The organism is Actinophytocola sp. NPDC049390, assembly GCF_044466355.1.
GTDB lineage: Bacteria > Actinomycetota > Actinomycetes > Mycobacteriales > Pseudonocardiaceae > Actinophytocola.
Map to the genome: position 1 here is coordinate 1 of NZ_JBITMQ010000004.1, position 111,550 is coordinate 111,550.

Here is a 111,550-nt window from a genome sequence, read left to right on the forward strand (position 1 = left end):
CGACCGGAACAGCTACAAGGCCACCATCAGCATCAACATCACCACCCCAGCCGACCCTTGACAGCCCAACCCACGCCCTAACTGAACGGCATTGGGTCTAGGTCCGCAGGGCCAGCAGCTCCTCGACGACGTCCTCGGGGTCGGCGCCGAGGTCCAGCCTGCCCAGCACCACGAGGGCGGGCGGCTCGGCGCCTTCCGCGTCGACCTCCAGCGTGGCGGTGTCGCGGCCGAGGCGGCGCGTGCGGACCAGCCGCACGTTCACCTCGCCCCACCGCCACGTCCTGGCGCCGGTCAGCCCCCGTACCGTGACCCCCTCGTGGTCGGCGGCGAGCCGGGGGCGCGCGACGGTCGCGAACACCGCGGCCAGCGCCAGCAGCAGCGCCACGACCCCGAGTAACACCCGACCGGGTGGGTCACCGGTGAAGACGGCGCCCGCGGCGGCCACCACGGTCAGAACCCAGGCCAGGACCATGACCGCGGGCTGCGGAGCCCACGTTTTCGCTGATGGCGGGGCCACGGGCGTCGTCACGCTCCGAAATCGCGAAGGCGGTCAACCAGAGTTATCCACAGCAGTTGTCCACAATGGGGATGACTTACACCCTTGTGGTTCAATCACGCTGGGCTGAACGGGTGTACGTCGACCTACCGGCGGTAGAGCGCCGACGGGTCAGCGCCACCGCATCGTCATCAGCAGCCCGCCGATCATCAGGGCGAAGCCGACCGCGAAGTTCCAGTTGCCGAGGTCCGCCATGAACGGGATGCTTTCCCCGGCGATGTAGTTGACCACCAGCCACGCGAGGCCGACGACCATCAGCCCGAGCATCACCACCACGTAGATCGGGTGGGAGGGACCCGCGGACTTCACCTTCACCGGCGTACGGCGATCGGTGGGTGGCGTGTAGACCGCCTTCTTGCGGACCTTGGACTTGGGCATCGGAGTCCTCACTGGCGTGTAACTTTGGGCGCGACAGTGTCGTGCCTGAACCTCACGCGCGCCTCAAGCGTAGGAACCGGCACGAACACCATTCTGCAACACGTTAACGTAGCCGAGGGCACGGCGAACTAACAGGCGAACCATAGGTCGGGGACCGAGAGGAGCGCGCGTGGGCACCGTGGAGCACATCGGTCACGGCGCGGGTCGTATCTCCGGTGATCTGGGCGACCTCGTCCCGTCACCCCGCCCTCGTGTGCGCCCGCCCGCGCCGCCGCCCAAGGACCCGCTCCGCACGGCCGTGCGGACGTTCGGTGAGGTGCTGATCACACTCGGCGTCGTCGTCCTGCTGTTCGTGGTCTACGAGGTCTACTGGACCGACGTGATCTCCGCGGGCAAGCAGAAGGACGCGACGGTCGCGCTCGACGACAAGTGGCAGCAGGAACGCAAGGAACACTTCACCGGCCTCGGCGAGGGCGACGGCTTCGCGAAGATGTACATCCCCGCGTTCGGCGCCGACTACCACTTCACGATCGTCGAGGGCACGACCGAGGAGAGCCTGGAGATCGGCCCCGGCCACTACACGCAGACCGCGTACCCGGGGCAGACCGGCAACTTCTCCGTCGCCGGTCACCGCGTCGGCAAGGGCGCGCCGTTCAACGACATCAACCTGATCAACTCGTGCGACGCGATCGTCGTCGAGACCGCCGACAACTGGTTCGTCTACCGCGCGCTGCCCAAGTCCGAGGAGAAGGCGGGCTGGGCCGAGGGCAAGGGCACAGAGGCGCGGTGCAAGGGTGTCTCGGTGCTCGGTGCGCCCTACGACAAGGTCGTCGGGCAGACGATCGTGCCGCCGACCGACGGCTCCGTGATCGCACCCGTGCCCGGTGCCGACGTCGCGCCGAGTGCCGGTGAGCAGGTCGCGCTGATGACGCTGACGACCTGCCACCCCAGGTTCTCGGACAAGGAGCGCCTGATCGTGCACGCCGTGCTGGTCAAGCAGTGGCAGAAGGACCCGGCCAAACCCGACTGGACGCCGCCGGAGATGAAGGAGACCGCCTGATGTACGGGTGGATCTGGCGGCACCTGCCGGGACCGCTCGCCGTGCGCATCGTGTTGGCGCTCGCACTGGTCGTGGGGGCGGTCGCACTGTTGATGTTCGTGGTGTTCCCGTGGGCGGAGCCGTTGCTGCCGTTCAACAACGTCACGACCGAGCAGTAGACCGGGCCAGTATCGTCTGACGTATGCGCGTCCTGGTCGTCGACAACTACGACAGCTTCGTCTACAACCTGGTCCAGTACCTGGCCCAGCTCGGGACGGAGTGCGTGGTGCTGCGCAACGACGCCCCCGAGCTGTCCTCTCCCGAGGTCCTCGACGGCATCGACGCGGTGCTGCTCAGCCCCGGGCCGAGCACACCGGAGCGGGCCGGGGCGAGCATCCAGGTCGTCCACTGGTGCGCGGAGGCGGCACGGCCCCTGCTCGGCGTGTGCCTGGGACACCAGGCGATCGGCGTCGCGTACGGCGGCACCGTCGGCCGGGCGCCCGAGCTGCTGCACGGCAAGACGAGCCGGGTCCACCACAAGGGCGTCGGCGTGCTGGCCGGCCAGCCGGACCCGTTCACGGCGACCCGCTACCACTCGCTGACCGTGCTCCCGGACACCGTGCCGGACGAGTTCGAGGTGACGGGCGAGACGGACTCCGGCGTGGTGATGGCCATGCGGCACCGCGAGCTGCCCATCGAGGGCGTCCAGTTCCACCCGGAGTCGGTGCTCACGGAGGGCGGTCACCGCATGCTGGCGAACTGGCTCGCGTCCGCGGGGTTCGCGGTGCCCGCCGAGCGGGTGCGCGAGCTGGAGGACACGATGCGCAACCTCGCGGAGGCCGCCGCCCGCCCGTGACCGGGGCGCGCGTTCACTCCGAGCGGGGGACCTGCGGCGACACGCCGTTCACCGCCGCGTTCGCCAGGGTCTGGCCGATCGCGGGCGCGTGCTTGAAGAGGTTCGCGCCCCAGATCACCGTCACCGGACCGGTGGTCGCGACGTGCACGCCGTCGCCCAGGGTCGTCGGGGTGTCGCAGTAGACCTCCTCGACGATCTCCTCGCCAACACCGACCAGCGTCTCGTGCACGTACGTCAGCGCCAGCTCCCGCGCGTGGCCGACCACCTCGTGGCGGCCGCGTTCCCACAGTTCCAGGTCCAGCGGGAGGTTCAGGCCGATCGACCACAGACCCGGGCCGGAGGAGTGCTGGTAGCTCGTCACGCCCTCGCGCCACGACTCGGTCTCGTCGATCCAGCACGGGGGGTTCAGCTCCGGGTCCTTCATCCGGAACGTGAACCGGACGTGGTGTGACAGCTGCGTGGGCAGGTACATGTCGACCTGCGCCGCCAGCTCCGTCGAACCGCGGCCCGCCGCCACGACCACGTGGTCGACCTCGTGCACGCCACCCGAACCGTGCACCTCGACCCAGTCGTCGTGGGGTTCGATGCGGTGGACGTGCTCGCGCCACACGCGGTTGCCGATCGCGGCGCGGAGGAACCGGCCGGTCGCCGGCGCGTCGATCACGCCGCCCGCCGGGTCGATGAGCGCCGGGCCCGGCAGCGCCTCCACCGGCAGGCCCAGCTCGGCCGTGTCGAGGTCGTCCTCGTCCACGAGCGTGTGGTCCGCGCCCACCGCGGCCATCGCGTCGGCCCACTCCTCGGCCTGTGGGCCCGTCAGCACGGTGCTCTGCTGACCCAGCAACCGGTTGCCGGCCCGGTGCGTCCAGTCCGCCCACAGGCCCGCCGCGGCGGCCGCGTACGCGACCAGGCCCGGGTCACCGTGGGCGAGCCGGAAGATCCGCGAGCTGCCCGCCGAGCGCGCGGCCATCGGGGCGCCCGTCTCGAACACGTCGACCTCGGAACCGTGCCGGAGAAGCGCGTACGCCGTCGACAGGCCGACCACACCGGCCCCGACGACGGCGGTACGCATCTGCATCAGTAGGTCAGCGCCCCCCGCCGCCGACCTCGAGTTCGGTGGCCACCACGACGCCCACGTCCTCGTCCTTCTCGATCTTCTGGTTGGGACCCTTCTCCTGCTCGACGATCCTGCCGAGCATCTGCGGGTCGTCGGTGCCGCCCTCGGCCATGTTCAGGTTGCCCGTCCAGCCCATGGCGCGGAGCTGCTGCTCGGCCTCGCCCGGGGTCAGCCCGGTCAGGTCCGGCACGGTGATCTTCTGGTCCTGCTGGTCACCCTTCGAGACCACCAGCGTGATCTCGGTGCCCGGCTCGTGCTCGCCGTCCTTCGGGTTCTGGTCGATCACCTGGTTGGCGGGCTTGTCGGACGACTGCTCCTCGCGCTTCACCGTGAACCCGAGGTTCTCGAGGTTCGACTTCGCGGTCTCGAAGTCCTGCCCGATCAGGTTCGGCACGCCGTTCTTCTCCTTGGCCTTGCCGATCGTGATCTTCACCGGGCTCTTCTGCGCCACCTGGGTGCCGCTCGGCGGGTTCTGCGCGATGACCTTGCCGACCTGCGACTCGTCGTCGACCTCTTCCTCGGTGATCGTCGGGTCGAGGAGGAGGCCCGCCTTCTCCAGCTCGGCCCTGGCCTCGTCACGGGTCTTGTTCGTCAGCTCCGGCACGGTGGCCTTCGGGGCCGCCCTGCCGACGCGGAGGACGATCGGGTCCGACTTGCTCACCTTCGTGCCCGCCGCCGGGTTGGTCTCGATCACCTTGCCTACCGAGTCCGGGCCGCACTGGTTGGGCTCGCCCGTCGCGGTCGGCTGGCAGACGAGGTCGTCGATGCGCACCTCGAAGCCCCGTCCCTCGAGCTCGGCGCGGGCGTCGTCCTCCAGTTGGCCGACCACGTCCGGCACGGCGACCTGGTCGGACACCGGCTCGTCGCCGAACGCGGTGCTCATCAACCAGATCAGGACCGCGACCAGCGCGACGCCGAGCACGGTGAGCAGCGCGATCAGCCAGCCCTTGCGGCGCTTGCGCCTGCGCTCCTCCTCGTCGTCCTCGTACGGGTCGTAGTCGTCGGGGTCGTCGGCGAGCGCGGCGGGCCGGTGCCTGCCACGCTGCTGCGCCATCGCGGTCGTGCGGCCCTGCGACAGGATCGTAGTGCGGTCCTCGTCGGTCATCACCATCGGCGCGAGCGGCCGCTGACCGGACAGCACACGGACCAGGTCCGTGCGCATCTCGGCCGCCGACTGGTACCGGTTCGGCGCGCCCTTCGACATCGCCTTCAGCACGATCGCGTCCAGCGCCGGGTTGACCCTCGGGTTCACCGCCGACGGCGGCTTCGGGTCCTCCCGCACGTGCTGGTAGGCCACCGCGACCGGCGAGTCACCGGTGAACGGCGGCTCGCCGGTGAGCAGTTCGAACAGCACACAGCCGGCCGCGTACACGTCGGAACGCGCGTCGACCTGCTCGCCGCGGGCCTGCTCGGGGGAGAGGTACTGGGCGGTCCCTATCACGGCGGCCGTCTGGGTGACCGCGGCCTGACCGTCGTGGATGGCGCGGGCGATGCCGAAGTCCATCACCTTGACCGCGCCGGTCTTGGTGATCATCACGTTGGCGGGCTTGACGTCCCGGTGGATGATGCCGTGCCGGTGCGAGAAGTCCAGCGCCGCGGAGACGTCGGCCATGACCTCCATGGCGCGCTGACCGGGAAGCGGGCCCTCGGTCTTCACGATGTCACGCAGCGTCCGGCCGTCCACGTACTCCATGACGATGTACGGGAGCGGGCCGTGCTCGGTCCTGGTCTCGCCGGTGTCGTACACGGCCACGATCGCCGGGTGGTTCAGCGCCGCCGCGTTCTGGGCCTCGCGACGGAACCGCTCCTGGAACTGCGGGTCGCGGGCGAGGTCCGCACGCAGGACCTTCACCGCGACATCGCGCCCGAGACGGACGTCGCGACCCTTGTGCACCTCGGACATGCCGCCGTAACCGAGCGTGTCGCCCAGCTCGTAGCGGTTCGAGAGCAGTCTCGGTGTGGTCATCGGTCTTTCGTCTCGATCCTCGTCGGGTATGCGCCGCTCGCGCTCATGATGCCTGTCGGTTGCCGGTGAAGTCGGTGAATCATCGCGGCGGTTCCTCATCCTCTTCGCAGCGCACGACCACGTCGGTCTCCATCGGCACGTGTCCGTCGGGGCGGACCTCGGTCACCACGCACCGGTTCGGGTCGTCCGGTGGTTCGCCGAACTGGTTCTCCACGTTGGGGACCAGGCCCGCCTTCTCCAGGGTGTCCTCGGCGAAGGCGGCCGGCCGGCCGACGAACAGCGACTCGTCGACCTCGACGTACTTCTCCTTGGTCGGGATTCCGGTCATCGGTGGGTTGCCCGGCGCCTCGTCGCCGCTGTCCCCGTCCTCGTTGACGGGATCGCCGCTGTCCCCTGGTGCCGACGTGGTGGTCTCCGGCGTCGACGTGCCGTCCGTGTCCCGGTCCGCGCCGAGCAACGATGCCACGCCGAGCACGGCGAGCACCAGCAGCACCACCCCGAGGACGATGAGCAGCGCCCACAGCCCGGCCTTGCTCCTGCGCGGCGGCTGCGGCGGCGGGCCCATCGGGAACGAGCCCGTGCCCGCCACGGTGTGCGGCGCGCTGGGCGGTCCGACGGGCAGCATGCTCGGGTTGCTGGCACCCGGCGCGCCGGCGTACTGCGCGACCCGGCCGGACGGCGCGGGCAGGGGGTGACCGGCGCGCACGGCGGCCACGGCGGCGGCGAACTCGCCACCGCTCGAGTACCGCTGCGCGGGATCCTTGACCAGCGTCGCCTCGATCACCGCGCGGGCGTACATCGGCACGTCCGGCGGCAGCGGCGGCGGTGCGTCGCGGATGTGCATCATCGCGACCGTCACCGCGTTCTCCGACAGGAACGGCCGGTGCCCGGCGAGGCACTCGTAGCCGACCACGGCGAGCGAGTACACGTCGCTGGCCGGCGACGCCTCGTGCCCCAGCGCCTGCTCCGGCGCGATGTAGTGGGCGGTGCCCATGACCATCCCGGAGCGGGTCACCGGCGCGGCGTCGGCCGCCTTCGCGATGCCGAAGTCGGTGAGCTTCACCACGATCCGGCCGTCGGCGCCGGGGGTGACCATGATGTTGCCCGGCTTCACGTCCCGGTGGACGTACCCGCGCTCGTGCGCGGCCTGCAGCGCGTTGCCCGCCTGCTCCAGCACCTCGAGCGTGTACTCGGCGGACAGCCGCCGCTCCTTGGCCAGGATCGCCGCCAGCGGGTCACCCTCGACCAGCTCCATCACCAGGTACGCGGTGTCCTTGGGGCCGTCGACGATCGCGGCGGTCTCGCCGTAGTCGTGCACCGCGGCGATGCCGGGGTGGTTCAGCGACGCGGTCGTCCGCGCCTCCGTGCGGAACCGGTGCAGGAACTCGGCGTCCCCGCACAGCTCCGGCTTGAGCACCTTGATGGCGACGCGCCGGTCCAGCCGCGTGTCCGCCGCCTCCCAGACCTCGCCCATGCCGCCGACGGCGATGCGTTTGGCGAGCCGGTAGCGGTCGGCCAGGAGCTGCCCTGACGTCAGCATGCTCAGCTCCCCCCGACCAGCGCGTTGATCGTCGCCCGCCCGACCGCGGCGGACAGCTTGCCGCCGGTCGCGGCGACGTCCTTGCTTTCTACCACCACGGCGACCGCGATCTGGGGGTTATCGGCAGGTGCGAACGCCACGTACCAGGCGAACGGCGGGGTGGTCTTCGGGTCGAGGCCCGTCTCGGCGGTACCGGTCTTCGACGCGATCGTCAGGTCGCCGCGCTTGCCGTCGCCGCCGGTGTTCTCCTCCGACTTGACCATCATGTCGCGCAGCTCGGCCGCGTCCTCGCTGGACATGGCCTCGCCGAGGGACTCCTCGTCGTAGCCGGAGATCTCGTCGAGGTCCGGCGCGAGGATCCGCTGCACCAGCTGCGGGCGCATCCGCTCGCCGCCGTTCGCGATGGACGCCACGATCGACGCGTTCTCCAGCGCCGTCATGCGGACGTCCTTCTGCCCGATGCCCGACTGGAACAGCGACGGGCGGTCGGCGATCACCATGCAGTTGCCGTCGGCGCGCGAGCCGAGGCACGACGGCACGACCGGCATCGGGATCTCGAGGTCGGTCTCGCCCATGCCGAACCGGGCCGCCTGGTCCCGCAGCTTGTCCTCGCCGAGCTCGTCGGCGAGCTGCGCGAACGCCGTGTTGCACGAGTGCTGCAGCGCGGACTGCAGCGTGCCGTCACCGCAGGTGCCGCGGCTGTAGTTCGCGAGACAGGTGTCGTCGGAGGTGTCGCAGTTCGTGTCGCCGTTGATCACGTTGATGCCCGGCGACGTCGTGACCTGGCTGTCGCGGTCCTTGCCGTCCGCGAGCGCGGCGGCGGCCGTCACCAGCTTGAACGTGGAACCCGGGGTGTAGTTCTCCGAGATCGCCCGGTTCAGCATCGGCTTCGCCGGGTTGTTCTCGTCCCGGTACTTGTCCCAGGCCTGCTGCTGTTCGGTGCCGTCCTGGCTGGCGAGCCCGCTCGGGTCGAACGACGGCGTGGACACCATCGCGAGGATCTGCCCGTCGTCCGGCTTGATCGCGACGACCGCGCCGGTGAAGCCGTTCTTGGTCATCGCGTTGTACGCGGCCGTCTGGACCTTCGAGTTGACGGTGGTCACGATGTTGCCGCCACGCGGGTCGCGCCCGGTGATCAGGTCGGAAAGGCGGCGGACGAACAGCCGGTCGTCGGAGCCGTTGAGGATCTCGTCCTCCGCGCTCTCCAGCCCGGTCGAGCCGTAGCGCACCGAGTAGAACCCGGTCACGGGCGCGTACAGCGGGCCGTTCGCGTACGTCCGCTGGTACTGCAGCCGACCACTCGTCGACTTGACGTTGGCGATGATCTGCTCGTCGGACGTGAGGATCTTGCCGCGCTGCCGCGCGTACTCCTCCAACAGGACCCGCCGGTTGCGTGAGTCCGTGCGGTAGTCGTCCGCGTTGACGATCTGGATGTAGGTGAGGTTGGCCAGCAGCAGCACGATCATCGCGAGCATGGCGAGGCCGACGCGGCGCAGCGGGGTGTTCATTGGGGCCGCTCCACCATGACCGTGTGTGCCTCCGCGATCGGCGCCTGGTTCACCGGCTTGGGCTTCTGCCCGGTCTGCGGCCGTCGCGCCGCGTCCGAGATCCGCAGCAGCAACGCCACCAGGACGTAGTTGGCGAGCAGCGACGAGCCACCCGCGGACAGGAAGGGCGCGGTGATACCTGTCAGCGGGATCAGTTTGGTTACCCCGCCGACGACCACGAACACCTGCATGATGAGCGCGAACGACAGGCCGCCGCCGAGCAGCTTGCCGAACGTGTCGCGCACGGCCACCGCGCTGCGCAGGCCGCGCATCGCCAGCAGCATGTACACGAGCAGCACCGCGGCGAGCCCGATGAACCCGAGCTCCTCACCGATGGCCGCGGTGATGAAGTCGCTGTTGGCGAACGGCACGATGTCCGGCCGCCCGGCGCCGAGGCCGGTGCCGCCGATACCGCCGGTGCCGAGCCCGAACAGCGCCTGCACGAGCTGGTAGCCGGCGCCGTCCGGGTCGGCGAACGGGTCGAGCCAGGTCTCCACGCGCACCTGCACGTGGCCGAACAGCTGGTAGGCGACCAGGCAGCCGATGGCGAACAGCGAGAGCCCGACACCGACCCAGATGGCCCGCTCGGTCGCCACGTAGAGCATCACGAGCACGGTGCCGAAGAACAGCAGCGAGGTGCCCAGGTCCTTCTCCGCGACCAGGACCATCACCGACACGCCCCAGCAGAACAGGATCGGGCCCAGGTCCCGCGCACGCGGCAGGTCCACGCCGAGCACCCGGCGGCCCGCCGCGATGAACAGGTCGCGCTTGGACACCAGGAACGCCGCGAAGAAGATCAGCAACATGATCTTCGCGAACTCGCCCGGCTGGATCGAGAAGATGCCGACCCGCAGCCAGATCTTCGCGCCGTTGATCGTCGGCGCGATCGCGCTCGGCAGCACCGCGGGCAGCGCGAGCAGGAACAACCCGGCCAGGCCGAACGTGTAGCCGTAGCGGGTGAGCGTGCGGTGGTCCTTGATCACGTAGAGCACCGCGAGGAACATCAGCAGGGCGATCGTGGTCCACAGGATCTGCTTCGGGACCGCGTTCTCCCACTCGGACTCGGTCTGCAGGGCCGCCTCGGCCTTGGCCAGGTCGATCCGGTAGATCATCACCAGACCGAGCCCGTTCAACAGCGCGACGCACGGCAGGATCAGCGGGTCGGCGTAGGGGGCCCACTTGCGGACCGCGACGTGGGCGATGCCGAAAAGCGCCAGGTAGGCGAGGCCGTACCACAGGATGCGGATCGTCAGCGACTCGTTGTGGTTGGCCTCGACCAGCATCAGCGCGGCGGTCACCAGCCCGGCCGCGAAGGCCAGCATGGACAACTCGGTGCCGCGCCGGGTCGGAGCGGTCTTGCCTTGCGTGTCGCCGGACTGTCCCGCCAGCAACCCCGCCGAGCCCGGCTGTGCCATCAGCCGCCGCCCTCGCGGGGTTCGCGGCAGTTCACGCCCGGCTCCGGCGTCTCGGTCTCCTGCGTCGCGGGTGCCTCGGTGGTCGAGGACGGGGCGCCGGTGGTCGCCCGGGTCGTCGTCGTGGGCTTCGCGCCCGTGGTGGTCGTCGGCGGCTGGCCCGCGGAACGCTCCTGCTGCTTGCGCAGCGTCTCGCACGGCGGCAGCGGGAACTTCGTGCGCAGGTACCGGATGAACTCGCGGGCGTCCGGGACGTTGTCGAAGCTCTCGGTGCCCTCGCGGACCGTGTCCTGGCCGAGTTCACGCAGGTCGTCGACGTAGAACTTGTCGCAGGTCGACACGCCCGGGGGGCACGAACCCTGCACCTGGCGGTTCAGCGAGATCCCGAAGATGCTGCCCCGCACCCCCTGGAAGATCGCGATCTCGCCGTCCTCCGCCTCACCGACGAAGTACTGCTTGTTCACCACGACCCAGGTGGCCACCCCGCCGCCGGCGAGCAGCAGGAGCACCACGAACACGAGCGCGAAGATGCGGAACCGTCTACGGCGCTTGGCCTTCGGGTCCGGCGGCGGGGGCGGCGCCTCCACGGGCTTCGGGATCTCGCGGGGCCCGGTGATCGCGCTGGCCCGTGCCGCGGGGGAGTCCGCGGGCTGGCTCTGGTCCTGGCCGTTGCCCGCCGCACCACCCACTATCGGCGCGTCCTCGCCGAAGTCGATGTCCACCACGTCCGCGACGATCACCGTCACGTTGTCCGGGCCGCCGCCCTTCAACGCCAGCTCGATCATCCGGTCGGCGCACGCCTGCGCGTCCGGGATCTTGATCGTGTCGGCGAGCGTCTCGTGGCTCACCACACCCGACAGGCCGTCGGAGCACAGCAGGTAGCGGTCGCCCGCCCTGGCCTCGCGGATCGTCAGGTTCGGCTCGACCTCGTGACCGGTCAACGCCTTCAGCAGCAGCGAACGCTGCGGGTGTGTGGCCGCCTCGTCCTCGGTGATGCGGCCCTCGTCGATCAACGACTGGACGAACGTGTCGTCGTGCGTGATCTGCGCGAACTGGCCGTTGCGCATCAGATAGGCGCGCGAGTCGCCGATGTGGACGAGGCCGATGCGGCTGCCCGCGAACAGGATCGCGGTCAGCGTCGTGCCCATGCCGTCCAGCTCGGGATCGCTGGCGACGAGTTCCGCGATGGCGCCGTTACCGGCCTGGGTGGCCTCCCGCAGCTTGCCGAGGAGGTCCTCACCCGGCTCGTCGTCGTCGAGGGGGGCGAGCGCGGCGATGACGACCTTGCTGGCCACCTCACCTGCCGCGTGTCCACCCATCCCGTCGGCCAGGGAGAGCAGGCGAGGGCCCGCGTACACGGAGTCCTGGTTGTTCGAACGCACCAGGCCCCGGTCGCTGCGGGCCGCGTAGCGAAGGACGAGGGTCATGACCGTAGCTCGATCACCGTCTTGCCGATTCGGATCGGGGCCCCGAGGGGCACCCGGAGGGGTGCCGTGACCTTAGCCCTGTCCAGGTAAGTGCCGTTCGTCGAGCCCAGATCTTCCACGTACCAGTCCGTTCCGCGCAACGAGATCCGCGCGTGGCGGGTCGACGCGTAGTCGTCGTCAAGCACCAGCGTCGAGTCGTCCGCCCGGCCGATCATGATCGGCCTGCCGTCCAGGGAGATGCGCGTACCCGCGAGCGCCCCGTGCGTCACCACCAGCTGACGGGGCGCTTTCCCCCTGGTCTTCTTACCCGCCGAACGGCGGAACCCCGGGACAGCGACCCGGATACCGGCCGCCGCGTACAGGTCGGAACGAACCACCCTTAACGCGGCCAGCACGAACAACCAGAGCAGGGCGAGAAACCCTGCTCTGGTCAGCTGCACAACCAGCTCTGGCACCTGTAGCGAACGCTCCCGCCTTGAGGGAAATAGGTGAGACCGCCCGGTCTAGACCGTGTCAGCCCTGAGTACGGAACACCAACGACGAGTGACCGATGCGGATCACATCACCGTCGGCCAGCTGCCAGGTCTGCACCGGGGTGCCGTTCACCGTAGTGCCATTGGTCGAACCGAGGTCCGCCAGAGTCGCCGACTGGCCGTCCCACGTGATTTCCAGGTGCCGACGGGAGACCCCGGTGTCCGGCAGACGGAAGTCCGCGTCCTGGCCACGACCCACGACGTTGCCGCCCTGCTTCAGCGAGTAGGTGCGGTTCGAACCGTCGTCGAGCTGCAGGCTGGCGTTCAGCTGGCGCGGGCCGGTCTGCACAGCGGGGGGCGCGTAGCCCTGCTGGGCGTACGGGTCGCCGCCGCCCTGGCCGTAACCCTGCTGGCCGTAGCCCTGCTGCTGGCCATAGCCCTGGTCGTAGCCACCTTGCTGCTGGCCGTAACCCTGGTCGTAGCCCTGCTGGCCGTAGCCCTGCTGCTGGCCGTAACCCTGGTCGTAGCCACCTTGCTGCTGGCCATAGCCCTGGTCGTAGCCCTGCTGGCCGTAGCCCTGCTGCTGCTGGCCGTAGCCCTGGTCGTAGCCCTGCTGGCCGTAACCCTGGTCGTAGCCACCTTGCTGCTGGCCGTAACCCTGGTCATAGCCCTGCTGCTGGCCGTAGCCCTGGCCTTGCTGGCCATAGCCGTACTGCTGTCCGTAAGGATCGCCCTCGGGCGGTTGGCCGTAGCCGGGAGGCTGGCTCATGGATCGGTCTCCTGCGTTGCGGGGTTGTGCCGACTGTGCATCCCCAGGTGCCCTGGCCGGAGCCTTGACGTCCGGGTCGACAGTCGAGCGTATTCGGAACTGTCCGGTGTGCAGCGCGTCGGAGCGCTCCAGGGAGACTACGACGTCACCGTATGTGTCCCACTGCTGCTCCGCGAGATACTCCTCGACACAGTCCGCGAGCAGCGCGGTGGTGCGGTCCGCTTCCCCGGCGAAGTTGCCGTAGTCCTGGGCGCCCAGTTGCACTATGTAGTGGTTCGGGGCCAGGAGCCGGCCGCCAGCCAGCTCGCGGAGGTTGACCTCACCTTCACGCAGCAGCGCCTGTGCCAGCTCCTGGGGCACCACACTGCCACCGAACACACGCGCGAAGGTGTTCCCCACGGCGTTCTCCAACTTGCGGTTCAGCCGCTGCCCGAGGCCCATGGGTCCCTCCTTCCGTGTGTGCTCCTCGGTCGATCGTATCCGGCTCCGGCCCCAAGGACAGGGCGATGTGCAAACCCGATTCGCCACCGTGTAGTGTTCGGCGCACACCACTCCGGGCGAGTGGCGGAATGGCAGACGCGCACGGTTCAGGTCCGTGTGTCCGCAAGGACGTGAGGGTTCAACTCCCTCCTCGCCCACGACCGATGGCCGATCTGTGCCTGCGGAAAGCGCAGGCCGGGTCGGTCGTTGTCGTATTGGGGGGCCGAGCCCCCCACGCCCCCCACGGTGCGGCTGGTTCCTGACCCAGCGTGGGGGGCTTTGTGGTTGTGGTGGCCCTTTTTTTGCCGCCGGTGTCAGTACTTCCTGGCGGTGCGTGGGCCTTTTGTCTTGGTTCTTGTTCCTTGGTTCTTCTTGGGTTGCGTTCGTCACGTTGATCTTTGGCCGGTTCCTGCCTCGTGACCTGAGCTCGCTGAGGGGGCCCGCCTTCCGGGGAGCTTGTTGATCTTCTTGCTGGTGGGGGTGGTTTGTGCAATTTGCGTTGCGCAAATTTGGGGGGGTTGCTCTCAGTGCTACCGCCCGGCCTGGGACTCACCCAGACGGCGGCATCGTCGGGCAGAAGTCCTGATGCCGGTCGTCGACCGGTCACCGACCGCTCGGCGCCGCCGGTCGCAGGAGGGTCGTTTCCGTCTGCGGTTGGTGGGGGCGGGGAAGGTAGGACAGTGAGGTAACCAAAAACGCCGCGCTTGGCAGGGGATGGCGAAGCCGACGGCACGGCGGTAGTGGAGAGGGTTGGGAACGTGGCGGGCATACCAGGACGCACGGCGGTTTCGGACAACCTGACGGCGGTGCCATCGCCGCTCGTCCCTCCCGTCGAGCTTCCCGCCAAGGCGGACGAACTGGCGGCCGCCGCGGCTCGTGACCTCGGGTGGCAGGGCATCGTCCTCCCCGAGATGAAGCTGCTGGGCCGGCGGATCTCCCTCGTCGCGCAGCTGATGCCCGACGCGCACGCCGAGCGCATCTGCCTCGGGCAGGCCCCGGAGGTCGACCGCGCCACCGTCGCCACCTGGGTGTGGCCGGAGTTCAACGGCCGCGTCCCCGCGCCCGCCGTGCGGATCGTCGGTGCCATCGCCGTCGCCCGCCACTGGCGGACCGGGCTGATCAACGCCGTGCCGTTCCTGCGCTACTGCGACGCCGCGATGGTGTTGCCGATGTCGGTCGTCATAACGAACGACTACCTCGTCAACTGCCTGCCGCGTGCCCGCGCGTACGGCGTGGGCATCGCCTCCGCGTCGCCGGGACCCGAGGTCCGCATGGACCTGCCCGGCCGTCCCGACCGTGTCGCGGCCGACGTCGACGGGACCCACCGCTGGCTCGGCGAGCTCGCCTACGAGCAGATACTGTCCGCTGCGTGAGGGTTGTCATCGCGGGCGGTCACGGACAGATCGCCCTTCGCCTGACCAGGCTGCTCGCCCAGCGCGGGGACACCGCGGTCGGCATCGTGCGCAACCCCGACCACGTCGATGACGTGCGTGCGGCAGGTGGCGACGCCGTCGTGCTCGACCTCGAACAGGCCGGTGTCGACGAGGTGGTCGCCGGGCTCGCCGGGGCCGACGCGGTCGTCTTCGCCGCCGGCGCCGGGCCGGGGAGCGGCGCCGCACGCAAGGACACCGTCGACCGGGCCGCGTCCGTGTTGTTCGCCGACGCCGCCGAGTCAGCGGGCGTACGGCGATTCCTCCAGGTCAGCGCGATGGGCCTGGACCGCGCGGACGACCCGTCGACGGAAGAGGTGTTCGCCGCCTACCTCCGCGCCAAGGACGCCGCCGACCGCGACGTCATGGCTCGCGCCGGCCTCGACTGGACCATCCTGCGGCCAGGGCGTCTCACCAACGACCCCGCGACCGGCACCGTCACGCTCGCCGAGCACGTCCAGCCCGGTGCGGTCACCCGGGACGACGTCGCCGCCGTGCTCGTCGCCCTGCTCGACCGGCCGGACACCGCGGGCCGGGTCTACGAACTGGTCGGCGGGGACACCCCGGTCGACGCGGCGCTAAACGCCTAGCACCCGCTTCAGGTACGGGTTCACGAACTTGCCGTCGGGGTCCAGCTCCGCCCGCAACTTCGTGAAGTCGTCGAACCGGGGGTAGCGGGCACGCAGCTCCTCCGCGCCGAGCGAGTGCGTCTTCCCCCAGTGCGGCCGGCCGCCGACCGCGCCCGCCACCTGCTCGAACAGGTCGAAGTACGCCCGGTAGGGCATGCCGACGAACTGGTGCACCGCGATGTACGCCGAGTCCCGCTCGTAGGCCGTCGACAGCCAGATGTCGTCGGCCGCCGCCACCCGGATCTCCACCGGGAACATCACCGGGTCCGGCAGCTCCGGCACCCGCTTCCGCAGCTCACCCAGCACCTCCGGCAGTGCCGCGCGGGGCACAGCGTACTCGGACTCCACGAACCGCACGTCCCGGTTCGTGACGAACACCTTGTGGGACACGTCCGAATAAGCCCGCGCCGACAGCACGGCCGACGACAAACGGTTGAGTGGTCGCACGAGCGGACGAACGGCCCTCCCGACACGACAAACGGCACCGAACAGGGTGTTCTCCATGAACCGGTACTCGACGAACCGCCGTGTCGGCGACAGCGGCTCCGGTGTCGAACCGGCGGGGAGGCGGTTGTTGCGCTTCGTCAGAGCGTTGCGGCCGTACGGGAACCAATAGAACTCGAAGTGGTCGTTCTCCGCGCAGTTCCGGTCCAGGTTCGCGAGCACGTCGTCGAGCGGCTCGGGCCGTTCCGCCGCGGCCAGCACGAACGACGGCTCGGTCCGGAGCGTCACCGTCGACACCACACCGAACGCACCGAGCCCGACCCGGCCCGCCGCGAACAGCTCCGGCCGCTCGTCCGGCGAGCACGTCACCACCGACCCGTCGGCCAGCACCAGCTCCAGCGCGGCCACCTGCGTCGCGATCCCGCCGAACCGGGCGCCCGTGCCGTGCGTGCCCGTGGAGATGGCGCCCGCAATCGTTTGCGCGTCGATGTCGCCGAGGTTGGTCATGGCGAGCCCGAGCCGGTCCAGCTCGGCGTTGAGTGCACGCAGCGTGGTGCCGGACCGCACGGTGACCAGGCCGGTGTCGACGTCCGCCGACACGACACCGGTCCACGCGGACAGGTCGACCGCCCGGTCGTGCGCGGCGCCGACCGCGGTGAACGAATGGCCGCTGCCACGCGCCCGCACGGTCCGCCGCGCGCCCGCGACCGCCGAGGACAGCTCCTCGAGGTCCCTCGGCCGCACGACCTCGGTGGCGACCGCCGCCTCCGTACCCGCCCAGTTGCGCCACGCCGTCGTCATGCGGGGATCTTCGCAGGTCGTCGTGTCGCTCGATGCCCGGGTGGACATCGAGGTTCGCCTCGTGGCCGTACTGTTGGTTCGTGTCCGATGAGACGTCGCGTGCCCGCCTCGACGCGGCCACCAAACAGCTCGAAGCGCCCCTCGCCGTCGTCGATCTCGCCGCCTTCGACCGCAATGCCGACGACCTCGTGCGGCGGGCGGCCGGGCGGCCGATCCGGGTGGCCAGCAAGTCCGTGCGGTGCCGGTACCTCCTCGAACGGGTGCTGCGCCGCGACGGGTTCCGGGGTGTCATGGCCTACTCGCTGCCCGAGGCGCTCTGGCTCGCCGGGGAGTGGGCCGGCGGCGACCTGCGCGACGTCGACTTCCTCGTCGCCTACCCGACCGTCGACCACACGGCGCTGCGGCGGCTCGCCGCCGACGAGCGCGCCCGCGACCTGGTCACGATCATGGTCGACTCCGTCGCGCACCTCGACCTCGTCGACGCCGCCCTGGGAGACGGGCACCCCGAGATCCGGGTCTGTCTCGAACTGGACGTGTCCTGGCGGCCCCTCCTCGGGCGTGAGTTCGCTCACGTCGGCACCCGTCGGTCGCCGATCTTCACGGCCCGGCAGGCCGAGGTGCTGGCCACGGTGATCCGGCAGCGGCCGGGGTTCCGGCTCGTCGGCGTGATGGGTTACGAGGGGCAGATCGCCGGGCTCGGCGACCAGCCCGCGGGCAAACCGCTCATGGGCGCGGTGCTGCGGTGGATCCAGGACCGTTCGTCGCGGGAACTCGCCGTTCGGCGGGCGGACGCCGTTCGTCGCATCGGGGACCTGGAGTTCGTCAACGGTGGCGGCACCGGCAGCGTCGAGACCACCGGGCTCGACGAGTCGGTCACCGAGGTCGCGGCCGGTTCCGGGCTGATCGGGCCCACCCTGTTCGACCACTACCGGCGGTTCTCGCCGGACCCGGCCGTCCTGTTCGCGCTGCCGGTGGTGCGCAAGCCACGGCGGAGCACGGCCACCCTGTTCTCCGGCGGGTACATCGCGTCCGGGCCGCCCGGCAAGGACCGGTCGCCGACGCCGTACCTGCCCGCCGGCCTGTCACTCGTCGGGCTCGAGGGCGCAGGCGAGGTGCAGACGCCGGTCACCGGCCGCGCGGCGCGTGACCTGCGGGTGGGTGACCGTGTGTGGCTGCGGCACACGAAGGCCGGTGAGCTGGCCGAACGGTTCACCGAGTACCACGTGCTGGAGGGCGACCGGGTCACGCGGACCGTGCCGACCTACCGCGGCGAGGGCCGCTGCTTCGGCTAACGCATCCGCCCGGCGAGGTAGGCCCGGACCACCTGCTTCGCCTCGTTGATCATCTCTTCCTCGTCGAAGAGCTTGCGGCGGAACGCCAGGGCGAGGATGGCGTCGCCGATCTCGCTCGCGACGGTGATCTGCCGGTAGAGGCTCTCGACCGGCAGGTTGTGCTTGTTCGCGACGACGCCGGCGATCTGCTCGGCGATCACCGAGTTGTTGTCGCGGCCGTCCTCGATGAGCCGGATGTCGATGACGTCGCCGAACCGGACGTGGCTGAAACCGGGCACCGTCCGGTACATCTCGACGTAGATGTCGATGATCGTGTCGACGCCGTGCCACCAGTGTTCGAGGTGCTCCCAGTCGAGCCGCTTCTCGATCTCGCCGGTGAAGTGGTCGAGGTGGCGCTTGGTGAGCGCCTGCACCACCGCGCGCTTGTCGGGAAAGAACTGGTAGAGCGACCCGACGGCGACCCCGGCGCGTTCGGCGATCAGCGTCGTGGTGACGCCGTCGTAGCCGAGCTCGTCGATCAGGGTGGCGCAGGCCTCGAGCATCTGCTCGACACGCTTCGCGCTGCGCTGCTGCACGGGTTGCTTTCGCAACGGCACTTGGGTCGACACAACACCATCCTGCCCCGAGCGGACCCGACCTTCCACCAGATTGTGTATACAAGCTGCCCCGAATGATGCAGAACGGTCCGGCAACTGGCACAGCACACGGCCCCGGGCCGCGTAGTCGCGGGTCCGGGGCCGGTCGTTGGAGCCGAGAACCGATGCTGGTCGGGGGAGGGGTGTACTGCAGCACCGGTTCTCGGAGATCTTGCTGTGGCGGCGGTTCGTCCGTCTCGCTCGGGGGTGCGTACGAACGAACCGCCGGCCACAGGTGGCGTCCCTCCGGGCCACGCGCCGCGCGGGGTCGCGGCGGGCGAGGGAGCGCCCTCGTTTACCTGGTGCCCGTGGCCAGCCGGCCGGTGTGCGTCACACGTGTGCGGGCCGCGTGACGGGCGGGCTGCGGTGTAGGCGCGAGCCCGCCGGCAACCAGGTGCTCGTAGGCGGCCTGCCACACAGAGCAAGGCGCCTTCTGTTGCCGCCACCGCGACGAGCACGCGGGGCAGTTTCCCTTCTCGTCGGGCTCGTGGGCGGCGAGCATCGCCCGCCAGCCCTCGGTCAGCCTGGGAAGTTCGGAACGTGCCACGGACAGCAGGGACGGTGCGTCCGCGCGGTTGGCCAGCTCCGACAGCATGTCGAGCCGTTCCCACACCGCGTTGCGGAGCACCTGTCCGAGGATCTCGTCCATCGAAACGTCACCGCTACCTTTCCGCCTGCTCGGCGGCCTCGCGAAGCGCGGTGCGCAGCTGGCCGAGCTGGCCAGACGTCAGCACCGCGGTTTCGCCCGGCGGCCCTACCAGGACCACCCGATTACGTTCTACGAGCACGGTGAGACAGCGCTCCCGGTTGACGACATCGCCACAGTTGATGCGCCAGACCTTTCGCCCGAGAGCCGAACCGTGCAGCTCGCGGTGGTCCGCATCCTCGGCATCGCTGCGAGGTGGTGCCGTTCTGACCAGTTCCACAGTCCCGGCTTCCCTCCGTGCTCGTACGCTTACAAGCAACTACATTGGTGGCTTGAGACACAGATTGGTGCGTCATAGCGCCGATCGGCGGCCGTCCCACGGTAAGCGGTCGAGTAACTTCGGTCGGGCCGATCAGGTTCACCGATCCGGACTTTTAGTAGCTCGTGAAGTGCGCTTACTCTGCGCCTGACGCCCAGCGGACTGTGAGGGGGCGGAATGAACTCCATCGGGTCTCAGAGCTCTTCTGTTACGCCAGAGGCGTGGGAAGACCAGGAGATGCGGAACGCGCTCGCCGCGCGGGAGGTCAGCACGATCTACAAGCTGCTACGGCGCAAGGGCGTGTCACAGCGCCAGATCGCCGCGATGACCGGTCAGTCACAGTCCGAGGTGTCGGAGATCCTCAAGGGTCGTCAGGTCATGGCCTACGACGTCCTGGTCCGGATCGCCGACGGCCTGGGTGTCCCCAGGGGATACATGGGCCTCGCGTACGACGAAGTCACCGCGCAGCGGGTGGCCGAGCGGAGCGAGACCCCGGAGGCTGAGGAGCCGGAGAACGTGAAGCGTCGGAAGTTCCTTGCGCACGCCGCCGCGGTCGCGGTGGGTGCGCATGTGCTCGGCGCGGACTCAGGATCGTGGGTGTCCAACCCGGTGTTGACGCCGGCGCCCGGCCGGATCGGCATGACCGACGTCCGGCAGGTCGAGGCCGCGACCAGGGCACTCCGCTCGCTGGACTACCAGTACGGGGGCGGGTTCTGCCGCGACGCGGTGGTCGCCCAGCTGTCCTGGGGCCAGCAGATGCTCAACTCGTCGGGGGCCGACGTCGTCAAGCAGCGGCTCCACGTCGCGCTCGCCGACCTGCACAACCTCGCGGGCTGGACGTCGTTCGACGTCGGCCTCATCGACTCCGCGCGCAACCACTTCGGCCGAGCGCTGGAGCTGGCGAAGGCGGGCGAGAGCGACGAGCTGGTCGCCAACATCCTGTACCGCATGGGCCGGGTCTACCTGCACAAGGAAGCCCCGGACGACGCGCTGAAGATGTTCCAGCTCGGTCAGATCGCGGCCCAGCAGTCCGGGTCCGAGCTGGCCGTCGCGGTCATCTGCGCGAACCAGGCCTGGGCCTACGCGATGATGGGTCACGAAGAGCAGACGATGAAGCTCATCGGCAGAACCCGTGACGAGTTCGCCCGCTCCAACCACGGCGAGGCCGCGGACTGGGTGAAGTTCTTCAACGAGGACGACGTCTACTCGATGATCGGCACCGTGCACACGGTGCTCGCCCAGAAGGTCGACGCGCGGCACACGAAGTACGCGATCCCCGCGCTGACCAGGGCGATCGACTCCTACGGCGACGAGGTCGCGCGCAACAAGGCGTTCAACCTGTCCTCGCTCGCGACGAACCACCTGCTCGACGGCGACATCGACCACGGCTCGAAGGTGGGTGTGCAGGCCGTCGACCTGGCGCAGCACCTGAAGTCCAAGCGCGTCCGGGACCGGCTGGAGCCGCTGCGGGTCGAGGCGGAGAAGCGGCGCAACTTCACCGACGCCCGGGAGCTGGCGGACCTCATCGGCCGGTTCACCGACGACGACCACGGCGCCACCGCGGTGTGACGAGGCCGACGTGACCGTGCTGCCGATCCCCGAGTCCGCGGAGTCGCTCTCGGACGCGACCCGGGGCGGTCCGTTCTCCGGCGAGCGTCTCGCCGAGGCGCTGACCGGGGTGTGCGCGGCGGCCGGGTTCGACCCGGAGGGCGCGACGCTCATCAAGTGCACGGCCAACGCCGTGTTCCGGCTGGCCGGTGCCCCCGTGGTGGTCCGCATCGGCGCCTCGACGGCCCTGAACCACCGGGTGGAGAAGGTCGTCCACGTGGCCACGTGGCTGGCCGAACACGACGTGCCCGCCGTGCGCCTGCTGCCGGGAGTGCCGCAGCCGGTCACCCATGACGGCTACGTCGCCACCATCTGGGAGGCGGTGCCGGTCGGCGGCAAACGGCCACGCGGCCGTGACCTGGGCAAACTGTTACGTCGCATCCACGACCTGCCCGAGCCCGCGTCGTGGCTGCCGCCGTGGCGACCGCTCGCCGACGTGGCGGCGCGGATCGGCGAGGCCACCGACCTCGATGACGCCGACCTGGCGTTCCTCCAGGACCGCTACGCCGAGGTGTCCGACCAGCTGTCGCGCCTGGAGTTCCCGTCTCCACCGTCGCTGGTCCACGGCGACGCCCACCTCGGCAACCTCATCCCCGGCCCGGCGGGTCCGGTGCTGTGCGACTTCGACTCCTCCAGCTACGGCCCGCCCGAGTGGGACCTGACGCCGCTGGCCGTGGGCGTGATCCGGTTCGGGGAACCGGCGGGCCGGTACCGGGAGCTGGTCCGCACGTACGGCATGGACGTGACCAGGTGGCGGGGTTTTCCCGTGCTGCGCGCGGTGCGCGAGCTGAAGCTCATCACCAGCGTGCTGCCGATCATCGGGACCCGGCCCGCGGTGCGCGCGGAGCTGCTCCGGCGGATGGCGGATGTCCGTTCGGGTAACACGTCCGCCCGCTGGGCCCGCTACACGTGATCCTTCCGGCCCAGTCGCCGTAACGCTGCGTCGCCGGTTTCCGACACCTCTGGTGTGCCAGCGGGCTGGTCTTCGCAGGTCGTGGCCGTTCTCCGGAAATTTCACTCGATTGGGCGACTGGGAAGGGTAGTCGTTTGCGGGGAGCACGCTACGCTGTGTCGAACTAGCCTCTATCCGCTCCCCGAACGAGGTGTCCGCCAGGTGGCTAGGGTGATCAAGCAGAGTCGCAGGGCGCGGCGCGCTCTCGCGTCCGCGCGGGTTCTCGACCAGGTCGTCGAGAACCAGCTGCCGCTTGTCGCCCGTCTGCCGGAGGGCCGGAGCAGGACGCGGGCGGCGGACTTCCTCGCCGAGCTGGTCCTGCTGTCGCAGGCCTACCGGCACCACGCGGAGGGCTGGATCACCCGTCGCGAACTGGAGCGGCGCGGTCACGCGACCATGCGGAAGCTGACCGATATCCGTCAGCGCTCTCCTCTGTCGCACACGCAGTTCACCGAGCAGGACTGACCATTCACCGTTGGCCCGATTTCGGGCCTGCCGCGGGACTTGTGGCCCAGCACACATCTGTTGTCGAACGCCGAACGGTCGTCGGTGTGCCGCTTACCGTTCACCGCCACCGAACCAGGTGCTGAATCGTGCAAGACAGGCAACCGAAACCTAGCCGACCGGCGTCCGCGTCAGCACGACCGCGAACCCGAACGCCGCGCACATGACAGCGAGTTCGAGCGCCGCCCAGCCGATCAGCGCGGTCCGCTGGTGGCGGACGATGCCGGGCAGCAGCCGCCACCGGATGTTGGCGCCGAGCGCGGCCAGGCCAGCGAAACACGCCATCTTGAGGACCACGAGCGTCCCGTAGCCGGTGCCGAAGAGCACCTCGACCAGGTTCCTGCCCGGCACCGACGTCAGCTCCACCGCCGCGTTGAACAACCCGGTCGCCGCGACCACGCACAGGCAGGCGGTCGCGAGCTTCGAGAACCGGGGCAGCGTGTGCGCCAGCAGCGTGCGGTTCGTCGCGACCACCACCGCGACCGCACCGAGCCCGCCGGTCCAGACGGCCGCACCCAGCACGTGCAGCTCCATCGAGATCATCGCGTAGTCCTGCCAGCGCCAGTCCGTGGCGTGCCCGGTGACCGGCAGCGGCAGCAACGCGAACAGCGCGACGGCCGCCCGCAGCTCGGCGGGCACCGCCTCACCGGCCCGCACCGCCCACAGCGACAGCCCGCACGAGACGAGCGCGACCGCGGCGACGAACACCAGCGCCTTGCCCGCGCTCACCGTCACCACGTACTCGCTGACCAACCCGAACGAGATGCCCGCCGCGTCCGGCAGCACCTCGGCGGTCTGCAGGACCAACGTGACCAGCGCGCACACGGCGAGCGCCAGCGCGCTGAACGCGGCCGCCCGCCGCGCGCCGAGCAGGACCCGTTCCGCTCCCTTCGGCCGGGCGAGCCCGACGAGGATCGGCAGCAGGTTCAGCCCCACGGTGGCGACGGCGGCCAGGTCGAACAGGACCCGGACGACCGGCAGGCCGTACCGGACCACCGCGTCCGGCTCGAGCACGCCCGTGATCGGGCGCACCGGGGTGAGCACGAGACCGACGAGCACCGCGAGCAGTGCCGCGCCGATCCCGATCCCGACCAGGTGCAGCCGGGAGAACGCGGTGGTCCGGCCGGAGGTCATTCCGGCTGCTTGCCGCCGCCGATGCGCAGCGCCACGAACAGCCCGGCGCCGAGCAGCACGACCGCGCCGGCGAGCCACACCCAGATCGGCACGCCACCGTCGGCACCTTCGGACTCGCTGTCCGCGCCGCCGTTCGTGTCGATCCAGCCGGCGTCGCCCTCGGCGGCCGGGGTGCCGTCGCCCGCCTTGCTGAGCATGAACGTCAGCTCCCCGGACACCGGGTGACCGTCGGCCGACACGATCCGGAAGCCGATCGTGTAGGTGCCCGACGGACCCAGGTCCCGGACCGGCACGGTGACGACGTTGCTGGCGACCGTCGCCGCACCGCCCTGCCACTGCTCGCCGTCCGGTCCGGTGACGGCGACGGAGTTGAGCCCCTCACCCTCCTGGACCGGCTGGTCGAACGTGAGCACGATCTCGGCGGGGCCGGCGTCCAGCACCGCCTTGTCGGCCGGGTTGCTGCCGGTCAGCGAGTTGTGCGCGAGCGCGGGCGAGGCCAGCGCGAACAGCCCGAGCGCCGTCAGCACGAGCACGGAAAGACCCTTGGCGAACTTCCTCATGACTGGCTCTTCGCGGACGCGGCCTTACGTGCCCGCATCGTCGCGCCGACCCCGAAACCGAGACCCAGCGCGCCGACCACGAGCCCGGCGCCACCCAGCCAGCGGGCGGTGTCGTCGGTGCCCGCCGCGGCGGCCTCGGTGGACTCGTCCGCCTCCGCGGCCGCGTTATCGATCGCGGGGTTGCTCGCGCCGCCGCCGTGGCCGTCACCTTCCGCGGCCGCCAGCTCGACCACCGGCGCCGGGCGCTCCGGCTCCGAGCCGTCCTCGGTGGGCGGCTGGTCCCACGCGACGACCTTGCCGCCCTCGTAGGTCTGGGTCGTGGGCATGACCAGCTGCTCGGTCTCGGGCAGCGGGCCGACGGACAGCTCGAACTCCTCGAACTCGCCGGGGGCGATGCGGGTGCCGGACGCCGCGGTCCAGGTGACCGTGCTGACGGCCTCCTTGATCTCGGCGCCGTGCACCTCGATCGGCTTGTCCAGCGTCACCTTGGTGATCTTCGCGGTCCAGCCCGCCATGGGCCGGGTCCGCGCGGACGTCACCGGGGCGTCGGCGGGCAGCTTGACCTCGACCTTCACGGTGCCCGCGGCGTCGTCCTCGTTCGGCACCCGGAAGGTGATCTTGGAGTAGCCGCCCTGCTGCGCGGCCTCACCGAGGACCTTCGCGGTGACGTGCGCGGACGCGAGGCCGGTGCTCAGCATCGTGGCCACGCCCGCGGCGACGGCGACGACGCCGGCGCGCGCGAGGAAGCGTGTGGTGGACATGTCTCTCCTGAGATAGGTGGGAATGCCGGACGCGCGGGGCACGTCCGGTCGGGTGTCTGGGTTCTCAGGAGCGGACGGGCGGCCCGCGACGACCGCAGACCTCGCGGAACAACACCTCGAGCAGCGCACCCGGCCGCGCGGGCAGCGGTGAGCCCGCCGGGCGCACCGTGCGGCGGACCGGCCCGGCGACCAGCGCCGTGAGCCGCGACAACAGCCACGCGATCGCGGCGGCGACCACCGCCAGCGCGGCACCCGCCCTGGTCAGCAGCACCGCGGTGAGGACGGTGGCGACGGCGTGCGTGGTGAACATGGTCCAGCCGTCGAACAGCGCCTGCCCGTGCCCGTGACCGTTCGCGAGCTCGGTGAGCAGCAGGTGCTGGCAGAGCTGCGTCACGCCGAGCACCCCCACGAGCGCCGGGACGCCACCGCGGCGGGCGAGCGTCATGCCGCCCCACGCGAGCAGCGTGGCCAGCAGCACGGTGAACAGCGAGTCGGACGCGGCGCCGCCACCGATGCCGTGCGCGGCGATCGCGAGCGCCGCCGACGACGAGGCGAGCAGCACGCCACCGGCGTGTTCCGCGCGCGCTCGTCTCCCGTTCACGGGTCACAAGCGTACTGGCCCGGTCACCCCTCCCGGCTGTCCGTGATTGCTCGATATCGACGTCGTGAGTCCTCGATGTGGCCGAGGTAACGAATGGTCCGGTCGCAGGGTTGCCCCGACCGGCGATCTGGGCCACGGTGATCAAGGTGACTCTCTGGGAGTTCGTCACCGACCGCTGGCCGAGGCTGTCCGCCGAGGCCCTCCAGCACGCCAGCGTCGTCCTCCAGTGCACGCTCATCGCCGCCGTCATCGGGGTGCTCGTCGGCATCGTCGTCTACCGCAGCCCCGTCGGTTCGACCGTCGCCACCGCGCTGGCCAGCACGATCCTGACCATTCCGTCGTTCGCGCTGCTCGGGCTGCTGATCCCGCTCGTCGGGCTCGGTGTCGCGCCGACGGTCACGGCGCTCGTGCTGTACGGGCTGCTGCCGATCGTGCGGAACACCATCGTCGGGCTGGGCGGCGTCGACGCCGCCGTCACCGACGCGGCCCGCGGCATCGGCATGAACCGGCTGCGGGTGCTGACGCTCGTCGAGCTGCGGCTGGCGTGGCCGGCCATCCTCGCGGGCATGCGGGTGTCGACGCAGATGCTGATGGGCATCGCCGCGATCGCCGCGTACGCGAAGGGGCCGGGTCTGGGCACCGAGATCTTCTCCGGGCTGAACCGCGCGGGTGCCGCCAACGCGCTCAACCAGGCACTCGCGGGCACGATCGGGATCGTCGTCATGGCGTTGCTCATCGACGGGCTGTACCTCCTGGTCGCCCGCCTGACCACCTCGAGGGGGATCCGTGGCTGAGCGGACCGGCGTCGGCATCGAGCTGGCCGACGTGACGAAGCGATACCCGGGGCAGGCGGAGCCCGCCGTCGACGGGTTCACGATGACGATCAACCCGGGCGAGACGACGGTGTTCGTCGGCCCGTCCGGCTGCGGGAAGACCACCACGATGCGGATGATCAACCGGCTGATCGAGCCGACGTCCGGGCGCATCACGATCGGCGGCGACGACGCGCTGTCGCTCAACCCGGACGAGCTGCGGCGGCGCATCGGCTACTCGATCCAGCAGGCGGGCCTGTTCCCGCACATGACCGTGGCACAGAACGTGGGCATGGTGCCCGGCCTGCTGAAGTGGGACAGGAAGCGCATCGCGGAACGCGTCGAGGAGATGCTGTCGCTGGTCGGGCTCGACCCGGCGGAGTTCGCCAAGCGGTACCCGCGCCAGCTGTCGGGTGGTCAGCAGCAACGCGTCGGGGTGGCGCGGGCGCTCGCCGCGGACCCGCCGGTGCTGCTGATGGACGAGCCGTTCGGCGCGGTCGACCCGATCACGCGCGGCAACCTGCAGGACGAGCTGCTGCGGCTGCAGGCGGAACTGCACAAGACGATCGTGTTCGTCACGCACGACTTCGACGAGGCGGTGAAGCTCGGCGACCGGATCGCGGTGCTGGGCGACCAGTCGCGGATTCTTCAGTACGACACCCCGGAGGCGATCCTCGCGAACCCGGCGGACGACACGGTCGCGGGGTTCGTCGGCGCCGGTGCGTCGCTGAAACAGCTGACCCTGTTGCGGGTACGGGACATCGAGCTGGGCACCGCGGCCACCGCGACCGTCGGTGAGTCGCCCGCGTCCGTGCGGGAACGGATCGCGGCGGAGGGCCGCAGGTTCGTGCTGGTACTGGACGAACGGCGGCGCCCGCTGCGGTGGGTGCACGACCGGCAGCTGGGCGGGGCGTCGCTCGACGGCGCCGGGAAACCGGTCGGCGACGTGGTGAGCACGCAGTCGACGCTGCAGGACGCGCTGGAGGCGATCCTCACCGAGGGCGGGGACGCGGTCGTCACGGGTCCGCGCGGCGAGTACGCGGGGACCGTCCAGCTGGACACGGTGGTCGCGAAGATCCGCGAGCTGCGTGAGGAGCACGCATGACGGTCACCGACGCGGTGGTGTCGACGGAGTCCGGCTCCCGCCGCGTGGAGTTCCTCCGCCTGTTCCTGCAACCGATCGCGGCGCTCGTGCTCGTCGGCGGCGTGCTGGTGTGGGCGTTCAGCCAGGACCTCGACGCGATCGAGGTGGTGACGCTCAACGCGGCCACGCTGGGAAAGGCGACGGGTGAGCACGTGCTGATCACCGCGGCGGTGACGCTCCTCGTCGTGGTGGTGGCGATCCCGCTCGGCATCGTCCTCACGCGACGGTGGGCGCGCTGGGTCGCGCCGGTGTTCCTCGGCATCGCGACGATCGGCCAGGCCGCGCCCGCGATCGGCGTGATCGTCCTGTACTTCCTGTGGACGGAACAGGAAGGGCTGTGGGCGGCGACCATCCCGCTGGCGTTCGTGTCGCTGCTTCCCGTGCTGCGCAACACGATCGTCGGCATCCAGCAGATCGACCCCGCGCTCGTCGACGCGGGCAGGGGCATCGGGATGTCGTCGTTCGCGGTACTGCGCAAGGTGGAGATTCCCCTTGCCACACCGCTCATCCTGGCCGGGCTGCGCACGTCGCTCGTGCTGGCCGTCGGCACGGCGACGCTCGCGTTGTTCGTGAACGGCGGCGGTCTCGGCTACGTCATCGACTCCGGCTACAAGGTGGCCCGCCCGACCGTGCTGCTGACCGGTGCGGCGCTGGCGGTCGGGCTGGCGCTGCTGATCGACTGGCTCGGCGCACTGGCGGAACGGTACGTCGGCCCGAAGGGGTTGCGGTGAAGCGGCTGGCCGCGCTGGTCGCGGCGTGCGCGGTCCTGGTCGGCGGGTGCGGGTTGAACGCGGGCGGGCGGCTGCCGTTCGAGGTGGGCCCCGGTTCGATCCGCCCAGAGCCGACGCTGCGGGACGTGCCGATCCGGGTGGGGTCGAAGAACTTCACCGAGCAGATCCTGTTGGCGTACATCGCGGAGGTGGCGCTGTCGGCGGCGGGCGCGGACGTCGAGGACCTGTCGAACATCCAGGGCTCGAACGCGGTCCGCCAGGCCCTGGAGGTCGGCGATCTGGATCTCTACTGGGAGTACACGGGCACCAGCTGGATCAACTTCCAGCAGCAGACCGTGCCCATTCCCGACGAGCAGGAGCAGTACGACGCGGTGAAGAAGGCCGACCTGGAACGCTTCGGCATCGCGTGGCTGCGGTATTCGCCGGTGAACGACAAGTACGCGCTCGCGACGACCCGTGAGTTCGCGGAACAGCACGGGCTGAAGAACATGTCCGACATGGTGGCGCTGCTGCGTGAGAACCCGTCGCTGGGCACGTTCTGCATGGAGTCGGAGTTCATCAACCGGCAGGACGGACTCCTCGGCGCGGAGAAGAAGTACGGGTTCGACGTGCCGGACCGCAACATCAAGACGTTCGGCGTCGGCGCCATCTACGCGACGCTCGCGACGGGCCGCACGTGCAACTTCGGCGAGGTCTTCACGACGGACGGCCGCGTCCTGACCCTGGACCTGGCGGTGCTGGACGACGACAGGAAGTCGTTCCCGCAGTACAACGCGGCGGTGACGGTCCGCAAGGAGTTCCTGGACCGCTACCCGGCGATCGCGGACGTCCTCGAACCCGTGTCGGCGAAGCTCGACAACGACGTGATCCTGGAACTGTCGGTGAAGATCGACGGCGAAGGCCAGGACCCGGCGGTGGTGGCCCGCGACTGGCTGGTGAAGGAAGGCTTCGTCACGGTCCCGGCGGACTGACCTGACCCCGGGTCGGCCTCCGGCCCCCGGTCACCACGCTACGGCACACCACCGACATTCCCGGCCGGTTGTCCACAGCCGCACGAGTTGTCCACAGTTTCGCGGCGCGCCCCGAAACTGTCGGTACCCACCGGTAGACTGGCATGGCGGGTGGCCCCCGGGATCGGGTGGGGGTCGACGTTACGCACTGGGGTGCGGGCTTTCGTTGTTCTCGCTGTTCAGCGGGCTTTTGGCGCGCGGTGGTCGTCAGCGGGTGTCGTAGGCCTCTCGTGCGGCCAGGACTTCCGGCATCCGGCCCTCCACCAGCTCGATCAACACGTGCAGCTGCTTCGCGACGTCCGTGCCCAGCGCGGTGAGGCTGTACTCGACGTGCGGCGGGATCGTCGGCCGTGCCTCCCGCAGCACGAGCCCGTCCCGCTCCAGCGCCTGCAACGTCTGGCTCAGCATCTTCTCGCTGATCCCGTCCACCCGCCGCCGCAGCGCGTTGAACCGGGTCGTGCCGTCGAGCAGTGCCACCAGAGCCAACGTGCCCCAGCGGCCGGTCGCGTGCTCCATCGTCTCCCGCGACGTGCAGTTGCGGGCGAAGACGTCGAACACCAACTCGTCCATGAGGTATATGGTAGTACTAACCAACAGAAAGTACTAACCAGAGGAGAGTGCACGGATGATCGTCGTCACCGGAGCCACCGGGCAGCTCGGCCGCCTTGTCGTCGACGGGCTTCGCGCGAAGGGTGCGAACGTCGTCGCCGGGGCGCGTGACAAGAACGCCGACCTGGGGGTCGAGGTCCGCGAGCTGGACTACGACCGGCCCGAGACCATCGGGCCCGCGCTCGCCGGTGCCGACCAGGTCCTCCTGATCTCCGGCAACGAGCCCGGCAAGCGCGTCCCGCAGCACACGGCCGTCGTCGACGCCGCCAAGCTCGCCGGGGTCCGCCACCTCGTCTACACCAGCGCCCCGCTGGCCGACACGACGCCGCTCGTCCTCGCGCCCGAGCACAAGGCGACCGAGGAGGCCATCCGCGCGAGCGGGCTGCCCTTCACCTTCCTGCGCAACGGCTGGTACCACGAGAACTACCTCGACACGATCCGCCAGGGCGCGGACACCGGCGAGATCGTCGGTGCCGCGGGCGGCGGCCGCGTCGCCTCCGCCGCGCGCCAGGACTTCGCCGACGCCGCGGTCGCCGTGCTCACCGGCACCGGCCACGAGAACGCGGTCTACGAGCTGACCGGCGACACCGCGTGGACCTTCCCCGAGCTCGCCGCCGAGATCGGCGACGTGGCGGGCAGGCCCGTCGCCTACCGGGACCTCCCGGCCGCCGAGTTCCGGCAGTTCCTGATCGACCAGGGCACGCCCGCCGAGGTCGCCGGGTTCGTCGCCGCCCTCGAACAGAACATCGCCGACGGCACGCTCGCCCACACGCCCGGCGACCTGCGCACACTCATCGGCCGCCCGACCACCCCGATCGCCGACACGATCAAGGCGGTCCTCGCGGCCTAGCATCGGAGGCCATGGACCTTCAGCGCAGGTTGGCCGAGACCGTCGAGGGCGACGTGCGGTTCGACGCCGGCACCAGAGCGCTGTTCACCATGGACGCCTCCAACTACCGCCAGGTGCCGGTCGGCGTGGTGCGGCCCGCCACCGTCGACGACGTGGTGGCCGCCGTCGCCGCCGCCCGTGAACACGACGTGCCGGTCGTGACGCGCGGCGGCGGCACCAGCCTCGCGGGCAACGCGACGGGCGGCGGGCTCGTGCTCGACATGACCCGGCTCGACCACGTCACGATCGACCCGGTGAGCCGCACGGCACGGGTCGGGCCGGGCGTCGTGCTCGACGACCTGCGGGCCGCGGCCGCCGCGCACGGGCTGACGTTCGGGCCCGACCCGTCCACGCACAGCCGCTGCACGCTCGGCGGCATGATCGGCAACAACTCGTGCGGCTCGCACTCGGTCGCGTGGGGCACGACGCTCGACAACGTCGTCGAGCTGGACGTGCTCACCTACGACGGCAGGCGCATGACCGTCGGCCGCGACCGCGAACTGCCCGCCGAGCTGCGGAAACTCGTCGACGAGAACCTCGCGGCGCTGCGCACGGAGTTCGGCAGGCTCGGGCGGCAGGTCTCCGGCTACGCCCTGCACCACCTGCTGCCCGAGCGCGGCCGTGACCTGGCGAAGGCGCTGGTGGGCACCGAGGGCACGTGTGTGACGGTCCTCGGCGCCACCGTGCGGCTCGTCGAACTGCCCAGGGAGCGCGTGCTGCTCGTGCTCGGCTTCGCCGACGACGTCGCGGCCGCCGACACGGTGCCCGCGATCCTGCCGCACCGGCCGCTGACCGTGGAGAGCATGGACGAGCGCATCGTCGCGCTCCGCGCCGCCCGCAACCCCGAACCGCCGCCAGTGTTGCCCGACGGCGGCGCGTGGCTGTTCGTCGAGGTCGACGGGCTGGCGGCGGCACAGGCCGTCGCGGCCGCTGTCGGCGCACCGCACCAGATCATCACCGACGCGGCCGCACAGCGCGCGCTGTGGCGGCTGCGGGAAGAAGGCTCCGGCATCTCGACGCGCATGGCGGACGGGTCGGAGGCGTGGCCCGGCTGGGAGGACACGGCCGTGCCACCGGACCGGCTCGGCGCCTACCTGCGCGAACTCCGTTCCCTGCTGGCGATGCACGGCCTGCGTGGCGTGACCTACGGCCACTTCGGCGAGGGCTGCATCCACATCCGCATCGACTTCGACCTCGTCACGGACGCGGGCCGCGCCGTGTTCCGCCGGTTCATCGAGGACGGCGCGGACCTCGTGGCACGGCACGGCGGTTCGCTGTCCGGCGAGCACGGCGACGGCCAGGTGCGAGCGGAACTGCTGCCACGCATGTACTCGCCGTCGGCGATGGCGATGTTCGCGCGGTTCAAGGCCTTCTGGGACCCGCGCGACCGCATGAACCCGGGCATGGTCGTCCGCCCGTACAAGATCGACGAGAACCTGCGGTTCGTCCCGCTGTCGCGGGTGCGGACCGCGTTCGCGTACCCGCACGACGACGGCGACTTCGGGCAGGCCATGCGCCGGTGCGTCGGTGTCGCGAAGTGCCGCAACCACAGCGGTTCCGTGATGTGCCCGAGCTTCCAGGTGACCGGCGAGGAGCGGCACTCGACCCGCGGCCGGGCGCGCCTGCTGTACGAGATGCTCGCGGGTGAGGTGATCACCGACGGCTGGCGTTCGACCGAGGTGCGGGACGCGCTGGACCTGTGCCTGTCGTGCAAGGGGTGCAGGAGCGACTGCCCCGTGAACGTCGACATGGCGACGTACAAGGCGGAGTTCCTGCACCACCACTACAAGCGGCGGGTGCGCCCGGCGTCGCACTACTCGATGGGCTGGCTGCCCGTGTGGTTGCGTGCGGCGGCGCGGATGCCGAGAGTGGCCAACGCCGCCATGACCCGGCCGTTGCTTTCGCGTGCGCTCAAACGCGTGGGCGGCATCGCACCGCAACGTGACCTGCCGGTGCTCGCGCCGGAGCCGTTCACCCGGTGGTTGAGCCGAAATCCGGGCAGCGGCCGTCCGGTCGTGTTGTGGCCGGACACGTTCACGAACTTCTTCACCCCGTCGGCGGGCGTGGCCGCGGTGCGGGTGCTGCGCGCGGCGGGCTTCAACCCGGTGCTGCCCAAGGGATCCGTGTGCTGCGGGCTGACGTGGGTGTCGACCGGTCAGCTCTCGGTGGCACGCACGGTGATGCGCCGCAGCCTGAAGGTGCTGACCCCGCACCTGGACGCGGGCACGCCGATCGTGGGTCTGGAACCGAGCTGTCTCTCGGCGTTGCGGACGGACGTGCCGGAACTGACCGGCGACACCCGGACGGTGTCGAACACGTTCACCCTGGCGGGTTTCCTGAACACCTACGCTCCGGAGTGGACACCGCCGCCGGTGCCACGGGAGGCGATCACCCAGGTCCACTGCCACCAGCACGCGACGTTCGGCTACTCGGCGGAGACCGAGCTGCTGGCCAAGGCGGGCGTGGACATGACGGCAATGCCCGCCGGATGTTGTGGCCTGGCAGGGAACTTCGGCTTCGAACGCGAGCACTACGAGGTGTCACAGGCACTCGCGGAACGCGCCCTGTTGCCCGCGGTTCGCGCGGCCAGTGACGACACAGTCGTGGTCGCGGACGGTTTCAGCTGCCGGACACAGGTGGCGCACGGAAGCACCCGTAAGGCCGTGCACATCGCGGAAGTACTGGCGGCAGGGCTCACCGAGGAAGCGTCACGCTGAACCGGGCGCCGCCCTCCGGCGCGGGCCCCGCGTCGATCACCCCGCCGAGCCGGGTCACGAGACCGTGCACGAGCGCCAGCCCGATCCCGGTGCCGACCGGCCGCACGCCCTGGTACCGCGAGTGCAGCACGCCCCGCTGGAACGCGGCGCGGTAGTCGTCGTCGGAGAGACCCGGCCCGCCGTCACGGACTTCGAGCACGGCACCACCCGGCACGACCCGCAACGCGAGCACGACCGGCGCCCCGTCCGGCGTGGCACGTACCGCGTTCGACGCCAGCCCGTCGAGGACCTGCCGCAGCCGCCGTGGATCCGTCCGCACCCCAACGGGTTGGGCCAGGTTCTCGACCCGGAAGCCCGCGCACCGGCTCTCCCACACCCGCGCGGTCTCGGCGACCAGCCCGGTGAGGTCGACGTCGGTGAGGTCGAGCCGGAAGTCGTCGGCCCCGAGCCGCGCCAGGTCGAGGAGATCCGACACGAGCCGGTCCAGCCGCGCGGCCTCCGTCTCGATCGTGCGGCCGACCGCGGGCACCTCGTCGCCGGTCACCACCCCGTCGGCGAGCGACTCGGCGAACCCGCGCACGGACGTCAGCGGCGTGCGCAGCTCGTGCGACACCGAAAGGAGGAACTCCCGCTGCCTGGCCTCGCTGCGGGCGAGCGCGTCGGCGAGCGCGTTGATCGACTCGCCGACCTCCACCAGCTCCTTCGGGCCCTCCGGCGGCACCCGCAGATCACGGCGGCCGTGCCGCATGCTTGCGGCGACGTCCGCGGTCCGCCGCAACGGCCGGGCCAGCAGCCGCGACAGCACCACCCCGGCCAGCGCGGCGGCCCCGATGCCGACCAACAGCGCCAGGAGCACGCTGCGGAGCAGGTCCCGCCCGGTGCCCTTCGCGACGTCGACCTGCTGGACGAGCGCGACCGCGCCCCGGTCGGCCACCGCCCGTCCCTCGACCAGGTACGCGACGCCGGCGACGGTCGCCATGCCGTGCAGCGGCCGGTCGGCGGTGACCCGCGCGAACCCGGCCCGCCGCGCCGCCCGCACGGCACGCTGGTCCGCGCCGGTCATCCCGCCGTCCGGCCCCTGCCGGACCACCCCGACACCGAGCCCGTCGAGGATCTGCGTTACCCGCCTCCCGGCCACCGGCAGGTCACCGAGCTGCGCCGACACCACGTCCGCCTGCGCGGAAAGCTGCTCGGCCAGCACCTGTCGCGACTGCCCGGCCACGAGCTTCGCGGACACCAGCCCGGCCACGACCGCGGTGACGGCCGCGACGACCAGCCCCAGCACGGTCGTGCGGACCCACAAGGGCCTGCTCATGAAGGGTCCGCGGCGTAACCGATGCCCCGGACGGTCCGGATCGGGCTGGCGTCCCCGAGCTTCGCCCGCAGCTGCGCCACGTGGACGTCCACGGTCCTGGTGCCGGTCACCGAGTAGCCCCACACCGCGCTGAGCAGCTGCCGCCGCTCGAAGACCTGCCTCGGGCGGCGCATCAGCTGGGCGAGCAGGTCGAACTCGGTGGCCGTCAGCGCGACCTCCGCCGCGTCCGCCCACACGCGGCGCTGGGTGACGTCGACGCGGGTCCGGCCGACCTCCAGCACCTCGGCCACCGCCGCCGGACCGCGCCGCAGGACGGTCCGGACCCTGGCCACCAGCTCGCGCGGGCTGAACGGCTTCGTCACGTAGTCGTCGGCGCCGAGCTCCAGGCCCAGCACGCGGTCCACCTCGTCGTCGCGGGCGGTCACGAACAGGATCGGCGTCCAGTCGCCAGCCGTGCGCAGCGTCCGGCAGATCTCGATGCCGTCCATCGTGGGCAGCCCGACGTCCAGGACCACAGCGGCGGGGCGCAGTGTGCGTACCGCGGCCAGTGCCCGCGCGCCGTCGGTCTCGACGTGCACGCCGAACCCGTCCCGCAGCAGGTACCGCTGCACGAGGTCAGCGATGGCCGCGTCGTCCTCGACGACCAGGACGAGCCCCTCAGGCATGGCTCTGTATAGCACCCATCAGTCGCCCGCCATCTCGGACTCGATGGCGTCCAACGTGGATTCGACGTCGTCGAACGGCCGGTCGGCGCTCTGCTCCCGGCACCCGGTGGCCAGCAGCAGGACGAGCACCACGGCGCCCGCCAGCCGCCTCACTTCGACTCGCAGTGGTCGGTGCCGAAGTCGGTGGCCCACTGCTTGATCCTGGTCAGGTCGTCGACCCGGTCGAGGCGGCGGTCCGCCCGTTCCTCCAGCAGCTGCGCGCTGGTCTCGCGGCCCGCTTCGCGTTCCGTGCCCGCGCGGGCCCGCAACCACTCGGCCGACCCGCGGACCTCGGCGTCCCCGTTGATCCGGGTGAGCAGCCGGTCCACGCGTTTCTCGATCTTCGGCAGGCGCTTCTCGCAGAGGAACCGCACCTGCTCGGCGCTGAGCGTGATCGTGACCGGCTCGTCCGCGGACGCGGTGGCCGTGCCGGTCAGCACGAGACTCGCGGTGACGGCGGCGGTGATGAGCGTGTTTCGCATGGGCTCACCCTGACGGGCCCAGGTGAGCGTGAGGGCAGGGAAGTGTTCGGGTTCTGTAAGTCAGACCCCGAGGCGGTGCAGGAGGCGTTCTTCCAGCTGGTCCAGCTCGGTCGACGCGGCCCTGTGCGCGGCCTTGCGGCGGGCCGACGGCATCCGCTCCGCCGCCCGGACCGCCGCGGCCAGCTGGCGCAGCGTCGTGTCGCTCCGGTCCGCGAAGGCCTTGTCGTCGGCGGTCGCGTCGGGGCGTTCCCGCAGCTCGATGACGGCGTCCGCGGCGCCGGAGATCCGCGCGTGCAGCGCGCCGCCGCGGCCGGAGAAGCGGGACAGCTCGTCGATCGGCACGCCGAGCCGCCGTGCCTTCGCCCGGTCGTACCGGTCGCGCACCTCGCCGAGCGCACGCAGCACGTGCGGCGCGACCACCGGGATCACGGCCGGGCCGATGATCTTGGCGACGGCCAGCGCGTTCTTCGCCTTCTTCGGCGTGAACCGCGCCTCCGTCGCACCCTCGGCGGCCTTGCGCTTCCTCAGTGCCATGGGGAGAACCTATCGGTGCTGACCAGCCTCGGCACCCGCTGCCCGCCGGGTTCTGTCGGTGGTCCCGCCTAGACTGCGTACCGTGACGACATCGGTGTTACTCGACTCGGGCGTGGTGAACCGCTGCCGCCGTCGGGTGCACCTCGAGCACGACCCGACGATGGCCGACGCAACCACCGCGCCGCCCGATCCGACGGGCGAGCAGCGCAAGGCCGACGCGGCCGCGCACCGTCGCTCGATCGCCGACGAGATCGCGGGCCTGGTCGGCCCGGGCTGGACGGAGATCCCGCGCGGTTCCGAGGTGCGCGCGAGCGACCGCGAGCAGATGACCCTGGACGCGATGGCCGACGGTGCCCGGTTCATCTGGGCCGCCCAGTTACCGCGCGACCAGGCCGGTGGCCGACGAGGTCACATGGACCTGCTGGTCGCCGTCAAGGGCGGGTACGTGCCGGTGCTCGTGGTCCGGCACAAGGTGAGCGACCCGGGTTCGGGCGCGCAGACCACGTCGCTGTCGAAGCCGTGGCCGGACGCCCGGCGCCAGGACAAGCGGCGCCGTGTCCGCCCGCAACCCCGTGACGTGCTCCGGCTCGCGCACACCTACCGGCTGCTGCAGGCCTGCGGGTACGCCGCGCCCGGCCCCGCGCTCGGCGGGGTCGTCGGCCTCGACGGCGACGTCGTCGTGTGGCACGACCTGGAGGCCCCGACCTGGCCCGGCGGCCGGGACGCGCTCGCCGAGTACGACGCCCGCTTCGCCGACCGGCTGGCGGTGGCCAACGCGGCCGCGACCGGTGCGGAGGCGCTGGCCCAGCCGTCGCGGATCGTCGAGTGCCGCACGTGCCCGTGGTGGCCGATCTGCCAGGTGGAGCTGCAGAAGACCAGGGACGTCAGCCTGGTGGTACGTGGCGAGGAGGCGGCGAGCCTGCGTGCCGCGGGCGTGCGGACCGTCGACGACCTGGCCGTGCTCGACCCGGACGACGAGTCGCTGCCGCCGACGGGCATGCCGATGTCCGACGCGGTGGGCCTGGCGAAGGCGTGGCTCGCGGACCTGACGGTGGTGCGCAGGATCCCGGAGATCCACGTGCCCCGCGCACAGGTCGAGGTCGACGTCGACATGGAGAGCTTCGGCGACGCGGGCGCCTACCTGTGGGGCGCGTTGCTGACCGGCGCGGACGTGGGCGAGGCGCCCGGCTACCGCGCCTTCGCCACGTGGGAGCCGTTGCCGACGGACGACGAGGCGCGTTCGTTCGCCGCGTTCTGGCAGTGGCTCACCGTCGTGCGGCTCCGTGCCCGCGCACGGGGGCTCAGCTTCCGTGCCTACTGCTACAACGAACTGGCGGAGAACCGCTGGCTCCTGTCGTCGGCGAAGCGCTTCGCCGGTAAACCGGGCATCCCGACGACCGAGCAGGTGCAGGCGTTCATCACCTCGGACGCGTGGTTCGACCTGTTCGGCAGCGTGCGGGACCACTTCCTCTGCTCGCGCGGCAAGGGCCTGAAGACGATCGCCCCGGCCGCGGGCTTCGCGTGGCGGGACGCGGAGGCCAGCGGCGAGAACAGCATGCGCTGGTACCGGGACGCCGTCGGCATGGACGGCGCGGCCCCGGACGCCGTCCAGCGCAACCGGCTGCTGGAGTACAACGAGGACGACGTCCGGGCCACCCATGCCCTGCGGACGTGGATGTCGTCACCGGCCGTGTACGCGGTGCCGTACGTGGGTGACCTGTAGCACACCGTCACCCGGGTCGTCCCCCGGTCGGATGGTGAAACACCCCTGTTGGGCGACGCGCGCGCGGCAACGCTCCCACCAGGGTGGATGGCATGGAACTTCTCGCCGCCGCAGGCCTCTTCGTCGGACTCGCCCTGCTGGCCGCCATCCCCCTGGTGATCCTGCTGCACGTGACACAACGCCATCCGGACGGCGACGGTTGACGGCACAGGCACGTCCCCAACCTCTCCCGACCGCGGTGACGTGATCGAGCGTTAACCTGTGCGGCATGCTGATCAGTGACACCTCCGCCATCGTGACCGGAGGCGCTTCCGGGCTGGGCGGCGCGACCGCCACGGCGCTCGCCGGCCAGGGCGCTCGCGTGTTCGCCGTGGACCTGCCGGTCGCCATCGACAAGGCACCCGAGGTCGCCGGGGTCACCTACGTCGGTGCCGACGTGACCGACTCCGAACAGGTGCGGGCCGCCGTCGACGCCGCGGCCGCGCACGGGCCGCTGCGGACCGTCGTGAACTGTGCGGGCATCGGGCCGTCCGCGCGGATCCTGTCGAAGAAGGGGGCGCACGACCTCGCGCTGTTCCGCAAGGTCGTCGAGATCAACCTGATCGGCACCTTCAACGTGGTCACGCTCGCCGCGCAGGAGATCGCCAAGACCGACGCCGACGAGCACGGCCAGCGCGGCGTGATGATCAACACCGCCTCGATCGCCGCGTTCGACGGGCAGATCGGACAGGTCGCCTACGCCGCGTCGAAAGGCGGCGTGGTTGGCATGAACCTGCCTGCCGCCCGCGACCTCGCGTCGTCCGGCATCCGCGTCTGCACGATCGCGCCCGGCATCATCGACACCCCGATGCTCGCGACGGTCAGCGACGAGTTCCGCGCGGGCCTCGCAGCCGGTGTGCCGTTCCCCAAGCGCCTCGGCCTGCCGGAGGAGTACGCGAACCTCGCGCTGTCGATCATCGCCCAGGACTACCTGAACGGCGAGGTCATCCGCCTCGACGGCGCGCTGCGGATGGCGCCCCGCTAACGGCGGCCGGGCGGGCAGATCTCGTCGAGCGCGGCCAGGTCGTCGTCGCTCGGGTGCCACTGCGCGGCGGCCGCGTTCGCGATCACCTGGTCCGGCGTGGTGGCACCCGCGATCACCGAGCCGACCGGTTTCCGCGCGGCCAGCCAGCCGATGGCGACCGTCGCCATCGGCAGGCCGCGTTCCTCGGCGAACGCACGCAGCTTCTCGATCCGGTCCCACGGCGCCTCGGACAGCAGCCGGGTGCGGCCCGCGAGGCGTGCGTTCGCGGGCGGGTCGGTGTCGCGGTGGTACTTGCCCGTCAGCAGGCCGTTGGCCAGCGGGAAGTAGGGCAGCAGCCCGAGCCCGAACCGCTGGCACGCCGGGATGATGTCCCGTTCCGCCTCGCGTTCGAGCAGCGAGTAGTGGTTCTCGGCGGCGACCACACCCGCCCAGTGGTTGGTGCGGGAGAGCCACACGGAGTCCGCGATCTGCCAGCCGGCCAGGTTGCACACCCCCGCGTACCGGATCAGGCCCTCGCGCACGAGGTCGTCCAGCGCGGCCAGCGTCTCCTCGATCGGCGTGGTCGGGTCGGCGCGGTGCAGCTGGTACAGGTCGATCCAGTCGGTGCCGAGCCTGCGCAGCGACGCCTCGACCGCCCGCTTCACGTACCGGCGCGAGCCGCGCGCGCCGAAGTCCGGCCCGTTCCCGCCCTGCATGTCCACGCCGAACTTCGTGGCGATCACGGCGTTGTCCCGCCGACCGGAAAGGGCCTGGCCGAGCAGCTCCTCGCTGCGGCCACGCGGCGCGCCGTACACGTCGGCGACGTCGAAGAAGTTGATCCCGGCGTCGACCGCGGCGGCGATGAGGGCTCTGGACCCGGCCAGTGACTCCGCCGCCGTTCCCGGGCGGCCCAGGTTGTTGCAGCCGAGGCCGACCGCGCTGACCACGAGACCCGATTCTCCCAGGTGACGGAGTTCCACGGTGACAGGCTACTGAGCGTGGCGCTCCCGATCCAGCTGCCAATCGGGTTGGTATTGACGTTCGACACATCGGGTATTCCGGCAGGCAGGGCCATTTTCCGGGGCCGGTGAGGCAGGGTGGGTGGCATGAGCAAGGCATCTCAGGCGGAGCGGCCGTCCGCGGCGGACTGGATCGCGGGCCACCTCTCGACCCAGGTCGGCCGCGTGTACGTGGTGACCGGGGCGAACAGCGGGCTCGGCCTGGAGACCGCACGGGCTCTCGGCGCACTGGGTGCCACGGTGATCATGACGGCCCGCGACACGGCGAAGGGCGAGGCTGCGGTGGCCGCCCTGCGTGCCGAGCAGCCGGACGGCAACTTCGACCTGCGCAGGCTCGACCTCGCCGACCTCGACTCGGTGCGCGAGTTCGCCTCGGGCGTCGAACACGTGGACGTGCTGGTCAACAACGCCGGTGTGATGATGCCGCCCCGCACGCTGACCGAGCAGGGCTACGAGCTGCAGTTCGGCGTGAACCACCTGGCGCACTTCGCGCTGACGATCCTGCTGTTCAACACGCTGACGCGCAGCGAGGACCCGCGCGTGGTGACGGTCAGCTCCGGCCTGCACAAACGCGGCCGCATCCACTTCGAGGACCTGCACGGCGAGCACGGCTACCACCGCACGAAGTACTACTCGCAGTCGAAGCTGGCGAACGTGGTGTTCGCGCTGGAACTGCACCGCAGGCTGCGCGCCAACGGCTTCGCGCTGCGCAGCGTGCTGGCCCACCCGGGCTACACGGCCACGAACTTGCAGTCCAGCGGCCCGACCGGCGTCGGTAAACTGATCTTGAAGGTCACCAACAAGGTCATGGCGCAGGACGCGGCCATGGGCGCCCTGCCACAGATCTACGCGGCGGCGGGCGCGGACGTGGAGAGCGGCCAGTTCTGGGGCCCGGACGGCCGCAACGAGAGCAAGGGCTTCCCGACCCTCGTCGAACCACTGGACGAGGCCCGCGACCGTGAACTGGGGAAACGCCTGTGGGACAGCTCGGAGGAACTCACCGGCGTGCACATCGACCTGGCCCCGTGACCGGCAGGCACATCCGCTCCGTCGAGGACGTGCTGACGCTGCTGGACGGGATGTTCGAGGCACCGGGGTGGGACGACTTCTACGCCGACCGCGACCGCCCGGTCCCGTTCTTCGCGGACAAGCCGGACGAGAACCTGGTGTCGTACCTGGACCGGGGGCTGGTCGAGCCGGGCCGCGCGCTGGACCTGGGCTGCGGTCACGGCCGGAACGCGGCCCACCTGGCGGCGGCGGGCTTCACGGTCGACGCGGTCGACCTGTCGCCGGCAGCCATCGAATGGGCCCGGGAACGCACGACGGACGTCCGCTTCCTGTGCGGCGACGTGTTCACGCTCGACCTGGGCGAGTACGACCTCGTCTACGACTCGGGCTGCTTCCACCACCTGCCACCGCACCGCCGGATCAGCTATCTGTCCCTGCTCGACCGCTGCCTGAATCTGGGCGGCCACCTTGGCCTGGCCTGCTTCGCGGCGGGGGAGATGGGCTCGGAGACCCCGGACGAGGACCTGTACCGCCAGTCCGGCCTCGACGGGGGCCTCGCCTACACACCCGAGTCGCTGCGCTGGATCTTCGCGGAGCTGACCGAGGTGGAACTGCGGCGGATGGCCGACGAGCCGCTGGACTCGCCGCGCTACGGGGTCCCGTTCCTGTGGACGGCGCTGTTCCGGCGCCCCTGAGTTCGTACCTGCGGGGGAGACCGTTCGTGCTTCGGCGGGACGTGCCGCGGGCCTGGGCGGACGACGCTGGTCGCATGATCACCATGCGCTATGCCATCGGGTGGGCGGCCGTCGCCGCCACCGTGCCCTACCTGGTGTTGAAGGCGGTCTGGCTGGCCGGTGGCACGGTCGGCCTGACCGCGCCGTTCGACGAGCCGAGCGCGTACGTCCTCAACGCGGTCACCGCCGCCATGGACGTCGTCGCGATCGTTGTCGCGCTCGGGTTCACCTACGCCTGGGGGCGGCGCGTGCCGGGGTTCCTCGTGCTGGTGCCGATCTGGGTCGGCACCGGTTTCCTCGTACCGATCGCCCTCCTGCTCCCCACCATGGACCTGAGCCAGTCCCAACCTTTCCTCGCGCCCTGGGTGCAGCCGCTGGTCTACGGTGGGTTCGCCTTCCAGGGGGTGATGCTCACGATCGCGTTCGTGTTCTACGCGCGGGACCGGTGGCCGTCGGTGTTCCGGCTCGGCACCGCCGACGTGCCCGCCGCCGGGCCGGTCCGGTTGGTCGTGGCGCACGTCGGCGCGTTGCTCGCCGCGGCGAGCGGTGTCCGGTACTTCTCGTACGGGACCGTGGACAGCGTGCTGTTCGGGGTGCTGGCCCTGGCCGCCGCCGGTGGTGTGCTCGTCATGACGAACCGGGTGCGGGGGCGGTTCTGGGTGCCGGTCGTCGTGACCTGGGTCGGGGCCGGGAGCCTGTTCGCCTGGGGCATGTGGACGGTGGTGAACAGGCTGGGCGACACGTTCCTGGTCGGCGGTCCCGCGCCGGTCTGGCCCGCGCTGCTCGACGTGACGGCCGGGTGCCTGATCGGCCTGACCTCCCTGGTGTTGCTGAACCAGTGCGTACAGTGGAAGGCGTGGACGGACGCACGGCGATGAGGTTGCTCCTCGCGCTGTTCCTGCCCGCCCTGTTCGTGGCCCTGCCCACCGTCGGTGGCGCGGGGCCGCTCGGCCTGGCCACCGCGTTGACCACCGGGCTCGCCGCCGCGCTGGTCATCGCCGTCGTGGTGCCGGTGCGGCTGGAAGCACCGGTCCGCGTGCGGGCGATCAGCCTGCGTGGCCGCGCGAAACTCAGTGTCTTCCTGCGGTTGCGCGATCCCGACGCGCCAGGACGCACCCGACCACGAGCTCCGGGACTCGGCAGCGCGGCTGCCTGACGTTCTCCCAAGGCAGTCGCTCCCGCCTGCCCATGTCCGCATGAACTCCCGGAGCGACCCTTGTTCGACATCTTCCTGTACCCGGTCTCGGCCATTCTCTGGTTCTGGCACACCGTCTTCGGCGCCCTCCTCAGCCCCGACAGCGGGGTGGCGTGGGTGCTCGCCATCGTGTTCCTCGTCTTCACCATCCGCACGCTCCTGATCCGGCCCGCGCTCGGACAGCTGCGCGCCGCGCGCCGGGCGCGGGCGCTCGCACCACAGATGAAGAAGATCCGCGAGAAGTACGGCAAGGACCGTCAGCGGATGGCGCGGGAGATCCAGAAGCTGCACACCGACCACGGCACCAGCCCGTTCGCGGGCTGCCTGCCCGCGCTGCTGCAGATCCCGGTCTTCCTCAGCCTGTACTGGGTGCTGCGGGACTTCACGCCCGGCGCCACGTCCAACCACGTCTTCGACCGCGCGGACGTCGAGTCGTTCCTCAACGCCGACCTCTTCGGGGCGAAGCTCGGCAACTGGGTGAGCCAGCCCGTCGCCGACCTGGCCGCGTTCGGCACCGACCGGGCGCACATGATCGCGGTCGGCGTGCCGCTGATGCTGGTCGCCGGGGCCGCCACGTTCCTGTCGATGCGGATGTCACTGACGCGGCAGACCGACGTGAACCCGCAGGTCGCGGGCATCAGCAAGGCGATGATGTACCTGGCGCCCGCCGGCGTGCTGGTGTCCGGCTCGTTCTTCCCGGTGCCGGTCGGCGTGCTGCTGTACTTCCTCGCCAACAACGTGTGGACGTTCGGGCAGCAGCACCTCCTCACCGCGAAGGTCGACCGCGAGGAAGAGCCGCGGACGAGGCCGACGCCGAAGCCGTCCGCGCCGCGACCGGGGCAGAAGCCGAAACGGCGTTAACGCCTGTGCGTCCTGCCGTGCAGCGCGAACGTGAGCCGCACGAGGAACACCACCGCCACGCCGCTGACGAGCACGATCTGCATGAACACCGCGTGCCGCCTCCTTGGTCTCGGAACACGAGTGCGACGGGGCCGATGGTGGCCCGGTGTCGGACCCGGACGTGGTAAATGACGTCTGACACGCCGGTCTGGTTCACTCGACTCGGTTGGGCAGGCGGATTCGACGAACGTGTGCTAGCGGCGAAACCCGTCCCGCTAACCTAAGGCGTGTGACCTTGGACGATCGGCGACCGGTCGGCGCTCTGCCGTCCGTCCACGAGGCGTGGTTGCCCCGTGAGCACTCCCTGCATCGTCCTCGGCACGGGAAGCGACAGCTGACCGCTCTGGTGTGCGCGCTGGTTTTCTTCAGCGCGCCCGCGTTCATGTGGTTGTTCGGCATGCGGCCCACCGAACTGGAGAACCACGAGCTGGCGAGCTTCCCCAATCCGCTGGACGGGTGGCAGTTCTTCGCGGGCCTGGACCCCTGGGCCACCGACAACCTGGTCTTCCGGGAGGAGGCCATCCAGGCGGCCGACTGGGTCAGCCGCTCGCTGTTCGGCGAACCGGCCCCGTTCGACCAGGGCGGCGGCCCACCCGGCGCACCGCTTCCCGGTGGGCCGGAGGACAACGGGCCCGACCAGCCTGGCGGGCAGGAGGAGTCCGCCGGGTACAGCCGCGTCATCGAGGGCCGCGACGGCTGGATGTACCTCGGTCTGGACACCAGCAACAAGTGCCTGCCCAAGCAGCCGATCGAGCAGAGCGTCCGCCAACTCGCCGCGCTGCGGGACGCGGTCGAGGCGTCCGGTCGTCAGTTCATGTTGGTGGTCGTGCCGGACAAGACCACGATGGTGCCCGAGTACCTGCCGGACACGTACCCGGGCAAGAAGTGCGCAGGCGAAGCCAGCCGGGAGCTGTGGCACGAGCTGTCCGCCCGGGCGGGGGCCATCGACATGCGTCCCGTGCTGCAGGCAGCCAGCGACGTGGTCAAGCGGCCTCTCTACTTTCCGCTGGACTCACACTGGACCGACGAGGGTGCGCTGACCATGGTGCGCCAGATCGCCGACCGGATCGACGACGGTGTGTCCGCGGACTGGCGCATCGTCAGGGCGGGCACCCGCACGGCCGACGCCGACCTGCCGAGGCTCATCGGGAAGCGCGGCGAGAACCGCGCCACCAACTTCCGCCTGCGGCCGGACGGCTGGACCGACCGCACCGGCCCGCATCTCCAGGACCCGCGCAAGCCGGTGCGCCGGACGTCCACGCCGATCGACGGCATGGTGCGTGAACGCACGCTGGTGCTCGGCGACTCGTTCATGCTGCCCGCGTCGGCCTACATGTCGGCCGCGTTCGCGGACGTCACACAGCTGTACTACAACATGATCGAGTCGGACCCCGCGATGGTCGCCGCCACCATCGCGGACAACGAGGTCGTCGTCATGGAAATCGTGGAGCGCAACGTCGCCCTCGGCACCCCGGCGATGCTGGACTCCGACTTCATCGACCGGTTGCGCCAGGAACTGAAGAAACATCCGATTCGCTGAGTGCCACAGGAGATCGACCTATGACCTGGCAGGAGAACCTGCGCGCGCTCGACGCGCGCCTGGCCAACGGTGAGATCGGCGCGGCCGAGTACCGCAAGACGCGCGACGAGATCCTCGCCGAGGCCTCCAGTGCCAGCCAGCCGGTCTCCTTCGAGCCCGCGAACGAGCCCGGGTGGCAGGTGACGAACCCGGCGGAGGAGCTGGACGCGGACACCACGCTGATCACGTCGGTCGACACGGCCCCACCACAGCACGACCCCGACGCCGAGGCCACCCAGGTGGTCTCGACCGACTTCGTGACCGCGTCGCCGTCCGGATCACCGACCACGGCACCGTCCGTGTCGCCGACCGCTGCGCCGGGCCCGGCGCAGCTCGGCCCGCCCGGTCCGCCGCCCCAGGTCCGGCCGGTGCCGATCCAGGGCCAGGAGGTGTTCTCGCAGGCCCGCTCGTCCGGTGGGACGGGGCGGGTGCTGCGCTTCGTCATCCCGGTGCTGATCCTCGCCCTGGTCGGCGCGGGCGTGTGGTGGTTCGCGCTGCGGGACGGCACGGCGCCGCCCGCGGCCCAGGACGACCGCCAGCAGCAGGAGCAGACCACCACGACGACGGCCCCCGCCACGTCGGCGGTGCCGAAGGCCGAGGACGTTGCCGCGTCGATGCCCGTCCTGCCCGGTGCGGCGAAGCCGGAAAGCGGCACGATGACCCCGGAGCAGGCGCAGCGGCAGAAGCTGCTCACTCCCGCCTACGCGAAGCTCCTCGCCGACGGCGGTGTCAGCGAGCTCGTCTACCGCAAGTCCGCCGGCGACGGGTACGGCTACCTGCTGGTCGCGGCGCCCGTCGAGCCGTCGGGACAGGCGGCCGCGCTCGTCTCGGCCACCACGGACAGCCTCGGCCAGACCGGCTTCAAGCCGGTGCCGGGCAGCGACGAGCCGCCCGTGATCAGCCGGACCGACCAGTTCTTCCGCACCTACGTGACGATGTACACCTCGGGTGACGTGTGGGTGCAGCTCAACGTGTCGGCGCCGCCGGACGGTGAGGAGGCGACCCTGGGCGCGGAGTTCGGGAAAGTGCTGCGCTCGGTGCTCGAGGAGCTTCCAGCCCGCTGAGGGCGATATGTCGACCCCGTGCACAATGAACGCGTTCGGGGGCAGATCTGGGCGGCACGACGGGCTGTGCGCCGAGGTGGGCAGCGGTCATAGGGAAGGGGACCAGGATGTCCTGGCAGGACGATCTCCGCAGGCTGGACGAAGAACTGGCCACTGGGCGGATTTCCGCTGACGATTACCGGTCTCGCCGGGACCAGATCATGGCCACGGCCGTGTCGCCCGCCGCCGGCCAGGACACGCCGCCGAGTGAGTCGACCACGGTCATGTCCCCCGTCCAGCCGGGGCAGCAGGCGCCCGGTCCGGCCGCGGACGCCGACCAGACGCAGATCGTGTCCGGCCAGCAGACCGACTCCGATCGCACCCAGGCCGTCGGCTGGCGGGCCAGCCCGCCGGACGACCCGAACCGAACCCAGGTGGTGCCCGGCGTGCCGCCGCAGTCGTTCGCGGGTGCCCGCCCGCCCCGGCCCGCGCCGGGACAGGACCCGAACCTGCCGCCGTGGCAGCAGGAGGAGCAGCTGCCACCGCCGTGGGCCGGGCAGGACTTCCCGCCCCTCGTCGCGCACAACACGCCGGACTGGGCGCTGCAGGGCCCGGAGGTCTTCGAGTCGGAGAAGAAGGGCGGCGCGGGCAAGGTCATCGCCATCGTCGCGATCGTCGTCGTGCTGGTCGGCGTCGCCGTGGGTGCCTACTTCCTGTTCGGCAAGGACAACAACCAGGCGGGCGGCTCACCCGGTGGTGAGACGTCGAGCAGCCAGCCGCCGACGACGACGTCGGAGAAGCCGAAGGGCCCGATCGTCGAGCTGCCCGGGGAAGTCGCCGACATGGCGGACGTCAACACCTTCGAGAAGGTCGTCGACCTGAACTACCTCACCAAGGAGGAGATCGGCGTCTACCAGGAGGGCGTGGCGGCGGCCAGCACGATCGCGCTCGCGAAGGACGGCGAGATCCAGATCGTCGTGCTGGTGACCGAGCAGGCAGACGAAGCGGCCGCTGCCACGGCGGCCGAGGGCCTGGACGCGATCCAGCAGGAGTTCAACAAGATGAAGACCCGTGAGGTGCCCGCCGGGGTGCTGGCCTCGGAGAACCAGAAGGCGAGCAGGGGGCCGATCATCCGCGCCCACTACGCGTCCGAGGACAAGGTCGTTCGCGTGCAGGTCCAGGGGCCGGACCTGGACCAGGTGAACGAGGTGTTCGACACGATCCTCGACGCACAGCTCGAACGGCTGCCCGCGAATGCCTGACCCCGCGCCCGAGACGGTGGGCACGGTCGCGTGCACCATCGTGGCCCGCAACTACATACCGGCGGCACGTGTCCTCGCCGACTCCTACCGCGCGCACCACCCCGGCGCCGAGTTCGCCGTGCTGGTGATCGACGCCGAGGCCGACGAACTGGCGGAGTTCGCCCGGCAGGTGCCGGGCGTCCGGTTCCTCGGGCCCGAGGACATCGACCTCGACCCGAGTGAGTTCGGCCGGATGGCGCTCACGTACACGGTCACCGAGTTCTCGACGGCGGTGAAGCCGTGGCTCCTGCGCAGCTTGCTCGCGGACCACCCGGTGGTGATGTACCTCGATCCGGACATCGAGGTGTTCGCGCCGTTCGCGGGTGAGGTCAGCGCACTGGCCGCGGCGCATTCGATCGTGCTCACCCCGCACGTGCTCGAGCCGATGCCACGCGACGGGCTACGGCCGAGCGAAGCGGACATCATGGCTTCCGGGGTGTTCAACCTCGGCTTCATCGGCATGTCGCGGGAAGCGAGGCCGTTCCTGGCGTTCTGGGCCGAGCGGCTGCGGCAGGACGCGATCTCGTCGGTGACCGAGCAGCTGTTCACCGACCAGCGCTGGGTCGACAACGTGCCCGCCATGTTCGACCACACGGTGATCCAGGATCCCGGCTACGACGTCGCCTACTGGAACGTCTACCAGCGCCCCTTGGCCGTGGTGGACGGGTCGGTCACCGCCGGTGGCGAGCCGCTGCGGTTCCTGCACTTCAGCGGTTACCGGCCGGAGAAGCCGTGGCTCGTCTCCACGCACTACGCCGACAACCCGAGAGTGCTCCTGTCCGAGTACCCCCTGCTGGCGGAGCTGACGGAGAGTTACCGGACGAAGCTGCTCGAGGCCGGTTACCAGCAGGCGCTCGACGACATCCCCTACCGCTGGAACAAGCTGCCGGACGGCACCCCCGTACCCGTCGCGCTTCGGCGTGCCTACCGCCAGGCCTGGATCGAGTCCGAGCGCAAGGACATCCCGCCTCCGCCCAACCCCTTCCGGGGCGACAGCGCGGAGGACCTGATCCGCTGGGCGACCGCGCCGGCGAGTCCCGAGCAGGAACGGGCCGGGCTGTCCCGCTGGGCCGTGGCGCTGTGGGAGGCCAGGGCCGACCTGCGGCAGGTCTACCCGGACCCGCTGCACGCGGACGCCGAGGGATACCGCCACTGGTGCCTCACCTCCGGGATCAACGAGCGCGAGCTGCCGCCGACCGCCGTGGTGGCCAAGGCGAGGACCCTGCCGGTGCCGGTGGTGGAGGACGTGGGCGCGAACGTGCTCGGCTACCTCACCGCGGAGCTTGGCGTCGGCGAAATGGGCCGGCTGGTGCACGAGGCCGTCGTGGCCGCCGGTGTGCCGGTGGCCACCGCGGTGGAGGAGTTCACCGTGGTCAACCGGACCGAGCACCCGTTGCCCGGAAACGTGACGGCAGGTGACCCGAAGTACGGCGTGAGCGTCCTGGTCGTCAACGCGGACATGACCGCGGCGACCCTGCGGATGCACCCGGACCTCGGCAGCGACCGGTACGTGATCGGCGTGTGGTCGTGGGAGCTGGACACCTTCCCGCCCGCGATGCACCCCGCGTTCGGGCAGGTCGACGAGGTCTGGACGATCAGCGACTTCTGCGCGTCGGCCATCGCCGAGCACTCCCCGGTGCCGGTGCACCGCATCCCGGTGCCGGTGCTCGATCCCCTCAAGGGCGTGACGCCGGACCGGGTGCCACCGGGCCCCGGCGAGGTCACCCGGTTCCTGTTCGTCTTCGACTACAACAGCGTCTTCGAGCGGAAGAACCCGCTGGCCGCGATCAAGGCGTTCACCACGGCGTTCCCGGACCGCGCCGACGTACGCCTGACGATCAAGACGATCAACGGCGACAAGCACCCCGGCGACGGTGAGCGGCTGCGGATGGCCGCGGCGGACGACGACCGGATCGAGCTGGTCGAGCGTTACCTGTCGGGCGACGAGGTGGCCGCGCTGTTCGCCGACGCGCACGCCTACGTGTCGTTGCATCGCAGCGAGGGCTTCGGGCTCACGGTCGCCGAGGCGATGGCACACGGCCTGCCGGTGGTGGCCACCGACTACGGCGGCACGAGCGAGTTCCTCACCGCCGAGGTCGGCTGGCCGGTGCCGTGCCGGTTGGCCCCGGTGGGCCCCGGCAACGAGCCCTACCCCCGGGACGCCCGGTGGGCCGAACCGGACATCGCGGCCGCCGCTGCCGCGCTGCGTGAGATCGCCGACGAACCCGCGCGTGCGCTGCGCCGCGGTGCGGCCGCCCGCGAACATGTACTGACCACCAGGTCCCTGGCGAACGCCGCGGACTGGATGCGCACCAGGATCACCGCGTCGCACCAGGAGTGGCTGCGCAGGCGTCACGGGCACGCACCGCATGGCGCGCTCGAACCGATCGAGCGCAGCCGGGAGGCGCTCAAGTGGCGGGCCGACCCGTCGGCGCCGAGCCGGGTGCCGATGGCGGCCGGACTTCGCCGGGCCGTGCTGCGCCTCATCGACCACTACGACCACCATCAGCGCACCGTGCTGACCGAACTGGTCGACGGCGTGTCCGCGAGCATCCGTCAGCTCGCGGACGGGCAGCGGGACCTGGCCGCCCGCCTCGACCGGCTGGCACACGAACAGGCAGGCGCCAGCCAAGCACTCAACCAGGCGCACACCGACCTGGCGCGCGTCGTGGACGGGATACCCGGCGAGCTCAACCAGAAGGTCGGCGAGCACGCCGAGGAGCTCGGCACCCGGCTCGCCCAGTTCGAACACACCACGATGAGCCTGTTCCACGAGCGAGCCGACTGGATGGCCGCCGTCGAGGCCACCACGGCTGATCTGGTGGCCGAGGCGCCGTTGCTGCGCACCGGGCTCGTGCGCCACCACGACCTCGTCAACCCGGCCCCTGGGCAGAACAGCCAGACCGTGCTCACGGACGTCGGTCCGCTGCGGCTGCCCGCCGAGGACACCGTGGTGCTGCCCTGGCTGCGCCGCTACGGCACCTGGGAACGCGACGAGTCGCTGCTCGTCGACCTGCTGCTGCCCCGAGGTGGTGTGTTCGTCGACATCGGCGCGCACGTGGGGTACTTCACGGTGCGGGCGCTGCGCCACGTCGGAGCCGCCGGCACCGTGGTCGCCATCGAGCCGTGGCAGCGCGTCCGGGACCTGCTGGAGCTGAACGTGGCCGCCAACGTGCCCGCCGAGGTGGCCGCCGCGCTGACCGTGGTGCCCGCCGCGGCATGGGACGGCGACGGCCCGCTGCGGCTCGCGCTCGCCGACGACGGCAACAGCGGCGACAACCGGGTCGACGCTGCCGGCGCGGTGGAGATCACCGGCGTGCGGATCGACGGTCTGTCCGTGCTCGCCGACCGCAGGATCGACGTGGTGAAGTGCGATGCTCAGGGGCGCGACCACGTGGCGCTGGCGGGCATGACCGGGTTGTTCGGGGCACGGAAGCCGCACGTGCTGGTCGAGTTCTGGCCCGCGGCGATCACCGAGGCCGGGGGTGACCCGGCCGAGGTGCTGGACGGGTACCGCGGACTCGGGTACCGGCCGACCCCGGTCGACGCGGAGCTGATCGACCGGCTCACCGCGGCCGGTGGCGCCGCGGCCGCCAGCACGATCGACTTGGGCCACGACGCGACCGACCAGCAGCTGGTCGAGTCGGCGATCGCGACCGAGGAAGGCTTCCTGACGCTCTGGCTGAGGTCGGCATGACGGACACAGCGGCGGACACGACAGCGGACACAACAGCGAACACAACAGCGGGCACAGTGGTCACCGAGGCGGTCACACCGCCGCCGGAGGAGAGTCCGGCGCGTCGCGACCGATGGCGCCGGTTCGTGAACGGCAACCGCCTCGCGCGCGGTGTCGAGCTGCTCGCCGTGCTTCCCGCGATCGCGACCGTGATCGAGGTCGCCGCCGGGCAGCGCCTCCAGTACACCGACTACTGGTACGTGCTCCTGCGGGTCACCGGCGCCGACGGATCGCTGCACCTGCCCGGCATGCGGATACTGCAGAACGAGCACCCGCTGATGCTGCCGTCCGTGCTGTACTGGCTGGACGCCCGGCTGGCCGGCGGCGACAACCGCGTCCTGGGTTACCTGGTGGTGGTCATCGCCGCGATGACCGTCGTGCTGCTGCGCGCGATGCTGCCGAAGACCCTGCCGGTCCTGCTGCGCGCCGGCATCGTGGTGGCCGCGTCCGCGCTCGTGTTCAGCCCGCACGGCATCCACAACTTCGTTCGCGCCATGAGCGGGTCCGCGTGGCTGACGGCGAACCTGCTGGTGATCGGCGCGCTGCTGCTCGCCTACCACCGCAAATGGTGGCTCGCCTGGTTCGTCGGGCTGCTCGCGTGCATGAGCTACGGCACCGCGTTCGCCGTGTGGCCCGCGTTCGCGCTGATGGCGACGATCGGCCGGGAGAAATGGTGGCGCAGGCTGCTGCCGCTCGGCGTCGGGCTGCTCGTGGTGCTGGTGTGGCTCGGGCTCAAACCGGCGGTCGACCCCGGCGGTCAGCCCGCGAACGACCTGGCGAGCCTGATGTACACGCTGTTCGCGGTGATCGGGCACCTGTGGACGGCGGACGTCGCCGGGATCGCGGTGTTCGCCGGCGTGGTCGTGCTCGCGCTGTACGCGTGGCTCGCCACCACCGGGGAGGCACGCGATTCCGGGCTGCGTTTCTGGTGGGCGCTGGGCTGTCACGCGTTCGTGGCCAGCGGCATGATCGCCGCCGCGCGTATCGACTTCGGTTCGGACTTCGGCCTGTCGAGCCGGTACACCTCGCTGTCGGTGCTGATGGCGGTGCCCGCGATCGTGCTCACCGCTGTCGTGGTGCACCGGCGGTTCGGGGAACGGGCCACGAAGTTCGGGATCCTCGTGGTCGCACTCGGTCTGGTCGGCTTCACGCTCGGCTCGCCGACCGCGGCCACCATCCGTTCGCAGAACGCTGAGCACGAGCTGCAGGCCATCGCCCTGCGCGCGGGCATCGGCAACGCCTACGGTGCGGTGCTCCCGCCCGCGGAGGCGCTCGTGCCGCGGCTGGAGACGATGGGGCACTACCCGTTCTCCGACGACTTCACGCTCGGCTGCGGCGGCCCGGAGCTGGGCTCGGTGCTGGACAACGCCCGCATGGTGCCGCTGCCGCCCGCGGGTGCGCGCAACCCACGTTCGGCGGTCGGCTCGGTCGATGACGTCGAGCAGAAGAACGACGCCGCCATCGTGCGAGGCTGGGCCACTGGCGTGCACGACCCGGTGCGCTGCGCCGTGGTGGTCGACACGACGGGCAAGATCACCGGCGGTGGCCTCACCCACCTGTCCCGCCCCGACGTCACAGGCAGGCTGTCCGGCATCTCCGCCGACGTGGGGTTCGCCGTGATCGCGCCGTCGAACCAGGCGGATCGCGTGGTGGTCATCCTGGCGAGCGGCGAGATGCGGTGGCTTGCCGCACAAGCTCCGAAACCGGCCACCTGACCACCGTTGTAGTCCTATCGTCGTAACGGGCTGGCAAGATGTTGCGGAGTCCGACGGCAACAGGACAGTAGGTGGCCACATGACCACGCAGGTTGTGCCAGCCGTCGGGTCGGGGCGCGAGACCGGGGGACACGACCGGTTGGCAGGCCTTGACCTGGTGCGGCTGCTGGCGCTCGCCCTGGTCCTGTACACCCAGCTGGCCGGGTCGTTCCGGGCCGCCGGAGAGCCGCTCGGGGCCACCTCGCTCGTCGACGACTACCTGGTCGAGCCGCTCCGGCTCAACCCCGACCTGCGGTTCTTCGGCGCCGCACTGATCTTCCTGGTGACCGGGTTCCTCGCGGTGCGCACCGCGGCCAGGCAGGCGTCGGTGGAGTTCGCCGCGCGGCGGGCTCTGCGGGTGTTCCCGCCGCTGTGGGTGGCGGTGCTGCTGTGCTGGGCATTGGTCGCGCTCGGCCAGCCCGCGGTGCCGGACACCGGATCGGTCACCGCACCGGACGTGCTCGGCAACCTGTTGCTGGTGAACTTCTTCACCGACCCGTCGGTCACGTTGGCCGCGGCGGCTTGGGCACTGCTGCCGATCGTGGCCGTGTACCTGATGATCGGCGCGCTGCTGCCGGTCCTGCGGACCATGCCGTGGCTGGCGGTGGCCATCCAGATCACCGTCTGCTCGGTGCTGCTGTCGATCATGCCGAACTTCGGGACGGCGGCCGCGGCGGCGGGCGGCACGATCGGCGCGTTCGGCACGGCCGTCGTGCTCGGCGAGGTGGTCTGGCTGGTGTGGTCGGGACATGTGCCGCTGTGGGCGGGCGGGTGTCTCGGCGTGGCCTGCTGGGTGGTGTTCGCGTGGGGGGACCGGCTCGGCCTGCACGGATCGGGTGACGCCTACCCGCTGACGCTGGCCTACGCGTTCCTCCTGGTCGTGATCGCCGTCCAGATCAGCGGGCGGATGCGGATGCCGTCAGTGGTCTCGTACCTGGCCAGGCGGTCCTACGGGATCCTGCTCACCCACCAGGCGGTGGTGGCGGTCGTGCTCGCGCCACTGGCGGGCCACGTGTTCTCCGCGCTCGCCGTCGTGGCGGCGCTGGCGGCGACCGTCGTCGCCGGAGAGCTGGTCCACCAGGCGGCGGAGCGGCCCGCGGCCTTGGCCGCGGCACGGCTGCGCGGGATCGGCTCGTGAGCGGCGTCGACAGGTCACGGCAGAGCCGGTTCGTCTTCCTGGACGTCATGCGCGGCATCGCGCCGGTACTGGTGATCTACAGCCACGTCGTGGCGCTCTTCCTCGACCCGCACAAGGAAGAGACCGGTGTGGTCAACCTGCTCAGCGAGCAGTTCCGTGACCCGTTGCGGCTCGAACAGCACATGGGTCATCTCGCGGTCGTGCTGTTCTTCCTGGTCAGCGGGTTCATCATCACCCAGGTCGGCACGCAGGAGTCGCACCGCGAGTTCGGGATCAAGCGGTTGTTCCGCGTCTACCCGCTGCTGATCGCCACGGTCGGGTTGACCGCCCTGCTGAGCATCTGGCACCTGGAGGTGCTGCGCACCGGGCAGCACTTCGAGATCACACTCCAGTCGGTGCTGACCAACTTCGCGCTGGCCAACTACTTCATGGTCCCGCAGGTGATCCTGGTCGGCGTGGCCTGGACGTTGGTCATCGAGGTCATCTTCTACACGATCGTGATGTCGCTGCTCGCCGTGCTGCGGCGCTGGGCGTGGGCCGCCATCCTGATCGAGCTCGGGATGGTGCTCGCCGCGTTGCTGCTGGCGCGGGAGTTCGGGCCGTCGTTCTTCCTCCTCGCGGTGAACATGTCGTACCTGCCCGTGGTGTTGCTCGGCCAGGTGACGTGGGCCGTGTGGAGCAAGCGGGTGCCGTTGTGGGCTGGTGTGCTGCTCGGGCTCGCCTGCTGGACGCTGTACGTGCTGGGCGACATCCGGAACATGGGCCGTCTCGACGACGCCTACAGCTCGACCGCGGCGCTCGGCTTCGGCATCTTCATCGCGTTGCTGCTCGCCGAGCAGGTGCTGCGACCGACAAAGCCGATCTCCTACCTGGCCGATCGCAGCTACTCGCTGTACCTGCTGCACGGCCCGGTCGCGTTCCCGGTGTTCGAGGCGCTGTACGGGAAGCTGCCGTTGCTCCTGGTGGTGATCATCGGTCTGGCGCTGACGGTGGGCGCCGCCGAGGTGACGTTCCGGTTCGTCGAGCAGCCCGGGCAGCGGATCGGCCGCAAGCTCAGCAAACGCTTCCGCCTGAAGCGGGCCCCGGCGAAGGAAGCCGCGCCGCCAGAGGAGCCGGAAGTCGAGCGGCCCCGCCCGACTCCCGTCCACGTCGATCCGCCGACCCAGCCGGTGCGCCCGGTCCGGCCCGCTCCGGAACGCGCCATGAGGCCACCAGTCCGGGTGCCGCGCCCCGCTCCGCCCCGCGACCGGAATCCGGCCCCCACCTATCGTGCCGACCCGCCACCGCGCCGGGACGCGGCCGCGCGGGCCGTCCGCCGCGTGCCACCCCAGCCGCTCGGGTCCGCTCCCGCCTGGCCGACCGTGGACCCGGCAGAGGACGTCCCGCCGGCGCGTAACGGGCACTCAGGACCCCGTCACAACGGCCACAGGATCGCCGAGCCGGTCAACCGGAACGTCTCCCGTGGCTCGGGCCGCCACCGCCGCGAGCCCTCGGACGACTAGGTCGCCGCCAGCTCAGCGCTGTCGTTGTTGGACCGTCGTACCCGCCCCAGGCCGTAGCGCAGCGCCAGCACCAGGTCTGCCAGGGTGTGGCCGACGCGCAGCAGCAGGCTGACCGTGGCCGCCGCCGGTGCGCCCAGCATCGGGGTGAGCGCCAGGATCAGCACGGCCTCCCGCGCGCCGACGCCGGCCGGGGCGAGGAAGACCAGCAGCCCGACCAGCCAGCCGAGCGCGAACGCACCCGTGCACACGACCGCGAGCTGCCAGACCGAGTCGGTGAACGGGTCGGCCAGCACGTACCCGGCGACGCCGTAGCCGGCCCACGCGGGCAGCATCCACAGCAGCGGCCTGACGAGCCCGCCCCACTTCAGCACGGGCGGTTCGGTGCCGGACCGCTTCGCGAGCTTGCGCGCCAGGAAGTTGATCAGCTTGGGGTGCAGGACGACCAGCGCGAGCGGCACGCACAGCCCGGCCCAGCCGAACCTGTTCACCAGCGCGGGCTGGCTGACCAGCAGCAACGCGCCGACGAGCACCGAGGTCACGGTGTGCACGACCAGGAACACCGACCCGGCGAGCAGCGCCATCCCGCCCGGCACACCGCGTTCCCGCGCGAACTTCATCTGCGCCAGGAACGGCCACACCGAACCCGGCAGGTACTTCCCGACCTGAGCCGGGAAGAAGATCTCGCGTGCCGCGCGGGACGACACCGGTGAGCCGAGCGCGGCGAGACAGTGCTTCCACACCTCGGCGGTCGCCAGCAGGCCGAGCACGATCCCGGCGAACGCCACGATCGGCCGCCACCACGAGATCCTGCCGAGCGCGTCGACCATCGACGGGAAGTCGTCGCGCAGTGCCCACACGGCGACCCCGACGGCGACCACCACGAACACCAGGGCCAGCAGGTCCGCCCGCCGGCTCGGTTTCGGGGCAGCCGGTTCAGTCACGCCAGATCAGCCCGGTGGTCGTCGGGTAGGGCAGCGTCGGCGTGCCGCCCTTGAGCAGCTCGATGCGCAGCCCCGGCATGGCCGAGATGACGTCCCAGTACCGCTTGCGCTTGATGTTGTCGAACACGACCACGCCGCCCTCGGCGAGGTGGTCCAGCGAGCGGCGGAACGCGTCGACCCTGGCGCGGCCGTCGACCACGATCAGGTCGAACGGGCCGCCGACCTGGTCGATGGTCGACACGTAGTCGGCGAAGTCGAGGTCGGTGTGCCCGACGCGACCCGAGCGCACGACGGTGTCCTCCGTGGCCGCGGTCGGCGGCACGGCGTGCAGCTTCACGTTGCCGGGGGAGTCGGCCAGCATCTGGCGCACCGACTCGGCCCAGCCCGTGTCGTGCTCGACGCTGTCGACCTGCGCGGCGCGCTTCGCGAGCCACAGCGTGCTCGCGCCCGCGCCGTACTCGAAGATCCGCGCCTCCGGCCGCTCGGACAGGAACGCGTCCACCCGCTCCATGGCCGGGTAGCTCCACCACGCCATGTCCATGCGGACCATGTCGGCGGCGTCGAAGATCGAGAACAGCGTGCGGACGTGCCGCGCCTTGGGCGACGAGCTGTTCTCCAGCTTGGTCAGCAGGCCCGTCTTCTCAGCGGCCTTGCGGATGGTCTTGACGCCACTCACGTACGCGCCACGAACGCCGCTCATGCTTCAACCTTCTCCGTCTTCTGGCCGGTCGTGGTCACGGTCGTGGTCACGGCGTCGCGGGCGGTCGGTTCGGCGGGGGTCCGTTCCCGGATCAGGTCTGTCGCTTCCCGCCGGTTCGCCGTCCGGTGCAACACGATCTCGGCGATCAACCCGATCGAGATCAGCTGCACGCCCAGGATGATCAGCAGGATGCCCAGCAGCAGCAACGGCCGGTCGCCGATGGCCTGCCCGCCGAACAGCTTCACGATCGTCAGGTACGCCAGGGTGACGAAGCCGAGGAACGCGGACAGCAGGCCGATGCCGCCGAACAGGTGCGCGGGACGGCGGCCGTACTTCGTGATCGTCATGACCGTCAGCAGGTCGATGGCGCCGCGGACGTACCGCTCGAGGCCGTACTTCGACTTGCCGTGCTCACGCGGGCGGTGGTTGACCGCCAGCTCACGCACCTTGTAACCGGTCTGGTGCGCGAGCGCCGGGATGTAGCGGTGCAGCTCGCCGTACAGCGGCACCCGGCGGTACACCTCGGTGCGCGCGGCCTTGAGCCCGCAGTTGTGGTCGTTGATCTTGAGACCGGTCATGACGTTGGTCATCGTGTTGAAGAACTTCGACGGGATCCGCTTGCCAAGGGGGTCCTTGCGGTCCGCCTTGTGCCCGGACACCAGGTCCGCGCCGTCGTCCAGCTCGGCCAGCAGGCGCGGCACCTCGGCCGGGTCGTCCTGCAGGTCGGCGTCCATGGTCACGACCCGCTCGCCGCGTGCCTCGTCGACGGCGGCGGCCAGCGCGGCGGCCTTGCCGAAGTTGCGGCGGAACCGGATCGCGCGCACCCGCGGGTTGTCCTCGGCCAGCTGGGTCATGACCTGCCAGCTGGAGTCCGTGCTGCCGTCGTCGACGAAGATGACCTCGTACTCGGTGTCCAGCGGCGTGAAAGCCTCGTCGATCTGGCCGACCAGCGTGGCCAGCGTCGCCTCTTCGTCCTTGACCGGAATCAGGACGCTGACCTGCACTTCTGGGCTTGTCTCCATGCTCACTTCTGGTCCTTGTCGTCCGGAACCTCAGCCGGCATCCAGCGCTTCGCACCGCTCTCCAGGACCACCACGACGCGGAGGCCCTCCTCGTCCGGTCCCACCATCCCGAACCCGGTGTCGGCGTTGATGCCCAGGTACTGCTGGGCGATGTCCGAACGCACCCGGTCGCTGACGCCGCCTCCCACGACCTCGCCGGAGGAGTCGACAAGGACGGTACAGCGCACCGGGTCCTTCACTCCCGTCGCCCATCCCCACACGAGCCGTGACCCCGGCTTCTCCTCCACCAGGTCGACCACGCCCGACGGGGACGCGGGCGTCCGGCCGCCCTCCGGGAAGCTGATCTCCTCGACATCGGTGAGGTCGATCGTGTCGCCCAGTTCGGGGCCTCCGCACCCGAGCGTGAAGCTGTCGTTGAACGGGTAGTGGCCGAGCGCCTCGAGCCTCGGCACCAACTGATGTCCCTCCGGGGGCAGCGCCCACCCGAACGCGTTGAGGTAGCCGGCACGCAGCGCCACGGACTTGATCTCGTGGTCGGCGTTCTCGGCGCGGACGGTGTCGGCGGTCGGCACACCCAGCGCGAAGCCGGTGACACCCGTGACCGCGAACGCGACCGCGATCTTGCGCCAGTGCCGCGCGGCGAAGGAGTGGACCACGGTCCCGATGATGACCAGCAGCGGCAGCGAGACCAGCACGGACACCGACGTGTAGCGGCTGTGCTGGCTGTAGTCGAGGCCGAAGTCGATGCGCGAGATCGCGATCATCGCGGAGCCGAAGAACCCGTGGCAGCCCAGCCCCCACCAGAACCGCAGCTCAGGGACCTTGGCCGCCTTCACCGTCGCCATCGCGGCGTACCCGGCGATGATGATCGCGCCCGCGAACACCGCCATACCGGTGTTGTTGGCGGTCCACACCTTCCCGATGACCGCGAACAGGCCGTAGATCGCCGTGCCGATGTCGCTCTCGGTGCCGGACCCGGCGGCGTTGTGGTTGACCGACATCCAGCCGAGGACGATCACCGCGCCCAGCCCGAGCGGCAGGAGCCGCCGCCACATGGGCTCCTTGCGCAGGATCGCGACCAGCGCCAGCGACGGCCACACGGCGAACGCGGTGCCGTAGGTGATGCTGCCGAGCAGCGCCATGCCCCACGCGGGCCACCACTTGCCCCTGACCGCGAACAGCAGCGTGCCGACCGAGATCAGGTTCGCGGTCAGCCATGCGGCGCCACTCATGGCGTGGGTGAAGTTGTGCAGCCCGTGCAGGCTGAAGATCAGCCCGGACGACGCGAGCACGATCGACGCGCGGACCACGGGCGGCAGCGTCTTCGGGATCGCGAACCGGATCAGCACCACGGTCGCGAGCGCGATGAGGATGTCGAGGTAGCCGAGGATCCGCTGGTTGCCGCCGAAGATCGTCGCGTCGCCGTAGTAGAGCATCGACGGGATCGCGATCAGGTGCTCGTTGGACGCCTTCCACAGGCCGCCGAAGTTGAGCGACCCGTCCAGGCTCACGAACCGGACCAGCGCGTACCAGTAGTCGACGAAGTGCAGCTGCGGTGCCCTGGCCACCTCGATGGTCATGGCCGCGGCCGGGACGAGCGCGAGGAACTCGATGAGTCTCGCCAGCCAGCGCGTGGTCGCGTACCGCTCCAGCCGCGCCCGCCAGCCGCCGGCCTGGCTCGGTGCCGCCTCGGTGCGCTCCCCGTCAGGCGCCGATTCCGGCTCCGACTTGTCCGTCACCGTGCTCGTCACTTCTCAGTCCTCCGCGCATGGTCCACGCCGACCACCCTGCCAAAGACGGGAACACCGACGGCGCGCGGGCAGGCTCAACACGTCCAGCCAGGGCAGATGTTACTGGCCGAGGCGGGCGCGCCGAGCGTGAACCCGACGAGCCCGATCGCGACCGCCGCGAGCGCGAACCGCGCCGCGTTCCTCGGCGACCGGCGGAAGGCGACGGTCGCCACGACCACCAGCAGCGCCGTCGAGGCGATCACGGACAGGGACGCGTACTGGCCCGAGAGCCCGACACCGAAGCCGGCGCCGCCCCGGACGACCGCGACCATCCCGCACGCCGTCACCGCGTACAGAGCGAGCGACCACCAGACCCACAGTCGTCGCGTGCGGGCGGCGGGCACGGTGATCAGCGCACCGAACCCGCACAGCACACCCCCGCCCGCGATCGCCGCGAGATCGGTGGTGGTGCCCGTCCACACGTGCCCGATCAGGGTCAGGAACGTGTAGAGCAGCGAGCCCACGTCACCGGTGGGCCTTGGCGGTGCCAGCACCACCCAGACGGCCGCGGTCGCGGCGCCGAGCAGGAACGTCGCAATCCGCCGCCACCAACGTTCGCCGTGCATGACCGTCATCAGGAACAACGCGGGCCACACGGCGAACCCGGCGCCGTGGCTCGCGCAGGCCAGCACCCCGGCGAGCCACGCGGACCACCAGCGCCGCTTCCGCGCGAGCAGGACGGACAGGACCACCAGCAGGTGCACGGTGAACCAGGCGACGCCGGTCATGCCGACGACGAACGTGGAAACGCCGTGCAGCCCGAACACGAGCGCGGAGATCGCGACGACCAGCCCCGCCCGCAGCACGTCGGGCAGGACACGGGGCAGCGCGGCCCGCAACCGCAGGACGATGAACGCCGCGAGCCCGACCGCCAGCCAGCCCAGCACCCGGTTGTCGCCGTCGAACCACTTCGCGTCGGCCCAGTAGAGGAACGACGGCACGAACAACGGGTGCCCGCCCGCCAGGTCCAGGACCCCGCCCGGGTCGTAGCCGCCGTCCGGCCCCGTGACCGGCCCCAGCACGGCCCAGAAGCGGGGCGGCTGCGTCCTCGGTGCCCCCGCGACCTCGAACGCCATCGCGACCAGGGGCAGCAGCGCGAGCAGTTCGACCCCGAACGCGAGCCTGCGGTCGTAGAGCCACTGACGCGCGTAGCCGGCCCGCGTCTGGGCTGCGGCCACGTCCGTCACCGGAAGAACTCTAGGTCGTGGCGTCCCCGGGCTCGTCCGACAGGTCGGAGATCGACGGGTTCACCAGCGTCGTCGCGTCCTGCGTCCCGACGATCTGCGTCATCTCCCCGGACGGCGCCTCCCACGCGGCGGAACGGGGGATGTGCACTCTGGGCCGATCCGTGGCCTGGGTGTCGGCGGCGGCCTCCGCGTCCGCCTCGGCGAGGATCGCCTCGCTCACCTTCCGGTAGTCGGCGGTGGTGATCTCCCCGCGCGCCAGCTTGTCGCCGAGATCCCGAAGCCGCTCCTGCCAGCTCATGACAACGTTGGTACCACGGACGCCCACCCCATGACGATCACGGTTCGCCAGTGAGAACGATGTTTCGTTCGACGCTGACAAACCGGTCGCCCCGATGGTCAAATGCGCTCCAACGACGGGGCGAAGGGGAAACACGATGAGCACGACGTGGTTCCGTGCGGTGGACGTGACCGAGGCGCAACGCGCCAGGTGGGACGCGGAGGACTCCGGCAGACTCGTGCAGCTCATGCGCGAGGAACGCGGGTGGACCCGCACCAGACTCGCCAAGCTGGCAGGCACGTCGCACGCCGAGCTGGCGAGCTTCGAGATGGGGCGTACGGTCCCCGCGCAGCCGCTGCTCGTCCGCTATCTGAACGCGCTCGGCTACCACGGCCGACAGTGAAGAGTGGAGCGGACGACGGGACTCGAACCCGCGACCCTCACCTTGGCAAGGTGATGCGCTACCAGCTGCGCTACGTCCGCAATGACGAGAAGCATAGCGGATGGGCTCGACGCTCATCGCGGGCGGCCGTACACAGCAGGCGGCTGGGCCGAACGGCCTAATACCTTCGTAGGTATCGCCTTCACGTTCTTAACGTTTGCCGTCCACTCGAAACGGTGTGTGGCATGTTTGGCGAATCCCGTGGCGGTCGGGATGGAGGTGTCGTGACCAGCGAGGCTGTGGAAGCACCCGAGGGTGAGGACCGGGCACTGCTCGAGCGTCTCCGTGCGGGCGAGGATGCCGCGTTCGGTGAGTTGTTCTCCCGCCATTCCGCCGCCGTCCACCGGCTCGCGCTAGGGCTCGTCAACGACCGGGCCGAGGCCGACGACCTGACCGCGGAGGCGTTCTTCCGGGTCCTGCAGGCTATCCGGCGCGGGGCGGGGCCGGTCGACAACGTGCGTGGCTACCTGCTGATCGTGGCGCGGCGCGTGGCGTGGGAGTGGAGCCTGCGGCGCAAGGACGTGCCGGTCTCCGACGAGGAGCTGACGCACCGCGCGCCGTCGGACCCGGACACCACCGGGCAGTTCACGGAGCGCAACCTGATCCGCCGCGCGTTCACGTCGCTGCCGGAGCGGTGGCGGCGGGTGCTGTGGAAGATGGAGGTCGAGGGCGAGCGGCCGGCCGCGGTCGCCACGAACTTCGGGCTGTCACCCAACGCGACGGCCGCGCTCGCCCGCCGTGCCAGACAGGGGCTGCGTGCCGCCTACCTGCAGGCCCACCTCGCCTCGGAACGCAGTGCGGTCGGTTGCCGGTCGGTGCTGGAGAAGCTCGGGGCCTACACCGCGGGCACCACGTCGGGCATCGAGCGCCGCCGCATCCGGGCGCACCTGTCGACCTGCGCGGCGTGCACCGCCATGTACGCCGAGCTGCGGGACATCTTCGTCGGCCTCCGGCCGCACACCGGGCTCGCGGCGGTGCCCGTGATCGGTGCCGCGCTGTGGCAGCTCGGTGCGACCGTGAAGGGGCTGCTGGCCAGCACGAAGATCCAGATCGGCATCGCGGCCACGTCCGCGGCCGCGGTCGGGGCGCTCGGGTTCGCGTTCGTGCCGTGGGGTGGTGGCGGCGACGACGCCACGCCGGTCGACCTGGCGGGCAAGCGGGCCATCGAGACCGGGCTCGAACCGCGGCCGGTGGCGTCGTCGAGCACGGCCGACGTGCGGGAGGGCAGCCTGGACGGCTCGATCGAGCCGCCGGAGCGCGCCGAGACCGAGGACCGCGAGTACGACCGGGAGCACGGCGCGCAGGAAACGGACACACCCGTCACCCCCACGCCCACCACGTCGACACCGCCGTCCACCGGCGCGAGCGGTCCCCCAGGCGGTGACGGCGGCCGCAGCGACACCCCCGAGTCCACCGGGTCCACCGAGAACGAGACGTTCGACGAAAGCGCCCCGATCGTGTACCGCGAGACGACGGTCGAGACCTACAGCACCGAATACGAGGACTACACGCTCGTGGAGGAGACCACCACGGTCACCGAGGTGAACTCCCTGGACCAGACGAGGACCACCAGGTCGACGACCTCGTACACGGAGCCGAACGAGGGTGAGACGAACACCGTGAAGGCGAGCGAACCGCCACCAACCACCTGACCGGGCCCTGACAACGCCCCCCGCGATGCGCCATCATTGAAGTTGATGTTGCCGGCCGCCGGGAGGCGATCGAATGACGCGCGTTGTGCGCGGGGCTGACGGACGCATGTGGACCCTGCGCAGCGAGATGGAATGGCGCCAGCCCGCCACCGCCGACGACTTCGAGCACGACGTCACCGGTGGCAACCTGTCCGCGTACGTGCTGCTCGGGCTCGTGGTCGTGCTGGCCGTGGTGCTGGTGGTGGCGATCCCGGACGACGTCGTCGCGCCGTGGAGCAGCAAGATGCTGTGGCTCGGTCTGCTGATCGTGCTGGCGGTCCTGTTCTTCCCGGCCCGCTGGGCGCTGCGCAGGCCGTGGACGGTCGTCGCCGAGACCGGGGACAACGGCGAGGGTGAGCCGGAGGAGCGCTGGACGGGCACCATCCGCGGCATGTTCACCGTCCGCCAGCAGGTCAACCGCATCGCGAAGGACATCCAGCTCGACTCCCAGCCGGGGCTCGAGGGTCCGCTGCAACCCGTGGCGTAACCGCCGGAATCGGGCAAGACTGAGGCCGTGCCAGAACTACCCGAGGTCGAGGCGCTCGCACAGCACATCCGCGAGCACGGTGTGGGTCGCACCGTGACGCGGATCGACGTCGCCTCACTGTCCGTGTTGAAGACCGTCACCCCGCCGTGGACCGAGCTGCACGGCAGGGAGGTGACCGGCGCGACCAGACACGGCAAGTTCCTGGATGTCGAGATCGGAGACCTGCACCTGATCGTCCACCTGGCCCGCGCGGGCTGGCTGCGCTGGGCCGACACGCTGTCGGCCGCGCCACCGAAGCCGGGCAGGGGCCCGCTCGCGTTCCGCGTGCACCTCGGCCCACCCGGCCAGGGCCCCGGTTTCGACCTGACGGAGGCGGGCACGAAGAAGGGCCTGGCCGTGTGGATCGTGGCCGACCCGAACGAGGTGCCCGGCATCGCGGCGCTCGGCCCGGACGCGCTCGCGCTCACCCGTGACGAGTTCGTCACAGTGCTCTCCGGGCACACCGAGCGCCTGAAGAACGCGCTCACCACGCAGAAGATCATCGCGGGGATCGGCAACGCGTACTCCGACGAGATCCTCCACATGGCGAAGCTGTCGCCGTTCGCGACCGCCGGCAAGCTCGACGACGACCAGGTCGACCGGCTGTACGAGGCGATGCGCGAGATACTGACGAGCGCCGTGAGCAGGTCCGTCGGGCAGCACGCGGCGACGTTGAAGGGCGAGAAGCGGTCCGGGCTGCGGGTGCACGCCCGCACCGGCATGCCGTGCCCGGTCTGCGGGGACACCGTCCGCGAGGTGTCGTTCGCCGACAAGTCGTTCCAGTACTGCGCGACCTGTCAGACCGGCGGCAAGCCGCTCGCCGACCGCCGCATGTCGAGGTTGCTCAAATGACCCTCCCTTGCCACGGAGGGTGTCGTGGCCGGAGCATTGACGGGTGACCGACCTGTTGAACGAACGCACCATCTTCGGCGGGATCGCGATCCTCGTCGTCGCGGCGGTGTTCGCCTTCTGGATCCGGTCCCGCAAGTCCGACAACTCGGTCGACGACGCGGTGCTGGACGCCGTGCAGCGGTTGTCGAAGGCAGCGCCCGCCATGCGCAGCGGGCTCACCGAGGAAGCCGCTGACCAGGCCGCGAAGCACCTGGTGGAGATGCTCAAGTGCGTCGCCATCGGGATCACGGACGCGTCCGGGCACCTGCTGTCGTGGGACGGCGGGGCGAACGAGCACTACGCCGACCTGACCGGTGCGATCGACGTGGCGATCCGCAACGGCCAGCGCGCGCACATCCACCACACGAACCTGTCCTGCGCCCACCGCGGCCGCTGCCCGATGCGCACGGCGGTGATCGTGCCGCTGATCCCGGACGGCCAGGTGGAGGGCACCCTGATCGTGGTCGGCGGGGTCAACTCGAAGCGCCTGATCCGGGCCGCGGACGAGGTGGCGCAGTTCGTGTGCATCCAGCTGGAGCTGGCGAAGCTCGACGAGTCGAAGCAGCAGCTGGCGAAGGCCGAGGTGCGCATGCTGCGCGCCCAGATCTCGCCGCACTTCCTCTACAACGCGCTGAACTCGATCTCGTCGCTGATCCGCACCGACCCGGAGCGGGCCCGCGACCTGCTGCAGGAGTTCGCGGACTTCACCCGGTACTCCTTCCGCACGTCCGGCCAGTTCACGACGCTGGCCGAGGAGCTGCGCAACATCGACCGGTACCTGACGATCCAGAGCCAGCGCTACGCGGACCGGCTGAACGTGCGGATCAAGATCGCCCCCGAGGTGCTGTCGGTGGTGGTCCCGTTCCTGGTGCTCCAGCCGCTGGTGGAGAACGCCGTGCAGCACGGCCTGTCCCCGAAGCCGGGCGGCGGCACGGTCACGGTCGTGGCGCAGGACAACGGCAACGAGGCGCTGATCAGCGTGGAGGACGACGGCGTCGGCATGGACGCCGACCGCCTGTTCGCCGACCTGCGCGACGCGCACAAGACCGGCTCCCACGTCGGCATCGGCAACATCAACCAGCGCATGCGCCAGGTGTTCGGCGACGAGTACGCCCTGATGGCGGAGACGGCCCCGGGCGCGGGCATGAAGGTCATCCTGCGCGTCCCGAAGTTCTTCCCGGGCGTCCGTCCGGACCTCCCGAAGTTCGGCGAGGACGAGAAGACCGCCCAGACCACCGGCCCGGCACTGCCCTGAAAGACGCGTTCAGGCCAGTGGGCGGTCGCCGGGGCTGCGCCAGTGGACGCGGCCGTCGACGATGTCCGCGTCCAGGCCGGCCCAGTGCGGGTCCTGCGTCCAGCGGGCCACGGCCCCCGGCGTCTCGTCCAGATACGTCCCCCGGTCGACGGAACCGAACACCGACAGGCCCGGCCGCGCCCCCACGGACGCCAGCCGCCGTTCCACCCACGCGCGTGCCGCGGCGCACGACGCGAACTCCGCTACATCGATCTGGGACAGGTGCGACTCGTCGCCCATGCCGAGCCACCCCCGCCACCGCACTCGTGACCCCATATGGAACATGAGCGAGCGAGTCCGCCGCGGATACGTAGGGTGGTTCCATGAGTGTCACGGAAAAGCTGACCGCCCGTCTGCCCATCAACCGGGCCACGGCCAAACCCGTCGTCGCGGTGGTCAAGCTGCACGGCGTCATCACCCCGACCCCGTCGCCGCTGAGCCGGGGCACGATCAACATCAACACCGTCGAACAGGCCCTCACCAAGGCGTTCGACCACGACCGGTTGTCCGCGGTCGCGCTCGCGATCAACTCGCCGGGTGGCGCGCCGACGCAGTCCGCACTGGTGAGCGAGCGGATCCGGGAGCTGGCCGACCGCAAGAAGGTCCCGGTCATCGCCTTCTGCGAGGACGTGGCCGCGTCCGGCGGGTACTGGCTGGCGTGCGCGGCCGACGAGATCTACGCGCACTCGTCGTCGCTGATCGGCTCGATCGGCGTGGTCACCGCGGGGTTCGGGCTGAACGGGCTGCTGGAGCGGATCGGCGTCGACCGTCGCGTCTACACCGCTGGTGCGCACAAGGTGCGTCTCGACCCGTTCCGCCCGGAGAACGACGAGGACGTCGAGTGGCTGAAGGGTCTCCAGGCGCAGCTGCACGACCAGTTCGTGTCGTGGGTGAAGCAGCGCAGGGGTGACCGGCTGAACGACGGCGACGACCTGTTCACCGGTGAGGTGTGGACCGGTGCGAAGGCCGCCGAGCTGGGGCTGGTCGACGGTGTCGGCAACCTCCGCGCGGTGCTCACCAAGCGGTTCCCGGACGCGGAACTGTCCGTCGCCGAGCCGAAGCGCCCGCTGCTGGCCCGCCTCGGGCTGGGTGGTGCGACACAGTCACTGCTCACGGCCGTCGAGCATCGGGCAATCTGGTCGCGTTACGGTCTTTGATCGTGTCACCCACGCGGGTGACACCATGGACAGGCGACAGTTCCCATCGGCAAGATGCGGGTCACCGTGAGTACTTCACCCAACACCCCCGGTCTCGTCGTCCTCGCAGTGGACGACGAGAAAGACGGCATGGACCTGATGGTCGAACGGCTCGAGGCGAACCGCTACGTGCGGCGCGTCATCCAGGCCTTCGACGCGACCGAGGCGCTACGCGAGCTCGGTGGTGGCGACCCGGAGCTGACCGCGCGCCGCAACGCGGGCAAGCCGATCGTCGACGCGGTCTTCTCCGACCTGCGGATGCCCGGCCTGACCGGCATGGAGATGGCGAAGGTCCTCGCGGGCTTCAAGCCGTCGCCGGTGCTGGTGTTCATCACCGGGCACGGCGAGGGCAACGACGCGGTCGAGGCGTTCGACCTCGGTGCGGTCGACTTCATCCCGAAGCCCTGCGACCAGACCCGCATGGACCGCGCGGTGCAGCGGGTGATCTCCAAGCTGCGCGGCGACGGGCTGGTCGGCGAGGCGCCGCAGGTCGCGTCGGAACCGGCGGACGACGAGGTCATCCCGGTCGAGCTGGCGGGCAACACGAAGCTCATCCCGCGTTCTTCGGTGCGGTGGGTGGAGGCGCAGGGCGACTACGCGCGCCTGTTCACCACCGAGGGCTCGCACCTGGTGCGCATCCCGCTGTCGCAGCTGGAGGAGCGGTGGGAGAAGGCGGGTTTCGTCCGCATCCACCGCTCGTACCTGGTGCCGATCAACCTGATCACCGAGTTGCAGCTCGGCGGCAACGGCTACCACGTGGTCATCGGCGAGGAAGAGCGCAAGCTGCCGGTGAGCAGGCGGCACACGCGTGAGCTGAAGGACCGGATCGTGCGCCGCGGCGGTTTGTGAACGGAGCTTGCGGAGTGAACCATCAGGCGCAGGGCGACCGCGAGCGGCCGGACCGACCTGCGAGGGGCGGACGTGAGTAGGCACTCGGCCGGTCCTGGGCGGGACGAACAGGGGGCACGGCGGTCGTATTCCGAGCCGCCGACGAAACCCCGCCGCAAACGGGTGGTGCTGGCCGACTCCCGTGCCCCCGTCACCCGCCTGCGCACCGTCGACGAGCTGGAGGAACAGACCAGCTACGGCGAGGAGCTGGTGCGCCAGCTGATCCGCGCGCAGTTCAAGAAGGCCATGAGGTTCTGGCTGGGCACATTGGCGTTCTTTCTGGCGTTGCCCGCGTTGTTCTTCTTCCTCCCGCAGCTGTCACAGGTGACGGTCGCCGGTGTGCGACTTCCGTGGATCCTGCTGGGTTTGGTGCCGTTCCCGTTGTTGTTCGGGGTCGGGTACTGGTACAACGTGGTTGCCGAGCGGCAGGAACGCGACTTCGTCGCGATGGTCGAGAAGTAACAGAGGGCCGGTGAGCGCGAATATCTGGGCACTTTCCGGTGCCTGTGCGGTCATCTTCGCGACGTTCTACATCGGCTGGCGCTCGTCCCGCACCGCCAGTACCGCGCAGGATTTCCTCGTCGCTCGCCGCACGGTGCGGTCCCGGCGCAACGCCGCCGCGGTCTCCGGCGAGTACCTGTCCGCCGCGTCGTTCCTGGGTGTCGCCGGTCTGGTGCTGAAGGACGGCGCGGACGCGCTCTGGTACCCGATCGGTTTCACGGCGGGCTATCTGGCGCTGATGCTGTTCGTCGCCGCGCCGCTGCGCCGGTCCGGCGCCTACACGCTGCCGGACTTCTGCGAGGCGCGGCTCGGTTCGCGTGCCCTGCGTGGCCTGGCCGCGGTGTTCGTGGTGTTCATCGGGATCCTGTACGTGGTCCCGCAGCTGCAGCTGGCCGGCGAGACGCTGGCGAGCATCCTGCCGGTGCCGACGTGGGTCGGCGCGACCGTGGTGACGGTCGTGGTGATCGTCAACGTGTTCGGCGGCGGGATGCGCGCGATCACGGTGGTGCAGGCGTTCCAGTACTGGTTGAAGCTGTTCGCGATCGCCGCGCCGACGTTCGTGATGTGCCTGCTGTTCATCGGCAGCGGCGGCGTGCGCGACGGCCAGACGACGACGCTGACCGAGGCGCTGCCGCCGACGTTCACGAGCGCCACCACGGTCGACGTGAAGACCCCGGTGCTGCTGCAGGTCGACGACCCGGTGTGGCTGAGCGCCCGCGGCGAGGTCGACGGCGCGCCCGCGGCGGGCACGGTGCTGTGGCCGCCCGGCACGCACGAGGTCAGCGCGGGCACCACGTTGCACTTCTCGAAGGGCTCGTCCGTCCCTGTGGTGGTCGGCGCCCCGGTGGACAACGCGAGCTGGCTCGCGCCCGCGTCGAGCACGGGTGACCTGTTCACCACGTACTCGCTGATCCTGGCCCTGTTCCTGGGCACGATGGGCCTGCCGCACGTGCTGGTCCGCTTCTACACCAACCCGGACGGCAGGGCCGCGCGCAGAACAACCCTGCACGTCCTGCTGCTGCTGTCGCTGTTCTACCTGTTCCCGATCATGCTGGGCGCGTTGTCGCGGCTGTACGTGCCGGAGCTGCTGGTCACCGGCGAGACCGACGCGGCGGTGCTGAGACTGCCGGCGGGCATCGCACCGGGGCTCCTCGGCGACATCCTCGGCGCGGTGATCACGGCGGGCGCGTTCGCCGCGTTCCTGTCGACGTCGTCGGGCCTGGTCGTGAGCGTGTCCGGGGTGCTGTCGACGGACGTGCTGCGTGGCCGGGTGCGCGACTTCCGCTTCGCCACGGCGGTCGCGGGCGGCGTGCCGCTGGTGCTCGCGATCGCGGTGCGGCAGTCGGACATCTCGCTGACCGTGGGCATGTCGTTCGCGCTGGCCGCGTCGACGTTCTGCCCGATCCTGCTGCTGGGTGTGTGGTGGCGCAAGCTCACCTGGGTGGGCGCCGCCGCGGGCATGGTCGTCGGCGGCGGCCTGGTGCTGACCGCGTTGGTGGTCAGCACGGTCAGCCGCCTGACCGGCAACTGGGCGCCGGGCGTCTTCAGCCAGCCCGCGCTGATCACGGCCCCGGTCGCGTTCCTCACGGTGCTGATCGTCAGCAAGGCGACCTCGGCGAAGATCCCCGCGGACGTGGCGCAGATCCGCCTGCGCATGCACGCCCCGGACAACCTCGGCCTCACCCGTGACCGGGCGGTGGCGAGCTTTGGCACGGCGGAGGAACGGTCCCGTCTGGCGGACGGCCGCCACCGCAAGGAGCTGTGACGCGGCTCACTGAGCGCCGGTACAACCTCTGGGAGCCGACGGCGTGTTCCAGGTATGGATGTGAGCGCGGAGCCGGTCGCCCCGAGCCTCGAGGCCGTGCTTGAGCAGCAGTGGATGCCGCTGGTCCGGATGGCCGCGCTGCTGTCCGGCGACGCCGAGACAGCGCGGGACGTCGTGCAGGACTGCTACGAGGCGGTGTGGCGCCTGCGCCCCGACCTCGGCGACGTCGAGCACGTCGTCGCGTACCTGCGCAGAGCCGTGATCAACCGGTCGCGGTCCAGGTTGCGGCGGCTGCGCACGGTCCGCCGGTTCCTCGCCCAGGCGCGGCCGCCCGCCGACGCGCCGCCCGCCGACCGCGAACTGCTCGTCGCCGAGCGGCATCGCGAGCTGCTCAGCCACGTGGAACGCCTGCCCGCGCGCCAGCGCGAGGTGATCGTGCTCCGTTACTACTGCGGTCTCTCCGAGGCGGAGACGGTCGCCGTGACCGGTGTTTCCGCGGGCACCGTGAAGTCGTCCGCCCATCACGCACTCGCCACCCTCCGCCGGAACCTGAAGGACCTCTCCGATGAACGCTGACCTCGAAGACGCCCTCACCGAGGCACTGCGCGCCAAGGCGGACGCGGTGCCGCCCACGCCCATGCCGAGGCTCGGCGCGCCCGTGCGGCGCCCGCTGCTGGTGCCGGTCGCGGCCGCCGTGGTCGCAGGCGCGGTCGGCACGGCCGCGTTCCTGTTCGTGCCCCGCGACGAGCAGGCGCCACCGGCCGCCGTGACGACGACGGTGGTGCCCGCGGAGAGCGGCGTCCACTACTCGCTGCGCCTGTCCGCGCTCGGCGCGGGCGGGATCATCCGGGAGACGCAGCTGTGGCAGGAGCGGGAGCGGACCGGTGCGTGGCGCCAGAAGGTGGTCGACGGCACGTCGATCGAGAACGGCCGGGTCGTGCCCGGTCCCGGCCGCGTCGACGCCCCGGACGGCGGAGACTGCTACCCGTCCTTCACGACGACCGAGCCGCCGTGCACCACGCCCGCGTCGTGGATGAACTTCACGGTGGACTTCCTCGCGTCGGCGTCCCGCGACCCGGCGACGATCGCCGCGCAGCTGCACGCGGAGGCGGCCGAGGTGAGTGCCGACCTGGCGCCGGTCCTCGAACTGCGCACGATCGGCCTGGTGCTGGGGAGCAACGGCGTGCCCGCGGACCTGCCGAGCGCGTTGCGGGAGGTCGTCGCCGGGCTGCCGGGCGTCCAGGTGGTCGAGGGCATGGCCGACCTGACCGGCCGGACGGGCACCGGCTACCGCCTGCCCCACCCGGGCGGCGAGGTGGCCGTGATCTTCGACGACGACGACCGCTACCTCGGCTCCCCGACGGAGGCCGTGCGGCACGGCGTCGCGCCCGGTCTCGGCGCGCCGCCGTCCCGCATGTTCGACTGACGCCAAGCAGCGCTTCCGCCATTAACATCTACGCGAGCCCGATCGCGGACGATGGGAGCCCGGATGGCGGTGTCAGTGCTCGGCATGGCACGCCACATCGCGGACGAGCTGAAGGACGGCCTGTCCGGCGCGGGCGTGCGGACGGCGGCCCGCGGGCTGCGCAGGCTGCTCGACGCCGACTTCGTGGCGCTGGCCGACCTGTCCGGCCGTGCGGTGTGGGCGCCTGACGAGCCGCCGTTCTACGCGGACGCGAACGCCCTGGTCGAACGGGTGCTGCACAGCGAGAACCGCGCGGGCCGGTCCCCTCTGGTGGCGGTGCCGCTGCACGTGAACCGCGAGCTGGCGGGTGTGATGGTGGTGGCGGGCGCGTCGCGGCGGGCGGCGGTGCGTGAGGCGGCGCGGTGGGTCGTCGAGGCGCTCGAGCGGGGCAGGCTGGAGTCGTCGGCGGAACAGGCGGCGCAGGCCGAGCTGCGGGCGCTGCGGGCGGAGATCTCCCCGCACTTCGTCTACAACGCGCTCACGGTGATCGCCGCGCTGGTGAGCTCCGAACCGGACCGGTCGCGTGAGCTGATGCTCGACTTCGCCGACTACATCCGGTACAGCCTGGCGAAACACGGCGAGTACACGACGGTCGCGGACGAGTTCCACGCGATCGAGACGTACCTGGCGCTGCAGCGCGCGGTGCTGGGGGAGCGGCTGCAAGTGCAGGTCCGGGTGGCACCGGAGGTGCTCGCGGTGGCGCTGCCGTACCTGGTGCTGCAGCCTTTGGTGGAGAACGCCGTCCGTCACGGCATCGAGCCGCGTGCGGGCACCGGGCACGTGCAGCTGCGCGGCGAGGCGGAAGGGAACGACTGCGTGATCAGTGTCGAGGACGACGGGGTCGGCATGGACCCGGCGCTGGCGGAGTCGATCCTGGCCGGTCGGGGCGGCGCGGACAGCGTCGGGCTGGCGAACGTGGACCGGCGGCTCCGCAGTGTCTACGGGCCCTGGTACGGGCTGGTCGTGGAGACCGCGGTCGGCGAGGGAACCCGTGTGGTGGTGCGGATCCCGAGATTCCAACCGGGAGTGATGCCGGGATGACGGCTGGCCTTTCCGTGCTCGCGGTCGACGACGTGCCGCCCGCGCTGGCGGAACTGTGCCGCCTGCTGAACGAGAACCCGGACGTGTCGGACGTGGCGAGCGCGGGCGACGCGCTGTCGGCACTGCGCATGATCCAGAACGGCCGCTACGACGCGGTGTTCCTGGACATCGCGATGCCGGGCCTCGACGGCATGGAGCTCGCCAGCCTGTTGTCCCGCATGAACGAGGCGCCGGTGATCGTGTTCGTGACCGCGTACGAACAGCACGCGGTGGCGGCGTTCGGCATCGGCGCCGTGGACTACCTGCTGAAACCCGTCCGTGCGGAGCGGCTCGCGGAGGCGCTGGCGCGGGTGAACCGCGTGATCCCGGACGCGCGTCCCGCCCCGGAGGGGCCGGACGCGATGGCCGCGCTGCCGGTGGAGTCGGACGGCCGGACCAGGTACGTCCGCCGCACGGACGTGCACTACGTCGAGGCGCACGGCGACTACGTGCGCCTGCACGCGGTGTCGGGAGTGCACGAGGTGCGGATGCCGATCTCGCGGCTGGAGGAGTACTGGGAGCCAGCGGGTTTCCTCCGTGTGCACCGCGGTTTCCTGGTGGCACTGGCGGCGGTCCGCGAGCTGCGGAGCGACTCGGTGGGCGGTCTGCTGGCGCACACGGACCTGGGTGACGTGCCCGTGTCCCGCCGCTGCGCCCGCGTACTGCGCGAGAAGCTGCTGGCGGCGGCGAAGTCCGGCCAACTGGGCCGCCGGTAATGCCCGGGCACAAGCGCATCGCGGTGATGAGCCCGCAGACTCGCCTGGCCCACTCGCGGCGGCGGGCCAGAGGCCGTTGGCGCGTCCCGAAACTCGACGGCCCGGACGCGGAGCGGGCGGTGGAACTGCACCGCCGCCAACTGCGGCTGGCGCTGGCCCCGCTGGCGTTCCTGTTCGCGGGCGTCGCGGGCCTGCCGCTGCTGTTCGCCGTCTTCCCGGCGCTGGACGACATCCGCGTCCTCGGCATCCCGGTCTCGTGGCTGGCGCTGGCTTTCCTCCCGTACCCGGCACTGACCCTCCTGGCGGGCTGGCAACTCCGCAGAGCAGAAAAAGCGGAAGACCACCCATGACCACCCCCGAAACCCCGCGAGTCGCGCGCGCGAACACACCGAACCACGTTTTCGTGCAGAAAGTTGTCCACAGCCGCACCGGTTATCCACAACCGGACCGCGCGCACCCCGCGATGTCACCCCCACCCGGTAGGCTGGCATGGCGGGTGGCCCCCGGGATCGGGTGGGGGTTGGGGTTACGTCCTGGGGGCGGGGCGGTTTTGCGTTCTGCCGGGGGCGGTGCTGCGAAAGGGCTTTTCACAGCACGGGGTGTGCGGGGGCGCGCGTGATTCTCGCGTTCGCGGTGGCGCCCGTCGTCCTCATCACGTTGCTCATCGGGCTTCGTGGGGTCGCGGCCATGCGCACCACGTCCGACTTTCTCGTTGCCTCCCGGCGGGTTTCGCCGCTCCTCAACTCCGCCGCCGTGTCCGGCGAGTACCTCTCCGCCGCGTCGTTCCTCGGCGTGGCGGGCCTCGTCGTCAAGGACGGGATCGGCGCGCTCTGGTACCCGGTCGGTTTCACCGCCGGCTACATCGCGATGCTCGTGCTCGTCGCCGCGCCCATGCGGCGGTCCGGGGCGCTGACCGTGCCCGACTTCGCCGAGGCACGCCTCAACTCACCGGCCCTCCGGCGCGTCACCGCGGCCGTCATCCTCGTCATCGGGGGCCTCTACCTCGTGCCCCAGTTCCGCACGGCCGGGCTGGTGCTGTCCGCGGTCAGCGACACGCCCTACTGGGTCGGTGTCGTCATCGCGGGCTCCGGGGTCGCGATCACGCTCGCCCTCGGCGGCATGCGCGCCGCCACCTACGTGCAGGCCTTCCAGTTCGTGCTCAAGCTCGTCCTGTTCATCGTCCCCGCCGTGTGGTTGCTCTTCCAGGTGGGCCCGCAGGTCCGCGACGAGGCCGTCCACCCCGTCGAGTTCACCACCTTCCGCGAGGACACCGCCGTCCACTTCCGCATCGGGACCATCCTCGAGCGCGACGGCGAGCGCTGGGAGGTCCCGCAGGGCGCGGTCGTCCAGTTCGACAAGGGTGACCCGGTGCCCGAGGTCGTCGGCGAGGCACGGCCCGGCGGCACCGGCTGGGGACGGCCCCTGCTCGACCTCGCCGACGCGGGCCACCCGCTGCTCAGCACCTGGGCCCTGACCGTCGCCCTCGCGCTCGGGACCATGGGGCTGCCGCACGTGATCATGCGGTTCCACACCAGCCCCGACGGCCGCGCCGCACGCCGCACCGCCGCCTTCACGGTCGGGCTGCTCAGCATCTTCTACCTGTTCCCCGGCATCTACGGCGTGCTCGGCCGCGTGCTCGTCCCGCAGCTCTACCTCTCGGGCGCCACCGACACCGCCGTCGTCGCCCTTCCCGCACAGGTCGACGAGGGCTGGCCCGGCAGCACCTTCACCGCCCTGCTCACCGGCGGCGCGTTCGCGGCGTTCCTCGCCACGTCGCTCGGGTTGCTGCTGGTGGTGTCCGGCGCCATCTCCTACGACCTGCTGCCCGGCGGTCTCCGCCGCCTCCGCGTCACCGTCGTACTGGCGGCCGCCGTCGTGGTTCTTCTTGCCCTGCAAGCGATCCGGTTGGACGCCGGTGTGCTCGTCACCTGGGCGTTCACGGTCGCCGCGTCCACGTTCTGCCCGTTGCTCGTACTCGGCATCTGGTGGTCACGGCTCACGGTCGCCGGTGCGATGTCCGGTGTGCTCGTCGGGTTGTTCGCCTCGTCGGGCGCGATCTCGGGTGCCTTGTTCGGGCTGCCGGTGACGGGCTGGCTCGCCATCCTCGTCGCACAGCCCGCGCCGTGGTCGGTGCCGCTGGCGTTCCTGACCATGGTCGTCGTGTCGCTGCGTGGGCGGCCGCCGTCGTGGGCGCGGACGGCCATGTTGCGCCTGCACCTCAACGAGAACCGCGACCAGACGGCCGCCGACCGGTTGCGGGCGTTGCGGGCGGGTGCTCAGTCCTCCCAGACGAGTCGCAACCGAAAAGTCGTGCCGTAGCGGCGCAGTGCGCTTTCCGCGTTCGAGTGCAGTCCGAAAACCGTCTGATTGGTGACAGGGTTGCGGCAATAGGTCACGGCTTCCTGCTCGCGGGCGGTCGTGATCTGCATTCCCCACGCGAACACGTCGGCCTCGTTCTCGGCGTTGACCAGTGTGAAGAGTCGTCCTTTCATGAAAACCCAGTGTCCTGATGGACTCGCCAGCACTGGGTTTCCCATTCCTGGGTCCGGCTGCTGCGATCATGAGTCGTGGCCACACGAGCACCGTTCCTGCGGCGGCGGTTGGGACGCCGGTTGCGGGAGATCCGCGAAGGCGCCGACCTCACGCTGGCCGAGGCCGCGAAGCGCCTGGACAAGACCCGCAGTTCCCTGCAGCGCATCGAAACCGGCATCACCCGCGCGGACGTGCATTTCGTGCGTTCCGCCATGGACATCTACGACCACTACGACGACACCCTCATCGCCGAGGCGCGCGAAGCGGCGAAGCCGCCGTGGTTTCGCGCCTACGGAATCAAGGACATGGGCTACGTCGACGTTGAAACCCACGCCGCGTCGGTTCGAGAATTCTCCGGCCTGAAACTGCCGGGCCTTCTGCACACGGAGTCCTACATCCGCGCGTCCTTCGCGCACAGTCGTCGCAGGCGTACAGCAGAGGAACTGCACAACGACATAGAGATCCGCCTGATCCGCCAAGAACGGCTCACCAGCGAACGTGATCCCCTGGAAATGACGGCGATCATCGACGAGTCGGCCCTTCGTCGTGACGTCGGCGGTCCGAAGGTGATGCGCGAGCAGTTGCAACACCTGATCGAGGTGGCCGGGTTGCCCGCCGTCACCCTCCAAGTACTACCACTCAAGGCACACAGCGCCCTCGACGGAGGATTCGTATTGCTGTCGTTCCTTGATCGGGACGAGCCGGACTTGCTCTACGTCGAATACGTCACGGGAGCCCTTCACATTGAGGACAATGACGAGGTTCGGGCCTGTAGACTCAAGTTCGATCGGCTGGGCGTGGAAGCACTGAGCCCTGATGACTCGGTCGCGCTGATCACGCGCATCAGCCAAGAACGATAGAGGGCAGCCACAGTGGATCTTGTCTGGCGGAAGAGCAGCCGTAGTAGTCAGGATGGCAGCAACAGTGCCTGCGTCGAGGTCGCCTTTGCGGAACGCTCTGTAGCTGTTCGCGACTCGAAGTCACCCGATCAAGGGATGCTGATGCTCCCCGAGTCGGGCTGGACGTCCTTTCTGAGTGTGTCCAAGATGTGACCTGCGCCACTCGTCGCGCATTTTGACCGTTCGTCGACCACTCGTCGTACGTCGAAGCGGTTGATCCGCGAACGATTCACGTCCCCGCACCGCCTTCCTAGGGTCGTAGAACCCCGGTTCACTTCCCATGGAGGCAACGTGAGCACCACCGATCAGGGCCCACCGGGCCCCGACTGGGAGACCATCCAGCAGAGCGCGGAGTTCACGCAGCTCCGCCGCCGTCTCCGCGGCTTCGTCTTCCCGATGACCGTCGCGTTCCTCGCGTGGTACCTGCTCTACGTCCTGCTGTCCGACTACGCGCACGACTTCATGAGCACCAAGGTCTTCGGCAACATCAACATCGGCCTGATCTTCGGCCTGCTGCAGTTCGTCTCCACGTTCGTGATCACGAGCCTGTACGTGCGGCACGCGAACAAGCACCTCGACCCGGTCGCCGAGAAGATCCGCGAGGACGTCGAGGGAGGCGAGAAATGAACCTGGCGCAGAACGTCGAGGGCAGCAACCCCTGGCTCAACATCGGCATCTTCTCGCTGTTCGTGGCGATCACGCTCGTGATCGTGTTCCGGGCGAGCCGATCCTCCAAGACCGCCGTCGACTTCTACGCGGCCGGTCACTCGTTCACCGGCGCGCAGAACGGCGTCGCGATCTCCGGCGACTACCTGTCCGCCGCGTCGTTCCTCGGCATCGCGGGCGCCATCGCCGTGAACGGGTACGACGGCTTCCTGTACTCCATCGGCTTCCTCGTGGCGTGGCTGATCGCGTTGCTGCTGGTCGCGGAACTGCTCCGCAACACCGGCAAGTACACGATGGGTGACGTGCTGAGCTTCCGGATGCGGCAGCGTCCGGTCCGCGCGGCGGCGGCCACCTCGACGCTGGTCGTGTCGTTCTTCTACCTGCTGGCCCAGATGGCCGGTGCGGGCGGCCTGGTCGCGCTGCTGCTGAACATCGACAGCAAGGCCGGTCAGGCGCTGGTGATCGCGGTCGTCGGCATCGTGATGATCGTGTACGTGATCATCGGCGGCATGCGCGGCACCACCTGGGTGCAGATCATCAAGGCCGCGCTGCTGATCACGGGCGCGTTCCTGATGACCGTGTGGGTGCTGGGCAAGTTCGGCTTCAACCTGTCGACCCTGCTGGGCGCGGCGGTCGAGCGTGTCGGCGAAGGTGGCGCGAAACTCCTCGACCCGGGCAACCAGTACGGCACCTCCGGCACGTCGAAGCTCGACTTCGTGTCCCTGTCGCTCGCCCTGGTGCTCGGCACCGCGGGCCTGCCGCACATCCTGATGCGCTTCTACACGGTGCCGACCGCCAAGGAAGCGCGGAAGTCCGTGGTGTGGGCGATCTGGCTGATCGGCATCTTCTACCTGTTCACCCTCGTGCTCGGCTACGGCGCCGGGGCGCTGGTGGGCGCCGACGTGATCACGGCGGCACCAGGTGGCGTGAACTCGGCGGCGCCGCTGCTCGCGTACGCGCTGGGCGGCACGGTCCTGATGGGCATCATCGCGGCGGTCGCCTTCGCGACGATCCTCGCGGTGGTCGCGGGCCTGACGATCACGGCCTCCGCGTCGTTCGCACACGACATCTACGCCAACGTGATCAAGAAGGGCGCGGCGGACGACAAGGCGGCGGAGGTCCGCGTCGCCCGCATCACCGCACTGGTGATCGGCGCGGTCGCCATCGGCGGCGGCATCATCGCCAACGGCCAGAACATCGCGTTCCTGGTGGCGCTGGCGTTCGCGGTGGCGGCGTCGGCGAACCTGCCGACGATCCTGTACTCGCTGTTCTGGAAGGGCTTCAACACCCGCGGCGCGCTGTGGAGCATCTACGGCGGCCTGATCGTGTGCGTCGTCCTGATCATCTTCTCGCCGGCCGTGTCCGGCGGGGAGAAGTCGATGTTCACCGGCGTGGACTTCCACTGGTTCCCGCTGTCCAACCCGGGCATCGTCTCCATCCCGGTGGCGTTCCTGCTGGGCTGGATCGGCTCGAAGACCTCGAAGGAGAGCGACGAGGCGAAGTACGCGGAGATGGAGGTCCGCAGCCTGACCGGCGCCCACGCCGAGAAGGCCGTGGCCCACTGATCACCCCCGGATGGCCCCCGGCTTCGGCTGGGGGCCTTCCACGTGCCCGAACGAAAACCGCCGCATGAGCGGCAACCAGCCGATGTACGCGCCTCTGTGCAGCTCGACACCGACCAGCTCCGCGAGCCAGGCGAGATCCGGCTCGGTGACGAACCGGTCGTACACCGAGCTGCCGGAGTCCGCGTGCAGGGCCAGCAACACCAGCACGACCCGGTAGTCACCGTCCCTCACGAAGCGGTCGAGCTCGCGGTCGGCCAGCCGGGCCCGCACCAGCCGGTACAGGTTCATCAGCCGTTTCGCCGCGCGCGGCGTGGGCACCAACGGCGCGAGGGTCGTGAGGAACTCCAGTTCGACGTCCGAGACGTGCAGCTGACGCGGCTGGAGGTCCGGTGCTCTGGGCGGCGGTTCAGGGCTTTCGACCGGGTCCTCGAACCAGACGAGCTGCGATGCCTGGGACACGTCCGGTTCGTTCGCGGTGTCTTCCGCGGCCGCGTCCGTGCCGGACAGATCCCGGACCAGGCGGCCGAAGCCCTGCCGGTCCATGTCCGGCAGGCGAAACGGGATCTGGAAGATCTTCTCCAGGTAGTGCGCTGGCGCCACCGACCCGTCCGGCACCATCGTCGCGTAGTGGAGGCGGATGGCCTCGTGCAGCCACCGCGGGTCCACGGCGACCACCACGACGAACACCGGCAGCGCCACCAGCAGGTGAACCGCCTCCAGGACCTTGACGACGACCGCGGGCTGACACCGGTCGAGGTCGTCGACATAAAGGATGATCCGTTCGAGACCACCTTCGTCGTCGCGTTCCTTGTCGAGGATGGCGGCGAAGGTCTCCAGGTCGCGGCGCAGCAGCGAGACGATGCCGAGGTGGTTGCGGTAGTCCCCGCTCTCGTACCGGGACCTGGCGAACGCGGTCGCGTCCCGTCCGGTCGCGAGTTCGGCCACCGCCCGTTCCAGCCGGGTGGTTTCCTCGTCGAGCGCGGTGAGCCGTTCGTCGGCGGTCGCGTCCGCGCTGTCGGCGGCCCGCCGGATCCGTGCCATCGCCTCCCGAACCCGGCTCACCACCGGCGTCGCGCCGACAAGAAGGGAGACGACGCCCGCCAGTAGCGGCCACACGGGCGACCGGACCAACACCGCCAGTGCGACCGCCAGCACGACCGCGACCGCACCCATGAACAGTGCGAACCGGCTGCGCCGCAACAAGGTCCACACCCGGCGTGCCTCGACGCCGAAACCGTCGAGTTCGGTCGCGAACTGCCGCACGTCCGTGGTGGTCGCCTCCGGCACCCCCAGCTCGTGCGCCACCCATGCGAAGTCGTCGCTGGTCAGGTCGAGACGGACCGGCCGTCGCTCCTGCTGGGCGGCCACCAGCCTGCGTTCCAACCGCACCGCGCTGAGCCGCGTGAGCAGTGAGCGCTCGGTCTGCCGCAGCTCGGCGAGGTCGTCGGCGCGGCGCCGCAGGACCTCCTCCGAGCCGCCCGCGGCCAGGCTGTCGAAGATGTGGGTCGCCATGCTCGCCAGCAGGTTGGCCTCGGCGTAGTGCCACGCGTTGAACGTGATCTGGCGGACCGTCGAGCAGTACGACGACACGATGGGGCCACGCTGCCCGGTCTCGCTCTCCGCCGCCGTGGCGGCGTCCGACAGCTCCCGGACCCGCGCCCGCATCTGCCGCATGAAGAAGCTCTTCCCGCTGCCCCAGTTGCCGAACAGCCCGATCGAGAGCGGCGGCCTGATCAGCCGGGACGCGACGAGGTCGGCGAGCATCCGCACGTCGGTGGTGACGTCGAGCAGATCGGTGCCCTCGTCCGTGTCGGCGTGGTAGCCGGCCGCGTGCCTGCCCGGGCCCGGCTGGGCGACCTCGGCGAGCCCGGCGAGGTCCGCGACATGGCTGATCTCGGTGCCGAACATGCTCTGCGCCCTGGCTCTTTCACCGGGCGTGAGCCGGTTGTCGACGTCGACGACTCTCGGGTTCAGCTCACGGAGCTGGTTCCGGAGTTCGTCGAGTCGTCCGTACGCGGTCCCGACCAGCACCACCGCGTAGCGGTCAGGGGTCGACCATCGCCGCAGCGTGCGGACCACCGTGCTGACACCCGCGGGTGCACGCGCCACCAGGTCCATCCAGAGCACGGCCCGCGCCGGCGCCTCCTGCGCGTCCTCGGCGGAGATCGACGTGGCGGACACCAGCGGAAGTTCCGGGTGCTGACGGAGCAACGCCTCGTACAACGTGCGACGCGAGCCCGACGACGTCTCGTGGACGACGAGCACGAGCCCGGGCGTCCGGAGCGCCTGGTCGAGCACGCTGTCGACGTCGCGCGGAACGTACTGCGTCAGCCTGCCGCCCAAGGGGCGGGTCCCGAGCAGCGGTATCGGGTCGGTGTCCCGTACGGGAAATACCTCGGCCACGTGGCACAGCGTGCCCTACCGCGGGACGAGAGTGTTCTGCCGCGCCGCGATCAACCAGCGGCCGTCCTCCTTCGCCAGCACGTACAGCGCGCACATGGTGTGGTCCACGTCGATCGGCTCGCCGTCGGCCGTGACCGCGTACGCCTCCTTGTAGGCCAGCGCCACGTCGGGCCTGACGAACCGCACGTCCTTGACCTCGTACCTGGCGTACTGGTCGGCCAACGGTCCCGCGAGCCCCGCCTCGCTCGCCGCCATCACCTCGTCGATGCCCACCAGCCGCACGCCCATGGCGCTGACCAGCGTCGCGTCCGGCGCCACGTGCTTGTTCATCAGCGCGGCGTCGTTGGTGTTGAACCCACGTTCGACGTCCGCGACGACCCGCCTGATCTCGTCGATGTCGCTCACCTCCCCAGCCTCGGACCTCCACCAAGGACGAGGTCAAGCCGCCGTGCAACCCACGACGGGACATCCGCGTAGAAGGGTCAGACTGAGGTGGGAGGTCGATGGGGTGCGAGGGCGAGACCAGGAGTTCGCCGAGTTCTTCTCGGCGCGCTTCGACGGCGCTCGGCGGATCGCGTACGCGATGTGCGGTTCGTGGCCGGACGCGGAGGAGATCGCGCAGGCCGCGTTCGTGAAGCTGTACGCGCGCTGGTCGAAGGTCCGCACCGACACCGTCGACGCGTACCTCCGCACGATCGTGACCAGGGTCTTCCTGGACACGAAGCGCCGCGGCCGGGCACGTGAGCACGTTGTCGCGGAGCTGCCGGACGCGGCCGCGCCACCCGACGCCGGGCCCGGGGAACGGCTCGCGTTGCGTGCCGCGCTGCTGGCCGTGCCGCCGGGGCAGCGCGCGGTGCTGGTGCTGCGGTTCGTCGCCGACCTGTCGGTCGGCCAGGTCGCGGAGACGCTCGGCTGCACCCCCGGCACGGTCAAGAGCCAGACGGCGCGCGGCCTCGCCGCGCTGCGCGCCGCCTACCGGAACGGCGAGGTCAACCTGGAGATGTGGGATGCGTGAGATGTTCGACGACGACTCGGCGCGCGACGCGCTCCGGACCCTGACCGACGGCCCGGCCCCACCGGTCACGACCACCGTCGACGCGGTGCTGCGCCGCGGCAGGCGCCGCGTGTTCGCGCAGCGTGCGGGCGCGGTCGCCGGGGTGGTGGCGGTGGTCGCGGCGATCGGCGCGACCACCGTCCTGCTGCGGACGGCCGGCCAACCGAGCGGTGGCGGTGGGGTGGCGGTCGCGGCCACGACCCCGGCGACCCCGACCGGTTCGCTGCCGGGCTGGGAGACGATCCCCCTCGACGAGGCGACCTGCGAGGTGCCGCGACACGTGCCCGGCACGCCGCCGACGTCGATCCTGCCCGAGGAACGCGTACGGCCCGTGTTCGTCGACGTGGTCGAGTCCGCCCTCGGCGCGCGGCCGACGGTGTCCGAGGCGAGCTGGACGGAGCACTCGCCGAAGGCAGGCGGCCCGCGCGGCTACCTGGCGGTCGAGATCGTCATGGACAACGGCAACGGACAGCTCCAGCTGGAGGCGGGGGCCTTCCCCGGCACACCGGAGCAGATCGCGGACGCCTCGCTGAACGCGTACGGCGACTGCAGGCCACCCGCCCGGCGCGTGATGCCGGACGGCACCGTGCTGCAGCTGTTTCCGGCCGACGTCCGCCGCCCGGAACAGCCGGCGCAGCACGTGCAGATCTACCGCCCCAACGGCCTCCAGTACGTGCTCACGGCGGCGGGCTGGAGCGCGGCGGACATGGTGCCCGCCGACGGCGGCGGGCACTGGGTCGACGGCGGCCGGGGCAAGCTCCCCGTCACCGAGGAACGGCTGGCCTACACCGCGAGCCTCCTGGTGAACAAGCTCGGCTGACCCGGCTCACGCGCGTCCTACGGGCGGTCGTGGCAGCATCGTGGTGTGATGCCACAGCAGGTGCCCAGCGTGAACGTCCCCGACCTGCCGGAGTCCCTTCCGGACGGGGTGACGTTGCTCGACGTGCGCGAGCACGACGAGTGGACGGCCGGGCACGCACCGGAAGCGATCCACATCCCCATGGGTGACCTCGCGGGCCGCCTGGACGACCTGCCCGCCGACAACGAGGTGTACGTGGTGTGCCGCAGCGGCGGCCGTTCCGCCCGCGTGACCGCGTACCTGAACGCGAACGGCTGGGACGCCAAGAACGTCGACGGCGGCATGCAGTCGTGGCAGGCCGCGGGCCGTCCGATGGCCGCGGACAACGGCCAGCCGACGGTCATCTGAGCGGAGCTTGCGAAGCGAACATCGTGACTGAGGTGACACAGCCCCGCCAGCGCTGGGTAGCGACCGTGCCCCCGGGCACCGGCCGCCGCCCACGCCCGCGCAGGCGACTGCCCTACCTGGGCCCGCCCGCGTACGGCGCGACACCGCGGTGGGGCTTCCCGGCGCTCGCGTGGCGCTGGCCGACGACCATCCCGGGCGCCGCCCCGGACCAGCCGGTGACCGTCGACCGCGTCCGCGCGGTGGCGGGGCACGCCTCGGCGATGATGTGGGCGCTCGCGTGCCTCGCGGTGATCACCGCGGGCGGCGAGATCTGGCGGTACGTGCTGCTCGTGCGGAGCCGCACGGGAGCGCTGTCGTCCCGGCTGGTCGGCACGTCCGACGCGGTGGTGACGATCGGCGGCGTGCTGACGCTGGCGTTCTCGGTGCTGGCGGCGGTCGTGACGTTGTGGTGGCTGAACCTCGCCCGCCGCGCGGCCGCGGACCTCGCCGGTCAGCGGGTCGGCCGTCCCGACTGGCAGGTGCTGGTGTACCTGCTGGTCCCGGGCGTGAACCTGGCGATGGCCGGTGTCGTGGTGACCGAGCTGGAACACCAGGTGCTGCGCAGGCCCGCCACGGAACGGCCCCACCCGACGAAACACGTCATCGCCTGGTGGGCCACCTGGGCGGGGGCGGGGCTCCTGTTCGCGGTGACGGTGGTCTGGAAGTTCCGCGACAGCGCCCAGGCCCACGCGGACAGCGTCGTGCTGAGCGCGCTGACCGACCTGGCCGCGGCGGCCGTCGCCGTGTTGAGCGCGATGACGATCCGCCGCCTGTCGACGCTGCTCGCGCCCGTCGACCCCACGCACGTCCGCTACCTGCGGGTCATCCGTGTCGAGGGCGCCCCGGAACCGCCGCTGCGGGCCACGCGCCTGCTCCCGTCCCGCCGCTGACTCACCACACGGTGGCGAGCCACGCCGCGACCACCGCGAGCGCGATCATGGGCACGTTGAGGCCGGTTTCCTTGACCTCCTTGCGGGAGAGGTGCAAACCCGTCGCCAGTACCTGCAGCACAGCGAACCCGATGGCCGCCACCACCGCCAGCACGGGCGCGATGCCGGTCAGCGGCGGCAGCACCAGCCCGAGGACCTCGACGGTGCCGATGCCGCGCACCACCGGCATGGGGATCGTGTCGACCCAGCCCATCATCGGCGCCAGCCGCTCGCGGTACGAACGGGTCTGCCTGATCCGCGGCGACGGCGGTCGCGTGATCCGCGGCATCCTCGACCGGATCGCCAACAAGTGGACACTGCTGGTGATCGCGACCCTCCACGACCAGCACATGCGGTTCACCGAGCTGGCCTCGTCTCCCGCACCGCGTACGCGGAGGTGCCGCCCCGCGTCGAGTACGCGCTAACCGACATCGGCCGGACGTTGATCGACCCCGCCGTCCGGCTGGCCGAGTGGGCGGTCGAGCACAACCCCGACATCGAGCGGAGCAGGCGCGACTACGACGAGCGTTAGGCCGTCACCGGCAGGTTTCGCAGCCCCCGGATCACGAACTCCGGGCGGCGCTCCGGTTCCTCGGCCAGCCGCAGACCGGGCAGTTCGGTGGTCAACGCCTCCAGCGCGGCCGCGATCTCGACCCGTGCCAACGGGGCGCCAACGCAGTAGTGGATCCCCGCGCCGAAGCCGAGGTGCGCGTTCGGCGTACGCCCGACGTCCAGCCGGTCCGGCTCGTCGAACACCTCCGGGTCGCGCGCCGCCGCGCCGAGCAGCGCCGCGATCTTGTCGCCCGGTTCGAGTGCGTGGCCCGCGATCGTGACCGGCGCGGTCGCCGTGCGCTCGAACAGCTGCAGCGGCGCGTCGAACCGGATCAGCTCCTCGACCGCGGTCGGCAGCAGGGCGTGGTCCGCGACGAGGCGCTCCCACTCCCGGCGGTGCGTCAGCAGGGCGAGTACGCCGTTGCCGACGACGTTCACCGTCGCCTCGTGCCCGGCCATGAGCAGGAGCACGGCGGTGCCGACCAGTTCGTCGTCGGTGAGGCGGTCGGTGCCGTCGCGGACCGCGACGAGATCGCTGATCAGGTCGTCACCCGGGTTCTTCGCCCGGTCGGCGGCCAGCGCGCGCAGGTAGTCGACGAACTCGGCCGCCGCGTCCTCCGCGGCCGCCGCCAGCTCGGTGGGCAGGGCGTACTCGTACATCTTCACGATCGCGTTCGACCACGGCTGCAACCGGTGCCGGTCCGCCTGCGGCACGCCGAGCAGCTCCGCGATCACCTCGACCGGCAGCGGGGCCGCCACGTGTTCGAGCAGGTCAGCGGCACCGTCGGCCTTGATCGCCGCGGCCAGCGAGCCCACCAGCGTCGACGACAGCGACCGCACCCAGGGCCGCAACCGCTCGGTGTGCCCACGGGCGAAGGCCGTGGAGATCAGGCGCCGCAGCCGCGTGTGGCGGGGCGGTTCGTTCTCCAGCAGCGAGTTCTGGTGCAGCAGGTTGAACGCCGCGAAGTCGGACGCCGGCTCCTTGTCCCGCCACAACCGGCCCGCCGAGCGGGTGCGCAGCACCTCCGAGCACGCCGCGTGCGACACGGCGACCGCGAGCCCCATCCCGTCGTGCCGGTGCACCGGTCCGTCCGCCCGCAACGCGGCGAAGGCCGGGTACGGGTCGGCGAGAAAGTCCGGGTCACGTGGGTCGAACACCATGGCCCCACGGTAGCTGTGCGATGATCCGCGCCGTGCAGCCCGCTGTTGTCGCGCACCGGGGTGCGTCCGCGCACCGGGCCGAGCACACCGTCGCCGCCTACGCGCTCGCCATCGAACAGGGCGCGGACGGACTCGAGTGCGACGTCCGCCTGTCCCGCGACGGACACCTCGTGTGCGTCCACGACCGCCGCGTCGACCGCACGTCGTCGGGCCGCGGCGTGGTGTCCACCCTGACGCTGGAACGGCTGTCCGAACTGGACTACGGCAGCTGGCACCCCGGGCTGCCCGAGCACGCCGACGAGCTCGTGCTGGGCGCACCGGACGAGTCCGAACGCGGCGTGCTCACCCTCGAGTCCCTGCTGGAGCTGGTGAAGGCGCACCCGGGCGTCAAGTTGTTCGTCGAGACCAAGCACCCCGTCCGGTACGGCGGGCTGGTGGAGGCGAAGCTCGTCGCCATGCTGCGCCGCTACGGCCTCGCCCGCCCGAAGTCCAAAGAGGACTCGCCGGTGGTGATGATGTCGTTCTCGTCGCGGGCCGTGCGCCGCATCCGCGCGCACACCGCCACGCTGCCGACGGTGTTGTTGCTGGAGAACCTGTCGCTGGTCCGCTGGGACGGCACGCTGCCGCCGCACGCCGACTACACGGGGCCGGGCGTGCACATCCTGCGGACCGACCCGGACTACGTGGAGCGGGCACGGTCGTTCGGGTACGAGACGTACGTCTGGACCGTCGACAGTCCGGCCGACGTGGCCCTGTGCGCGAAGCTCGGCGTCCGGTACCTCGCGACGAACTCCCCGGCCAGCACCCTGCGTCTGCTCAACCGGTAGCGTCTCGCTCCATGGCCAAGCGTTCCGCCGTGAAGAGCAAGAAGACCACCGACGGCATCAACCCGAGGCAGGCCTGCCCGTGCGGGTCCGGCAAGCGGTACAAGGCGTGTCACGGCCTGACCGGTGGCCCGGTCGAGATGCCGGTCGGCCGCCCGTTCGAGGGCCTCGTGAGCGAGTGCGAGCTGATCGCGCTCCGTGAGTTCGTGCCGTCGGCGACGTCCCCGCTCGCGCTGTCGGTCGACACCGACCGCACGGTGACCCTCGCGACGGTCCTGCCGATGGCCGCGGCCGCGCTGGTCCGCGCCGACGGCAGCGTGTTCGTCGGCCTACAGGTGCAGACCAGGTCCAGCGACGTCAGCCGGGACCTGGCGCGTGCGCTGCGCTGGGCGCTGGACGCGAAGCCGGGCGACGTGCTGCCGGTCGTGGGTCCGGAGACCGAGGAGGGCGAGCGCGAGCGCCTCCAGGACATGCTGGACGTGAAGACCGAGCTGGACCCGACCCTGCACAGCGACTTCTCGTGGTGGCTCCCGGAGGGCGAGGAGCCCGCGGGGGAGGTGGCGCTGTCGCTGGAACGCGCGAACCAGGCCATCATGCCGACGGACCGCATCGGCCCGGCCGCGTACTGGGTCGACGCCGGTGACCGCGCCCACCTGCGCTGGGTCCGCCCGGAACCGGAGGAGCAGCTGCTGTTCGCGCTGGCGAGGCTGCACGCGCGCGGTGAGCTGGGCCTTGGCGAGGGGTCGCGGTACGCGGGTTCGTTCCGCGCGCACGGCCTGCTGGTGCCCGTGTGGGACCTCGACCGTGAGCTGCACGCCCGCGAGTGGACCACGCCGGCCGAGGAGTTGGGCGCCCGCCTGGACGAGGCGCTGGCATCGCTGGAGAAGGCCCCGCTGACCAGCGAGGAACGCCGCGCCCGCGACGGCCTGATCGGCCGCCAGGTCACCATCCGCTGACCGGGATGCCGGAGTCGCTGGGGAGCGCCTCGTTCCCGTCGGGTGATCTGCTGTTGATCGACTTCGGGTTGCTGCGCGCGTGGTGTGGCGAGCCCGCCGAGGGCATGGACTTCGAGATCACCGGCCCGGACGCGGCCGAGGTCTCCGCACGGCTCGATCTGGCCATGGTCAAGGGCCGGTACGCGTTCGACTTCCCGGATGGGGACCCCCTGGCGAAACGGGTCGCCGAGTTCGGTCTCGACGCGTCCCTGGCGCCGATACCGAGGACGCCGCACCACACGAGGGTCCAGCGCCTGCTCGACGACACGCCCGGCGGCGTCGAGGTGCCGTTCTCGGCGGGCTGGGCCGTCGCCGTGCGCGGTGTGCCCGCGGACCGGGAACTGCCGGTGTACGGCGAGCGGATGGACCCGGATGGACCGGACGCGGGCAAGTGGCGTTCGGTGTGGGTCGAATGCGCGGAAGGCGAACCGGTCCGGTCCGTCGAGTGCGGGTACGTCCTCGTGGAGGAGGCGCGGCTGATGTTCGCCGACTCGACCGCGCTCAACGGCTGGCGCAACGACCAGCCGTACGACGGCCTGTTCGACCTCGTGTTCTGGGGCCGCGACGCCCCCGAGGTCGCCGGACGGCTGTCCGCGCCCGCCACGGATCAGCAGGACGTGTTCGGGTGGACCGACATCACCGAGGACGAGCTGTTCGAGCACTACTCGCGGCTCAGGTCTGAGGACGAGGCTACGTTCCGCACCGACGTCCGCCCGCACGACGACCACTACCGGATGCTGCGGCAGATGCAGCGCACGCCGACGGAGTCGGGTGTCGTCGAGGTCGACGGCGGGCTGATGACCGGCTGGTTCACGAGCTGGGGCGACGGCGCTTTCCCCGTGTACCGCGATCTCGCCGGGGACGGCACGCTGCTGCGCGTGCGGGTCGAGCTGGGCGCCGACGAGATCGTCCGGTGGCAACGCCGGTTCGAGCGGCTGTGGTTCGGCGACCTCGCGCAGCTCGCGATCGTGTCGAACCGTGTCGCCCACGACGGCGAGCCCACCTGCTGGCTCTACCGCGAAGACCCGGACAACGAGCGGGACAGCGGATGGCGCGTGTTCGCCGGCGACGAGCCGGAGGAGTACGTCGCCGACTCCGCCAACTGCTCGCTGATGCCGCTCCGCGAGCTGGTCAGGGCCGATCCGAGCGTGGAAGCGGTGCTCACCGAGCCGGCCCCCGCCGCCTTCGAACGGGCCACGCGAAACGACGAGTTCGCGCCCGTGCGCGGGTGAGTTGTCCACAGCCCACCCGGTTGTCCACAACCAAGATCCACAACCCGCCCACTGTCGGTACCCCCCGGTAGACTGGCGTCAGGGGTGCCCCCCGGGAACGGGTGGGGGCTGCTTACGCGACTGTCCTGGGGGCGTCCAGCTGTCCGCGATGTCGCACAGTTCCGCCAGGGCCGCTGCCACGCGGGTCGTCTCGCCCGTTGTCAGGTGGTCTGCCTGCAGGCCCGCGTACGCGTTGTTCAGCAGCGTCGCCTTCACGCGCGCGTTCTCCGGTGACAGTCCGCGCGACTCCAACGCCTGAGCCACGAACGCCACCCGTCCGCTCACGAACGCGGGCACGTGCGCCGCCAACCGGCCCGCCGCCGCCAACCCCTCGATCTCGTGGATCAACCGCGTCCTCGGCAACTCCGCGGGCGACAGGTGCCGCCGCCACGCGTCGCGCACGATCGACCCGATCCCGACCGCCGGATCCGCCCATCCGGGCGTCGCCCGCAGTGCCTCGTGCTGCTGCTCGTCCAACCGTGCAAGCACCGCCGCGAGCAACGCCTCCTTGTCCGCGAAGTGGTGCGTCAGCACCCGCGTCGACCGCCCGAGCGCCGCGGCCAGCGTACGCAGCGAAAACGTCGCCAACCCCGTCTCGGACAGCTCCACGATGATGGCGTCGATCAGTTCGACGCGCCGTGCCGGGTCCGCGGTCCGAGCCATGCCCCCAACCCTATAAAGGTAACGACTGTTACGTTAATGAGGTGTACCTCGTCGCCCTTACCCTCGCCGCCTTCGCCGTCCAGACCGACGACTTCGTGATCATCGGGGTCCTGCCCGCCATCGCCGACGACCTCGGTGTCTCCGCGGGCGCGGCCGGTCAGCTCGTCACCGTCTTCACGCTCGTCTACGCGCTCGCCGCGCCCCTGTCCGCGGCGCTCCTCGGCCGCGTCGACCGGCGCACGCTCCTCGTCGGTGCGCTGCTCGTCTTCTGCGCGGCCAACTTCGTGGTCCCGCTTGTCGACTCGTACCCGCTGCTCATGGCCCTGCGCGTGATCGCGGCCCTCGCTGCGGCGACCGTCCTGCCCGCGGTCCTCGCGCTCGCCACGCACCTCGCTCCCGAAGGCGCGACCGGACGCCACCTCGCCACCGTCATGGCGGGCATGACCGGCGCGATCGTCCTCGGTGTCCCGGCGGGCACCTGGACCGGCGCCGCGTTCGGCTGGCGTGCGACGTTCGTGCTCGGCGGCGCACTGGGCGCGCTCGCCCTGCTCGCGCTCCTGGTGTGGTTGCCACGCACGACGCTCGACCGGCCGTCGTCACCGCGTGGCCTGCTGACCGGGCCCGTGCTCCGGGTGCTCGCCGTGACCGTCGTCGCGGTCGCGGGCAACCTCGCCTTCCAGACCTACCTCGCCACGTTCCTCGCCGGACTCGCCGGCGTCACCCCGGCCGTCCTCGGTGTCCTGTTGGTGGTCGCCGGGCTGGGGGGCATCGCGGGCGCGCGGCTCGCGGGCACGGTGATCGACGCATGGGGACCACGGCGTGCTTTCGCTGCCGCCGCAACGGCTTTCGCGGCGGTGATGGTGATCTTCGCGGCCTGCTGGGGCCTGCGCCCGGCGCCGCTGTGGTTGACCGTCGTGTTGCTCGTCGGGTGGTCCGCGGCCGCGTGGGCGGTGCCGCCCGCCATCCAGGCGCTCATGCTCGCGCGCGCGGGCCACGAGCACGCGACCGCGGCGATGGCCGTCGTCAGCAGCACGGTGTACGTGGGCGCGGCCGCGGGTGGCGCGGCGGGCGGGCTGCTGGTCGGCGTGTCCCCGGGCGCGGTGCCCGTGTTCGCCGCAGCGTGCGCGCTCGCCGCGCTCGCACTGCGTTCCTAGAGCGCGCCGCCCGCCGCGTTCGGGGCGAGCGGGTCCGCGCCCGCGTCGCCGACGGACTCGCGTGCCAGGAAGTTCTCCACGTCGAACAGGTTGCCGCTCGCCCGGCGGACCACGTTGAGCAAGGAGGTCATCTGGGCCACCTCCTCGACCTGCTCCTTGAGGAACCACTGCATGAACTGCTCGCCCTTGTAGTCGTCCTCGTCACGGGCCGCCTTCGCGAGCGCGATGATGTCCTCGGTGACCTGCTTCTCCTGCTTGAGCGCCAGCGCGACGAGATCGGCGGCGTCGGAGAATTCGTTGCGGACCGCCTCCACACCGGGAATATCGGGCTGGAGATCGTTGTCGAGCAGATATTGCACGATCATCATCGCGTGGTTGCGCTCCTCCAGCGACTGCCGGTAGAAGTGCCTGGCCAGCTGGGGCAGGTCCTGGCCGTCGAACCACACCGCAAGCGCCACGTACTGCTGGGACGCGGTGAACTCGTTGCGGATCTGCTCTTGCAGCATGGTGTTGAACTTCGACATGATTTCGACGATACGCGAATGGTAATTCGGTTGCAATTTAGGCAAGGCTATGGAAATACAATTCAGGTAAGGCATTCCTAAACTGGATTGCACCCGGGCTGCCGACCCCCGACGATGGTGCGGTGACTTCCTTCCCCGCCGACGTACCCACGCTCACCGACGGTGAGATCACGCTCCGCGCACACGCGTCGTCCGATGTGGACGAGGTGGTCGTGCAGTGCACCGACCCCGACTCGGTCAGGTGGACGACGGTGCCGGTGCCGTACAGCCGCGAGGACGCGGCCGGGTTCGTCGGCGAGATCGTGCCGTCGGGCTGGGTGACCGGGAAGGACCTGTGCTTCGCCATCGAGGCGCCGCACTCCGACGGCGTCCGCCGGTTCTCGGGCTCGATCTCGCTGCGGCCGATGGGGCCGGGCGTCGCGGAGTTGGCTTTCGGCCTGCACCCGGCGGTGCGCGGGCACGGCGTGTGCAGCCGCGCGGTGAAGATGATCCTGGACTGGGGTTTCGAGCACCAGGGCGTCGAGCTGGTCGTGTGGTACGCGCACGTGGGCAACTGGGGATCGTGGCGCGTGGCGTGGGCGAACGGGTTCTCGTACGACGGCAAGGTCGCGCAGTTCCTGAGCCAGCGCGGCGAACGCCACGACGCGTGGTGCGGTTCGCTGCGCAAGAGCGACACCCGCGAGCCGAAACACCAGTGGCACGTCCCGCCGACCCTGGAGTCCGACCGCCTGCGCCTGCGCCCGCACAACGACACGGACGGCGTCCGCTTCATCGAGACGATGACCGACGAACGCAGCCGCCACTTCGGCGGCCGCTACGGGTGGGCGAACGAGAAGCTGCCGCCGGCGGACAGGGTGCTGCTGCGTGCACTCGAGCACGACGCGCGAGGCGAACGCTACGACTGGACCATCGCCGACCGCGGGACCGACGAGCTCATCGGCGAGATCCAGCTGTTCAACCTCGGCGGCCTGGACAAGACGGCCGCGGAGATCGGCTACTCCGTCCACCCGGACGCGCGCGGCAAGGGCGTGCTGACCGAGGCGCTGGGCATGCTGGTCGACTGCGCCTTCGCGCCGAAGGAGAAGGGCGGCCTCGGTCTGCGCCGCCTGAGCCTGGCGACCGCGGGGAGCAACAAGGCCTCCCGCTACGCGGCGGAGAAGGCGGGCTTCGCCCACGTGGCGACCCTCCCGGACTCCTTCCCGACCGGCACGTCCGGCTTCGAGGACGAGACCGTCTACGCGCAGGTCAACCCCCACTGGACGGAGTAGTCCACAGCCCACCGGATTGTCCACAACCAAGATCGACAACCCACCCCCTGTCGGCAGGCCCCGGTAGACTGGCAAGCGGGGAGCCCCCGGGAGTGGTGGGGCCGCCCGTACGTACTGGGGGCGGGCGTTTTCGCAGGTCAGCGGTGGTTACCGGGTCAGTGCCGCTACCAGCGCGTTGACCACGCCGCGCCAGTGGGTGCGCTGTTGCTCGCGTTCCTCCGCGTCGGCCAGCCGTTCCTGGTGCACGCCCAGCCTCGCCCTGCCCGTGCCCGCGGGGGACACCGTCAGTTGCAACGTCGTGTCGTGCCGCCAGCTCGCCGGTTGCCACGTGAGCCGCACCCGGTCCAGCTCGCGGAAGCCGCGCGTCTCGCCGCGCACCCCGGCCGCCGTCTCGTAGCCCGCGCCCAGTTCCGACAGCACGGTGACGCCGTCGCCCAGCCAGATCGCGATGCCCTCCGGCGACGTGATGAAGCTCCACACGTCCTCGACCGACCGGTCGATCGTCTTCGACACCCCGATCTGCCAGCCGGCGTCACGGGTCTTCCCGACCGGGCTCATGCGGCCACCGCCGCGACCGCGCTGACCTCGACCAACGCACCCGGTACGGCCAGCCCGGCCACCCGCGCGACCACCACCGTCGGGCGCGCACCGGCCAGCTCGGCGGCCGCGACCGGGTAGGCCGCGCCGACGTCGACGCCGTCGACCAGCAGGATCGTCATCATCACCAGATCCTGAACGCTCGCGCCCGCCGCGGCCAGCGCGACGTGCAAGTTCGTCATCACCTGCCGGGTCTGCGCGGCGATGTCGTCACCGACCACCGTGCCGGTGCCGTCGACGCCGTTCTGCCCGCCGACGTAGATCGTCGTCGCCCCCGGCGGCACCACCGCGACGTGGCTGAACGCGGGCGACTGGACAAGTCCCTCAGGACTGAGAAGCGATGTCATGCGTCCATCGTGCCGCGCTACCCGGACGGATACTGTCCGGGTTTTCCGGGATCATCGACCACGTGCGCACCACGAACCGCCGCCTCGAAGCACTCTCGCTGCTCCAGGCACACCCGGGCATCTCGGCCACCCAACTCGCGGCCCGCCTCGGCGTCACCGAACGCACGGCCCGCCGCGACATCGCCGAACTGCGCGAGGTCGGCTACCGCATCGACGGCGAGGCCGGCCGTACCGGCGGCTACCGGCTGGCGTCCGGCACCGCGATGCCGCCGCTGCTCCTCGACGCCGACGAGGTGGCCGCCGTCGCGCTGGGGCTGCGCACCGCGGTCACCGTCGACGGCCTCGAAACCGCCGCGATCACCGCCCTGGCGAAGCTCGCGCAGGTGGTGCCGTCGCGCTGGCGGACCCGGCTGAGCGCGCTCGCGCAGGTGGAGACGCTGCCGCTGCACAGCACGAACCGCGACGTGCTGATCCCCGCCGCGCTCGCGTGCCGCGCAGGCGAGGCCATCCGCATCCGCAGGCGCGAAAGCGCGGTCGACGTGCAGCCACACCGTCTGGTCACGGTGCGCCGCCGCTGGTACCTGGTCGCCTGCCCGCGCGACTCGACGCGGTGGCGGGTCTACGCGCTCGAGCGGATCAAGCACGTGCAGCCGCTGGGCACCCGCTTCCCGGCGCCGGAACCACCCACCGACGCGGCGATGTTCGTCGCCGACTCACTGGCACACGGTCCGTGGCGGCACCAGGTCCGCATCCGGGTCCACACGTCGGCAGACCTGGTCCGCGACCTGGTCGACCCGACGGTCGCGACGGTGATCGACCACGACGACGACTGCGAACTCCACTTCGGCACCGACGACCTCGACTGGGCCGCCCGCTGGCTGACGTACCTGAACCTCGACCTCGACGTCCTCGAACCGGCAGAACTCAACGACCACCTGCGCGGGCTGGGCCGCTGGCTGACGGACCGCTACTGAGTTGTCCACAGCCCACCCGGTTATCCACAACCAAGATCGACAACCGCCCCGCTGTCGGTGGGTACCGGTACGCTGGCAAGGCGGGTGGCCCCCGGGATGGGTGGGGGTTCGGTTACGTACTGGGGTGGCGCGTTTTCGCAGGTCAGCGGCGGTGTGAGGGTTACAGCTGCGCTCGCACGATCGGGCACGACATGCAGCGCGGCCCGCCCCGCCCGGTGCCCAGCTCGGAACCGCGGATCCGCAGCACCTCTATCCCCGCCTCCTCGAGCCGCGCGTTCGTCTCCACGTTCCGCTCGTACGCGACCACCACACCCGGCGCCACCGCCAGCGTGTTGTTCCCGTCGTCCCACTGCTCGCGTTCCGCCGTCACCGGGTCGAGCCCCGTGTCGATCACGCGCAGCCGGTCGATGCCCATCGCCGACGCGGCCGCCTCCAGGAACGGGACCGGACCGTCGACCCGCACACCTTTGGCGTCGTCGGGCTGCAGCGGGTACGCGACCAGCGTGTCCCGCACCGCCGGGTACATCACCACGGCGTCCCGGTCGACCATCGTGCACACCGTGTCCAGGTGCATCGTCGCCCGGTCCTGCGCGATCGGCACCGCCAGCACCGTGTGCGCGAGCCCGTCCGCGAACACCGACCGCGCCAGCGACTCCGCACCCGCGGGCGACGTCCGGTCGCCGACGCCGATCGCCAGCACACCGGGCGCGAGCAACAGCACGTCGCCGCCCTCGACCGGGGCCGAGTGCGCGCCGTACGCACGGCCCGCGGACCGGAACCGCGGGTGGTACGCGTAGATCAGGTCCAGCAGCGCCGTCTCCCGGTTCCTGGCGGGCAACGCCAGCGACGCGATCGCCACCCGGTTGCCGATCCACACCGACGAGTCCCTGGTGAAGAGCAGGTTCGGCAGCGGGTCGACGACGAAGTCGTGTGGATGGTGCATCTTCCGCACCAGCGACGCGCCCTCCGCGGCGGGCAGCTCCTCGAACGTCATGCCCGCCATGAGCACGTCCGCCAGCGCGGCGGCAGACATGGACGACAGGTGCGAGCTGAGCGCGTCCGCCAGCTCGTGTCCCACGCGCCGCCGGTCCACCGCGGTGTCGGCGGCCGCGGCGTGGGCGCGTTCGTCGCCCAGCGCGTCCACCAGCGCGTCGACGAGCAGCAGCACCTCGACGTCGCGGGACTTGAGGGTCTCCGCGAACGCGTCGTGTTCCTCCTGCGCGCGGTCGACCCACGGGATGCTGTCGAACAGCAGCTGGTCGTTGTTGCGCGGCGTGAGGCGCTTCAGCTCGTCGCCAGGCCGGTGCAGCAGCACCGTGCGCAGCGGCCCGACCTCGCTCTCCACTCGGGGCTGCTCGTGAACTTCGAGATCAGGTGCGGTCACGACGGCGAGCGTAATAACTCGGTAAGTAGGTTGTCGCGGCCACCTCCGCCACGATGAGTCACATGCGACGACTGCTGATCTGGGTGGGTGTGCCCGTTGCGCTGATCGGGCTCGGTGTCGGCCTCGCCCTGTTCGAACCGTGGCGCGCGTTCACGAGCAGCCACCTCGACGAACCCGCGCCCGTGGCAGTGGCGAAGAGCACCGCGCCGGAGGTGCTCGCCGAGGGCGCGTTCGTCAGCCAGGAACACGACACCAGCGGCACCGCCCGCGTCCTGGAGCTGCCCGACGGCTCGCGCGTCCTGCGTCTGGAGGGCTTCTCGACCTCCGACGGCCCGGATGTGCACGTCTGGCTCTCCGCCGCGACCGCGGGCGGTGACTGGCACTCCTACGACGACGGCCGGTACGTCGCGCTCGGCGAGATCAAGGCCACCGACGGCAACCACAACTACGCGATCCCCGCCGGCGCCGACCTCACCGGTCTGCGCAGCGCGGTCATCTGGTGCGACCGCTTCAACGTCGCGTTCGGCTCGGCGGCACTCGCACTCTAGTTCGAACACCCTGGGTCATTGATCGCCACGTTCGGTAATATGCGTTGGTGCCCTCCCACGTTCACGAAGCCCTGATCGAGCTGTTCCGGCAGCGTCCGGCGCTCGCCGCCGAGTTGCTGTGCGGTCAACTCGGCGTGGCGATGCCGTCGTACGCGCACGCGAGTGTGGGATCGAGTGACCTGACCGATCTGACGCCCACTGAGTACCGGGCGGACACGGTCATCGTGCTGACCAGCGGTGACGTGCAGGTCGGCGCGGTCGTCGTCGAGGTGCAGCTGGGGCGGGACCCGGCCAAACGCTGGTCCTGGCCGGTGTACCTGACGACGCTCCGCGCTCGCCTTCGGGTACCGGTCGTGCTGCTGGTGGTGTGCCCGGACAGCGCGACGGCGACCTGGTGTGCCGCGCCCATCGACCTGGGGCATCCGGACTGGGCGTTGCGTCCGGTGGTCATCGCTCCCGACCGGGTGCCGGTACTCACCGACCCTGAGGAGGCGGTCGGCAAACCGGAGCTGGCGGTGCTCTCGGCCATGGCCCATGGCGCCGGAACCGATGGAGACAAGGTCCTGTCCGCGTTCATGGCCGGTCTGCGAGCGCTCTCTGATGACCAAGCAAACTTGTACACTGACCTTGTGCTCATGACGCTTCCAGCAGCGGCACGAGCTCGTCTGGAGGAACTGATGAGCACTGGAACCTGGGAGTACAAGAGCGACTTCGCCCGCCGCTACTACGGCCAAGGCCGCGCCGAGGGCGAGGCCAGGGCGGTGCTGGGGGTTCTCGAGGTGCGTGGCATTACCGTGCCGGACGGCGCTCGCGAGCGGATCATGCGGTGCACGGATCTCGACCAGCTCGAGACCTGGGTGCGCCGGGCCGTGACGGTCTCGACCGTCGACGAGCTGTTCGCCTAGCCCAGTTCCGGTGGGAAGCCGCCGGTCGCGACCGGGCCCCAGCGGTCGATGGTGACGCGGATCAGGCACTTGCCCTGCCTCGTCATCGCCTCGCGGTACTCGTCCCAGTCCGGGTGCTCGCCGGAGATCACGCGGAAGTACTCGACCAGCGGCTCCAGCGCGTCCGGCAGGTCCAGCACCTCCGCGGTGCCGTCGACCTGCACGTACGCGTCGTTGAACTCGTCGGACAGGACCAGCACCGACACCTTCGGGTCGCGTCGGGCGTTGCGGGACTTGGCCCGCCGCGGGTAGCTCGAGATCACGATGCGGCCCTCGCCGTCCAGCCCGCACGTCACCGGCGACATCTGCGGGCTGCCGTCGGACCGCGTGGTCACCAGCACGGCCTGGTGGCGCGGGCGGATGAAGTCGTTCAGCGCTGCTCGTTCGACCATCTCGGCCGTTGCGATCTTTGGCACGGACACCACCCTACGTCTGCCGGTAGCGTGCGGCCGTGCTCCGCGACTGGCTGAACCCGCCGCCCCCGGCCTTCCCCGCACCGGTCACCGACGCCCGCGAGCGACGCGGGATCGTCGTCGAGCTGGTGATCGTCTTCGCCATCACGCTGGGGCTCTCCGCGCTGCGCAGCCTGCTGTCGCTCATCGACTCGCTGTTGCGCGAGGAGCGGCTGGCCGACCAGGCGGTGGCGCTGAACGTCTCGCAGGCCACCAACGAGCTGCTCGACTTCCTCCGTCAGGTGCTGTCCGCGACGCAGCTGTTCGCGTGGGGTGTGCTCGGCCTCTACCTGCTGTGGCGCGCGGGCATCCAGCTGCGGCAGGTCGGCCTCGCACGCGGACGTTTCCTGCGTGACCTCGGCGGCGGCGCTGGTCTCGCCGCGCTGATCGGCGTGCCCGGCCTCGGGTTCTACCTGATCGCGCGGGCCGTCGGCGCCAACCTGACCGTCGTGCCGACCGCGCTGGACCACTGGTGGCAGTTCCTCACGCTGCCGCTGTCGGCGTTCGGCAACGCGTGGGCCGAGGAGGTGCTGGTCGTCGGCTACCTGATCACGCGGCTGCGCCAGCTCGGGTTGCGGGAGAACACGTCGCTGCTGGTCTCGGCCGTGCTGCGCGGCGCTTACCACCTCTACCAGGGCTTCGGCGGGTTCGTCGGCAACGTGATCATGGGCCTGGTGTACGGCCGGGTGTGGCAGAAGACCAACCGGCTGTGGGCGCTGGTGCTGGCGCACTTCCTGATCGACTTCGTCGCCTTCATGGGGTACGCGGTCCTGCGTGGTCGCGTCTCCTGGCTGCCGTGACGTTTCCCGGGTACGAATAGGGGCATGGCCGGCCTCGAGGAGTACCGCAGGAAACGGGACGCCGCGAAGACCCCTGAGCCCGTTCCCGGCGAGGGGGCGCTGCCGACCGGCAACAACGACACGTTCGTCATCCAGGAGCACCACGCCACCCGGCTGCACTGGGACGTGCGGCTGGAACGCGACGGTGTGCTCGTGTCGTGGGCGGTGCCGCGCGGGTTGCCGGACGTGCCCGGTGACATCCGGTTGGCCGTGCACACCGAAGACCACCCGATGGAGTACGCGACGTTCTCCGGGGAGATTCCGAAGGGTGAGTACGGCGGCGGGCGGATGTTCATCTGGGACCGCGGCCGGTACGAGACGCTGAAGTGGTCCGACCGCGAGGTCGCGGTGATCTTCGACGGCGAGCGGGCCAAGGGGCGGTACACGTTCTTCCGCAGCGGCAAGGACTCCAAGGACTGGATGGTCCGCCGTTCCGAACCACCGCTACAGGCCGGTTTCGAGCGGCTGCCTGAGCTGGTGGAGCCGATGCTGGCGTCACCGGGCACGCTGCCGGAGGACGAGTCCGACTGGTCCTACGAGTTCAAGTGGGACGGCGTCCGCGCACTCGCCCGCGTCGAGGGCGGTCGGCTGCGGCTGCATTCCCGCAAGGGCAACGACATCACGGTCACGTACCCCGAGCTGCGGCCGCTCGGCGAGGAACTCGGGGCGACGCAGGTCTGGCTGGACGGCGAGATCGTGGCGTTGCGGGACGGCAAGCCCAGCTTCCCGGCGCTGCAGCAGCGGATGCACGTCCAGAACGACCGGCAGGCGCGCAGCCTCGCGAACTCCGTGCCGGTGACGTACCTGATCTTCGACGTGCTGCACCTGGACGGGAAGTCGTGCGTGGACCTCCCGCTAGCCGAGCGCCGCGCGCTGCTGGAACGGCTGGAACTGCGTGGCCCGAACTGGCACCTGTCACCGTCCTTCACCGGCGATGGTGCCGCGGTCGTGGAGACGGCCGGTGACCAGCAGCTGGAAGGGGTGATCGCGAAACGCCTGTCCTCGCGGTACTACCCCGGCCGCCGGACCGCCGACTGGGTGAAGATCACCGAGGTCCTGACGTTGGAGGTGCTGGTCGGTGGCTGGCGTCCGGGGGAGGGCAGGCGCGCGGGCTCGATCGGCTCGCTGATGCTGGGCGTGCCGACGGACGCCGGTCTGCGCTACGTCGGTCAGGTGGGCACCGGCTTCACCGACGAGGCCCTCGCCGCGCTGCACGATCGGCTGAAACCGTTGGTGCGCAAGGAGAACCCGTTCTTCAACGAGGTGCCACGAGAACGGGCGAAGGGCGCCACGTGGGTCACACCCGAACTGGTCGGCGAGGTGGAGTTCCGCAACTGGACACCGGACGGCCGCCTGCGGGCGCCGTCGTGGCGGGGCCTGCGCTCGGACAAGGACGCCGCGGACCTGGAACCGGAGGCGGCACCCGGCACGGAACCCGACGACGGACCGCCGTGGACCGACGACGAACCCGAGGAGCCGCAGCCGCAGAACGTTCTCGTCGAGGTGGGAGGAAAACGCCTCCGTCTGTCCAACCTGGACAAACCGTTGTATCCCGGCTTCAGCAAGGCGCAGGTGATCGACTACTACAGCCGCGTCGCACCGTTTCTGTTGCCACACCTGAAAGACCGCCCGGTGACGCTGCGCAGGTGGCCGGACGGCGTGCTGGGCCAGCCGTTCTTCGAGAAGAACGCGGCACGGCACGCGCCGGAGTGGCTGCGGAAGGTGCGGATCGAGACGCCGGGAAGCACCAAGGGAAACGAGACGCTGGACTTCGTGGTGCTCGACGATCTGCCGAGCCTGGTGTGGTCGGCGAACATGGCGGCGCTGGAACTCCACATCCCGCAGTGGCGGGTGGACGCCGCCGGTGACCGGCAGACCCCCGACCTGCTGGTGTTCGACCTGGACCCGGGCCCGCCCGCGACGATCGTCGAGTGCTGCGAGGTGGCGCTGGAACTCCGGACCGTGCTGGCCGAACACGGTCTGAAGGCGTACGCGAAAACCAGTGGCAACAAGGGGATGCAGTTGTACGCCCCGATCACGACGACGGCGGTGGAGAAGACGTCGGAGTACGCGAAGGCGGTGGCCGAACACCTGGCGGGTGAGCACCCGAAGCTGATCGTGGCCCGGATGGCGAAGGACCTGCGGCCGCGCAAGGTGTTCATCGACTGGAGCCAGAACAACCGCTACAAGACGACGATCGCGCCGTACTCGTTGCGCGGGCGGGAAAACCCGACGGCGTCGACTCCGATCACGTGGGACGAGGTGGCGAACTGCCGCCACCCGAACGATCTGACCTTCACGGCGAAGAACGTCCTGACCCGCGTGGAGGAGTTCGGTGACCTGCTGAAACCGCTGCTGGTGAGGAAACGTCCGAAACTTCCGGAGCTGCCATGATCGAGACCGTCCGCGGCGACATCACCGAACAGCGGGTGGACGCCGTGGTGAACGCGGCGAACTCGTCCCTGCTCGGAGGCGGTGGCGTCGACGGCGCCATCCACCGCAAGGGCGGCGAGGAAATCCTGGCCGAGTGCCGGGCGCTGAGGGCGAGCAAGTACGGCGGTGGCCTCCCGACGGGCCAGGCGGTCGCGACGACGGCGGGGCGACTGCCTGCGCGGTGGGTGATCCACACGGTCGGTCCGGTGTGGTCATCGTCGGAGGACCGCTCGTCGCTGCTGGCCGACTGCCATCGCAACTCGTTGCGGGTGGCGGCGGAACTGGGGGCGTCCACTGTGGCCTTTCCGGCCATCTCGACCGGTGTCTACCGTTGGCCGGTGGAGTCAGCGGCGGAGATCGCCGTGGCTACGGTGAAAGAGGAGCTGCGGGACAGTTCGTTGACGCTGGTTCGGTTTGTTCTCTTCGACGACGACGCGTACGGAGCTTTCAGCGCACAGTTGTAGTTGTCCACAGGTGGGTGGGTTATCCACAGTTTCCCGTCGCGCCCGGGTTTTGTCGGTGGGTGCCGGTAGGCTGGCATGGCGGGTGGCCCCCGGGATCGGGTGGGGGTTGAGGTTACGTACTGGGGGCTTGTTTTCGCTGGTCAGCGGGGGTTTTGGTGCTGTCGTGCGTGGGGTGGTGTCCTCGCCGGACGGGCTGATCTCGGGGAGGGGGCCTCACGATTCGGGCCTGCTGAGATTTGGCAAGGATGGGTCTGCCTGCCCTCCCGTCGACCTCCCTCCGGGCTATCACACCGCGTCAAGGGGCCGGTGTTTCGGGCGTGGCGTGCTTTTTGTTGGCCCCTTGACCCGGTGTGATCGGGCTTCGCCAGGTCGACGGGAGGGCAGGCAGGCCGTCTTTGTGGGCTGCGCCCGGCTTGTGCACGGGGTTGGGTCGCTGGGAGTGTCCTGAAAAAGACGATTTCGGGACGCCCGCCTCCGTGGCCGTTAGGGGAACGCTCGTCGCCTGGCCTGGGGGGTCACGGTGCGGTCAGGATTACTGGGCCGTCGGCTGTGATTGCCACCGTGTGTTCTACGTGTGCGGCTTGGCTGCCGTCCACTGTGCGTAGGGACCAGCCGTCGTCGTCGATTGTGTACTTGTCCTGGCCGCCTGCCATGAACATCGGCTCGATTGCCAGTACCAGGCCCTCGCGTAGCCGGAGGCCTCGGCCGGGTTTGCCCTCGTTCGGGACCGATGGGTCCTCGTGCATGCGCCGTCCTACGCCGTGGCCGCCGAAGTCCTCCGGGATGCCGTAGCCCGCCGCGCGGCCGATCTTGCCCACCGCGTGGGAGATGTCGCCCATGCGGGCGCCTACGCGTGCTGCGTCTATGCCCGCCGCCAGGGCCTTCTCCGCTGTCTCGATCAGTGCCAGGTCCGCGGGGGCCGCCGTGCCCACCACGAACGACATGGCCGCGTCGCCGTGGAAGCCGTTCAGGCACGCGCCGAAGTCGATGCTCAGCAGGTCGCCGTCGCGCAGGCGGTAGGTCGTCGGGATGCCGTGGACGATCACGTCGTTCACGGACGTGATCATGACGCGTGGGAACGGGGTCGGGGCGAAATGCGGGTGGTAGTGCTGGAAACTCGACGTCGCGCCGAAGTCCGCCAGCACGCCCGCCGCCACGTCGTCCAGCTCCAGCAGCGACACCCCTACCGCGGCCGCGGCTCGGCATGCCTGTAGCGCGGTTCCGACTACCCGGCCGGCCTCGCGCATGACCTCGAGCTCCGCCCGGGTCTTCAGTTCCACCATGAGTCCTCCCAATAACTATCCCGGTATTTCTATCACGGGATTAGTATTGGAGCCATGGTGCGACCCCCGTTGAGTGAGCAGGACCGGGAACGTGGCCTTCGTCTCGGCGAGATCCTGCGGGCGGCGCGTGGTGACCGTTCGATAGTCGAGGTCGCCGCGCAGGCCGGGATCTCCGTCGAGACCCTGCGCAAGATCGAGACCGGGCGGATCCCCACGCCCGCGTTCTTCACCGTGGTTGCCATCGCGCGGGCCGTCGACGTGTCGCTCGACGCCCTCGACCTGCGGCTAGACCCCGTGCTGTAGCGCCAGGAACGGGCAGCCGACCATCCTGCGCAGTTCGTCCGACAATTCTTGCAGCGTCGTGATGGGCCGTGAGAACGCCAGCCGGATGTCGTGGTCGCCGTCGATGTCCTCCACCCGCAGGCGCAGGCCGTAGCGGTCCAGGCCCAGCGGCCGCAGGTGTCCGCCCTTCAAGGGCTCCGGCAGGTGGCGGCGCAGTGTGTGCACGACCTCGGTGTGCGACAGCTCGAGGTGTCGTAGCCAGCCCGCCTCCTCGTGGCAGAACGGGTCCGGGTCGGCCGCCGCGAACGTCGACTGCGTGACCGGGTGGGTGCCGTCGGCGTCCGCGATCACCATCGACACCGGCGTGAGCCGCAGGAGAGTGGCCCCGTGGCCGAGGTCCAGAAGGCGGGGATCGGGGCGCTGCGCCGCGATCGTCAGCGCCACCCCGCGCGCGGCGGGCAGTGGCAGCGCCGACAGCTGACCGGTGATCCACAGCAGTCCGCGCACGGACTCCCGCAGCGGCACCGGCGCCATGTCGACGACCTCGACCATCGACGTGAGCACACCGTTCGCGAGAGCCGTCGGCAGCTGGTGGTCGTCCGGCAGTAGCACCGACACGACGCCGTCCTCGTGCACGTGGTGGAGCAAGGGCGTCACGCGGTCGGCCACCGCGCCGGTCGGCGGCAGTGACCGCATGGGTGGCAGCAGCGTCGCCGGGCCACGCGCGGCGATGGTCCTGGCGCGTTCGCCCGGACTCGGCGTCGGCGGTCGATCGGTCAAGGAGCACCTCCCCGCGGTTAGGGTAACCTAACTTGCTCTGGAACGACAATCGACGGCGTCGGTAGCCTGGCGCGGTGACCGTGCCCCAGGCCCTCGCCCTCGCGGGCGTCATCCTCCTCGCCGCCATGTCGCCCGGACCCGACTTCGTCATCGTGCTCCGCAGCGTCCTGTCCGGTGGCCGTCGCGCGGGCATGGCGTGCGCGGCGGGCATCGCGTCCGGGGTGCTGGCCTGGGCGGTCGTGACGTCCGTCGGCATCGCCGGGCTGCTCGCCGCGTCCGCGGTCGCGTTCACCGTGGTCAAGCTCGTCGGCGCGGCCTACCTCGTGCTGCTCGGCGTTCAGTCGCTGCTCGCCGCGCGTCGCGGCGGTTACGAGCAGACGAAGGAGCCGGAGGCCGAGCGGACCCGGCGCGGCGCGTTCGTCGCCTACCGCCAGGGCCTGCTCACCAACCTGTTCAACCCGAAGGTCGCGGTCTTCTTTCTCGCGCTGTGGCCGCAGTTCCTGCCGCACGACGCCACCGTCGTCGACACGTCGATCCTCGCCGCCGTCGCCGCGGTGACCACGCTCGTCTGGTTCACGGTCCTGTCGAACGTGGTCACCGTGCTGCGGCGGTTCCTCACCACGTCGAAGGTCCGGCGGACGATCGACGCGGTGATGGGCACCCTGCTGGTCGGGATCGGTGTGCGCATCGCGGTCAGCCAGTAGGGGTCAGCACAGGCACAGCCGGAAGTTCGCCCGGTAGGTCGTCGCGGTCGCGGGGGCGATGATGTTGTGGCTCTGCGCCCCGCCGTCCGACCAGCTCGAGAACCGGAACCGCAGGCCGAACGTGAGGCGTTGCGGGCTCGGCGCGCTGACCGAGTTGTTCGAGCCCACGATCACGGTCCGCGTGAACGGCGTGACCTGCTCGACCGTGCCCACCACCAGCCGCGCGCCGCTCGGGCTGGACGTGAACGTCAGCGCCACCGTGCGCGGGTTCAGCCGCACGGTCTGGGCCGTCGTGTTGCCGTCCGAGTCGGTCGCCCGCAGCGTCAGGTCCAGGAACGACGGGTACTCGTGGTCCGGCGCGACGAAGCTGCCGGACGCGATCCCGTCCCACGACTGGACGTTGTGGGCGTGGCAGTTGGTCGACGACGTGCAGTGCTGCAACGTGAGCTGCCACGACAACGCGGACGCGGGCAGCGTGCCGTCCTGCGCGTCGGCCGCCCGGCCCGCGAACGGGACGGTCTGGCCGACGCTCCACTGCGTCGACGCGGTCGGGTTGTCGATGGTCACGACCGGCGAGTTCGACGGCGGGTTCCCGACCGTGATCACCACCGACGCCGTGCCGGTCAGGCCGCCGGGGTCGGTGACCCGCAGCCGTGCCGTGACCGACGCCTGCGTCAGGTAGGTGTAGCTCGGGTTCGCGGCGGTCGAGTCGTCGTACGCGCCGTCGCCGTCGAGGTCCCACGCGTAGGTCAGCGCGCCGCCCTCCGGGTCCGTCGAGCCCGAACCGGTGAACTGCACGGTCAGCGGCGCGGTGCCGGACGTCGGGTTGGCCGTGGCCACCGCCGTGGGCGCCTGGTTCGTGCCCGCCGGGTAGCTCACACGGCGCAGCTGACCAGCGCCCAGTGCCACGTAGTACAGGTCGCCGCCGGGGCCGGTCAGCACCTGCACCGGCGCGTTCACGCCGGTCACGAACGGCACGATCGTCGCCGGGTTCGGCAGGCCGTCCGCGCCGCGCCGCATGGCCCAGATACAGCCACGCGAGCTGTCCGCGAAGAACAGGGCGCCGTCGTAGGCCGCCGGGTAGTTGCTGGTCGTCTCGAACGCGACGCCCGCGATCGACGAGCCGCCGGTCGGGCAGCCGTCGCCACTGGCGACCGACGCGCTGTGGTTGTAGGCGTAGTACGGGGCGGTCTGCCCGACGCTGTACAGCGACTCGCACATCGTCAGGTTCGCGCCGTCGTAGCCGGACTGGCGGCCGGTGCCCTCGTAGCACGGCCAGCCGAAGTTCTCGACCGTCGCGTCGGAGACGTTCGTGATCCGGTTGATCTCCTCCCACGTGTTCCAGCCGACGTCACCCGCCCAGATCTCGCTGGTGCCCGGGCGGAACGCGAAGCGGAACTGGTTGCGCAGGCCGTACGCGACGATCTGCGTGGCCCCGGTGTCCGGGTCGACGCGGGTGATCGTGCCGTCCAGCGTCACCGGCTCACCGGCCGGGCGTCGCGGCGACTGCGACCGCAGCGCGCCACCGCGGGCGTCCGGTGGTGCCAGGTTCACCCCGGCCGGGCTCGGCGGGTCGGCGCACGGGTTCCCGCGCTGACCCCAGTCGGCGAAGTTGAAGCTCGCGCCGTCACCGCCGCCCACGTACAGGTCGCCGTCCGGGCCGAACGCGACCGTGCCGATCGAGTGCGACGGGTACTGCTGGCACCAGTCGGTGAGCAGCACCTGCTCGCCGCCGGTCGCGACGCCGTCCGTGCCGACGGTCAGCCGCGACAGGCGGCCGGTGACGACACAGCCCTGGTCGGTGGCGCCCGGTGGGGTGGGGCACTGGTCACCCCACTGGGGCGCCGTGCCACCCGGTACGGCGTCGTAGGTGTACAGGACGTACAGGTACGGCCGCGTGGGATAGGCCGGGTCGAGCGCGAGGCCGAGCAGGCCCCGGTCCCAGAAGTCCTGCGTCTGCGTGCGCAGGTCCGCGGTGATCGTCGCGGTGGTGTCGGCGAGCGAGTCGAACGTCTTGACCAGGCCGCTCTTCTCGCTCACGAACACCCGGCCGTCCGGCGCGAACACCGCGTTCGTCGGCGAGGACAGGCCGCTGATCACGGCCGTGTCGGTGAACCCGGTGGGCACCGCGGCGACCGCGTTCGTGGCGGACGTGAGCGTGGTCAGCACCCCGGCGAGGAGGCCTGCCGCGGCGACCAGAGCTGTTTTCGGGCGCGCTGAGGTAAGGCGGGTACGCACGGGCTCCCCCAATCCAGGCAGTTCGCTGCCAGGAGAGTCGGCCCGTGCGGCCGTCCCGTTTCACCAGGGTCAGCTGCCCGGGCCGCGCCCCGACCACGACCACGCGTAAGCGGGGTCCTCGCAGGTCATGGCCGCCTCGCCGAGGTCCAGCGGCCGGAACGTGTCCACCATGACCGCGGTTTCGTCGAAATAGTCCGCACCAATGGACGCCTCCGCGGCACCCGGTTGGGGGCCATGGGTGAAGCCAGACGGGTGCAGCGACAGCGAACCGATGTCGATGCCGGAGCCTTTGCGCGCCTCGTAGTTCCCGCCGACGTAGAACATCAGCTCGTCGGAGTCGACGTTCGCGTGGTTGTAGGGCACCGGGATCGACAGCGGGTGGTAGTCGACCTTGCGCGGGCAGAACGAGCAGACCACGAAGTTCGGGCCCTCGAACGTCTGGTGCACGGGCGGTGGCTGGTGCACGCGACCCGTGATCGGCTCGAAGTCGCGGATGTTGAACACCCACGGGTAGAGGCAGCCGTCCCAGCCGACGACATCGAACGGGTGGTTGGCGTAGGTGAACCGGGTGAGGCCCGCGCGGTGGCGGACCAGCACGGGCACGTCGGTGCCGTCCGCGAGCAGTGGCTCGGCCGGGCCGCGCTGGTCGCGCTCGCAGTACGGCGCGTGCTCCAGGAACTGGCCCTTCGTCGACAGGTACCGCTTGGGCGGGCCGATGTGGCCGGTCGCCTCGATGACGTACAGACGCGTCTCGCCGTGGGGGAGCACGCGGTACGTGGTGGAGGTCGGCAGCACGACGTAGTCGCCGTCCGTGACCTCGAGCGCGCCGTAGATGGTCTCGATCGTGGCGGCGCCGGCCTGGACGTACAGCAGCTCGTCACCGGCCGCGTTGCGGTACAGCGGGCTCGGTGCGGACGCGATGGCGAACGCGATCGTCAGGTCGTTGTTGCCGAACAGGGTCCGGCGGCCGGTCACCGCGTCGGCCTCGCGCTGTCCTTCCGCCTTCAGGTCCTGGGTCCGGAAGTGCCGTGGCTTCAACGGGTGGTTGGGGGTCAGCTGGCCGCGGAAGTCGGCCACGACCTCGGCGTTCACGATCGCCGTCGGCAGGTGGCGGTGGTAGAGGAGAGCCGAGTCGGAAGAGAAGCCCTCCACGCCCATCAGCTCCTCGGCGTACAGGCTGCCGTCTGGTGAGCGGAACTGTGTGTGCCTCTTTCGGGGGATCTCCCCGACGCTGCGGTAGTAAGGCATGGGCCTCTCCGAAACGTCCGATAGTCGGACATCTTTGTTCAGTTGCCGATACGCTACTAGCGTGTCAGCCGTGTCAAGCGCCGCACCTCAGCCCGCATCGGATCAGCGGGACGTGCCATCCCTGCTCGCCCGTCTCATCGACGACGCCGCCTTGTTCCCGCCCGGGAACGCGACCGTGCCCGACGCGGTGCGGTTGCACCTGGAAGGCAGATCGAGCGATCACGCCGACCTGGTGGGTCTCTTCCTGTGCCCGGCCTCCCGGTTGCCAGAGCTCATCACCGAGTTGATCAAGGTGAAGCCCGGCAAGCCGGTGGAGCTGTCCCTCGTCATCGACACCGGTCTCGGCGGTGTGCCGAAGGCGCTGTCGATCGTCGAGTCGCGAGCCGAGCTGCTCGCGCTGCGCATGGTCGAGATGCCCGCGCCGTCCGACGTCGACGAGGTGTGGCTCGAGCGTGTCTCCGAGTTCGTGCCGGAGGACGTGATCCGGGTGATCGAGCCGCGTCGCGGCGGCGCGGGCTGGCTCGACGGCATCCAGCGCGTCATCGAGCACGGCAGCTGGCCCAAGCTGCGCTGCGGCGGGCTGTCGGCCGAGAACTTCCCGAGCGTCGAGGAGGTCTTCGACTTCCTCTCGGTGATCAACGCCGGTGGCGCGTCGTTCAAGGCGACCGCGGGCCTGCACAACGCGGTCCGGCACACCGCGGCCGACACCGGCTTCACCCACCACGGCTTCCTCAACCTGCTGATCGCCACCGGCCGCCTGCTCGCGGGCGCCGAAGCCGACGACGTGCGGGCGGCGCTCGCGGCCACCGACGGCAAGGCACTCGCCGAGGAGGCGCAGAACCTGACCGAGCACGAGGCGCTCTCCGTGCGCGGCGTGTTCGCGTCCTACGGGTCGTGCTCGCTGACCGACCCGGTGACCGACCTCGAGGAACTGGACCTGCTGTGACCGCCTCGTGGGTGCACGACCCAGCCTTCGCGCGAGACCAGCCGTTCGGCCCGCAGACCCTGCCGTACGGCGTGGTCGACGCGGGTGACGGTCCACAGGTGGCGGTCCGGGTGGGCGACCACGCGCTGCCGCTGCGGTCGGTCGCGCACGACCTCGGCGACGTCGCCGACCTGGTGTCGCGTCCGTCGCTGGACCCGCTGCTGGCCGCGACCCGCGCCGAGTGGAGCGTGCTGCGGGCACGGCTGCTGGACCTGGTCGCCATGTCGGCGCCGCCGACGGGCGCGACGCTGGTGCCGCTGACGGACGTGCGGATGGCGCTGCCGTTCACCGTCGGCGACTACGTCGACTTCTACTCGTCGCGCTACCACGCGGAGAACGTCGGCCGGATCATGCGGCCGGACAGCGAGCCGCTGCTGCCGAACTGGACGCACCTGCCGGTCGGCTACCACGGCCGGTCCGGCACGGTCGTGGTCTCCGGCACGGACATCGAACGTCCGCACGGCCAGCGACGCGGTTCGTCCGGCCCGCACTTCGGCCCGAGCGGCCGGCTCGAC

General features: G+C 70.6%; 115 protein-coding genes and 2 tRNA genes (1 of these 117 cut by a window edge). 69 read left to right on the top strand and 48 right to left on the bottom strand.

Annotated features, from left to right (window positions below):
- Window positions 1-97: 97 nt before the first annotated feature.
- Both ACIBVP_RS13700 and crgA read right to left on the bottom strand, forming a co-directional pair.
- A complete protein-coding gene (locus ACIBVP_RS13700) occupies window positions 98-472 on the bottom strand; it encodes a PH domain-containing protein (protein WP_396106436.1) in 375 nt (124 codons plus the stop codon).
- A gap of 195 nt (window positions 473-667) precedes the next feature.
- On the bottom strand, window positions 668-934 hold the full coding sequence (crgA, locus tag ACIBVP_RS13705; RefSeq protein ID WP_396106437.1) for a cell division protein CrgA: 267 nt from the start codon (window positions 932-934) through the stop codon (window positions 668-670).
- Window positions 935-1,103: 169 nt separating this feature from the next.
- Here crgA and ACIBVP_RS13710 point away from each other — a divergent pair, with 169 nt between their 5' ends.
- From ACIBVP_RS13710 to ACIBVP_RS13720, 3 genes are read left to right on the top strand one after another with little or no spacing between them, the layout of a single operon-like run.
- Window positions 1,104-1,994 (top strand): class E sortase, encoded by an 891-nt coding sequence (locus ACIBVP_RS13710; RefSeq protein ID WP_396106438.1) that lies wholly within the window; start codon window positions 1,104-1,106, stop codon window positions 1,992-1,994.
- A complete protein-coding gene (locus ACIBVP_RS13715; RefSeq protein ID WP_396106439.1) occupies window positions 1,994-2,152 on the top strand; it encodes a hypothetical protein in 159 nt (52 codons plus the stop codon). Before ACIBVP_RS13710 ends, ACIBVP_RS13715 begins: the two co-directional genes overlap by 1 nt.
- A 23-nt stretch (window positions 2,153-2,175) precedes the next feature.
- Window positions 2,176-2,829 carry an aminodeoxychorismate/anthranilate synthase component II gene (locus ACIBVP_RS13720; RefSeq protein WP_396106440.1) on the top strand — a complete coding sequence of 218 codons (654 nt, stop codon included), beginning with the start codon at window positions 2,176-2,178 and terminating at the stop codon, window positions 2,827-2,829.
- A gap of 13 nt (window positions 2,830-2,842) precedes the next feature.
- Here the strand turns inward: ACIBVP_RS13720 and ACIBVP_RS13725 are convergent, their stop codons facing one another.
- From ACIBVP_RS13725 to ACIBVP_RS13760, 8 genes are all read right to left on the bottom strand, one after another.
- Complete coding sequence (locus ACIBVP_RS13725; protein WP_396106441.1) at window positions 2,843-3,898, bottom strand: NAD(P)/FAD-dependent oxidoreductase; 1,056 nt, start codon at window positions 3,896-3,898, stop codon at window positions 2,843-2,845.
- Window positions 3,899-3,911: 13 nt separating this feature from the next.
- Window positions 3,912-5,909 carry a Stk1 family PASTA domain-containing Ser/Thr kinase gene (pknB, locus tag ACIBVP_RS13730; protein WP_396106442.1) on the bottom strand — a complete coding sequence of 666 codons (1,998 nt, stop codon included), beginning with the start codon at window positions 5,907-5,909 and terminating at the stop codon, window positions 3,912-3,914.
- A 79-nt stretch (window positions 5,910-5,988) separates the two neighbouring features.
- A complete protein-coding gene (locus ACIBVP_RS13735; protein WP_396106443.1) occupies window positions 5,989-7,449 on the bottom strand; it encodes a serine/threonine-protein kinase in 1,461 nt (486 codons plus the stop codon).
- A 2-nt stretch (window positions 7,450-7,451) separates the two neighbouring features.
- Complete coding sequence (locus ACIBVP_RS13740) at window positions 7,452-8,957, bottom strand: peptidoglycan D,D-transpeptidase FtsI family protein (RefSeq protein ID WP_396106444.1); 1,506 nt, start codon at window positions 8,955-8,957, stop codon at window positions 7,452-7,454.
- A complete protein-coding gene (locus ACIBVP_RS13745) occupies window positions 8,954-10,411 on the bottom strand; it encodes an FtsW/RodA/SpoVE family cell cycle protein (protein ID WP_396106445.1) in 1,458 nt (485 codons plus the stop codon). Before ACIBVP_RS13745 ends, ACIBVP_RS13740 begins: the two co-directional genes overlap by 4 nt.
- Entirely contained in the window at window positions 10,411-11,835 is a 1,425-nt protein-coding gene (locus tag ACIBVP_RS13750; RefSeq protein WP_396106446.1) for a PP2C family protein-serine/threonine phosphatase, read from the bottom strand. Before ACIBVP_RS13750 ends, ACIBVP_RS13745 begins: the two co-directional genes overlap by 1 nt.
- Complete coding sequence (locus tag ACIBVP_RS13755) at window positions 11,832-12,290, bottom strand: FHA domain-containing protein (RefSeq protein ID WP_396106447.1); 459 nt, start codon at window positions 12,288-12,290, stop codon at window positions 11,832-11,834. Before ACIBVP_RS13755 ends, ACIBVP_RS13750 begins: the two co-directional genes overlap by 4 nt.
- 58 nt (window positions 12,291-12,348) lie before the next feature.
- Window positions 12,349-13,518, bottom strand: coding sequence for a DUF3662 and FHA domain-containing protein (locus ACIBVP_RS13760; protein ID WP_396106448.1), 1,170 nt, complete (start codon window positions 13,516-13,518; stop codon window positions 12,349-12,351).
- Between the two features lie 114 nt (window positions 13,519-13,632).
- Between ACIBVP_RS13760 and ACIBVP_RS13765 the strand changes: the two genes are divergently transcribed.
- The 3 genes from ACIBVP_RS13765 (at window position 13,633) to ACIBVP_RS13775 (ending at window position 15,577) form a co-directional block, all read left to right on the top strand.
- A tRNA-Leu gene (locus ACIBVP_RS13765) sits at window positions 13,633-13,715 on the top strand.
- Between the two features lie 648 nt (window positions 13,716-14,363).
- Complete coding sequence (locus ACIBVP_RS13770) at window positions 14,364-14,930, top strand: hypothetical protein (protein ID WP_396106449.1); 567 nt, start codon at window positions 14,364-14,366, stop codon at window positions 14,928-14,930.
- The gene (locus tag ACIBVP_RS13775; protein WP_396106450.1) at window positions 14,927-15,577 is read left to right on the top strand and encodes an SDR family oxidoreductase; all 651 of its coding nucleotides are present in this window, start codon (window positions 14,927-14,929) and stop codon (window positions 15,575-15,577) included. Before ACIBVP_RS13770 ends, ACIBVP_RS13775 begins: the two co-directional genes overlap by 4 nt.
- Here the strand turns inward: ACIBVP_RS13775 and ACIBVP_RS13780 are convergent.
- Complete coding sequence (locus tag ACIBVP_RS13780; RefSeq protein WP_396106451.1) at window positions 15,566-16,861, bottom strand: D-arabinono-1,4-lactone oxidase; 1,296 nt, start codon at window positions 16,859-16,861, stop codon at window positions 15,566-15,568. The two genes, ACIBVP_RS13775 and ACIBVP_RS13780, sit on opposite strands and share 12 nt — an antisense overlap.
- A gap of 32 nt (window positions 16,862-16,893) precedes the next feature.
- Here ACIBVP_RS13780 and ACIBVP_RS13785 point away from each other — a divergent pair, with 32 nt between their 5' ends.
- Entirely contained in the window at window positions 16,894-18,153 is a 1,260-nt protein-coding gene (locus ACIBVP_RS13785; RefSeq protein ID WP_396106452.1) for an amino acid deaminase/aldolase, read from the top strand.
- On the opposite strand, the gene ACIBVP_RS13790 is transcribed toward ACIBVP_RS13785, so the two are convergent.
- The 3 genes from ACIBVP_RS13790 to ACIBVP_RS13800 form a co-directional block, all read right to left on the bottom strand.
- Window positions 18,150-18,761 (bottom strand): TetR family transcriptional regulator, encoded by a 612-nt coding sequence (locus ACIBVP_RS13790; RefSeq protein ID WP_396106453.1) that lies wholly within the window; start codon window positions 18,759-18,761, stop codon window positions 18,150-18,152. The two genes, ACIBVP_RS13785 and ACIBVP_RS13790, sit on opposite strands and share 4 nt — an antisense overlap.
- Before the next feature lie 322 nt (window positions 18,762-19,083).
- Window positions 19,084-19,437: a hypothetical protein gene (locus tag ACIBVP_RS13795; protein ID WP_396106454.1), complete on the bottom strand. Its 354-nt coding sequence runs from the start codon at window positions 19,435-19,437 to the stop codon at window positions 19,084-19,086.
- Between the two features lie 13 nt (window positions 19,438-19,450).
- Window positions 19,451-19,714, bottom strand: a complete 264-nt coding sequence (locus ACIBVP_RS13800; protein WP_396106455.1) for a hypothetical protein — start codon at window positions 19,712-19,714, stop codon at window positions 19,451-19,453.
- A gap of 216 nt (window positions 19,715-19,930) precedes the next feature.
- Between ACIBVP_RS13800 and ACIBVP_RS13805 the strand changes: the two genes are divergently transcribed.
- The 3 genes from ACIBVP_RS13805 (at window position 19,931) to ACIBVP_RS13815 (ending at window position 22,778) form a co-directional block, all read left to right on the top strand.
- Window positions 19,931-21,322, top strand: a complete 1,392-nt coding sequence (locus ACIBVP_RS13805; protein WP_396106456.1) for a helix-turn-helix domain-containing protein — start codon at window positions 19,931-19,933, stop codon at window positions 21,320-21,322.
- 10 nt (window positions 21,323-21,332) lie between these two features.
- Window positions 21,333-22,274, top strand: a complete 942-nt coding sequence (locus tag ACIBVP_RS13810) for a phosphotransferase family protein (RefSeq protein ID WP_396106457.1) — start codon at window positions 21,333-21,335, stop codon at window positions 22,272-22,274.
- A 210-nt stretch (window positions 22,275-22,484) separates the two neighbouring features.
- Window positions 22,485-22,778, top strand: coding sequence for a hypothetical protein (locus ACIBVP_RS13815; protein ID WP_396106458.1), 294 nt, complete (start codon window positions 22,485-22,487; stop codon window positions 22,776-22,778).
- A gap of 150 nt (window positions 22,779-22,928) precedes the next feature.
- Here the strand turns inward: ACIBVP_RS13815 and ACIBVP_RS13820 are convergent, their stop codons facing one another.
- The 4 genes from ACIBVP_RS13820 to ACIBVP_RS13835 all read right to left on the bottom strand — a co-directional run bounded on the left by ACIBVP_RS13820 (window position 22,929) and on the right by ACIBVP_RS13835 (window position 25,873).
- Window positions 22,929-23,951 (bottom strand): copper resistance D family protein, encoded by a 1,023-nt coding sequence (locus ACIBVP_RS13820; RefSeq protein WP_396106459.1) that lies wholly within the window; start codon window positions 23,949-23,951, stop codon window positions 22,929-22,931.
- Complete coding sequence (locus ACIBVP_RS13825; protein ID WP_396106460.1) at window positions 23,948-24,511, bottom strand: copper resistance protein CopC; 564 nt, start codon at window positions 24,509-24,511, stop codon at window positions 23,948-23,950. The genes ACIBVP_RS13820 and ACIBVP_RS13825 overlap by 4 nt, the downstream gene beginning before the upstream one ends.
- On the bottom strand, window positions 24,508-25,272 hold the full coding sequence (locus ACIBVP_RS13830; RefSeq protein WP_396106461.1) for a YcnI family protein: 765 nt from the start codon (window positions 25,270-25,272) through the stop codon (window positions 24,508-24,510). The genes ACIBVP_RS13825 and ACIBVP_RS13830 overlap by 4 nt, the downstream gene beginning before the upstream one ends.
- A 64-nt stretch (window positions 25,273-25,336) precedes the next feature.
- Entirely contained in the window at window positions 25,337-25,873 is a 537-nt protein-coding gene (locus ACIBVP_RS13835) for a hypothetical protein (protein ID WP_396106462.1), read from the bottom strand.
- Window positions 25,874-26,019: 146 nt separating this feature from the next.
- On the opposite strand from ACIBVP_RS13835, the gene ACIBVP_RS13840 reads away from it, so the two are divergent.
- From ACIBVP_RS13840 to ACIBVP_RS13855, 4 genes are read left to right on the top strand one after another with little or no spacing between them, the layout of a single operon-like run.
- Window positions 26,020-26,667 carry an ABC transporter permease gene (locus ACIBVP_RS13840; protein WP_396106463.1) on the top strand — a complete coding sequence of 216 codons (648 nt, stop codon included), beginning with the start codon at window positions 26,020-26,022 and terminating at the stop codon, window positions 26,665-26,667.
- Window positions 26,660-27,790 carry an ABC transporter ATP-binding protein gene (locus ACIBVP_RS13845; RefSeq protein ID WP_396106464.1) on the top strand — a complete coding sequence of 377 codons (1,131 nt, stop codon included), beginning with the start codon at window positions 26,660-26,662 and terminating at the stop codon, window positions 27,788-27,790. Before ACIBVP_RS13840 ends, ACIBVP_RS13845 begins: the two co-directional genes overlap by 8 nt.
- Window positions 27,787-28,560, top strand: coding sequence for an ABC transporter permease subunit (locus tag ACIBVP_RS13850; protein WP_396106465.1), 774 nt, complete (start codon window positions 27,787-27,789; stop codon window positions 28,558-28,560). Before ACIBVP_RS13845 ends, ACIBVP_RS13850 begins: the two co-directional genes overlap by 4 nt.
- Window positions 28,557-29,531: a glycine betaine ABC transporter substrate-binding protein gene (locus ACIBVP_RS13855; RefSeq protein ID WP_396106466.1), complete on the top strand. Its 975-nt coding sequence runs from the start codon at window positions 28,557-28,559 to the stop codon at window positions 29,529-29,531. Before ACIBVP_RS13850 ends, ACIBVP_RS13855 begins: the two co-directional genes overlap by 4 nt.
- A 246-nt stretch (window positions 29,532-29,777) precedes the next feature.
- Here the strand turns inward: ACIBVP_RS13855 and ACIBVP_RS13860 are convergent, their stop codons facing one another.
- A complete protein-coding gene (locus ACIBVP_RS13860; RefSeq protein WP_396106467.1) occupies window positions 29,778-30,140 on the bottom strand; it encodes a winged helix-turn-helix transcriptional regulator in 363 nt (120 codons plus the stop codon).
- A gap of 55 nt (window positions 30,141-30,195) precedes the next feature.
- On the opposite strand from ACIBVP_RS13860, the gene ACIBVP_RS13865 reads away from it, so the two are divergent.
- Entirely contained in the window at window positions 30,196-31,029 is an 834-nt protein-coding gene (locus ACIBVP_RS13865; protein WP_396106468.1) for an SDR family oxidoreductase, read from the top strand.
- A gap of 11 nt (window positions 31,030-31,040) precedes the next feature.
- Window positions 31,041-33,785: an FAD-binding and (Fe-S)-binding domain-containing protein gene (locus ACIBVP_RS13870; protein ID WP_396106469.1), complete on the top strand. Its 2,745-nt coding sequence runs from the start codon at window positions 31,041-31,043 to the stop codon at window positions 33,783-33,785.
- On the opposite strand, the gene ACIBVP_RS13875 is transcribed toward ACIBVP_RS13870, so the two are convergent.
- From ACIBVP_RS13875 to ACIBVP_RS13895, 5 genes are read right to left on the bottom strand one after another with little or no spacing between them, the layout of a single operon-like run.
- Complete coding sequence (locus tag ACIBVP_RS13875; RefSeq protein WP_396106470.1) at window positions 33,763-35,100, bottom strand: histidine kinase dimerization/phospho-acceptor domain-containing protein; 1,338 nt, start codon at window positions 35,098-35,100, stop codon at window positions 33,763-33,765. The two genes, ACIBVP_RS13870 and ACIBVP_RS13875, sit on opposite strands and share 23 nt — an antisense overlap.
- The gene (locus ACIBVP_RS13880) at window positions 35,097-35,765 is read right to left on the bottom strand and encodes a response regulator transcription factor (RefSeq protein WP_396106471.1); all 669 of its coding nucleotides are present in this window, start codon (window positions 35,763-35,765) and stop codon (window positions 35,097-35,099) included. The genes ACIBVP_RS13875 and ACIBVP_RS13880 overlap by 4 nt, the downstream gene beginning before the upstream one ends.
- Window positions 35,766-35,783: 18 nt before the next feature.
- A complete protein-coding gene (locus ACIBVP_RS13885) occupies window positions 35,784-35,918 on the bottom strand; it encodes a hypothetical protein (RefSeq protein WP_396106472.1) in 135 nt (44 codons plus the stop codon).
- Entirely contained in the window at window positions 35,915-36,286 is a 372-nt protein-coding gene (locus ACIBVP_RS13890) for a hypothetical protein (RefSeq protein WP_396106473.1), read from the bottom strand. Before ACIBVP_RS13890 ends, ACIBVP_RS13885 begins: the two co-directional genes overlap by 4 nt.
- Window positions 36,287-36,346: 60 nt before the next feature.
- Window positions 36,347-36,820, bottom strand: a complete 474-nt coding sequence (locus ACIBVP_RS13895; RefSeq protein WP_396106474.1) for a DUF6474 family protein — start codon at window positions 36,818-36,820, stop codon at window positions 36,347-36,349.
- An 82-nt stretch (window positions 36,821-36,902) separates the two neighbouring features.
- Between ACIBVP_RS13895 and ACIBVP_RS13900 the strand changes: the two genes are divergently transcribed.
- Both ACIBVP_RS13900 and ACIBVP_RS13905 read left to right on the top strand, forming a co-directional pair.
- Window positions 36,903-38,543, top strand: coding sequence for a TM0106 family RecB-like putative nuclease (locus tag ACIBVP_RS13900; RefSeq protein WP_396106475.1), 1,641 nt, complete (start codon window positions 36,903-36,905; stop codon window positions 38,541-38,543).
- A gap of 268 nt (window positions 38,544-38,811) precedes the next feature.
- The gene (locus ACIBVP_RS13905; protein WP_396106476.1) at window positions 38,812-39,567 is read left to right on the top strand and encodes an SDR family NAD(P)-dependent oxidoreductase; all 756 of its coding nucleotides are present in this window, start codon (window positions 38,812-38,814) and stop codon (window positions 39,565-39,567) included.
- On the opposite strand, the gene ACIBVP_RS13910 is transcribed toward ACIBVP_RS13905, so the two are convergent.
- Window positions 39,564-40,526, bottom strand: coding sequence for an aldo/keto reductase (locus tag ACIBVP_RS13910; RefSeq protein WP_396106477.1), 963 nt, complete (start codon window positions 40,524-40,526; stop codon window positions 39,564-39,566). The genes ACIBVP_RS13905 and ACIBVP_RS13910 overlap by 4 nt on opposite strands.
- Window positions 40,527-40,652: 126 nt before the next feature.
- Between ACIBVP_RS13910 and ACIBVP_RS13915 the strand changes: the two genes are divergently transcribed.
- The 12 genes from ACIBVP_RS13915 (at window position 40,653) to ACIBVP_RS13970 (ending at window position 56,455) form a co-directional block, all read left to right on the top strand.
- Window positions 40,653-41,594 carry an oxidoreductase gene (locus ACIBVP_RS13915; RefSeq protein WP_396106478.1) on the top strand — a complete coding sequence of 314 codons (942 nt, stop codon included), beginning with the start codon at window positions 40,653-40,655 and terminating at the stop codon, window positions 41,592-41,594.
- Window positions 41,591-42,268 carry a class I SAM-dependent methyltransferase gene (locus tag ACIBVP_RS13920; RefSeq protein WP_396106479.1) on the top strand — a complete coding sequence of 226 codons (678 nt, stop codon included), beginning with the start codon at window positions 41,591-41,593 and terminating at the stop codon, window positions 42,266-42,268. Before ACIBVP_RS13915 ends, ACIBVP_RS13920 begins: the two co-directional genes overlap by 4 nt.
- 74 nt (window positions 42,269-42,342) lie before the next feature.
- Window positions 42,343-43,185 (top strand): hypothetical protein, encoded by an 843-nt coding sequence (locus ACIBVP_RS13925; RefSeq protein WP_396106480.1) that lies wholly within the window; start codon window positions 42,343-42,345, stop codon window positions 43,183-43,185.
- Entirely contained in the window at window positions 43,164-43,463 is a 300-nt protein-coding gene (locus ACIBVP_RS13930; RefSeq protein ID WP_396106481.1) for a DUF6412 domain-containing protein, read from the top strand. The genes ACIBVP_RS13925 and ACIBVP_RS13930 overlap by 22 nt, the downstream gene beginning before the upstream one ends.
- 60 nt (window positions 43,464-43,523) lie before the next feature.
- Window positions 43,524-44,363, top strand: coding sequence for a membrane protein insertase YidC (gene yidC / locus ACIBVP_RS13935; protein WP_396106482.1), 840 nt, complete (start codon window positions 43,524-43,526; stop codon window positions 44,361-44,363).
- A 268-nt stretch (window positions 44,364-44,631) separates the two neighbouring features.
- Window positions 44,632-45,942, top strand: a complete 1,311-nt coding sequence (locus ACIBVP_RS13940) for a hypothetical protein (protein WP_396106483.1) — start codon at window positions 44,632-44,634, stop codon at window positions 45,940-45,942.
- A 20-nt stretch (window positions 45,943-45,962) separates the two neighbouring features.
- Window positions 45,963-47,045, top strand: coding sequence for an SHOCT domain-containing protein (locus ACIBVP_RS13945; protein ID WP_396106484.1), 1,083 nt, complete (start codon window positions 45,963-45,965; stop codon window positions 47,043-47,045).
- A gap of 107 nt (window positions 47,046-47,152) precedes the next feature.
- Entirely contained in the window at window positions 47,153-48,286 is a 1,134-nt protein-coding gene (locus ACIBVP_RS13950) for a hypothetical protein (protein WP_396106485.1), read from the top strand.
- Window positions 48,279-52,022 carry an FkbM family methyltransferase gene (locus ACIBVP_RS13955; RefSeq protein WP_396106486.1) on the top strand — a complete coding sequence of 1,248 codons (3,744 nt, stop codon included), beginning with the start codon at window positions 48,279-48,281 and terminating at the stop codon, window positions 52,020-52,022. Before ACIBVP_RS13950 ends, ACIBVP_RS13955 begins: the two co-directional genes overlap by 8 nt.
- Window positions 52,019-53,776: a hypothetical protein gene (locus ACIBVP_RS13960; protein ID WP_396106487.1), complete on the top strand. Its 1,758-nt coding sequence runs from the start codon at window positions 52,019-52,021 to the stop codon at window positions 53,774-53,776. Before ACIBVP_RS13955 ends, ACIBVP_RS13960 begins: the two co-directional genes overlap by 4 nt.
- A 79-nt stretch (window positions 53,777-53,855) precedes the next feature.
- Window positions 53,856-54,953 carry an acyltransferase family protein gene (locus ACIBVP_RS13965; RefSeq protein ID WP_396106488.1) on the top strand — a complete coding sequence of 366 codons (1,098 nt, stop codon included), beginning with the start codon at window positions 53,856-53,858 and terminating at the stop codon, window positions 54,951-54,953.
- Window positions 54,950-56,455 (top strand): acyltransferase family protein, encoded by a 1,506-nt coding sequence (locus ACIBVP_RS13970; protein WP_396106489.1) that lies wholly within the window; start codon window positions 54,950-54,952, stop codon window positions 56,453-56,455. Before ACIBVP_RS13965 ends, ACIBVP_RS13970 begins: the two co-directional genes overlap by 4 nt.
- On the opposite strand, the gene ACIBVP_RS13975 is transcribed toward ACIBVP_RS13970, so the two are convergent.
- The 6 genes from ACIBVP_RS13975 to ACIBVP_RS14000 all read right to left on the bottom strand — a co-directional run bounded on the left by ACIBVP_RS13975 (window position 56,452) and on the right by ACIBVP_RS14000 (window position 62,393).
- Window positions 56,452-57,396: a lysylphosphatidylglycerol synthase domain-containing protein gene (locus ACIBVP_RS13975; RefSeq protein ID WP_396106490.1), complete on the bottom strand. Its 945-nt coding sequence runs from the start codon at window positions 57,394-57,396 to the stop codon at window positions 56,452-56,454. The genes ACIBVP_RS13970 and ACIBVP_RS13975 overlap by 4 nt on opposite strands.
- The gene (locus ACIBVP_RS13980) at window positions 57,389-58,096 is read right to left on the bottom strand and encodes a class I SAM-dependent methyltransferase (RefSeq protein ID WP_396106491.1); all 708 of its coding nucleotides are present in this window, start codon (window positions 58,094-58,096) and stop codon (window positions 57,389-57,391) included. Before ACIBVP_RS13980 ends, ACIBVP_RS13975 begins: the two co-directional genes overlap by 8 nt.
- Window positions 58,093-59,118 carry a glycosyltransferase family 2 protein gene (locus ACIBVP_RS13985; RefSeq protein WP_396106922.1) on the bottom strand — a complete coding sequence of 342 codons (1,026 nt, stop codon included), beginning with the start codon at window positions 59,116-59,118 and terminating at the stop codon, window positions 58,093-58,095. The genes ACIBVP_RS13980 and ACIBVP_RS13985 overlap by 4 nt, the downstream gene beginning before the upstream one ends.
- 2 nt (window positions 59,119-59,120) lie before the next feature.
- Window positions 59,121-60,869, bottom strand: coding sequence for a hypothetical protein (locus tag ACIBVP_RS13990; protein ID WP_396106492.1), 1,749 nt, complete (start codon window positions 60,867-60,869; stop codon window positions 59,121-59,123).
- 74 nt (window positions 60,870-60,943) lie between these two features.
- The gene (locus tag ACIBVP_RS13995; protein WP_396106493.1) at window positions 60,944-62,095 is read right to left on the bottom strand and encodes a hypothetical protein; all 1,152 of its coding nucleotides are present in this window, start codon (window positions 62,093-62,095) and stop codon (window positions 60,944-60,946) included.
- Window positions 62,096-62,105: 10 nt separating this feature from the next.
- Window positions 62,106-62,393 (bottom strand): hypothetical protein, encoded by a 288-nt coding sequence (locus tag ACIBVP_RS14000; RefSeq protein ID WP_396106494.1) that lies wholly within the window; start codon window positions 62,391-62,393, stop codon window positions 62,106-62,108.
- A 136-nt stretch (window positions 62,394-62,529) separates the two neighbouring features.
- Here ACIBVP_RS14000 and ACIBVP_RS14005 point away from each other — a divergent pair, with 136 nt between their 5' ends.
- Complete coding sequence (locus tag ACIBVP_RS14005; protein WP_396106495.1) at window positions 62,530-62,775, top strand: helix-turn-helix transcriptional regulator; 246 nt, start codon at window positions 62,530-62,532, stop codon at window positions 62,773-62,775.
- 4 nt (window positions 62,776-62,779) lie between these two features.
- Here ACIBVP_RS14005 and ACIBVP_RS14010 read toward each other — a convergent pair.
- Window positions 62,780-62,855: transfer RNA gene (locus ACIBVP_RS14010), tRNA-Gly, on the bottom strand.
- Window positions 62,856-63,038: 183 nt separating this feature from the next.
- Between ACIBVP_RS14010 and ACIBVP_RS14015 the strand changes: the two genes are divergently transcribed.
- The 4 genes from ACIBVP_RS14015 to ACIBVP_RS14030 all read left to right on the top strand — a co-directional run bounded on the left by ACIBVP_RS14015 (window position 63,039) and on the right by ACIBVP_RS14030 (window position 67,177).
- Window positions 63,039-64,466, top strand: coding sequence for a sigma-70 family RNA polymerase sigma factor (locus ACIBVP_RS14015; RefSeq protein WP_396106496.1), 1,428 nt, complete (start codon window positions 63,039-63,041; stop codon window positions 64,464-64,466).
- Between the two features lie 73 nt (window positions 64,467-64,539).
- Window positions 64,540-64,992, top strand: a complete 453-nt coding sequence (locus ACIBVP_RS14020) for a DUF983 domain-containing protein (RefSeq protein WP_396106497.1) — start codon at window positions 64,540-64,542, stop codon at window positions 64,990-64,992.
- Window positions 64,993-65,019: 27 nt separating this feature from the next.
- Window positions 65,020-65,883 carry an Fpg/Nei family DNA glycosylase gene (locus tag ACIBVP_RS14025; protein WP_396106498.1) on the top strand — a complete coding sequence of 288 codons (864 nt, stop codon included), beginning with the start codon at window positions 65,020-65,022 and terminating at the stop codon, window positions 65,881-65,883.
- Window positions 65,884-65,926: 43 nt separating this feature from the next.
- Complete coding sequence (locus ACIBVP_RS14030) at window positions 65,927-67,177, top strand: histidine kinase (protein WP_396106499.1); 1,251 nt, start codon at window positions 65,927-65,929, stop codon at window positions 67,175-67,177.
- 9 nt (window positions 67,178-67,186) lie between these two features.
- On the opposite strand, the gene ACIBVP_RS14035 is transcribed toward ACIBVP_RS14030, so the two are convergent.
- Window positions 67,187-67,456 (bottom strand): hypothetical protein, encoded by a 270-nt coding sequence (locus ACIBVP_RS14035; RefSeq protein ID WP_396106500.1) that lies wholly within the window; start codon window positions 67,454-67,456, stop codon window positions 67,187-67,189.
- Between the two features lie 83 nt (window positions 67,457-67,539).
- Here ACIBVP_RS14035 and ACIBVP_RS14040 point away from each other — a divergent pair, with 83 nt between their 5' ends.
- The 10 genes from ACIBVP_RS14040 to ACIBVP_RS14085 all read left to right on the top strand — a co-directional run bounded on the left by ACIBVP_RS14040 (window position 67,540) and on the right by ACIBVP_RS14085 (window position 77,146).
- The gene (locus ACIBVP_RS14040) at window positions 67,540-68,373 is read left to right on the top strand and encodes a S49 family peptidase (RefSeq protein ID WP_396106501.1); all 834 of its coding nucleotides are present in this window, start codon (window positions 67,540-67,542) and stop codon (window positions 68,371-68,373) included.
- Between the two features lie 54 nt (window positions 68,374-68,427).
- The gene (locus ACIBVP_RS14045) at window positions 68,428-69,261 is read left to right on the top strand and encodes a LytR/AlgR family response regulator transcription factor (protein WP_396106502.1); all 834 of its coding nucleotides are present in this window, start codon (window positions 68,428-68,430) and stop codon (window positions 69,259-69,261) included.
- A 72-nt stretch (window positions 69,262-69,333) separates the two neighbouring features.
- On the top strand, window positions 69,334-69,762 hold the full coding sequence (locus tag ACIBVP_RS14050; RefSeq protein WP_396106503.1) for a hypothetical protein: 429 nt from the start codon (window positions 69,334-69,336) through the stop codon (window positions 69,760-69,762).
- A gap of 10 nt (window positions 69,763-69,772) precedes the next feature.
- The gene (locus ACIBVP_RS14055; protein ID WP_396106504.1) at window positions 69,773-71,566 is read left to right on the top strand and encodes a cation acetate symporter; all 1,794 of its coding nucleotides are present in this window, start codon (window positions 69,773-69,775) and stop codon (window positions 71,564-71,566) included.
- 96 nt (window positions 71,567-71,662) lie between these two features.
- Window positions 71,663-72,142 carry an RNA polymerase sigma factor gene (locus ACIBVP_RS14060; RefSeq protein ID WP_396106505.1) on the top strand — a complete coding sequence of 160 codons (480 nt, stop codon included), beginning with the start codon at window positions 71,663-71,665 and terminating at the stop codon, window positions 72,140-72,142.
- Window positions 72,132-72,992: a hypothetical protein gene (locus ACIBVP_RS14065; protein ID WP_396106506.1), complete on the top strand. Its 861-nt coding sequence runs from the start codon at window positions 72,132-72,134 to the stop codon at window positions 72,990-72,992. The genes ACIBVP_RS14060 and ACIBVP_RS14065 overlap by 11 nt, the downstream gene beginning before the upstream one ends.
- A gap of 63 nt (window positions 72,993-73,055) precedes the next feature.
- Complete coding sequence (locus ACIBVP_RS14070; protein WP_396106507.1) at window positions 73,056-74,072, top strand: sensor histidine kinase; 1,017 nt, start codon at window positions 73,056-73,058, stop codon at window positions 74,070-74,072.
- Window positions 74,069-74,827, top strand: coding sequence for a LytR/AlgR family response regulator transcription factor (locus ACIBVP_RS14075; RefSeq protein WP_396106508.1), 759 nt, complete (start codon window positions 74,069-74,071; stop codon window positions 74,825-74,827). Before ACIBVP_RS14070 ends, ACIBVP_RS14075 begins: the two co-directional genes overlap by 4 nt.
- Window positions 74,828-74,853: 26 nt before the next feature.
- Entirely contained in the window at window positions 74,854-75,177 is a 324-nt protein-coding gene (locus ACIBVP_RS14080) for a hypothetical protein (RefSeq protein WP_396106509.1), read from the top strand.
- A gap of 265 nt (window positions 75,178-75,442) precedes the next feature.
- Window positions 75,443-77,146 (top strand): cation acetate symporter, encoded by a 1,704-nt coding sequence (locus tag ACIBVP_RS14085; RefSeq protein WP_396106510.1) that lies wholly within the window; start codon window positions 75,443-75,445, stop codon window positions 77,144-77,146.
- On the opposite strand, the gene ACIBVP_RS14090 is transcribed toward ACIBVP_RS14085, so the two are convergent.
- Window positions 77,104-77,319 carry a hypothetical protein gene (locus ACIBVP_RS14090; protein WP_396106511.1) on the bottom strand — a complete coding sequence of 72 codons (216 nt, stop codon included), beginning with the start codon at window positions 77,317-77,319 and terminating at the stop codon, window positions 77,104-77,106. The genes ACIBVP_RS14085 and ACIBVP_RS14090 overlap by 43 nt on opposite strands.
- A gap of 75 nt (window positions 77,320-77,394) precedes the next feature.
- On the opposite strand from ACIBVP_RS14090, the gene ACIBVP_RS14095 reads away from it, so the two are divergent.
- The 4 genes from ACIBVP_RS14095 (at window position 77,395) to ACIBVP_RS14110 (ending at window position 80,489) form a co-directional block, all read left to right on the top strand.
- Complete coding sequence (locus ACIBVP_RS14095) at window positions 77,395-78,219, top strand: Scr1 family TA system antitoxin-like transcriptional regulator (RefSeq protein ID WP_396106512.1); 825 nt, start codon at window positions 77,395-77,397, stop codon at window positions 78,217-78,219.
- Window positions 78,220-78,231: 12 nt separating this feature from the next.
- On the top strand, window positions 78,232-78,411 hold the full coding sequence (locus ACIBVP_RS14100; RefSeq protein WP_396106513.1) for a DUF397 domain-containing protein: 180 nt from the start codon (window positions 78,232-78,234) through the stop codon (window positions 78,409-78,411).
- A 138-nt stretch (window positions 78,412-78,549) separates the two neighbouring features.
- Complete coding sequence (locus ACIBVP_RS14105) at window positions 78,550-78,885, top strand: DUF485 domain-containing protein (RefSeq protein WP_396106514.1); 336 nt, start codon at window positions 78,550-78,552, stop codon at window positions 78,883-78,885.
- Window positions 78,882-80,489, top strand: a complete 1,608-nt coding sequence (locus tag ACIBVP_RS14110) for a cation acetate symporter (RefSeq protein ID WP_396106515.1) — start codon at window positions 78,882-78,884, stop codon at window positions 80,487-80,489. Before ACIBVP_RS14105 ends, ACIBVP_RS14110 begins: the two co-directional genes overlap by 4 nt.
- On the opposite strand, the gene ACIBVP_RS14115 is transcribed toward ACIBVP_RS14110, so the two are convergent.
- Both ACIBVP_RS14115 and ACIBVP_RS14120 read right to left on the bottom strand, forming a co-directional pair.
- Window positions 80,490-82,892, bottom strand: a complete 2,403-nt coding sequence (locus tag ACIBVP_RS14115; protein ID WP_396106516.1) for a P-loop NTPase fold protein — start codon at window positions 82,890-82,892, stop codon at window positions 80,490-80,492. It lies immediately after the preceding gene.
- A gap of 15 nt (window positions 82,893-82,907) precedes the next feature.
- A complete protein-coding gene (locus tag ACIBVP_RS14120; protein WP_396106517.1) occupies window positions 82,908-83,297 on the bottom strand; it encodes an SgcJ/EcaC family oxidoreductase in 390 nt (129 codons plus the stop codon).
- A 103-nt stretch (window positions 83,298-83,400) separates the two neighbouring features.
- Between ACIBVP_RS14120 and ACIBVP_RS14125 the strand changes: the two genes are divergently transcribed.
- The 4 genes from ACIBVP_RS14125 to ACIBVP_RS14140 are packed head-to-tail and all read left to right on the top strand — an operon-like array spanning window position 83,401 to window position 86,082.
- Complete coding sequence (locus ACIBVP_RS14125) at window positions 83,401-83,907, top strand: SigE family RNA polymerase sigma factor (protein WP_396106518.1); 507 nt, start codon at window positions 83,401-83,403, stop codon at window positions 83,905-83,907.
- A complete protein-coding gene (locus ACIBVP_RS14130) occupies window positions 83,900-84,766 on the top strand; it encodes a hypothetical protein (protein ID WP_396106519.1) in 867 nt (288 codons plus the stop codon). Before ACIBVP_RS14125 ends, ACIBVP_RS14130 begins: the two co-directional genes overlap by 8 nt.
- Before the next feature lie 48 nt (window positions 84,767-84,814).
- The gene (locus ACIBVP_RS14135; protein ID WP_396106520.1) at window positions 84,815-85,153 is read left to right on the top strand and encodes a rhodanese-like domain-containing protein; all 339 of its coding nucleotides are present in this window, start codon (window positions 84,815-84,817) and stop codon (window positions 85,151-85,153) included.
- A gap of 32 nt (window positions 85,154-85,185) precedes the next feature.
- Entirely contained in the window at window positions 85,186-86,082 is an 897-nt protein-coding gene (locus ACIBVP_RS14140; protein WP_396106521.1) for a DUF4328 domain-containing protein, read from the top strand.
- 1 nt (window position 86,083) lies between these two features.
- On the opposite strand, the gene ACIBVP_RS14145 is transcribed toward ACIBVP_RS14140, so the two are convergent.
- Window positions 86,084-86,428, bottom strand: a complete 345-nt coding sequence (locus tag ACIBVP_RS14145) for a DoxX family protein (RefSeq protein ID WP_396106522.1) — start codon at window positions 86,426-86,428, stop codon at window positions 86,084-86,086.
- 90 nt (window positions 86,429-86,518) lie between these two features.
- Here ACIBVP_RS14145 and ACIBVP_RS14150 point away from each other — a divergent pair, with 90 nt between their 5' ends.
- Entirely contained in the window at window positions 86,519-86,653 is a 135-nt protein-coding gene (locus ACIBVP_RS14150; protein ID WP_396106523.1) for a winged helix-turn-helix transcriptional regulator, read from the top strand.
- Here the strand turns inward: ACIBVP_RS14150 and ACIBVP_RS14155 are convergent.
- Window positions 86,650-87,831: a cytochrome P450 gene (locus ACIBVP_RS14155; protein ID WP_396106923.1), complete on the bottom strand. Its 1,182-nt coding sequence runs from the start codon at window positions 87,829-87,831 to the stop codon at window positions 86,650-86,652. The two genes, ACIBVP_RS14150 and ACIBVP_RS14155, sit on opposite strands and share 4 nt — an antisense overlap.
- Before the next feature lie 35 nt (window positions 87,832-87,866).
- Here ACIBVP_RS14155 and ACIBVP_RS14160 point away from each other — a divergent pair, with 35 nt between their 5' ends.
- From ACIBVP_RS14160 to ACIBVP_RS14170, 3 genes are read left to right on the top strand one after another with little or no spacing between them, the layout of a single operon-like run.
- Window positions 87,867-88,661, top strand: coding sequence for a glycerophosphodiester phosphodiesterase (locus tag ACIBVP_RS14160; protein WP_396106524.1), 795 nt, complete (start codon window positions 87,867-87,869; stop codon window positions 88,659-88,661).
- A gap of 11 nt (window positions 88,662-88,672) precedes the next feature.
- Window positions 88,673-89,614, top strand: coding sequence for a DUF5926 family protein (locus tag ACIBVP_RS14165; protein WP_396106525.1), 942 nt, complete (start codon window positions 88,673-88,675; stop codon window positions 89,612-89,614).
- A 5-nt stretch (window positions 89,615-89,619) separates the two neighbouring features.
- Window positions 89,620-90,885, top strand: coding sequence for a DUF2185 domain-containing protein (locus ACIBVP_RS14170; RefSeq protein WP_396106526.1), 1,266 nt, complete (start codon window positions 89,620-89,622; stop codon window positions 90,883-90,885).
- A 78-nt stretch (window positions 90,886-90,963) separates the two neighbouring features.
- Here ACIBVP_RS14170 and ACIBVP_RS14175 read toward each other — a convergent pair whose 3' ends face one another.
- Window positions 90,964-91,587, bottom strand: coding sequence for a TetR/AcrR family transcriptional regulator (locus ACIBVP_RS14175; protein WP_396106527.1), 624 nt, complete (start codon window positions 91,585-91,587; stop codon window positions 90,964-90,966).
- Window positions 91,588-91,628: 41 nt separating this feature from the next.
- On the opposite strand from ACIBVP_RS14175, the gene ACIBVP_RS14180 reads away from it, so the two are divergent.
- The gene (locus tag ACIBVP_RS14180) at window positions 91,629-92,741 is read left to right on the top strand and encodes an MFS transporter (RefSeq protein ID WP_396106528.1); all 1,113 of its coding nucleotides are present in this window, start codon (window positions 91,629-91,631) and stop codon (window positions 92,739-92,741) included.
- On the opposite strand, the gene ACIBVP_RS14185 is transcribed toward ACIBVP_RS14180, so the two are convergent.
- The gene (locus tag ACIBVP_RS14185; protein ID WP_396106529.1) at window positions 92,738-93,265 is read right to left on the bottom strand and encodes a ferritin; all 528 of its coding nucleotides are present in this window, start codon (window positions 93,263-93,265) and stop codon (window positions 92,738-92,740) included. The genes ACIBVP_RS14180 and ACIBVP_RS14185 overlap by 4 nt on opposite strands.
- Before the next feature lie 122 nt (window positions 93,266-93,387).
- Here ACIBVP_RS14185 and ACIBVP_RS14190 point away from each other — a divergent pair, with 122 nt between their 5' ends.
- Entirely contained in the window at window positions 93,388-94,533 is a 1,146-nt protein-coding gene (locus ACIBVP_RS14190) for a GNAT family N-acetyltransferase (protein ID WP_396106530.1), read from the top strand.
- Window positions 94,534-94,680: 147 nt separating this feature from the next.
- Here ACIBVP_RS14190 and ACIBVP_RS14195 read toward each other — a convergent pair whose 3' ends face one another.
- The gene (locus ACIBVP_RS14195) at window positions 94,681-95,091 is read right to left on the bottom strand and encodes an SRPBCC domain-containing protein (protein ID WP_396106531.1); all 411 of its coding nucleotides are present in this window, start codon (window positions 95,089-95,091) and stop codon (window positions 94,681-94,683) included.
- Window positions 95,088-95,477 carry a RidA family protein gene (locus ACIBVP_RS14200; RefSeq protein WP_396106532.1) on the bottom strand — a complete coding sequence of 130 codons (390 nt, stop codon included), beginning with the start codon at window positions 95,475-95,477 and terminating at the stop codon, window positions 95,088-95,090. Before ACIBVP_RS14200 ends, ACIBVP_RS14195 begins: the two co-directional genes overlap by 4 nt.
- Window positions 95,478-95,539: 62 nt before the next feature.
- Between ACIBVP_RS14200 and ACIBVP_RS14205 the strand changes: the two genes are divergently transcribed.
- Entirely contained in the window at window positions 95,540-96,451 is a 912-nt protein-coding gene (locus ACIBVP_RS14205) for a helix-turn-helix transcriptional regulator (RefSeq protein WP_396106533.1), read from the top strand.
- A 160-nt stretch (window positions 96,452-96,611) separates the two neighbouring features.
- Here ACIBVP_RS14205 and ACIBVP_RS14210 read toward each other — a convergent pair whose 3' ends face one another.
- A complete protein-coding gene (locus tag ACIBVP_RS14210) occupies window positions 96,612-97,835 on the bottom strand; it encodes an arginine deiminase (RefSeq protein WP_396106534.1) in 1,224 nt (407 codons plus the stop codon).
- A gap of 62 nt (window positions 97,836-97,897) precedes the next feature.
- Between ACIBVP_RS14210 and ACIBVP_RS14215 the strand changes: the two genes are divergently transcribed.
- Window positions 97,898-98,383 (top strand): DM13 domain-containing protein, encoded by a 486-nt coding sequence (locus ACIBVP_RS14215; protein WP_396106535.1) that lies wholly within the window; start codon window positions 97,898-97,900, stop codon window positions 98,381-98,383.
- Between the two features lie 47 nt (window positions 98,384-98,430).
- On the top strand, window positions 98,431-99,288 hold the full coding sequence (locus ACIBVP_RS14220; RefSeq protein ID WP_396106536.1) for a hypothetical protein: 858 nt from the start codon (window positions 98,431-98,433) through the stop codon (window positions 99,286-99,288).
- Here the strand turns inward: ACIBVP_RS14220 and ACIBVP_RS14225 are convergent.
- Complete coding sequence (locus ACIBVP_RS14225; protein WP_396106537.1) at window positions 99,285-99,743, bottom strand: PPOX class F420-dependent oxidoreductase; 459 nt, start codon at window positions 99,741-99,743, stop codon at window positions 99,285-99,287. The genes ACIBVP_RS14220 and ACIBVP_RS14225 overlap by 4 nt on opposite strands.
- A gap of 35 nt (window positions 99,744-99,778) precedes the next feature.
- Here ACIBVP_RS14225 and ACIBVP_RS14230 point away from each other — a divergent pair, with 35 nt between their 5' ends.
- The 3 genes from ACIBVP_RS14230 to ACIBVP_RS14240 are packed head-to-tail and all read left to right on the top strand — an operon-like array spanning window position 99,779 to window position 103,515.
- Window positions 99,779-100,579, top strand: coding sequence for a CPBP family intramembrane glutamic endopeptidase (locus tag ACIBVP_RS14230; protein ID WP_396106538.1), 801 nt, complete (start codon window positions 99,779-99,781; stop codon window positions 100,577-100,579).
- Window positions 100,580-100,603: 24 nt separating this feature from the next.
- Window positions 100,604-103,012, top strand: a complete 2,409-nt coding sequence (ligD, locus tag ACIBVP_RS14235) for a DNA ligase D (protein WP_396106539.1) — start codon at window positions 100,604-100,606, stop codon at window positions 103,010-103,012.
- Window positions 103,009-103,515 (top strand): O-acetyl-ADP-ribose deacetylase, encoded by a 507-nt coding sequence (locus ACIBVP_RS14240; protein ID WP_396106540.1) that lies wholly within the window; start codon window positions 103,009-103,011, stop codon window positions 103,513-103,515. Before ligD ends, ACIBVP_RS14240 begins: the two co-directional genes overlap by 4 nt.
- A 515-nt stretch (window positions 103,516-104,030) precedes the next feature.
- Here the strand turns inward: ACIBVP_RS14240 and map are convergent.
- A complete protein-coding gene (gene map / locus ACIBVP_RS14245) occupies window positions 104,031-104,798 on the bottom strand; it encodes a type I methionyl aminopeptidase (protein WP_396106541.1) in 768 nt (255 codons plus the stop codon).
- Between the two features lie 54 nt (window positions 104,799-104,852).
- Between map and ACIBVP_RS14250 the strand changes: the two genes are divergently transcribed.
- Complete coding sequence (locus tag ACIBVP_RS14250; RefSeq protein WP_396106542.1) at window positions 104,853-105,101, top strand: helix-turn-helix domain-containing protein; 249 nt, start codon at window positions 104,853-104,855, stop codon at window positions 105,099-105,101.
- On the opposite strand, the gene ACIBVP_RS14255 is transcribed toward ACIBVP_RS14250, so the two are convergent.
- Entirely contained in the window at window positions 105,084-105,860 is a 777-nt protein-coding gene (locus ACIBVP_RS14255) for a DUF2470 domain-containing protein (RefSeq protein WP_396106543.1), read from the bottom strand. The genes ACIBVP_RS14250 and ACIBVP_RS14255 overlap by 18 nt on opposite strands.
- Before the next feature lie 74 nt (window positions 105,861-105,934).
- Between ACIBVP_RS14255 and ACIBVP_RS14260 the strand changes: the two genes are divergently transcribed.
- Window positions 105,935-106,564 (top strand): LysE family translocator, encoded by a 630-nt coding sequence (locus ACIBVP_RS14260; protein ID WP_396106544.1) that lies wholly within the window; start codon window positions 105,935-105,937, stop codon window positions 106,562-106,564.
- 3 nt (window positions 106,565-106,567) lie between these two features.
- On the opposite strand, the gene ACIBVP_RS14265 is transcribed toward ACIBVP_RS14260, so the two are convergent.
- Complete coding sequence (locus ACIBVP_RS14265) at window positions 106,568-108,802, bottom strand: PQQ-dependent sugar dehydrogenase (RefSeq protein ID WP_396106545.1); 2,235 nt, start codon at window positions 108,800-108,802, stop codon at window positions 106,568-106,570.
- 69 nt (window positions 108,803-108,871) lie between these two features.
- Window positions 108,872-110,050: a homogentisate 1,2-dioxygenase gene (locus tag ACIBVP_RS14270; protein WP_396106546.1), complete on the bottom strand. Its 1,179-nt coding sequence runs from the start codon at window positions 110,048-110,050 to the stop codon at window positions 108,872-108,874.
- A gap of 70 nt (window positions 110,051-110,120) precedes the next feature.
- Between ACIBVP_RS14270 and ACIBVP_RS14275 the strand changes: the two genes are divergently transcribed.
- Window positions 110,121-110,996: a hypothetical protein gene (locus ACIBVP_RS14275; RefSeq protein ID WP_396106924.1), complete on the top strand. Its 876-nt coding sequence runs from the start codon at window positions 110,121-110,123 to the stop codon at window positions 110,994-110,996.
- Window positions 110,993-111,550: the 5' end (the start) of a fumarylacetoacetase gene (gene fahA / locus ACIBVP_RS14280; RefSeq protein ID WP_396106547.1), read on the top strand. 639 nt of this gene lie beyond the right edge of the window; only the first 558 of its 1,197 coding nucleotides appear in the window; it begins with the start codon at window positions 110,993-110,995; its stop codon lies beyond the right edge, outside the window. Before ACIBVP_RS14275 ends, fahA begins: the two co-directional genes overlap by 4 nt.

What these genes read in the sequence shown, in the direction of transcription:
- ACIBVP_RS13700 (WP_396106436.1), bottom strand. Translation starts at nt 472, where the DNA reads ATGGTCCTGGCCTGGGTTCTGACCGTGGTGGCCGCCGCGGGCGCCGTC.
- crgA (WP_396106437.1), bottom strand. Translation starts at nt 934, where the DNA reads ATGCCCAAGTCCAAGGTCCGCAAGAAGGCGGTCTACACGCCACCCACC.
- ACIBVP_RS13715 (WP_396106439.1), top strand. Translation starts at nt 1,994, where the DNA reads ATGTACGGGTGGATCTGGCGGCACCTGCCGGGACCGCTCGCCGTGCGC.
- ACIBVP_RS13720 (WP_396106440.1), top strand. Translation starts at nt 2,176, where the DNA reads ATGCGCGTCCTGGTCGTCGACAACTACGACAGCTTCGTCTACAACCTG.
- ACIBVP_RS13725 (WP_396106441.1), bottom strand. Translation starts at nt 3,898, where the DNA reads ATGCGTACCGCCGTCGTCGGGGCCGGTGTGGTCGGCCTGTCGACGGCG.
- pknB (WP_396106442.1), bottom strand. Translation starts at nt 5,909, where the DNA reads ATGACCACACCGAGACTGCTCTCGAACCGCTACGAGCTGGGCGACACG.
- ACIBVP_RS13735 (WP_396106443.1), bottom strand. Translation starts at nt 7,449, where the DNA reads ATGCTGACGTCAGGGCAGCTCCTGGCCGACCGCTACCGGCTCGCCAAA.
- ACIBVP_RS13740 (WP_396106444.1), bottom strand. Translation starts at nt 8,957, where the DNA reads ATGAACACCCCGCTGCGCCGCGTCGGCCTCGCCATGCTCGCGATGATC.
- ACIBVP_RS13745 (WP_396106445.1), bottom strand. Translation starts at nt 10,411, where the DNA reads ATGGCACAGCCGGGCTCGGCGGGGTTGCTGGCGGGACAGTCCGGCGAC.
- ACIBVP_RS13750 (WP_396106446.1), bottom strand. Translation starts at nt 11,835, where the DNA reads ATGACCCTCGTCCTTCGCTACGCGGCCCGCAGCGACCGGGGCCTGGTG.
- ACIBVP_RS13760 (WP_396106448.1), bottom strand. Translation starts at nt 13,518, where the DNA reads ATGGGCCTCGGGCAGCGGCTGAACCGCAAGTTGGAGAACGCCGTGGGG.
- ACIBVP_RS13780 (WP_396106451.1), bottom strand. Translation starts at nt 16,861, where the DNA reads ATGACGACGGCGTGGCGCAACTGGGCGGGTACGGAGGCGGCGGTCGCC.
- ACIBVP_RS13785 (WP_396106452.1), top strand. Translation starts at nt 16,894, where the DNA reads ATGCCCGGGTGGACATCGAGGTTCGCCTCGTGGCCGTACTGTTGGTTC.
- ACIBVP_RS13795 (WP_396106454.1), bottom strand. Translation starts at nt 19,437, where the DNA reads ATGGACGAGATCCTCGGACAGGTGCTCCGCAACGCGGTGTGGGAACGG.
- ACIBVP_RS13805 (WP_396106456.1), top strand. Translation starts at nt 19,931, where the DNA reads ATGAACTCCATCGGGTCTCAGAGCTCTTCTGTTACGCCAGAGGCGTGG.
- ACIBVP_RS13820 (WP_396106459.1), bottom strand. Translation starts at nt 23,951, where the DNA reads ATGACCTCCGGCCGGACCACCGCGTTCTCCCGGCTGCACCTGGTCGGG.
- ACIBVP_RS13825 (WP_396106460.1), bottom strand. Translation starts at nt 24,511, where the DNA reads ATGAGGAAGTTCGCCAAGGGTCTTTCCGTGCTCGTGCTGACGGCGCTC.
- ACIBVP_RS13830 (WP_396106461.1), bottom strand. Translation starts at nt 25,272, where the DNA reads ATGTCCACCACACGCTTCCTCGCGCGCGCCGGCGTCGTCGCCGTCGCC.
- ACIBVP_RS13850 (WP_396106465.1), top strand. Translation starts at nt 27,787, where the DNA reads ATGACGGTCACCGACGCGGTGGTGTCGACGGAGTCCGGCTCCCGCCGC.
- ACIBVP_RS13860 (WP_396106467.1), bottom strand. Translation starts at nt 30,140, where the DNA reads ATGGACGAGTTGGTGTTCGACGTCTTCGCCCGCAACTGCACGTCGCGG.
- ACIBVP_RS13865 (WP_396106468.1), top strand. Translation starts at nt 30,196, where the DNA reads ATGATCGTCGTCACCGGAGCCACCGGGCAGCTCGGCCGCCTTGTCGTC.
- ACIBVP_RS13870 (WP_396106469.1), top strand. Translation starts at nt 31,041, where the DNA reads ATGGACCTTCAGCGCAGGTTGGCCGAGACCGTCGAGGGCGACGTGCGG.
- ACIBVP_RS13875 (WP_396106470.1), bottom strand. Translation starts at nt 35,100, where the DNA reads ATGAGCAGGCCCTTGTGGGTCCGCACGACCGTGCTGGGGCTGGTCGTC.
- ACIBVP_RS13880 (WP_396106471.1), bottom strand. Translation starts at nt 35,765, where the DNA reads ATGCCTGAGGGGCTCGTCCTGGTCGTCGAGGACGACGCGGCCATCGCT.
- ACIBVP_RS13890 (WP_396106473.1), bottom strand. Translation starts at nt 36,286, where the DNA reads ATGCGAAACACGCTCATCACCGCCGCCGTCACCGCGAGTCTCGTGCTG.
- ACIBVP_RS13895 (WP_396106474.1), bottom strand. Translation starts at nt 36,820, where the DNA reads ATGGCACTGAGGAAGCGCAAGGCCGCCGAGGGTGCGACGGAGGCGCGG.
- ACIBVP_RS13905 (WP_396106476.1), top strand. Translation starts at nt 38,812, where the DNA reads ATGCTGATCAGTGACACCTCCGCCATCGTGACCGGAGGCGCTTCCGGG.
- ACIBVP_RS13915 (WP_396106478.1), top strand. Translation starts at nt 40,653, where the DNA reads ATGAGCAAGGCATCTCAGGCGGAGCGGCCGTCCGCGGCGGACTGGATC.
- ACIBVP_RS13925 (WP_396106480.1), top strand. Translation starts at nt 42,343, where the DNA reads ATGATCACCATGCGCTATGCCATCGGGTGGGCGGCCGTCGCCGCCACC.
- ACIBVP_RS13945 (WP_396106484.1), top strand. Translation starts at nt 45,963, where the DNA reads ATGACCTGGCAGGAGAACCTGCGCGCGCTCGACGCGCGCCTGGCCAAC.
- ACIBVP_RS13950 (WP_396106485.1), top strand. Translation starts at nt 47,153, where the DNA reads ATGTCCTGGCAGGACGATCTCCGCAGGCTGGACGAAGAACTGGCCACT.
- ACIBVP_RS13955 (WP_396106486.1), top strand. Translation starts at nt 48,279, where the DNA reads ATGCCTGACCCCGCGCCCGAGACGGTGGGCACGGTCGCGTGCACCATC.
- ACIBVP_RS13960 (WP_396106487.1), top strand. Translation starts at nt 52,019, where the DNA reads ATGACGGACACAGCGGCGGACACGACAGCGGACACAACAGCGAACACA.
- ACIBVP_RS13965 (WP_396106488.1), top strand. Translation starts at nt 53,856, where the DNA reads ATGACCACGCAGGTTGTGCCAGCCGTCGGGTCGGGGCGCGAGACCGGG.
- ACIBVP_RS13980 (WP_396106491.1), bottom strand. Translation starts at nt 58,096, where the DNA reads ATGAGCGGCGTTCGTGGCGCGTACGTGAGTGGCGTCAAGACCATCCGC.
- ACIBVP_RS13985 (WP_396106922.1), bottom strand. Translation starts at nt 59,118, where the DNA reads ATGGAGACAAGCCCAGAAGTGCAGGTCAGCGTCCTGATTCCGGTCAAG.
- ACIBVP_RS14000 (WP_396106494.1), bottom strand. Translation starts at nt 62,393, where the DNA reads ATGAGCTGGCAGGAGCGGCTTCGGGATCTCGGCGACAAGCTGGCGCGC.
- ACIBVP_RS14005 (WP_396106495.1), top strand. Translation starts at nt 62,530, where the DNA reads ATGAGCACGACGTGGTTCCGTGCGGTGGACGTGACCGAGGCGCAACGC.
- ACIBVP_RS14020 (WP_396106497.1), top strand. Translation starts at nt 64,540, where the DNA reads ATGACGCGCGTTGTGCGCGGGGCTGACGGACGCATGTGGACCCTGCGC.
- ACIBVP_RS14035 (WP_396106500.1), bottom strand. Translation starts at nt 67,456, where the DNA reads ATGGGCGACGAGTCGCACCTGTCCCAGATCGATGTAGCGGAGTTCGCG.
- ACIBVP_RS14040 (WP_396106501.1), top strand. Translation starts at nt 67,540, where the DNA reads ATGAGTGTCACGGAAAAGCTGACCGCCCGTCTGCCCATCAACCGGGCC.
- ACIBVP_RS14045 (WP_396106502.1), top strand. Translation starts at nt 68,428, where the DNA reads ATGCGGGTCACCGTGAGTACTTCACCCAACACCCCCGGTCTCGTCGTC.
- ACIBVP_RS14065 (WP_396106506.1), top strand. Translation starts at nt 72,132, where the DNA reads ATGAACGCTGACCTCGAAGACGCCCTCACCGAGGCACTGCGCGCCAAG.
- ACIBVP_RS14070 (WP_396106507.1), top strand. Translation starts at nt 73,056, where the DNA reads ATGGCGGTGTCAGTGCTCGGCATGGCACGCCACATCGCGGACGAGCTG.
- ACIBVP_RS14075 (WP_396106508.1), top strand. Translation starts at nt 74,069, where the DNA reads ATGACGGCTGGCCTTTCCGTGCTCGCGGTCGACGACGTGCCGCCCGCG.
- ACIBVP_RS14080 (WP_396106509.1), top strand. Translation starts at nt 74,854, where the DNA reads ATGAGCCCGCAGACTCGCCTGGCCCACTCGCGGCGGCGGGCCAGAGGC.
- ACIBVP_RS14090 (WP_396106511.1), bottom strand. Translation starts at nt 77,319, where the DNA reads ATGAAAGGACGACTCTTCACACTGGTCAACGCCGAGAACGAGGCCGAC.
- ACIBVP_RS14110 (WP_396106515.1), top strand. Translation starts at nt 78,882, where the DNA reads ATGAACCTGGCGCAGAACGTCGAGGGCAGCAACCCCTGGCTCAACATC.
- ACIBVP_RS14130 (WP_396106519.1), top strand. Translation starts at nt 83,900, where the DNA reads ATGCGTGAGATGTTCGACGACGACTCGGCGCGCGACGCGCTCCGGACC.
- ACIBVP_RS14135 (WP_396106520.1), top strand. Translation starts at nt 84,815, where the DNA reads ATGCCACAGCAGGTGCCCAGCGTGAACGTCCCCGACCTGCCGGAGTCC.
- ACIBVP_RS14165 (WP_396106525.1), top strand. Translation starts at nt 88,673, where the DNA reads ATGGCCAAGCGTTCCGCCGTGAAGAGCAAGAAGACCACCGACGGCATC.
- ACIBVP_RS14170 (WP_396106526.1), top strand. Translation starts at nt 89,620, where the DNA reads ATGCCGGAGTCGCTGGGGAGCGCCTCGTTCCCGTCGGGTGATCTGCTG.
- ACIBVP_RS14175 (WP_396106527.1), bottom strand. Translation starts at nt 91,587, where the DNA reads ATGGCTCGGACCGCGGACCCGGCACGGCGCGTCGAACTGATCGACGCC.
- ACIBVP_RS14185 (WP_396106529.1), bottom strand. Translation starts at nt 93,265, where the DNA reads ATGTCGAAGTTCAACACCATGCTGCAAGAGCAGATCCGCAACGAGTTC.
- ACIBVP_RS14195 (WP_396106531.1), bottom strand. Translation starts at nt 95,091, where the DNA reads ATGAGCCCGGTCGGGAAGACCCGTGACGCCGGCTGGCAGATCGGGGTG.
- ACIBVP_RS14200 (WP_396106532.1), bottom strand. Translation starts at nt 95,477, where the DNA reads ATGACATCGCTTCTCAGTCCTGAGGGACTTGTCCAGTCGCCCGCGTTC.
- ACIBVP_RS14215 (WP_396106535.1), top strand. Translation starts at nt 97,898, where the DNA reads ATGCGACGACTGCTGATCTGGGTGGGTGTGCCCGTTGCGCTGATCGGG.
- ligD (WP_396106539.1), top strand. Translation starts at nt 100,604, where the DNA reads ATGGCCGGCCTCGAGGAGTACCGCAGGAAACGGGACGCCGCGAAGACC.
- ACIBVP_RS14240 (WP_396106540.1), top strand. Translation starts at nt 103,009, where the DNA reads ATGATCGAGACCGTCCGCGGCGACATCACCGAACAGCGGGTGGACGCC.
- map (WP_396106541.1), bottom strand. Translation starts at nt 104,798, where the DNA reads ATGGTGGAACTGAAGACCCGGGCGGAGCTCGAGGTCATGCGCGAGGCC.
- ACIBVP_RS14250 (WP_396106542.1), top strand. Translation starts at nt 104,853, where the DNA reads ATGGTGCGACCCCCGTTGAGTGAGCAGGACCGGGAACGTGGCCTTCGT.
- ACIBVP_RS14270 (WP_396106546.1), bottom strand. Translation starts at nt 110,050, where the DNA reads ATGCCTTACTACCGCAGCGTCGGGGAGATCCCCCGAAAGAGGCACACA.